The 114,240-nt window shown below is 53.8% G+C and carries 107 protein-coding genes (1 of these 107 only partly in view); 44 read left to right on the top strand and 63 right to left on the bottom strand.

Annotation, left to right across the window (positions count from 1 at the left end; genetic code table 11):
• From K5Y33_RS10980 to K5Y33_RS10940, 9 genes are all read right to left on the bottom strand, one after another.
• On the bottom strand, window positions 1-802 hold the 5' portion of the coding sequence (locus tag K5Y33_RS10980; protein ID WP_222233935.1) for a PLP-dependent transferase. It extends 365 nt beyond the left edge of the window; 802 of the gene's 1,167 nt are visible here — the first part of the coding sequence; it begins with the start codon at window positions 800-802; its stop codon lies off the left edge, out of view.
• Window positions 789-1,499, bottom strand: a complete 711-nt coding sequence (locus K5Y33_RS10975) for a FadR/GntR family transcriptional regulator (RefSeq protein ID WP_222233934.1) — start codon at window positions 1,497-1,499, stop codon at window positions 789-791. The genes K5Y33_RS10980 and K5Y33_RS10975 overlap by 14 nt, the downstream gene beginning before the upstream one ends.
• A gap of 214 nt (window positions 1,500-1,713) precedes the next feature.
• A complete protein-coding gene (locus K5Y33_RS10970) occupies window positions 1,714-2,178 on the bottom strand; it encodes a nucleoside deaminase (protein ID WP_192234855.1) in 465 nt (154 codons plus the stop codon).
• A gap of 209 nt (window positions 2,179-2,387) precedes the next feature.
• Entirely contained in the window at window positions 2,388-2,729 is a 342-nt protein-coding gene (locus K5Y33_RS10965) for a hypothetical protein (protein ID WP_222233933.1), read from the bottom strand.
• Window positions 2,730-2,887: 158 nt separating this feature from the next.
• On the bottom strand, window positions 2,888-3,148 hold the full coding sequence (locus K5Y33_RS10960) for a biofilm/acid-resistance regulator YmgB/AriR (RefSeq protein WP_101761515.1): 261 nt from the start codon (window positions 3,146-3,148) through the stop codon (window positions 2,888-2,890).
• A gap of 442 nt (window positions 3,149-3,590) precedes the next feature.
• On the bottom strand, window positions 3,591-4,943 hold the full coding sequence (celB, locus tag K5Y33_RS10955) for a PTS cellobiose transporter subunit IIC (RefSeq protein ID WP_192234851.1): 1,353 nt from the start codon (window positions 4,941-4,943) through the stop codon (window positions 3,591-3,593).
• A gap of 31 nt (window positions 4,944-4,974) precedes the next feature.
• Complete coding sequence (locus tag K5Y33_RS10950) at window positions 4,975-6,288, bottom strand: 6-phospho-beta-glucosidase (protein ID WP_222233932.1); 1,314 nt, start codon at window positions 6,286-6,288, stop codon at window positions 4,975-4,977.
• Window positions 6,281-6,622, bottom strand: coding sequence for a PTS lactose/cellobiose transporter subunit IIA (locus K5Y33_RS10945; protein WP_101761518.1), 342 nt, complete (start codon window positions 6,620-6,622; stop codon window positions 6,281-6,283). The genes K5Y33_RS10950 and K5Y33_RS10945 overlap by 8 nt, the downstream gene beginning before the upstream one ends.
• Before the next feature lie 59 nt (window positions 6,623-6,681).
• A complete protein-coding gene (locus K5Y33_RS10940; protein ID WP_255610296.1) occupies window positions 6,682-6,987 on the bottom strand; it encodes a PTS sugar transporter subunit IIB in 306 nt (101 codons plus the stop codon).
• A gap of 291 nt (window positions 6,988-7,278) precedes the next feature.
• On the opposite strand from K5Y33_RS10940, the gene K5Y33_RS10935 reads away from it, so the two are divergent.
• The 3 genes from K5Y33_RS10935 to K5Y33_RS10925 are packed head-to-tail and all read left to right on the top strand — an operon-like array spanning window position 7,279 to window position 9,936.
• On the top strand, window positions 7,279-8,226 hold the full coding sequence (locus K5Y33_RS10935) for a MurR/RpiR family transcriptional regulator (protein WP_222233931.1): 948 nt from the start codon (window positions 7,279-7,281) through the stop codon (window positions 8,224-8,226).
• A 58-nt stretch (window positions 8,227-8,284) separates the two neighbouring features.
• Window positions 8,285-8,827, top strand: a complete 543-nt coding sequence (locus tag K5Y33_RS10930; RefSeq protein ID WP_222233930.1) for a TetR/AcrR family transcriptional regulator — start codon at window positions 8,285-8,287, stop codon at window positions 8,825-8,827.
• Entirely contained in the window at window positions 8,824-9,936 is a 1,113-nt protein-coding gene (locus tag K5Y33_RS10925) for an MFS transporter (RefSeq protein WP_222233929.1), read from the top strand. Before K5Y33_RS10930 ends, K5Y33_RS10925 begins: the two co-directional genes overlap by 4 nt.
• Here K5Y33_RS10925 and K5Y33_RS10920 read toward each other — a convergent pair.
• Together K5Y33_RS10920 and blaPSZ are read right to left on the bottom strand one after the other, a co-directional pair.
• Window positions 9,923-10,063, bottom strand: coding sequence for a hypothetical protein (locus K5Y33_RS10920; RefSeq protein ID WP_167391175.1), 141 nt, complete (start codon window positions 10,061-10,063; stop codon window positions 9,923-9,925). The genes K5Y33_RS10925 and K5Y33_RS10920 overlap by 14 nt on opposite strands.
• A 65-nt stretch (window positions 10,064-10,128) precedes the next feature.
• Window positions 10,129-11,262, bottom strand: a complete 1,134-nt coding sequence (gene blaPSZ / locus K5Y33_RS10915; RefSeq protein ID WP_222234326.1) for a PSZ family class C beta-lactamase — start codon at window positions 11,260-11,262, stop codon at window positions 10,129-10,131.
• A gap of 116 nt (window positions 11,263-11,378) precedes the next feature.
• Here blaPSZ and ampR point away from each other — a divergent pair, with 116 nt between their 5' ends.
• Window positions 11,379-12,263 (top strand): LysR family transcriptional regulator AmpR, encoded by an 885-nt coding sequence (gene ampR, locus K5Y33_RS10910; protein ID WP_222233928.1) that lies wholly within the window; start codon window positions 11,379-11,381, stop codon window positions 12,261-12,263.
• 108 nt (window positions 12,264-12,371) lie between these two features.
• Here the strand turns inward: ampR and clcA are convergent, their stop codons facing one another.
• Both clcA and K5Y33_RS10900 read right to left on the bottom strand, forming a co-directional pair.
• Window positions 12,372-13,754 carry a H(+)/Cl(-) exchange transporter ClcA gene (clcA, locus tag K5Y33_RS10905; RefSeq protein ID WP_192413031.1) on the bottom strand — a complete coding sequence of 461 codons (1,383 nt, stop codon included), beginning with the start codon at window positions 13,752-13,754 and terminating at the stop codon, window positions 12,372-12,374.
• 165 nt (window positions 13,755-13,919) lie between these two features.
• A complete protein-coding gene (locus K5Y33_RS10900) occupies window positions 13,920-14,396 on the bottom strand; it encodes a ferritin-like domain-containing protein (RefSeq protein ID WP_137387363.1) in 477 nt (158 codons plus the stop codon).
• 195 nt (window positions 14,397-14,591) lie between these two features.
• Between K5Y33_RS10900 and K5Y33_RS10895 the strand changes: the two genes are divergently transcribed.
• Entirely contained in the window at window positions 14,592-14,864 is a 273-nt protein-coding gene (locus K5Y33_RS10895; protein ID WP_101761526.1) for a hypothetical protein, read from the top strand.
• A 17-nt stretch (window positions 14,865-14,881) separates the two neighbouring features.
• On the opposite strand, the gene K5Y33_RS10890 is transcribed toward K5Y33_RS10895, so the two are convergent.
• Both K5Y33_RS10890 and K5Y33_RS10885 read right to left on the bottom strand, forming a co-directional pair.
• Window positions 14,882-15,127, bottom strand: coding sequence for a hypothetical protein (locus tag K5Y33_RS10890; RefSeq protein ID WP_222233927.1), 246 nt, complete (start codon window positions 15,125-15,127; stop codon window positions 14,882-14,884).
• Between the two features lie 4 nt (window positions 15,128-15,131).
• Entirely contained in the window at window positions 15,132-15,293 is a 162-nt protein-coding gene (locus tag K5Y33_RS10885) for a YnfU family zinc-binding protein (protein ID WP_217548267.1), read from the bottom strand.
• A gap of 271 nt (window positions 15,294-15,564) precedes the next feature.
• Between K5Y33_RS10885 and K5Y33_RS10880 the strand changes: the two genes are divergently transcribed.
• The 5 genes from K5Y33_RS10880 (at window position 15,565) to K5Y33_RS10860 (ending at window position 27,618) form a co-directional block, all read left to right on the top strand.
• Window positions 15,565-24,162, top strand: coding sequence for a GH36-type glycosyl hydrolase domain-containing protein (locus K5Y33_RS10880; protein WP_222233926.1), 8,598 nt, complete (start codon window positions 15,565-15,567; stop codon window positions 24,160-24,162).
• A 106-nt stretch (window positions 24,163-24,268) separates the two neighbouring features.
• On the top strand, window positions 24,269-25,639 hold the full coding sequence (locus tag K5Y33_RS10875; protein ID WP_222233925.1) for an amidohydrolase: 1,371 nt from the start codon (window positions 24,269-24,271) through the stop codon (window positions 25,637-25,639).
• Between the two features lie 134 nt (window positions 25,640-25,773).
• Window positions 25,774-26,484, top strand: coding sequence for an SDR family oxidoreductase (locus K5Y33_RS10870; RefSeq protein WP_222233924.1), 711 nt, complete (start codon window positions 25,774-25,776; stop codon window positions 26,482-26,484).
• Window positions 26,485-26,623: 139 nt separating this feature from the next.
• A complete protein-coding gene (locus K5Y33_RS10865) occupies window positions 26,624-27,067 on the top strand; it encodes a hypothetical protein (RefSeq protein ID WP_192234801.1) in 444 nt (147 codons plus the stop codon).
• 5 nt (window positions 27,068-27,072) lie between these two features.
• Window positions 27,073-27,618, top strand: a complete 546-nt coding sequence (locus tag K5Y33_RS10860) for an RNA polymerase sigma factor (protein ID WP_222233923.1) — start codon at window positions 27,073-27,075, stop codon at window positions 27,616-27,618.
• Window positions 27,619-27,645: 27 nt separating this feature from the next.
• Here the strand turns inward: K5Y33_RS10860 and K5Y33_RS10855 are convergent, their stop codons facing one another.
• Window positions 27,646-28,665, bottom strand: a complete 1,020-nt coding sequence (locus K5Y33_RS10855; protein ID WP_222233922.1) for an MBL fold metallo-hydrolase — start codon at window positions 28,663-28,665, stop codon at window positions 27,646-27,648.
• 134 nt (window positions 28,666-28,799) lie between these two features.
• Between K5Y33_RS10855 and K5Y33_RS10850 the strand changes: the two genes are divergently transcribed.
• The 3 genes from K5Y33_RS10850 (at window position 28,800) to K5Y33_RS10840 (ending at window position 30,966) form a co-directional block, all read left to right on the top strand.
• On the top strand, window positions 28,800-29,129 hold the full coding sequence (locus K5Y33_RS10850) for a gamma-glutamylcyclotransferase family protein (RefSeq protein WP_101761533.1): 330 nt from the start codon (window positions 28,800-28,802) through the stop codon (window positions 29,127-29,129).
• A 141-nt stretch (window positions 29,130-29,270) separates the two neighbouring features.
• Window positions 29,271-30,074 (top strand): MBL fold metallo-hydrolase, encoded by an 804-nt coding sequence (locus tag K5Y33_RS10845; RefSeq protein WP_222234325.1) that lies wholly within the window; start codon window positions 29,271-29,273, stop codon window positions 30,072-30,074.
• A 91-nt stretch (window positions 30,075-30,165) separates the two neighbouring features.
• The gene (locus K5Y33_RS10840; RefSeq protein WP_222233921.1) at window positions 30,166-30,966 is read left to right on the top strand and encodes a MetQ/NlpA family ABC transporter substrate-binding protein; all 801 of its coding nucleotides are present in this window, start codon (window positions 30,166-30,168) and stop codon (window positions 30,964-30,966) included.
• A 41-nt stretch (window positions 30,967-31,007) separates the two neighbouring features.
• Here the strand turns inward: K5Y33_RS10840 and K5Y33_RS10835 are convergent, their stop codons facing one another.
• On the bottom strand, window positions 31,008-32,117 hold the full coding sequence (locus tag K5Y33_RS10835; protein WP_192413049.1) for an SDR family oxidoreductase: 1,110 nt from the start codon (window positions 32,115-32,117) through the stop codon (window positions 31,008-31,010).
• A 348-nt stretch (window positions 32,118-32,465) separates the two neighbouring features.
• Between K5Y33_RS10835 and kup the strand changes: the two genes are divergently transcribed.
• A complete protein-coding gene (gene kup, locus K5Y33_RS10830; RefSeq protein ID WP_222233920.1) occupies window positions 32,466-34,334 on the top strand; it encodes a low affinity potassium transporter Kup in 1,869 nt (622 codons plus the stop codon).
• Between the two features lie 350 nt (window positions 34,335-34,684).
• Window positions 34,685-34,990, top strand: coding sequence for a DUF1471 domain-containing protein (locus K5Y33_RS10825; RefSeq protein ID WP_101761538.1), 306 nt, complete (start codon window positions 34,685-34,687; stop codon window positions 34,988-34,990).
• Between the two features lie 23 nt (window positions 34,991-35,013).
• Here K5Y33_RS10825 and K5Y33_RS10820 read toward each other — a convergent pair whose 3' ends face one another.
• From K5Y33_RS10820 to leuC, 4 genes are read right to left on the bottom strand one after another with little or no spacing between them, the layout of a single operon-like run.
• Entirely contained in the window at window positions 35,014-35,976 is a 963-nt protein-coding gene (locus tag K5Y33_RS10820) for a LysR substrate-binding domain-containing protein (RefSeq protein WP_222233919.1), read from the bottom strand.
• 31 nt (window positions 35,977-36,007) lie between these two features.
• Entirely contained in the window at window positions 36,008-36,922 is a 915-nt protein-coding gene (locus K5Y33_RS10815; protein WP_222233918.1) for an alpha/beta fold hydrolase, read from the bottom strand.
• A complete protein-coding gene (gene leuD / locus K5Y33_RS10810; protein WP_222233917.1) occupies window positions 36,919-37,554 on the bottom strand; it encodes a 3-isopropylmalate dehydratase small subunit in 636 nt (211 codons plus the stop codon). Before leuD ends, K5Y33_RS10815 begins: the two co-directional genes overlap by 4 nt.
• A gap of 1 nt (window position 37,555) precedes the next feature.
• Window positions 37,556-38,977 (bottom strand): 3-isopropylmalate dehydratase large subunit, encoded by a 1,422-nt coding sequence (gene leuC, locus K5Y33_RS10805; protein ID WP_222233916.1) that lies wholly within the window; start codon window positions 38,975-38,977, stop codon window positions 37,556-37,558.
• 457 nt (window positions 38,978-39,434) lie between these two features.
• Between leuC and mqo the strand changes: the two genes are divergently transcribed.
• Window positions 39,435-41,081 carry a malate dehydrogenase (quinone) gene (gene mqo / locus K5Y33_RS10800; RefSeq protein WP_110866851.1) on the top strand — a complete coding sequence of 549 codons (1,647 nt, stop codon included), beginning with the start codon at window positions 39,435-39,437 and terminating at the stop codon, window positions 41,079-41,081.
• 90 nt (window positions 41,082-41,171) lie between these two features.
• On the opposite strand, the gene K5Y33_RS10795 is transcribed toward mqo, so the two are convergent.
• The 5 genes from K5Y33_RS10795 to K5Y33_RS10775 all read right to left on the bottom strand — a co-directional run bounded on the left by K5Y33_RS10795 (window position 41,172) and on the right by K5Y33_RS10775 (window position 45,607).
• Window positions 41,172-42,422 carry an NAD(P)/FAD-dependent oxidoreductase gene (locus K5Y33_RS10795; protein WP_192234785.1) on the bottom strand — a complete coding sequence of 417 codons (1,251 nt, stop codon included), beginning with the start codon at window positions 42,420-42,422 and terminating at the stop codon, window positions 41,172-41,174.
• 126 nt (window positions 42,423-42,548) lie between these two features.
• Window positions 42,549-43,367 carry an ABC transporter permease gene (locus K5Y33_RS10790; protein WP_222233915.1) on the bottom strand — a complete coding sequence of 273 codons (819 nt, stop codon included), beginning with the start codon at window positions 43,365-43,367 and terminating at the stop codon, window positions 42,549-42,551.
• 1 nt (window position 43,368) lies between these two features.
• On the bottom strand, window positions 43,369-44,223 hold the full coding sequence (locus tag K5Y33_RS10785; protein ID WP_222233914.1) for an ABC transporter permease: 855 nt from the start codon (window positions 44,221-44,223) through the stop codon (window positions 43,369-43,371).
• Between the two features lie 63 nt (window positions 44,224-44,286).
• Entirely contained in the window at window positions 44,287-45,318 is a 1,032-nt protein-coding gene (locus tag K5Y33_RS10780) for a polyamine ABC transporter substrate-binding protein (RefSeq protein ID WP_222233913.1), read from the bottom strand.
• Window positions 45,308-45,607 carry a hypothetical protein gene (locus K5Y33_RS10775; RefSeq protein WP_137387343.1) on the bottom strand — a complete coding sequence of 100 codons (300 nt, stop codon included), beginning with the start codon at window positions 45,605-45,607 and terminating at the stop codon, window positions 45,308-45,310. The genes K5Y33_RS10780 and K5Y33_RS10775 overlap by 11 nt, the downstream gene beginning before the upstream one ends.
• Window positions 45,608-45,686: 79 nt before the next feature.
• Here K5Y33_RS10775 and K5Y33_RS10770 point away from each other — a divergent pair, with 79 nt between their 5' ends.
• A complete protein-coding gene (locus K5Y33_RS10770) occupies window positions 45,687-46,649 on the top strand; it encodes a LysR substrate-binding domain-containing protein (protein WP_137387342.1) in 963 nt (320 codons plus the stop codon).
• Window positions 46,650-46,681: 32 nt separating this feature from the next.
• Here K5Y33_RS10770 and K5Y33_RS10765 read toward each other — a convergent pair whose 3' ends face one another.
• The 8 genes from K5Y33_RS10765 to K5Y33_RS10730 all read right to left on the bottom strand — a co-directional run bounded on the left by K5Y33_RS10765 (window position 46,682) and on the right by K5Y33_RS10730 (window position 53,208).
• Window positions 46,682-47,611 carry a glyoxylate/hydroxypyruvate reductase A gene (locus tag K5Y33_RS10765; protein WP_222233912.1) on the bottom strand — a complete coding sequence of 310 codons (930 nt, stop codon included), beginning with the start codon at window positions 47,609-47,611 and terminating at the stop codon, window positions 46,682-46,684.
• Complete coding sequence (locus K5Y33_RS10760) at window positions 47,608-48,057, bottom strand: type II 3-dehydroquinate dehydratase (RefSeq protein ID WP_137387340.1); 450 nt, start codon at window positions 48,055-48,057, stop codon at window positions 47,608-47,610. Before K5Y33_RS10760 ends, K5Y33_RS10765 begins: the two co-directional genes overlap by 4 nt.
• A gap of 64 nt (window positions 48,058-48,121) precedes the next feature.
• The gene (locus tag K5Y33_RS10755; protein ID WP_222233911.1) at window positions 48,122-48,733 is read right to left on the bottom strand and encodes a glutathione S-transferase family protein; all 612 of its coding nucleotides are present in this window, start codon (window positions 48,731-48,733) and stop codon (window positions 48,122-48,124) included.
• The gene (locus K5Y33_RS10750; RefSeq protein WP_255610294.1) at window positions 48,730-49,728 is read right to left on the bottom strand and encodes an NAD(P)H-quinone oxidoreductase; all 999 of its coding nucleotides are present in this window, start codon (window positions 49,726-49,728) and stop codon (window positions 48,730-48,732) included. The genes K5Y33_RS10755 and K5Y33_RS10750 overlap by 4 nt, the downstream gene beginning before the upstream one ends.
• A gap of 18 nt (window positions 49,729-49,746) precedes the next feature.
• Window positions 49,747-50,895: an ABC transporter ATP-binding protein gene (locus K5Y33_RS10745; RefSeq protein WP_222233909.1), complete on the bottom strand. Its 1,149-nt coding sequence runs from the start codon at window positions 50,893-50,895 to the stop codon at window positions 49,747-49,749.
• Window positions 50,896-50,934: 39 nt separating this feature from the next.
• Window positions 50,935-52,086, bottom strand: a complete 1,152-nt coding sequence (argE, locus tag K5Y33_RS10740) for an acetylornithine deacetylase (protein ID WP_222233908.1) — start codon at window positions 52,084-52,086, stop codon at window positions 50,935-50,937.
• Window positions 52,087-52,094: 8 nt separating this feature from the next.
• Window positions 52,095-52,769: a DUF1028 domain-containing protein gene (locus tag K5Y33_RS10735; protein ID WP_192234764.1), complete on the bottom strand. Its 675-nt coding sequence runs from the start codon at window positions 52,767-52,769 to the stop codon at window positions 52,095-52,097.
• A gap of 13 nt (window positions 52,770-52,782) precedes the next feature.
• Window positions 52,783-53,208: a RidA family protein gene (locus tag K5Y33_RS10730; RefSeq protein WP_008106850.1), complete on the bottom strand. Its 426-nt coding sequence runs from the start codon at window positions 53,206-53,208 to the stop codon at window positions 52,783-52,785.
• 231 nt (window positions 53,209-53,439) lie between these two features.
• Between K5Y33_RS10730 and K5Y33_RS10725 the strand changes: the two genes are divergently transcribed.
• Window positions 53,440-53,829 carry a thioesterase family protein gene (locus tag K5Y33_RS10725; RefSeq protein ID WP_222233907.1) on the top strand — a complete coding sequence of 130 codons (390 nt, stop codon included), beginning with the start codon at window positions 53,440-53,442 and terminating at the stop codon, window positions 53,827-53,829.
• Between the two features lie 175 nt (window positions 53,830-54,004).
• Here the strand turns inward: K5Y33_RS10725 and K5Y33_RS10720 are convergent, their stop codons facing one another.
• Window positions 54,005-55,024 carry a LacI family DNA-binding transcriptional regulator gene (locus tag K5Y33_RS10720; protein ID WP_222233906.1) on the bottom strand — a complete coding sequence of 340 codons (1,020 nt, stop codon included), beginning with the start codon at window positions 55,022-55,024 and terminating at the stop codon, window positions 54,005-54,007.
• A 249-nt stretch (window positions 55,025-55,273) separates the two neighbouring features.
• Here K5Y33_RS10720 and ascF point away from each other — a divergent pair, with 249 nt between their 5' ends.
• Window positions 55,274-56,725, top strand: a complete 1,452-nt coding sequence (gene ascF / locus K5Y33_RS10715) for a PTS cellobiose/arbutin/salicin transporter subunit IIBC (RefSeq protein ID WP_222233905.1) — start codon at window positions 55,274-55,276, stop codon at window positions 56,723-56,725.
• Between the two features lie 11 nt (window positions 56,726-56,736).
• A complete protein-coding gene (locus tag K5Y33_RS10710; RefSeq protein ID WP_222233904.1) occupies window positions 56,737-58,173 on the top strand; it encodes a 6-phospho-beta-glucosidase in 1,437 nt (478 codons plus the stop codon).
• A gap of 356 nt (window positions 58,174-58,529) precedes the next feature.
• Here K5Y33_RS10710 and K5Y33_RS10705 read toward each other — a convergent pair whose 3' ends face one another.
• Window positions 58,530-60,617, bottom strand: a complete 2,088-nt coding sequence (locus K5Y33_RS10705; RefSeq protein ID WP_222233903.1) for an FUSC family protein — start codon at window positions 60,615-60,617, stop codon at window positions 58,530-58,532.
• A gap of 474 nt (window positions 60,618-61,091) precedes the next feature.
• Between K5Y33_RS10705 and K5Y33_RS10700 the strand changes: the two genes are divergently transcribed.
• The 3 genes from K5Y33_RS10700 to K5Y33_RS10690 are packed head-to-tail and all read left to right on the top strand — an operon-like array spanning window position 61,092 to window position 63,338.
• The gene (locus K5Y33_RS10700) at window positions 61,092-61,652 is read left to right on the top strand and encodes a YfiR family protein (RefSeq protein ID WP_101761558.1); all 561 of its coding nucleotides are present in this window, start codon (window positions 61,092-61,094) and stop codon (window positions 61,650-61,652) included.
• A gap of 1 nt (window position 61,653) precedes the next feature.
• Window positions 61,654-62,868 carry a diguanylate cyclase domain-containing protein gene (locus K5Y33_RS10695; protein WP_137387329.1) on the top strand — a complete coding sequence of 405 codons (1,215 nt, stop codon included), beginning with the start codon at window positions 61,654-61,656 and terminating at the stop codon, window positions 62,866-62,868.
• Window positions 62,865-63,338 (top strand): OmpA family protein, encoded by a 474-nt coding sequence (locus K5Y33_RS10690; protein WP_217548312.1) that lies wholly within the window; start codon window positions 62,865-62,867, stop codon window positions 63,336-63,338. Before K5Y33_RS10695 ends, K5Y33_RS10690 begins: the two co-directional genes overlap by 4 nt.
• Here the strand turns inward: K5Y33_RS10690 and K5Y33_RS10685 are convergent.
• Both K5Y33_RS10685 and K5Y33_RS10680 read right to left on the bottom strand, forming a co-directional pair.
• A complete protein-coding gene (locus tag K5Y33_RS10685; protein WP_222233902.1) occupies window positions 63,325-64,299 on the bottom strand; it encodes a UV damage endonuclease UvsE in 975 nt (324 codons plus the stop codon). The genes K5Y33_RS10690 and K5Y33_RS10685 overlap by 14 nt on opposite strands.
• Window positions 64,300-64,382: 83 nt before the next feature.
• The gene (locus tag K5Y33_RS10680) at window positions 64,383-66,413 is read right to left on the bottom strand and encodes a choline transporter (protein WP_101761562.1); all 2,031 of its coding nucleotides are present in this window, start codon (window positions 66,411-66,413) and stop codon (window positions 64,383-64,385) included.
• 255 nt (window positions 66,414-66,668) lie between these two features.
• Between K5Y33_RS10680 and betI the strand changes: the two genes are divergently transcribed.
• The 4 genes from betI (at window position 66,669) to K5Y33_RS10660 (ending at window position 71,767) form a co-directional block, all read left to right on the top strand.
• The gene (gene betI / locus K5Y33_RS10675) at window positions 66,669-67,262 is read left to right on the top strand and encodes a transcriptional regulator BetI (protein WP_101761563.1); all 594 of its coding nucleotides are present in this window, start codon (window positions 66,669-66,671) and stop codon (window positions 67,260-67,262) included.
• Between the two features lie 13 nt (window positions 67,263-67,275).
• The gene (betB, locus tag K5Y33_RS10670; protein WP_222233901.1) at window positions 67,276-68,748 is read left to right on the top strand and encodes a betaine-aldehyde dehydrogenase; all 1,473 of its coding nucleotides are present in this window, start codon (window positions 67,276-67,278) and stop codon (window positions 68,746-68,748) included.
• A gap of 28 nt (window positions 68,749-68,776) precedes the next feature.
• Entirely contained in the window at window positions 68,777-70,456 is a 1,680-nt protein-coding gene (gene betA, locus K5Y33_RS10665; RefSeq protein ID WP_101761565.1) for a choline dehydrogenase, read from the top strand.
• 408 nt (window positions 70,457-70,864) lie between these two features.
• On the top strand, window positions 70,865-71,767 hold the full coding sequence (locus tag K5Y33_RS10660; RefSeq protein WP_222233900.1) for an alpha/beta hydrolase: 903 nt from the start codon (window positions 70,865-70,867) through the stop codon (window positions 71,765-71,767).
• Here the strand turns inward: K5Y33_RS10660 and K5Y33_RS10655 are convergent.
• The 4 genes from K5Y33_RS10655 to K5Y33_RS10640 form a co-directional block, all read right to left on the bottom strand.
• A complete protein-coding gene (locus tag K5Y33_RS10655) occupies window positions 71,764-72,471 on the bottom strand; it encodes a cysteine hydrolase family protein (protein ID WP_101761567.1) in 708 nt (235 codons plus the stop codon). The genes K5Y33_RS10660 and K5Y33_RS10655 overlap by 4 nt on opposite strands.
• The gene (locus K5Y33_RS10650) at window positions 72,464-73,774 is read right to left on the bottom strand and encodes a cytosine permease (RefSeq protein ID WP_222233899.1); all 1,311 of its coding nucleotides are present in this window, start codon (window positions 73,772-73,774) and stop codon (window positions 72,464-72,466) included. The genes K5Y33_RS10655 and K5Y33_RS10650 overlap by 8 nt, the downstream gene beginning before the upstream one ends.
• Window positions 73,767-75,215 carry an amidase gene (locus K5Y33_RS10645; RefSeq protein ID WP_222233898.1) on the bottom strand — a complete coding sequence of 483 codons (1,449 nt, stop codon included), beginning with the start codon at window positions 75,213-75,215 and terminating at the stop codon, window positions 73,767-73,769. Before K5Y33_RS10645 ends, K5Y33_RS10650 begins: the two co-directional genes overlap by 8 nt.
• Before the next feature lie 199 nt (window positions 75,216-75,414).
• The gene (locus tag K5Y33_RS10640; RefSeq protein WP_222233897.1) at window positions 75,415-76,314 is read right to left on the bottom strand and encodes a LysR family transcriptional regulator; all 900 of its coding nucleotides are present in this window, start codon (window positions 76,312-76,314) and stop codon (window positions 75,415-75,417) included.
• A gap of 97 nt (window positions 76,315-76,411) precedes the next feature.
• On the opposite strand from K5Y33_RS10640, the gene K5Y33_RS10635 reads away from it, so the two are divergent.
• A complete protein-coding gene (locus K5Y33_RS10635; protein ID WP_222233896.1) occupies window positions 76,412-77,464 on the top strand; it encodes an SDR family oxidoreductase in 1,053 nt (350 codons plus the stop codon).
• A gap of 39 nt (window positions 77,465-77,503) precedes the next feature.
• On the opposite strand, the gene K5Y33_RS10630 is transcribed toward K5Y33_RS10635, so the two are convergent.
• Both K5Y33_RS10630 and K5Y33_RS10625 read right to left on the bottom strand, forming a co-directional pair.
• Window positions 77,504-77,839, bottom strand: coding sequence for a multidrug efflux SMR transporter (locus tag K5Y33_RS10630; RefSeq protein ID WP_008106908.1), 336 nt, complete (start codon window positions 77,837-77,839; stop codon window positions 77,504-77,506).
• 48 nt (window positions 77,840-77,887) lie between these two features.
• Window positions 77,888-78,223 (bottom strand): DUF417 family protein, encoded by a 336-nt coding sequence (locus K5Y33_RS10625; RefSeq protein ID WP_370634112.1) that lies wholly within the window; start codon window positions 78,221-78,223, stop codon window positions 77,888-77,890.
• Window positions 78,224-78,679: 456 nt separating this feature from the next.
• Here K5Y33_RS10625 and K5Y33_RS10620 point away from each other — a divergent pair, with 456 nt between their 5' ends.
• Together K5Y33_RS10620 and K5Y33_RS10615 are read left to right on the top strand one after the other, a co-directional pair.
• Complete coding sequence (locus K5Y33_RS10620) at window positions 78,680-79,750, top strand: ABC transporter substrate-binding protein (RefSeq protein WP_222233895.1); 1,071 nt, start codon at window positions 78,680-78,682, stop codon at window positions 79,748-79,750.
• Entirely contained in the window at window positions 79,719-80,447 is a 729-nt protein-coding gene (locus K5Y33_RS10615) for a molybdate ABC transporter substrate-binding protein (RefSeq protein WP_222233894.1), read from the top strand. The genes K5Y33_RS10620 and K5Y33_RS10615 overlap by 32 nt, the downstream gene beginning before the upstream one ends.
• Here the strand turns inward: K5Y33_RS10615 and K5Y33_RS10610 are convergent.
• On the bottom strand, window positions 80,434-81,759 hold the full coding sequence (locus K5Y33_RS10610; RefSeq protein ID WP_255610293.1) for an HdeD family acid-resistance protein: 1,326 nt from the start codon (window positions 81,757-81,759) through the stop codon (window positions 80,434-80,436). The genes K5Y33_RS10615 and K5Y33_RS10610 overlap by 14 nt on opposite strands.
• Window positions 81,760-81,927: 168 nt before the next feature.
• On the bottom strand, window positions 81,928-82,716 hold the full coding sequence (locus K5Y33_RS10605; RefSeq protein WP_222233892.1) for a sulfite exporter TauE/SafE family protein: 789 nt from the start codon (window positions 82,714-82,716) through the stop codon (window positions 81,928-81,930).
• Window positions 82,717-82,833: 117 nt separating this feature from the next.
• Here K5Y33_RS10605 and K5Y33_RS10600 point away from each other — a divergent pair, with 117 nt between their 5' ends.
• Window positions 82,834-83,604 (top strand): helix-turn-helix transcriptional regulator, encoded by a 771-nt coding sequence (locus tag K5Y33_RS10600; RefSeq protein ID WP_217548343.1) that lies wholly within the window; start codon window positions 82,834-82,836, stop codon window positions 83,602-83,604.
• Window positions 83,605-83,723: 119 nt separating this feature from the next.
• On the opposite strand, the gene K5Y33_RS10595 is transcribed toward K5Y33_RS10600, so the two are convergent.
• Window positions 83,724-84,602 carry a LysR family transcriptional regulator gene (locus K5Y33_RS10595; protein ID WP_222233891.1) on the bottom strand — a complete coding sequence of 293 codons (879 nt, stop codon included), beginning with the start codon at window positions 84,600-84,602 and terminating at the stop codon, window positions 83,724-83,726.
• A 122-nt stretch (window positions 84,603-84,724) separates the two neighbouring features.
• Here K5Y33_RS10595 and K5Y33_RS10590 point away from each other — a divergent pair, with 122 nt between their 5' ends.
• The 7 genes from K5Y33_RS10590 to yddG all read left to right on the top strand — a co-directional run bounded on the left by K5Y33_RS10590 (window position 84,725) and on the right by yddG (window position 92,800).
• The gene (locus K5Y33_RS10590; RefSeq protein WP_222233890.1) at window positions 84,725-85,576 is read left to right on the top strand and encodes a Vmh family MBL fold metallo-hydrolase; all 852 of its coding nucleotides are present in this window, start codon (window positions 84,725-84,727) and stop codon (window positions 85,574-85,576) included.
• 389 nt (window positions 85,577-85,965) lie between these two features.
• A complete protein-coding gene (locus K5Y33_RS10585) occupies window positions 85,966-87,504 on the top strand; it encodes an ABC transporter substrate-binding protein (protein WP_255610292.1) in 1,539 nt (512 codons plus the stop codon).
• Window positions 87,501-88,226, top strand: a complete 726-nt coding sequence (locus K5Y33_RS10580) for an aspartate/glutamate racemase family protein (RefSeq protein ID WP_222233888.1) — start codon at window positions 87,501-87,503, stop codon at window positions 88,224-88,226. The genes K5Y33_RS10585 and K5Y33_RS10580 overlap by 4 nt, the downstream gene beginning before the upstream one ends.
• Window positions 88,226-89,260, top strand: a complete 1,035-nt coding sequence (locus tag K5Y33_RS10575; RefSeq protein ID WP_255610291.1) for an ABC transporter permease — start codon at window positions 88,226-88,228, stop codon at window positions 89,258-89,260. Before K5Y33_RS10580 ends, K5Y33_RS10575 begins: the two co-directional genes overlap by 1 nt.
• Window positions 89,257-90,123 (top strand): ABC transporter permease, encoded by an 867-nt coding sequence (locus K5Y33_RS10570; RefSeq protein WP_222233887.1) that lies wholly within the window; start codon window positions 89,257-89,259, stop codon window positions 90,121-90,123. Before K5Y33_RS10575 ends, K5Y33_RS10570 begins: the two co-directional genes overlap by 4 nt.
• Entirely contained in the window at window positions 90,123-91,799 is a 1,677-nt protein-coding gene (locus tag K5Y33_RS10565; protein WP_222234323.1) for an ABC transporter ATP-binding protein, read from the top strand. Before K5Y33_RS10570 ends, K5Y33_RS10565 begins: the two co-directional genes overlap by 1 nt.
• A gap of 113 nt (window positions 91,800-91,912) precedes the next feature.
• On the top strand, window positions 91,913-92,800 hold the full coding sequence (yddG, locus tag K5Y33_RS10560) for an aromatic amino acid DMT transporter YddG (RefSeq protein WP_222233886.1): 888 nt from the start codon (window positions 91,913-91,915) through the stop codon (window positions 92,798-92,800).
• A gap of 158 nt (window positions 92,801-92,958) precedes the next feature.
• Here yddG and K5Y33_RS10555 read toward each other — a convergent pair whose 3' ends face one another.
• Complete coding sequence (locus tag K5Y33_RS10555; protein WP_222233885.1) at window positions 92,959-94,161, bottom strand: FAD-dependent oxidoreductase; 1,203 nt, start codon at window positions 94,159-94,161, stop codon at window positions 92,959-92,961.
• 54 nt (window positions 94,162-94,215) lie between these two features.
• Complete coding sequence (locus K5Y33_RS10550; protein WP_222233884.1) at window positions 94,216-95,151, bottom strand: AraC family transcriptional regulator; 936 nt, start codon at window positions 95,149-95,151, stop codon at window positions 94,216-94,218.
• 111 nt (window positions 95,152-95,262) lie between these two features.
• Between K5Y33_RS10550 and K5Y33_RS10545 the strand changes: the two genes are divergently transcribed.
• On the top strand, window positions 95,263-96,096 hold the full coding sequence (locus tag K5Y33_RS10545; RefSeq protein ID WP_222233883.1) for an oxidoreductase: 834 nt from the start codon (window positions 95,263-95,265) through the stop codon (window positions 96,094-96,096).
• Window positions 96,097-96,198: 102 nt separating this feature from the next.
• On the opposite strand, the gene K5Y33_RS10540 is transcribed toward K5Y33_RS10545, so the two are convergent.
• Together K5Y33_RS10540 and K5Y33_RS10535 are read right to left on the bottom strand one after the other, a co-directional pair.
• On the bottom strand, window positions 96,199-96,525 hold the full coding sequence (locus K5Y33_RS10540) for a DNA-binding transcriptional regulator (protein WP_101761582.1): 327 nt from the start codon (window positions 96,523-96,525) through the stop codon (window positions 96,199-96,201).
• The gene (locus K5Y33_RS10535) at window positions 96,518-96,901 is read right to left on the bottom strand and encodes a type II toxin-antitoxin system RelE/ParE family toxin (RefSeq protein WP_222233882.1); all 384 of its coding nucleotides are present in this window, start codon (window positions 96,899-96,901) and stop codon (window positions 96,518-96,520) included. Before K5Y33_RS10535 ends, K5Y33_RS10540 begins: the two co-directional genes overlap by 8 nt.
• Before the next feature lie 274 nt (window positions 96,902-97,175).
• Here K5Y33_RS10535 and ycgZ point away from each other — a divergent pair, with 274 nt between their 5' ends.
• Window positions 97,176-97,427: a regulatory protein YcgZ gene (ycgZ, locus tag K5Y33_RS10530; RefSeq protein WP_110866812.1), complete on the top strand. Its 252-nt coding sequence runs from the start codon at window positions 97,176-97,178 to the stop codon at window positions 97,425-97,427.
• A gap of 117 nt (window positions 97,428-97,544) precedes the next feature.
• Entirely contained in the window at window positions 97,545-97,835 is a 291-nt protein-coding gene (locus K5Y33_RS10525; protein WP_101761585.1) for a hypothetical protein, read from the top strand.
• 199 nt (window positions 97,836-98,034) lie between these two features.
• Here the strand turns inward: K5Y33_RS10525 and K5Y33_RS10520 are convergent, their stop codons facing one another.
• The 4 genes from K5Y33_RS10520 to K5Y33_RS10505 all read right to left on the bottom strand — a co-directional run bounded on the left by K5Y33_RS10520 (window position 98,035) and on the right by K5Y33_RS10505 (window position 100,616).
• Window positions 98,035-98,385: a DUF3147 family protein gene (locus tag K5Y33_RS10520; RefSeq protein ID WP_222233881.1), complete on the bottom strand. Its 351-nt coding sequence runs from the start codon at window positions 98,383-98,385 to the stop codon at window positions 98,035-98,037.
• A gap of 26 nt (window positions 98,386-98,411) precedes the next feature.
• Window positions 98,412-99,275: a substrate-binding domain-containing protein gene (locus K5Y33_RS10515; RefSeq protein WP_217548363.1), complete on the bottom strand. Its 864-nt coding sequence runs from the start codon at window positions 99,273-99,275 to the stop codon at window positions 98,412-98,414.
• Window positions 99,276-99,396: 121 nt separating this feature from the next.
• On the bottom strand, window positions 99,397-100,038 hold the full coding sequence (locus K5Y33_RS10510; protein WP_101761587.1) for a LysE family translocator: 642 nt from the start codon (window positions 100,036-100,038) through the stop codon (window positions 99,397-99,399).
• 224 nt (window positions 100,039-100,262) lie between these two features.
• Entirely contained in the window at window positions 100,263-100,616 is a 354-nt protein-coding gene (locus K5Y33_RS10505) for a DUF1428 domain-containing protein (RefSeq protein ID WP_101761588.1), read from the bottom strand.
• 178 nt (window positions 100,617-100,794) lie between these two features.
• Between K5Y33_RS10505 and K5Y33_RS10500 the strand changes: the two genes are divergently transcribed.
• On the top strand, window positions 100,795-101,481 hold the full coding sequence (locus tag K5Y33_RS10500; RefSeq protein WP_217548553.1) for a hypothetical protein: 687 nt from the start codon (window positions 100,795-100,797) through the stop codon (window positions 101,479-101,481).
• Between the two features lie 38 nt (window positions 101,482-101,519).
• Here K5Y33_RS10500 and K5Y33_RS10495 read toward each other — a convergent pair whose 3' ends face one another.
• From K5Y33_RS10495 to K5Y33_RS10470, 6 genes are all read right to left on the bottom strand, one after another.
• Window positions 101,520-102,953: a 6-phospho-beta-glucosidase gene (locus K5Y33_RS10495; RefSeq protein ID WP_222233880.1), complete on the bottom strand. Its 1,434-nt coding sequence runs from the start codon at window positions 102,951-102,953 to the stop codon at window positions 101,520-101,522.
• 18 nt (window positions 102,954-102,971) lie between these two features.
• Complete coding sequence (locus K5Y33_RS10490; RefSeq protein ID WP_222233879.1) at window positions 102,972-104,480, bottom strand: PTS transporter subunit EIIC; 1,509 nt, start codon at window positions 104,478-104,480, stop codon at window positions 102,972-102,974.
• A gap of 117 nt (window positions 104,481-104,597) precedes the next feature.
• The gene (locus tag K5Y33_RS10485; RefSeq protein ID WP_222233878.1) at window positions 104,598-105,356 is read right to left on the bottom strand and encodes a MurR/RpiR family transcriptional regulator; all 759 of its coding nucleotides are present in this window, start codon (window positions 105,354-105,356) and stop codon (window positions 104,598-104,600) included.
• Window positions 105,357-105,514: 158 nt separating this feature from the next.
• The gene (locus K5Y33_RS10480; RefSeq protein ID WP_101761592.1) at window positions 105,515-105,997 is read right to left on the bottom strand and encodes a glutathione peroxidase; all 483 of its coding nucleotides are present in this window, start codon (window positions 105,995-105,997) and stop codon (window positions 105,515-105,517) included.
• Between the two features lie 94 nt (window positions 105,998-106,091).
• Window positions 106,092-107,273, bottom strand: coding sequence for an MFS transporter (locus K5Y33_RS10475; RefSeq protein WP_222233877.1), 1,182 nt, complete (start codon window positions 107,271-107,273; stop codon window positions 106,092-106,094).
• Window positions 107,274-107,580: 307 nt separating this feature from the next.
• Entirely contained in the window at window positions 107,581-108,717 is a 1,137-nt protein-coding gene (locus K5Y33_RS10470) for an alpha/beta hydrolase (RefSeq protein ID WP_222233876.1), read from the bottom strand.
• Window positions 108,718-108,890: 173 nt separating this feature from the next.
• Here K5Y33_RS10470 and K5Y33_RS10465 point away from each other — a divergent pair, with 173 nt between their 5' ends.
• Both K5Y33_RS10465 and K5Y33_RS10460 read left to right on the top strand, forming a co-directional pair.
• On the top strand, window positions 108,891-109,775 hold the full coding sequence (locus K5Y33_RS10465) for a LysR family transcriptional regulator (protein ID WP_110866803.1): 885 nt from the start codon (window positions 108,891-108,893) through the stop codon (window positions 109,773-109,775).
• A 392-nt stretch (window positions 109,776-110,167) separates the two neighbouring features.
• Window positions 110,168-111,325 (top strand): glycosyltransferase, encoded by a 1,158-nt coding sequence (locus K5Y33_RS10460; protein ID WP_222233875.1) that lies wholly within the window; start codon window positions 110,168-110,170, stop codon window positions 111,323-111,325.
• A gap of 426 nt (window positions 111,326-111,751) precedes the next feature.
• Here K5Y33_RS10460 and K5Y33_RS10455 read toward each other — a convergent pair whose 3' ends face one another.
• Both K5Y33_RS10455 and K5Y33_RS10450 read right to left on the bottom strand, forming a co-directional pair.
• Complete coding sequence (locus K5Y33_RS10455) at window positions 111,752-112,732, bottom strand: fimbrial protein (RefSeq protein WP_255610290.1); 981 nt, start codon at window positions 112,730-112,732, stop codon at window positions 111,752-111,754.
• Between the two features lie 76 nt (window positions 112,733-112,808).
• On the bottom strand, window positions 112,809-114,240 hold a 1,432-nt coding region (locus tag K5Y33_RS10450), incomplete at its 5' end, for a fimbria/pilus outer membrane usher protein (RefSeq protein WP_222233873.1).

Below are 114,240 nucleotides of genomic sequence, written 5' to 3'. Positions count from 1 at the left end.
GCGCGCTTTGGTGATGGTGTTTCATGCGCAGCGGCAGCGTGCGCAGGCCGCGCATCAGCAGTGACGCTTCATGCGCCGAAAGTTTGCCGCCGAGGTAAGGACTGATGTGACGCGTAATGTTGTTGATGTGCTGCTGGCTGGCGATCACCAGACCAGCCACTACATCGCTGTGGCCGCTGATATATTTCGACGCCGAGTGCACCACGATATCGATGCCGCACAGCAGCGGCTGCTGGAAAATCGGTGAAGCCCAGCTGTTATCGATCATGCTGACCACGCCCGCTTCGCGCGCCATCGCGCCGAGCTGATTCAGATTCTGTTCACTCATCACCCAGCTTGAGGGACTTTCCAGATACAGCAGGCTGGCATCCGATAAGGCCGCACCAATTGCAGCTTCGTCATCGCCATCGACAAACTCGGTGACGATGCCAAAGCGCTGGCAGAAGCCACGCAGAAAGCGATAGGTATCGGGATAAACGTGATTAACGCACACCACTTTTTTACCCGGCGCCACCACGCTGAGAATCGCATTGCTGATCGCCGCCATGCCGCTGCCAAAAGCCAGACAGGCTTCGCCGCCCTCCAGCGCCGCCATCTTGTCCTGCAGCGCTTTTACCGTCGGGTTATCGACGCGCGAATAGAGCGGCTGATCGCTCTCGCCGCGAAAGCGCGCGATCATGCTGTCGTAATCACTGAAGGTGAACAGCGAAGACTGGTAAATCGGCGTAGTGACCGCGCCCATTTCATGGCGTTGATCGTGAGTGAGCAGCGTTTGTTGCGGAATCAACTTATCGTTTGGCATTCATTACATCCTTCATGTCGCGTTCGGTGATATCGAGAATTTGATGGCAGATCGCGCGCGATGCCGTGCAATCGCGCTGGCGGATAGCGTTGAAGAGTTCACGGTGCAGCGTGAAAGAGTCTGAAAACAGCGCCTGTTCCGGCGGTGATTCGAAAAATGCATGAAATGAGTCGTAAATGCCGTTGAGCATTTGTAGCAGCAAAGGATTTCCGGCAGCCCGATAGATGCTGGCGTGAAATGCCCAGTCTTCCGCACCGGCAGAACCGATCGCCAGATGCACTTTTTCCATCTCATTAAGACGTTGCTCGATTTCGATCAGATCGGCAGCCGAGGCACGTTGAGCCGCCAACGCGCAGGATTCTGACTCGATAATGCGGCGCACTTCCAGCGCGTGTAGCATGTTGGCCGAATCGTTTTTAAAGCGCAGCGATAAGAAGCTGTCGTTAACGCCCACTTCCGCCTGCAAAAAAGTACCGCTGCCCTTTTTACGCAAAATAATGCCTAGCGCTTCCCAGCGTTTGAGCGCTTCACGCACCGTATTGCGGCTGACGCCAAGCTTCTCCGCCAGCACGCGTTCCGGCGGCAAGCGGCTGCCGGGCTGCGCACCCGACTGCGCCATATAGCGCGTTAGCGCATCGAGAATCAGCGTATCGCTGCGCGGCGTGGAAATAGGATGAAGCTCAGCCGGTATCTGCATGGCAATGCCCTAATTGGTCCAACATCTCTACCAATCGAATAGCAACGCGCGTGCCAGATTATTAATGCGCTGAATTAAATGAATTTTGTGCGGGGTTATAAGTGGACATTATGAGTTTTGCTGGTGCAAATTGAGGGGATTTGCACCAGTTGGGTACGTGGCAAGGGTGTTGATCATCTTGGGAGGGATTTAGCCGCGAGCAACTGACACGCTTTTATTTATTTAAAACCTGCCAGCGTTTATAGACGTCGAGCGCCTGCGGTCGAGGCTGATATTGCATCGGCAAGCGACGTTGTTCAATTGGCTTGCTGTATTCAGCGTAAAAGGTGTCCAGTTCAAAGTATTTACGATCGTCACGGTAATACGTCGAGTATTCTTCGCGTTTGGTGATGTATATCACCTGCTTTGGACTGCAATAATAGAGTGCACCCAGACACATTGGACAAGGGCTGGCAAGAATGTAAATGTCGCAGTCTGTGAGGTTTTCGCTGCCTGATTGACGGCAGGCTTCGCGGATGGCCAGTATTTCAGCGTGAGCCGTGGGATCATTCGTCTGTGCGACCTGGTTTGCGCTCTCAGCGATTACCTTGCCATCGCGAACAATGACTGTTGCAAATGGTCGACCGCCCTCTTCAACGTTTTTCATTGCTAAATCAATCGTGCGTTGTACAAAATCCATTCGTTCCTCGCTTGTATACATAATTAACCATGACATTTTGAGCCTGGTTCAGTTTTGTATAATGCGAAAGCGATGAGCAGGCTAAACGTATACGATTTAACCGTTGAATGAGTAAAAGTTTATTTCTGATGGCGGTGATGGGCAGCACCGCCTTTAGAAGAGTAATAATCTTAATCGCAAGCTCGCATTTTAAGACTAATTACTGAGGACTACCATTGATGAGGGTTACGCAAAAATTCTGCCTGGCTCGGCAAAATTTCAAGATCCCGTTTTCTACAAAAAACCTGCGGCGGCATATTTCCTGTTAACGGCGCAATGTCACGCAGTTTCATTTCACGATTAACTTTAGGTAACCACTCTTCGAACTGTTTCGCGTAGGAATCCGCCAGATTTTTATCATGGGTGCGCCCGACAAAAAGCTTACTTTTAGCGAGACGGGAAATGTCCGTCGCATATATTTCGTAGAGATCGCCGCACTGTACAATTTCAATTGCGGTGAAATGCATATTTGGCCAGAAACTCACTTTTGCTGAAAAATTGCTGTAATTCATAAAATATCACTTATTGTTGGATTTATCTGTATGCCAGATTATTCTGGTCGGGCCAGTAATTATAACGCCATTCTCATGGCCTGATACTGTCAGATAAATCCTGAACTTTTAAAATTGAATCGCTTTAAAACCCATGTTCTTAATTATGGGAGATTATCTTAACTGAAAAAGCCGTCATCATCCGGCGTCTTTCCTACCACGATTTGCAGCGTATTCCGCAGGCAATCCTGGAAAATCACATCATTGGTGCTCTCAAGCTCTGCCAGCAGATAGGCAATAATGCTCTTATTGGTAACAGTTTTTTTGTCTTTTATGATAGCGGTGATAATTGAGCCCAATATTTCGGCCTCAGATTTCAGCTTTACAGAACCACAATTGAAATAGGCGATAAAATCGGTACTGATATTCATTTTTTGCATGCGTTTCCCCTGGCGACGTTAGTGCCAGCACTTTATGGAGTAATAAAAAATTAATGGAATAGTCTGAAAAATGAGATCGCAAATGATCTCGTTAAGCTGATTGAATTTAATAAAAGGGGAATGTTGTTAATTTTAGAGAAAATGTCTATCAAGAGAGCCTGCTGACGTTTACATTGAGTAGCGTGGGTTTCGGGGTGAAAGAAGTTATGTCACCACTTGATCACAAAAATATACAAACACGGAATAAGAGTACAGAATTTTCTTTTAATAAAACCGCTGTTATTTTAAGCAATTGGAATAAAATCAGCGATAACAGTCAGTTGAGTGATAGTTAGAGTCCAAAGAGAATTGTAAATTAGTCCTGTTAGGTGATTAATGCGCATTGTTGTTTATCGGATTATAGATTGCAGAAGCGCACATTGATGCGCTTCTGCCCCGGTGTCTAAGGCGTTACCGCTTCGCCGCTCACCACTTTTGCTTGCTGCAGGCTGGCCTCTTCCTCGCGGAACTTCAGACGATCCCAGACCCGGAAGAACGGATAGTAAATCACCAGCGAAATTGTCAGATTCACCACCTGCAAAACGGTGCCGGAAATATGCCCGCCGGTGGCCAGATAGCCGCTGACGAAAATCGGTGTGGTAAACGGCAGCGCAATCCCCGCCGGAGGCGCCACCAAACCGGTGCTCATCGCCGCCCACGACACAATCACCAGCACCACCGGTGTCAGGATAAAGGGCAGGAACAGATACGGGTTCATCACCAGCGGAATACCGAACACTAATGGCTCACTGATGTTAAATAGCGCCGCCGGTGCGGCAATTTTACCGAGCTGCTTCATCTGGCGACTGCGTGAACGAATCAGCATGAAAATCACCAATCCCAGTAGCGCGCCGGTTCCGCCCGGTGCAATCCACAAATCATAAAACTGCTGGGTAAAGATGTGCGGGATGGGTTGGTTGTGCTGAAACGCCTCGAGGTTTTCACTCATATTCGACAGCCAAACCGGCTGAATAAACACCAGCACAATCGCATCACCGTGCAGCCCGAGCGTCCAGAGAATCCCAATCAGCAGCACCGAGAAAATCATGCCGGGCAAGGTGCCACCCACGTGATGCATCGGCAAACCAATTACAGTAGCGATCAGGTTATTGATATCGCCGAACGGCGATGCTTCCACCGCCAGACGAATCACCAACACCACCGCCAGCACACAAAAACCGGGTACCAGCGCGAGGAAGGATTTCGCCACCGCAGGCGGCACGCCCTCCGGCATCTTGATCACCAGATTACGGTTGTGCACTAAGCGGTAAATCTCGGTCGATAGCAGCGCAACCACGATAGCCACAAACAAACCCTGGCTGCCAATCAGTGAAATCGGCAACACGCCGGTGACCAACTGCGTCGGCGCGCCCTCCACCGGGGCAAACAGCGTCTGCTGCGGAATGGTCATCACAAATGCCACTAACGCCATCGCGCCGCTGGTGAGCGGATCAAGCGTGCGATACTTCTCCGCCAGGCGGTAAGCGATGCCGAAGCTGGAGATCAGCGCCATGATGTCGTAGGTCGCGCGCACCGGATAAAGCAGTTTGTTGCGCCACGTCTCGCCAAACAGATCCGCCATTAAATGGCCCCACGCCGGAATCGGCAGATAGGCAAAGATCAGGAAGAAGCTGCCAATCAGCATAAACGGCATGTTGAGAATGATGCCGTCGCGCACGGAGAGCACATGCTTCTGACCGGCGATTTTCAGTGCGACGGGCAAGACATAACGGTCTATAAAAGTACGGTTAGACATAGGTGTTCCTCTGGCTCAGTGGCGCAACGGATTATGGCGTGGCGAACTGCGGCAGCCACGGCTTGTTTAAGGTCAGCACTTCGTCAAGCAAAGCTTCGGCGGTCGCGACATCACCGACTAACGGATTGCCGAGCAGCGCCAGCAGCGCTTGCTCACGATCGCCATGCACTGCGGCTTCGATAGTCAGGCGTTCAAACGCTTTGATCTGCTGCGTCAGGCCATTCATCAGCGGCGGCAACTCACCAAACGCCAGCGGATGCGCGCCTTGCGCATCAACCAGACAGTTCACCTCCACCACCGCGTCATCCGGCAGGCCATGAATCGCGCCATTGTTGCGACAGTTCACCACCAGATTTTTGCCACTGTTATTGTGAATTGCGCTGATCAGCTCAACCGCCACTTCGGAGTAATACGCGCCGCCGCGGAAACTCAGCTGCTCGGGTTTGTGCGCCAGATGCGGGTCGGCATACAGCACGAACAGTTCCGCTTCCACTTTCATCACCTGCTCCGCGCGCGTGCCTTCATGACCGTTTTGCGCTTTCTCTTGCTCTTCGGCCAGCATCTGCGGCGTTTGCCAGTAATAACGGTGATACGGGCACGGAATCGCCTTGAGCGCGCGCAGGAACTGCGGCGACCACGGCATATCTTTGATGTTGTTCATGGTGAGCGATTGGCCGTCGCACAGTTGCTCGATCACCTGCGCGGTCACATCCTCGCCGCGACAGGTCACCTGATGCACCCACACCAGATGGTTGAGCCCGGCGAAGCGCAGCTGCACGTCATCCCAGGGCGCATCGAGCATGCCGGCAATCATGTGATGCATATTCACCGGCACATTGCACAGCCCGATGATTTTCGCCTTGCTGTAGCGCGACACCGCCTCCGTCACAATCCCCGCCGGATTAGTGAAGTTGATGATGAAGGCGTCCGGTGCCAGCGCCTCGACTTTGCGCGCTACCTTGAGCATCACCGGAATGGTGCGCAACGCTTTGGCAAAGCCGCCAACGCCCGTGGTTTCCTGGCCGAGCCGACCATATTTCAGCCCGAGGCGCTCATCCGCCGCGCGCGCGGCCAGCAATCCCACACGCAGCTGCGTCAGAACAAAACGAGCACCGCGAATCGCGTCATCCAGCTCAAAATGGACGCTCACTTTTACCTGCGCCAGCCCGTTTTGCTGCAGCATGCGACGAGTAAGATCGGCGATGACATTAACCTTTTCGCGCCCTTGCTCGATATCCACCAGCGCCAGTTCCGTCACCGGCAGCTGCACATAGCGATTGATGATCCCTTCCACCAGCTCCGGTGAATAGCTGCTGCCACCACCAATAATTGCGATCTTAAGCATCTGTGCCTCCTGCCGCTGTGCGGCGATAGAGTTCAATGATTTCGCCAGCCAGATCCTGAATCAGCATGGCGTTCATCAGATGATCCTGGGCGTGCACCAGAATCAGCGTGACCGGCAACTTACCGCTGCCTTCATCCAGACCAATCAGCGCGGTCTGCTGCTGGTGCGCAGCGCTGATGCTTTCACCTGCTGCCGCCAGCTGTTGCTGCGCCTCGCTGAAGCGCCCTTCTCGCGCCAGTCGCAGCGCGCTGATGGCCGCGCTGCGGGCTGCGCCGGCCTGCACCAGCAACAGCATAATTTCCTCTTCAAACTCGATAGCCACGATTTCAGACATGCAGAATCCCCCACAGCACAACGCCGTGTAATGTCAGTTGGATGGGTTAAAAAGGACGTTTAGGAGTCGTGTAAGGCCAGCGCTTTATCGAGCACCTGTTCGCCACGCATCATGCCGTAATCCATCATGTCGATGACGGCGACAGATTTGCCTTGCGGCGCGGCAATAGCGCTAAGACGGGCTGCTTCGAACTGCACCTGCGGGCCAAGCAGAACCACATCGGCATCCGGCAGAATGCGTTCGAATTCCGCCACCGGCACGGCTTTAATGTCAATTTCCAGACCGCGACCTGCAGCGGCGTGCTGCATTTTGCTCACCAGCATGCTGGTTGACATGCCTGCAGCACAGCAAAGTACGATGCGCATAATTTCTTCTCCTGTGATTTGTTCCGGCCATTTAAGACCTGTCTCAGAGACGCTGTAAAGTGGCTGTGGGCAGAGGATTTTCTGATGGATGGATAATTTATTGATACAAGTCAGATGGATACGATTAAAATATTAATGAAAATATTTTTCACGAGTGTGATCTTAACCATAATTTAACAGTGAAAAGCCCGCCAAGCGGCGCTAAGACCCCGCAATACGCTGAAAAAAAACTCAACATGAAAAATAATTTCATGCATGATGGACCTTCGCAACTGAGGATGTGATGAGCTGATGGATATTGTCTGGCAATTACGGCAGCAGTCGGAGCGCGCGGATGCGCAGGAATCGAGGCTGGCGCGTTTTATTCTGGCGAACCTGCACGCCAATGTACACGTCACCATGGAGAGTCTGGCTACACAGGCTGGTGTGAGTCCGGATGTGCTAAGACGCTTTGCCACTTCGGCGGGCTGTCAGGATCTTGATGATTTTCTCCATCAGGTGCGGAAAGCCGGTCAGCAGCAGGATGTTGAATTTATCGATGTCATCCGCCAGAGGCAATCGTCGCTGAGTCAGCAGGAGAAACGTGTTGCCGAAGCGATTCTCAGCGACACTGCTTTTGCCGCTTCCGCCACCATCGAGCAACTTGCCGGCCGCGCAGAAGTCAGCGCCGCCACCATCACCCGCTTTGCGCGTTCGCTGGGTTGCGAAGATATCCGTGATTTGCGTATGCGACTGGCGCGCGCGCCACAGAGACAACCCCCTCACGCGATTGCGCCGATTGAGGCTATTACTCAAGCGTTAACCCAGCAATATGGTCAAGCGGAAGCGGCGACCTGGCAACGTGCCGCAGAGATGTTGCGTAAAGCCCGAAGCGTACTGCTGATTGGCGCATCGGGGCTGCAGACTACGCTGGTGGCGGACGTCCATCAGCGCCTGCAAAACGCCGGACTGGCCAGCGCGTGGATTCAGGATGACAACCTGCTGAGCATGACGCTGAGCCGTTTGCAACCGGACGATCTGTTGATGATTCTCGCGCCTGATACCGTTAACAGCCACGTGCTTAGCGCAGTACACCATGCGCACATTCAAAAAACGCCGGTGATTGCGCTTTGTGCGAAGACATTAGATCTCGCCAATCAGGCCGATATCTGGTTGCCGCTGCCGGAAGCGCAACACGCGCGCCGTTACGGCATTTTGTTTGCGCTGGATCGGCTGGAGTCAGCACTAACTGTTCTCTAAGTAAATCTCCAACATCCTTAGATTTGCAAAAGTAAAACGATCGGTTTACTTTTAGAGGATGAAAAAGAAACTCGATATCATCAATGCCGCTGAGCGGCTGTTCTATCTCAACGGCTTTCACGCCATCAGCACCGATCGCATTTGCAGCGAGGCGAATGTCTCGACGCGCACCTTGTATCGCTATTTCCCCTCGCGTGAAGCGCTAACGGCCGCGGTGCTGGAGGCGCGACAAGCTCGTTTCTTCGCCGCGTTGCAATCGCCGGACCATCCGCAAGCGGTCAGCCATATGTTCGATGCGATGGCCGACTGGATGCAGCAATACGGCAACAATGGCTGCTTGTTTCTCAAGGCATGGGGCGAATACGCCGGAGAAGATGTCGCGTTAGCCGAACAGGCGCTGGCTTACCGCCACAAGATGCGCGATTACATTGCACGCGCCATTCAGCAGGCGCTCGGCAAGCAGCATGTCGCGCTAGCGGATGCGGTTTGGCTGCTGTTTGAAGGTGTGCTGACTTCCGCGCTGATCATCGGCGCGGCGCAGGCGTGCGAAGCCGGTAAAAACGCCGCGCTGCAGCTTATCGCGTTCAGTGAACAGACATGAAGGGTACGGCGCTCGGCATCACCGGATTTGCACTTATCGCGGTGACCTACGGTATGGCGCGTTTCGCCTGGGGCTTGATGATGCCCGAGGTGATGCACGACATCCCCTTTACCCGGCGCGTTTCTGGCGTGCTTTCGGCCTGTAGCTTTGCCGCTTACTGTGTGGCGGTGTTGATCGCGCCGATGATGACCGCCCGCGCCGGGCCGCGATTTCCTGCTGCGGTTGCCGCGCTGTGTGCCGCGTTGGGTTTGTTGATCATCGCGAGCGCGGTATCGCCGTGGATGCTCGGCGTGGGATTGTTTATCGCCGGTATGAGCGCCGGTCTCGCCTCGCCTGCGTTAGCGAGCGCCGTCAGCCAGCGTATTGAGGCTGAGCAACAGCCGCAGATGAACACGGTTATCAATGCCGGAACCAGCATGGGCATTATGTTGTCAGTGCCAATTTTGTACTGGCTGCCCGGCGGCTGGCGCATCGCCTGTACGGTTTTTGCCGCGCTGGCGATGATCTGCCTGGTGCCGATTTGGCGTCAACTACCCAATCACCGTGAAAACGCTCAACGTGAATCCTGGTTAAGCCACCTGCGGCAGCGTTCGCTGCAGCGCCTTATCTTCATTGCACTGTTCAGCGGCGTCGCCAGCGCGGCTTGGTGGAGCTTCGGCCCGGATCTGCTGCATCACATTCACGTCAGCGACCGCATGGTTAGCCTGTTGTGGCTCATCGCTGGCGCAGCAGGCATTATCGGCGCGCTCACCGGCCCGATGGCGAAATGGATGGGGATAAAGCGGGTTTATTGGCTGTCGCAATGCTGCCTTGCCGTGCCCTTATTGCTACTGGCGTGCAGCCATCACTATTCAGCCTGGCTGTTTCCCGCCGTGGCGTTAGGTGGCGCGGCGTATGTTACGCTCTCGGGCGTGTTGCTGGTGTGGGGCGCACAAGCAAGCAGTAATGCCCCCGCCGTCGGCGTAGGCATCTTGTTCTTTATGTTGGCGGCGGGTCAGGTGATGGGATCGCTGCTGTTTGGACAACTCTTTATGCTGGCAGGCGCGCCAACCGCATTAACGCTGTTTGCCGCGCTGCCGTTGCTAATGATGTTTGTTATTCGTCGTTAAACGGATCTTTTTTGTCGTCTTCACTGTCATCGCGCGTTCTGGGGATCTCACCGTGTTCGCTGGGATTGTCCTTGGCAGGATGCTTTTCATCATTCACGTCGCGTTTATCTTTAGGGTGATTGCTCATCTGAAGCTCCTTTGTTGATCACCCATTAAGTGTAGTTGATGGGGCGAGGCGTTCGCCCCATAAGCTTACTGCAACGCTTTCAGAATCTGCATCGCGGCTTTAACCCGCTCGGTATTGGGATAATTTTTGTTCGCCAATATCACAATGCCAACCTGTTTCTCCGGGATGAAGGCGACATAAGCACCGAAGCCACCGGTTGCGCCGGTCTTATGCACCCACGACGCGCTGACACGCGGATGTGATTCGGCATCCCGCACCGGCTGCGGCCCAAGCGCCACTTTGTTATCCGCGCCCTTCGCCGCCATCTCCGCCTGAGCGGGCCAATCCAGCATCTCCCACCCCAAACCTTGATAGAGCGCATCGGTGCGATAGAAACGCGTTTGCGCGAAATCCAGCGCCTGCTGCAGCGGCTTATCGTTAACCTGCTGCGGATCCATATTGGCCTGCATCCAGCGCGCCATATCTTTAATCGACGACTTCACGCCATAGGCTTCAGCATCCAGCATGCCCGGCGACACGCGCACCGGTTTGCCTTCGCGGTAGCCCCATGCGTAAGCATTTTTCGCGGCGTCAGGCACGGTGATAAAGGTGTGCTTGAGCTGCAATGGCGTGAATACGCGCTGCTGCATTGCCTGTTCAAAAGTCAGCCCGCTGGGTTTCGTCGCCAGCCAGCCAAATAAGCCGATGCTGCTGTTGGCATATTGACGCGTGTTGCCCGGCGTCCATTGTGGTTGCCATTGTTGATAGAAGTTCGCCAGCGCCTTTTCGTCGGTCACGGCATCGGGCACCTGCAGCGGCAAACCGCCAGCGGTGTAAGTCGCCAGCTGCAGCAGCGTGATGTCGCGCCACTGCGGCGTGTTCAGTGCCGGCCAATATTTGCTGGCAGCATCGCTCAGCGCGATCTCGCCTTTATTCACCGCAACGCCACTCAGCACGCCGGTGAAGGTTTTACTCACCGAACCCAGCTCAAACAGCGTGTCTTGGGTGACCGGGCGCTGCTGTTTGACATCCGCCATGCCCCAGGTGAAATAGTGAGGCTGGCCTTTAACCACCACCGCCACCGCCATGCCGGGAATTGATTGCTGCTGCATTAGCGGTTTGATCGCCTGATCAATGGTTGCCTGCACATCCGCCTTCGCGGCGAACGCCATGGAGCACGCCGAGGTCAGCGCTGTAGCTATCAATGTTTGAGAAATCAATTTCACTGTAGTTAACCTTCCGGGTTGTTGTTCCGCAGGGAGTTTGACCAATTTGACAGGGTGCAACAAACTGTTAATTTTAGCGTCAGACAATAGAAAATCTTACAGGTTGGCGCATGACACGACCCTATATTCCCTTGAACGCGCTTAGAGCCTTTGAAGCCGCTGCACGTCATCTAAGTTTTACTAATGCGGCGATTGAGCTGCACGTAACCCATGCAGCCGTGAGCCAGCAGGTAAAATCGCTGGAACAGCAGCTCGGTTGCCAGCTGTTTGTGCGGGTATCGCGCGGGTTGATGCTGACCACAGAAGGCGAAAGCCTGTTGCCGGTGCTCAACGACTCATTCGATCGGATTGCCGATACGCTGGATCGTTTCTCATCCGGTCAAATGCGCGAAAAATTGAAAGTTGGTGTGGTGGGAAGCTTTGCCACCGGCTTGCTGTTGCCGCGATTAGAGGATTTTAACCGCCGTTATCCGCACATTGAGCTGCAACTCTCCACCCACAACAATCGCGTCGATCCGGCTGCCGAAGGCCACGATTACACCATTCGCTTTGGTAGCGGCGCCTGGCACGGCACCGAGGCGCAGTGTATTTGTCCTGCGCCGTTATCACCGCTGTGTAATCCGGCCATTGCCCGGCAGCTACAACAGCCTGCAGACGTGCACAAATTTACCCTGCTGCGCTCATTCCGCCGTGATGAGTGGAGCCAATGGCTGCAAAGCATGAACGAACATGCGCCATCGCCTGCGCATCCGGTGATGATTTTTGACTCGTCGCTGACGATGATTGAAGCGGCGTTGTTAGGTGCGGGGATTGCGCTGGCACCGGTGAGGATTTTCTATCACCTGCTGCAAAGTGAGAAGCTGGTGCGCCCTTTCGCCGCTGAAATCGATCTCGGCGGCTATTGGTTAACGCGTTTGCAATCGCGGCCCGAAAGCACCGCGATGACCGCGTTTTCTGGCTGGTTGATGGATACCTTTTTGCCCGGTGCGCACTAATTAAACGAACACGTGATTTATAGCGCAAATGCGCAGGCCGGAGTCACTTTTGGTCCGGCGGTCCTCGCGCCGCAGCAGATGTGTCAGCGCCCGCACGTAAGCCAGGCCTTACGCTATCTGTTTCGCCTTCGCCAGCGTGCGTGCAAGAAGCGCGGAGTACAGCGGTTTGCCGCCGAAGAACTGCGCGGCCAGCGTTGCGCCGAGACAGGTAATGATCATCGGCAAAATCAGCTGATAATTGTTGGTCATCTCCAGCACCAACACAATGCCGGTCAGCGGCGCACGCACCGACGCCGCAAACAGCGCGCCCATTCCGGCCACGGCAAAGGTTGCCGGCTCCAGATGTAAACCCGGCAGCCACTGCATGCAGAGCTGGCCGAAGCAGGTGCCGAGCAGCGTGCCTAGCGTCAGCATCGGGGCGAAAATACCGCCTGGCGCGCCGGAGGAGAAACAGCAGACAGTGATGAGCGTGCGCAGTGCGAAGAGCAGAAACAAGGCCAGCGCGCTGTAACTACCGCTGGAGAAATCGGGGATCAAGGCAATCCCGCCGTTGATGGCTTGTGGCAGCACCAGGCCAATCACGCCGCACGCGCCAGCCAGTAAACTTCCCCACATCACCCAAGGTGCCACGCGACCTTGGTGCAAACGCTGAAACTGATCCTGCGCGAGGAAAATGAAGCGATTAAATGCCACGCCGCAGCCACCGAATAACACGCCTAATACCAGATAAAGCCACAGCGTATTAGTTGGCGCATCCTGCAACTGACCAATATTGATGATCGCCTCATTACCATTACACACGCGGAAAACAATGCTGGAGACGATAACGCCGACAAACACCGCTTTGATGGAAATCAGGCTGTAGCGAAATTGCGGACGCATCTCTTCAATAATAAACAGGATGCCCGCCAGCGGCGCATTGAAGGCAGCCGATAAACCGGCGGCAGCGCCGGTTGCCAGCAACGTGTGGCGAGATTCAGAAGATTTAACGCGGAACAGATCGACACACATGCCGCCGATATTGCCACCCAGTTGCACGGTTGGCCCTTCGCGACCCAACACCATGCCTGAACCTAACGCGCCCATGCCACCAATGAATTTCACTGGTAGTACGCGCCACCAGCGCACCGGTCTGAGCTCCTCCAGCGCGCCTTCGATTTCAGGAATACCCGATCCGCCCGCTTCTGGCGCGTAACGTCGCACCAGGAAATAGCCAATAGCGCCTAATAATGCCGAAAGGAAAAACGCACCGATTATTTTCACCAGCAGATTGTCACCGGCATCCGCGAGCCAGCTCAATCGCGTCTGCACTACAAAATTCACGGCTTTATCAAAGGCCACGCCAACCAAACCGGTTAGCACACCGACCAGCGCAGCCAGCAGTAATAGTGCAACGGGCGTTTTGTCGCGGCGTAATAGTTTCTGCATCAATAAGAAGCGCCCAGCACGTAAAATCGTTTTGGGCTCTGCGGAGTGATGATGAGCAGACATGCAAATCCCTCTGTATTCAGAACAGTGTTCAAACGCTAGTTTGAAAAAAGAGGGATTAGCATACTGAGAATGAAGTGATTTTTAACCAGGAATTCGCAAGCGGATTTTTCAGGATGGAAGAGGTTGGGCATTTTTAGCCGATGCATCAACCTCTTCTACGGGGAATTAATCCTGCTCTTCAGCAATCAGCGTCAGTTTTTCATCAGTGGCTTTTTCTTCTTCCAGCGTTTCACCCAGTAACCTGGCGGCATCCTGATAATCCAGCTTCAGGGCTAAGGCGCGCAAGGTGCCGTAGGTGGCGATCTCATAGTGCTCAACTTTCTGTGCGGCACCGATCAGTCCAGCATCGCAAACCGGCCCTTTTTCTACTTCATCGATAATTTCCTGCGCCTCTTCGGCCAGACCTTCCAGCGCATGGCATTTCATTCGTTTGATCTGCACGCCTTCCGTGAGCTCAACCAGTTGATCAATACGTTCAATTTGTCCGCGCGTTTCTTCGAGATGCTGTTTAAAAGCCGCAACCAGATTAGGATCAGAGGCGGCGCGAATCATTTTTGGTAATGCTTTGGTGATCTGTTTTTCTGCGCTGTAAATATCAGAGAGATCATGCACAAACAGATCTTGCAGTGTTTTAATTGTCATAATATGGCCTTTTAGTAGAATAGAATATCAGGTAGGTAAAAACGTGGGCGAGAGTGAATAAGGAATTACGCCGGCACATAAGCCTGACTTAATCCTGGCGGACAATAGACAATTCACAAGCGAAGCCTGAAAATAAACTCGCCGCATTGTTTAAATCATTGCCAGACTTAAACCAGGTCAATCGGAGAGAACATAATGAAAAAGCCAGGGCCGCCAGATCTCAATGGCGAAATTATTCACGAACGCAGATTAATGCCGCTCGGATTAATTTCTCTGTATGAAGTTACCTTCAACAATGGCACATATGCCGTTATGCGTTTGGATAAAACTCAACCCTTTCATCAGGGTGCCGTTTTTAAACGTGTTAATGACTGCTGGTATTGTGATGAACAACTGATACATCCTTACGCTTTTCAGTTTGTCGATCAGGCTGAAGCGCAACGGTCATTTATCGAATATGAGCGATAATATTATCTTGTGCTCTTTCATATCGGCGAGTGAAACGCAGCGAGTTGGTCCGGTTGCGCTGGCGGCAATGACATCCACAAATTCACCTCCATGCTGGTTTCATATTCCGCATGCGCTTCAAGGAAAATATGCTCGCCGCTGCGCGATTGCCCGCCATAAAGCCAGCCGCCCTGCACCTCACCATTTTCAAATTGCACGATGCACTCCTGCTTGTAGCCGGGCGCTTGTTCATTTACATCAATCCATTCAAGAATATGGCGCATTCGCTTACTCCTCGGCAATAAACAGTGATTTACAGTGCGGGCACAACATAGCCTGTCCGCGCGCTTGCTTTAAGGAAGATTGTGGGCAAAACTTTTTGCAGACTGGACACTGAGTTTTGACTTCCCGGCGTGATAAGCTTTCTAAAAATTGATTTAACCAGCTCATAATTTATTTCCTTTTTCCGTTAACTGATTCTAACACACCTGATTTTTTTCATTGCCACTCACACTTGACAACAACGTTAAAGATCCTCAACCCCATCATTACGTTCAGTTAAATGTTCTAAATTAACTTTTATTTTATAAACCAACCGTAAGATCGATTTGGCACTATACTCAAAACAGACAAATATTTTCCCTCGCCCTCTCTTATACCGTCAACTTTCCTGTTGATAGTGCTGACTTTTATAATCCATTGGATTTTTTGCGACGCCATTATGAAAAATAAACTTCCCACCGGGCCATTCATTAGCAGTAGTGCGCTTCCAGCAACGGCACGCAGTAGTTTTGAGTTTTTACATCACAGCGGTGTTTACCAGGCGAACCGGCCAGATGTTTTTTCCGAGCGGCAAATGGAAATATATGGCGAGCGTCTGGCAAAAACGCATCATCTTTCCGACGCCAAAAAAAGCTATAAATTATTGCAGCGGCTGACGGAAAACGAACAGGCGCTGATAAAAAGCGCTGAAATATTAAGTACCGGTGAGAAGCGTAATTTGACACCGGCTGGCGAATGGTTGCTGGATAATTTTTATATTATCGAAGAGCAAATTCGGATGGTGCGCCATCTGTTGCCCACCAAATTTGGTCAGGGTTTACCTGCGCTGAAAGACCCCGCGCACTCTTTGCGCATTCAGGCGATCGCGGATGAGATGATCAGCCACAGCGATGGCCGCTTAGAATCGGCGGTGCTGGCGACCTTTATTCATGCTTATCAACGCGTGACGCCGCTGCTAATGGGTGAACTCTGGGCGCTTCCCGCTATGCTGCGCTTTGCGCTGCTCGATAACCTCGCACGTATTGCGCAAGGCGTTGCCGAGATTCATCAGGAGCGCAGCCAGGCCGAAGCGTGGATTAATGAGATCGTTCATCACTCCGCCAGGGACGCCACTCGCGTGATTCAGGTGATCGCCGATATGGCGCACAAAAACGATCAGCTTTCCGGCGCGTTTGTCGCCGAACTGGCGCGCAAACTGAATGGGCAGAATCACTCGCTGGCGCTGACCTGGGTTGAGCAACATCTGCTGAACACCGGGCGTAACACTGCGGATGTGATTGAACAATTCAACCGCCAGCTGGCACTGAGTCAGCTCTCGGTCAGCAACAGCATTGCCGGATTGCGCCAGCTTGGCGAAATCAACTGGCAGGATTTGGTGGAGTCGCTGAGCCTGGTCGAGCAGGTGTTGGCGCAGGATCCCGCCGGGATTTATCCCCAGATGCATTTTGACAGCCGCGATCAATATCGGCATGTGGTTGAAGAGCTGGCTCGCCAGAGCGAATTCGACGAGCTAAACGTGGCCAATCAGGTGCTGGCACTGAGCCGTCAGGCCGCATTGCCAGCGCGCCAACAGCATATTGGTTACTTCCTACTGGATAAAGGGCGTGCGCAGCTTGAGCAACAGCTAAAGCCGCGCCGTTCCTGGCTGAATCAGGCGCGCCATCATCTCAGCCAAACGCCGCTGCTCTCCTGGCTGGGCAGCCTGACTTTATTGACCACCGCTTTCAGCGCCGAAGCGCTGTTTTTCACTCATCAATCCGCGATGTCGGTGGTGCTGTGGCTGTTACTGGTGCCGGCGGTAATTTTAATCAGCAGCCAGCTCGCCCTGCAGCTGCTCAGCGAAGTGACAACCCGCACCCGCCATCCGGTACCGCTTCCGCGACTTGATTACGAGCTGGCGGTACCGGATGGCGATCGCACGCTGGTGGTGATCCCCTGTTTAATCAGCAGCAAACATGGCACCGATGCGCTGTTGCGGTCGCTGGAAACCAGCTATCTCGGTAACGCGCTCGACAACATCAGCTTTATGCTGCTGGCCGATTTCACCGACAGCGCGGCCGAACACGATGACGATGATGCCGAAATCATCGGTTATGCGGTGCTGAAAATTCAGGCGCTCAACCGCCGTTACAGCAGCAAGTCGCACAATGATGTGCTGTTTTCTCTGCTGCATCGCAACCGTATGCTAAACCCTTCGCAGGGCGTGTGGATGGGTTATGAGCGTAAGCGCGGCAAACTGCATGCGCTCAATCGCTGGCTGCAGGGCGAAGCGGAGATGTTTAACGTCATCGTCGGCGCCAGCCAGGCGCAAATGCGCACGGTGAAATACGTCATTACCCTCGATAGCGACACCATTCTGCCGCGAGAAACCGCGCATAAGCTGATTGGCATTATGGCGCATCCGCTCAATGCGCCGGTGTTTGATGACAGCCTGAATCGCGTGGTGGAAGGTTATGCCATTCTGCAGCCACGTCTGGCGGAGGAGATTCCGCCCTTTGGCCAAGGCCGCTACGCGCGTCTCTCCAGCAGCGTGCCGGGCAACGATGCGTATTCATCCATGTCTTCCGATATTTATCAGGATCTGTTTGGCGAAGGTTCGTTTGTCGGCAAAGGCATTTACGATGTGGCGGCCTTTACCCGCGCGACGCGTAATACCTGCCCGGAAAATCTGGTGCTCAGCCACGATCTGCTGGAAGGCTGTTATGCGCGTTCTGGCGTGGTCAGCAATGTGGTGCTGTACGAACACTACCCGGATAACTATCTCAGCGATGTGGCACGGCGTTTTCGCTGGGTACGCGGTGACTGGCAGCTGCTGAACTGGCTGAAACTGCGCGTGCGTCTGGAGGATGGCGGTTATCAGGCCAATCCGCTTAGTGCACTGTCGCGCTGGAAATTGTTCGACAACCTGCGTCGCAGCCTGATTGCGCCCGCCTTGCTGCTGCTGATGTTCCTGGCATTTAGTTGGGTAGCGAATCCGCCGTTTTGGCTCGGCTGCATTGCGCTGTTCCTGCTGTTGCCCAGCGCCTTAGCGTTGACCATGGAAGGCATGCGCAAAAGCAAGACGCGCGCCTGGCAGCATCATCTCTCTATCCTGTCTTCGGATGCGTTAATGCGCCTGAGCCGCGCGGGACTGACGCTGGCGACACTACCGCATGAAAGCTACTGGTCGCTGAAGGCGATTATCGTCACGCTGTGGCGACTCAACGTGAGCGGGCAGTTTCTCCATGAATGGAAAAGCGCCTCGGCGGGCAGTTCATCGCCCACGCCGTCACTTCGCCATTTTTATCAGGCGATGTGGTTTAACCCAGCGGCGGGCGTTGCACTGTCACTTTTAACCGCGTTGGTTAATCCTGAATTGATTGCGCTGGCGCTGCCGATCTCGCTGCTATGGCTCATCACGCCGTGGCTGTTATGGCAGTTGAGTAAACCGGCCCATTCTCGCCAGAAAAAGCTCTCCGCCGAGCAGCAACAGTTTTTGCGCCACACCGCGCGTCACACCTGGGCTTGGTTTGAAGATTTCGTCACCGCCGAACATAACCACTTGCCGCCGGATAACTTTCAGGAAGTGTTGCAGCCGGTGGTAGCGCATCGCACCTCGCCGACCAATATCGGGCTGTCGCTGCTGGCCAATTTAACCGCATGGGATTTTGGCTACATTACGCAGAAACAGGTGATTACCCGTTCGCTCGCCACGCTGGATAGCCTCGATCGCATGGAGCATTTTCGCGGACATCTCTACAACTGGTACGACACTTACACGCTGAAGCCGTTAAATCCGCGTTACGTTTCCACCGTCGACAGCGGCAACCTCGCCGCGCACCTCGCCACCCTACAGGCCGGCCTTACGCAGTGGAAGCATCTGCCGGTGCTCGCCTTGCCAGTGATCATGGCCGGTCTGCATGACACCTTGCTGCTGGCGAAAGCGCAGATGGGCACAGAGCGTAACGATCGCTGGGATGAGTTAACCGCGCAGTTTGATGCGCTGCAACAGGCCGCGCCCGTTGCGATTGCCAGTCATCTCTCGTCGCTGATCGCGCAGAGTGAAATTCTGCTGGCGCAGATGCAGCTGCCGCCGTTGCAGGTGAAATGGTTCGAACGGTTTATCCACCAGCTCAGCGATTTGCAGCAGGAGTGGACGCTGTTTTTCAGCTGGCTCACGCCGGATGATGATCTGCCTGCCGCCTTACCTTCTCTGCTGTGGCTGAGTGAGTTAGAGCGTCATCGCCCCGGCCTCCATTCTCAGCTCGCGGCGTCTGTGATGTGGGCCGCACGTGAACGCATGGCGACTTTGCTGGAGCTGGAAGGACGGCTGGAAGATCATGCAAAAATGGATTTCCGCTTTCTCTATGTCGAAAAAACCGCGCTGCTCAGCGTGGGTTACAATCTCGACAGCGGCGCGCTCGATAAAGGCCATTACGATCTCTTCCCGTCCGAAGTGCGCCTGACGCACTACTACGCCATCTCTGCTAATCAGCTGCCGGTAAAAAGCTGGTTCGTGCTGGGCCGTTTGTTCACCCAACTGGATAACAAACCGGCGGTGATGTCGTGGAGTGGCTCGATGTTTGAGTACCTGATGCCGCATCTGGTGATGCCGGTTTACCCGGATACGCTGCTGGAAAAAATGGCACTGTCGGCGGTGAAGCAGCAGATCGCGTCCGGTGATGCCGCGCAGATTCCGTGGGGCGTCTCCGAGTCGGCTTACGCCGCGTTCGATGACAGCCAAAACTATCAATACAAAGCTTTTGGTACGCCAGAGTTAGGGCTGAAGCGTGGCCTCAACGATGATCATGTGGTTGCGCCCTACGCCTCGCTGTTGGCGCTGATGGTGCTGCCGCATCAGGCCACCGACAACCTGATGCGACTGAAGAAAATGGGTGCCTGCGGCAAATACGGTTTTTACGAGGCGCTCGATTTCACCGCGCAGCGCCTGGCGCGCGGCCAGCAATTTGTCACGGTGAAAACCTACATGGCGCATCATCAGGGCATGGGTTTTCTGGCGATTTCGCATCTGCTGCATGAAGCGCCGATGGTGGCGCGGTTTATGTCGAGTGCGCGCTTCCAGTCTTCCTACTTGCTGCTGCAGGAGCGCGTGCCGGATGACATTGAGCTGTATACCCCGCGTCGGCAGTTCGTTGACACCAGCGAGATCAAGCCGCGTTCAGATACGCCCGAACTGCGCGAGTTTAGCGGCTCGGCGGCGCATCTGCCGCAGATCCAGCTGCTATCGAACGCCAATTATCATGTGATGGTGACGCAATCCGGCACCGGGTATAGCCAGTGGAAAGGATTGGCGTTAACCCGCTGGCGCGCCGATGGCACCAGCAATCAGCACGGTATCTTCTGCTACATCCGCGATCGCCAATCCGGCGAGCTGATTAGCCCGACGTTCCAGCCCAGCGGCGATGCGCGCCCGCAGCACATTGCGCGCTTTACCGACGCCGGCGCGGAGTTTGAATCGCGCATGGAAACGCTCAGCACCCGCACCCAGGTGGTGGTGTCGCCAGAAGATGATGTGGAAATCCGCCGCATCGTCCTGACCAACCATTCACGCCAGCTACGTGAAATAGATATCACCAGCTACGCGGAAGTGGTGCTGGCTTCTGCCGCCAGCGATATGGCGCATCCGGCGTTCAGCAACCTGTTTGTGCAAACCGAAATCGTCACTGAACTTGAAGCGATTCTGGCGCATCGCCGCCCGCGCGATGAGAAAACCGAGCCGCTGTGGATGTTCCACGCCCTGCTGATTCATGGCACCAGCGAGCGCGATACGCATTATGAAACTGACCGTGCACAGTTTATTGGTCGCGGCAGAACCGCCGCCGATCCGCAGGCGATAGCAGCCGATGGCGTACTCAGCGGCAGCGCCGGTGCGGTGCTCGATCCGCTAATGTCGATTCGCCAAAAAATCGCCATCAAAGCGGGTAAATCCGTCACCCTCGATCTGGTGTATGGCGTCACCACGCAGCGTGATGCCTGCCTTAGCTTGATAGAGAAGTATCGCAACAATGTCTACGCCAATCGGGTATTTGAGATGGCGGCCTCGCACAGTCAGGTGGCGCTGCGCCAGCTGAACATCCTCGCCGAAGATGCCAGTTTGTATAACCAGCTCGCCAGCGCGGTGATTTTTGCCAGCCCTGAAATGCGCGGCGACAGCCAGCGTCTGCAGCAGAATCGCCTGGGACAATCGTCGCTGTGGCGACACTCGCTGTCTGGCGACTTACCGATCGTGCTGGTGCGCATCGAAAACGGTACCCAGCTCAGCCTGGTGAGCAATTTAATTAAAGCGCATCAATACTGGCGCCAGAAAGGATTGACGGTAGATTTGGTGATCCTCAACGGCGAGCAAATCGGCTATCAGCAGCTGTTGCAAAATCAGCTGATCAAAATGATTTCATCAGGCGAGATGCAGATGCTGACCGATAAGCCTGGCGGCATCTTCCTGCGCCAAAGCGAGCACTTTGCGCCCGAAGATGTCACGCTGCTACTCAGCGTAGCTGCCGTGGTGCTGGAAGGCCGCAACGGCAGTTTGGCCGACCAGCTGACGGTGCTGTTAAAACCCCAGCCGGTGGCGCCGCCTTGCCGCTTCCTGGCGCATAAACAAGCCTTTGCTGCGCCCGCCCGCCTCGCTGCGCCGGAAAACATGCAGTTGTTTAATGGCACCGGCGGCTACAGCGCCGATGGCAGTGAATATCACATTTTGTTGTCCCCACATCAGCAGACGCCCGCGCCCTGGTGCAATGTGCTGGCTAATAAACAGTTTGGTAGCGTGATTTCAGAAAGTGGTCAGGCCTATACATGGTATGAAAATGCGCATGAATATCGCCTGACGCCGTGGCACAACGATCCGGTGAGCGATACGTCGGGCGAAGCCTTTTATCTGCGCGATGAGGAGAGCGGCGATGTCTGGTCACCTATGCCGCTGCCGATGCGCGGCGCCGGAGATTATTTGACGCAGCACGGCATGGGTTACAGCCGATTTATGCATCAGGAGCAAGGCATTAGCAGCACGCTCACCACCTTCGTAGCTGGCGAGCAGGCGGCGAAAATCACCCTGATTCAGCTCAGTAATCTGTCTGGCAAAACCCGTCATTTGTCGATCACCGGCTACGTCGAATGGGTGCTGGGTGAGCTGATGAGCCAATCTGCCCGCCATGTACAAACTTCTTCGGCGATGGTGGCGGATGGCAGCGCCATTCTGGCGGTAAATCCCTATACCAGCAGCGGATCGATGCGCACCGCCTTCTTCGCCGCATCCGGCAATCAGATTGCATTCAGCGGTAATCGCCTTGAGTGTCTGGGCCGCAATGGCTCGACGCGTAAGCCCGCGATGATGCAAGCGCGCGGTTTATCAGGCAACACCGGCGCGGGGCTCGATCCCTGCGCCACTCTGCAAACGCTGGTCACCTTGATTGACGGCGATACGCGCACGCTGGTGTTCGTGTTAGGCGCGGCGGAAGATACCGCAGCGGCGTTGACGCTGATGCAGCAATTTCTTCCCAGCGAACAGGCGGAAGCCGAACTGGCGAAAGTGCAGCAGCAATGGCGCAATCTGTTAAACAAAGTCGAGGTGCAAACGCCCGATACAGCGGTGAATCTGCTGGCGAATAACTGGCTGCTGTACCAAACGTTGGCCAGCCGTTTGCTGGCGCGCAGCGGTTATTATCAGTCCGGTGGCGCGTTTGGCTTCCGCGATCAGTTGCAGGATACGTTGTCGCTCACCCACGCCGCGCCAAACTTACTGCGCGATCAGCTGGTGCTGTGCGCTTCCCGCCAGTTCCTCGAGGGCGATGTGCAGCATTGGTGGCATCCGCCTGCCGGACGCGGCGTGCGCACCCGCTGCTCAGATGATTATCTCTGGCTGCCCTTTGCACTCTGCCACTACATCACCGCCACGGAGGATCTTGCGCTGTTAGAACAGCCGATTAGCTATCTTGAAGCGCCACTGCTCACCGCCGAAGAAGAGTCAGTTTACAGCCTGCCGAACGTCAGTCAGCTGCAGGAAAACCTGTGGCAGCATGGCTTGCGTGCCATCCAGCATGGTCTGCGGTTTGGTGAGCATGGTTTGCCGCTGATGGGTTCCGGCGACTGGAATGACGGCATGAGCGAAGTGGGTATTGCCGGTAAAGGTGAAAGCGTCTGGCTCGGCTTTTTCCTCTACAGCGTGCTCACGCGCTTTGCCGCGCTCTCCACACGTATCGATCAGCCGGAAGCCGCCAGCTTGTGCGAACAACAGGCGGAGAAGCTGAAAACGGCGCTCAATCAGCTCGCCTGGGATGGTGAATGGTTCCTGCGTGGCTACTTCGATAACGGTGAAACCCTGGGTTCGCAGCGCAACGCAGAATGTCGCATTGATGCCATCGCGCAGAGTTGGTCGGTGCTGTCTGCGGCTGGCGATCACGACAAATGCGCCTCGGCGATGCAGGCGCTCGATCAGCAATTGGTGGATAGCGATAACGACCTGATTAAACTGCTGACGCCGCCGTTCAATGGCGCAGGCCCCAATCCGGGATACATTCGCGGTTATCTGCCTGGCATCCGTGAAAACGGTGGGCAATACACGCACGGCGCGCTGTGGGCAATTATGGCGTTCGCCGAGATGGGCCAGGTCGATCGCGCATGGGCGTTGCTGGCGCTGATCAATCCGATCAATCACAGCCTGGATGCGAAAGCTGTTGCAACTTACAAAGTCGAACCTTATGTGATGGCGGCGGATGTCTACAGCGCCGAGAACCATGAAGGTCGCGGCGGCTGGACGTGGTACACCGGATCGGCGGGCTGGACTTATCAGCTGATCATCGAAAGCCTGCTCGGCATCACGCGCCACGGCGATACATTGCGGCTGCGTCCGCGTCTGCCCAAAGCATGGCCGGGCGCGAAGGTGATTTATCACGAAGGGGCCGCGCGCTATGAGATTGAGATGCTGCGCACGCCTGGCGCTTATCAGCTGTGGCTGGATGATGTGCTGAGTGCCGATGATGCCATCACACTCAGCTGCGACGTCGGGAATCATCAGATACGAATTCATCTCGCTGAGTAGCAATCACTAAGGTCATTAGTTTTCACCATAGCCAGCAGTGGAAAATATCGCAGCGCCCTGCCAGCGGCTATTTTAGGGTTATTCTCCCCTACAAGGAGAATAATTCATGAGCCTCTTATCACCCGGCAATCGCCGGGATTTTCTCTCCGCCGGCATGAAACTCACCGCCGCAGGCACCTTACTCAGCGCGGGCATGAGCCGCAGCATTCAGGCGGTAGAAACCTGCCAACCGGCGCCTGCCAGCCGCGTTGATGCCACGCACTTTTTGCTGCGCAATGTGCGCCTGGAAGAAGCCTTTATCCGCAATAAAGATGTGATCACCGCCACGCAAACCGGTTTGTATGATGTCGAGGTGAGCGCTGGCAAGATTGCCGCCGTTCATCCTGCGGGCGTTAGCCTTAATCTGCCAACGTGGGACGCCGCAGGTTATCTGCTGCTGCCCGCCACGCGCGACATGCATATTCATCTCGATAAAACCTTTTACGGCGAAAGCTGGCGCGCCCCGCTGCCGCGCCATAGCGTGATTGATATGATTCATCAGGAAGAGCAGATCCTGCCCGAACTGCTGCCCACTTCTGAAATCCGTGCCGGGAAACTGATTGGCCTGCTGCAATCCAAAGGCAGCGGTTCTGCACGCAGCCATTGCAACATCGATCCGGTCAGCAAATTACACGGTCTGGAGCATCTGCAGCAGGCGATTGCCAACCATCGTGATGATTTTCATGCCGACATTGTCGCCTTCCCACAACACGGATTACTTCGCTCAAACGTCGAAGGCATGATGCGCGAAGCGATGAAGATGGGCGCGAACTATGTCGGTGGACTGGATCCAACCAACGTTGACGGCGCGATGGAAAAGTCACTGGATACCCTGTTCAGCATCGCGCTCGACTTCGCCGCACCGATCGATATTCATCTGCACGAAACCGAACCGCACGGTGTGGCGGCGATCCGCTACATGCTGAAAACGGTGCGCGACAATCCGCAGCTGAAAGGCAAAGTCACCCTCAGCCACGCCTTTGCCCTGGGGACGTTACAGGGTAACGAACTGACGGCGATGATTGAGGAACTAAAAGAGCAGCAGTTTAGTATCGCCACCACCGTACCGATTGGTCGCGTAATCATGCCGCTGCCGCAGTTGCGCGCCGCTGGCGTGCCGGTGTGGTCGGGCACCGACACCATCGCCGATCACTGGCAGCCCTTTGGCAGCGGCAGCATGCTGGAGAAAGCCAACGTCTATTCGCAGCTCTATCGTGGGCCGGATGAGTATTCTCTGAGCCGCGCGTTGGGTATCGCCACCAACGAGGTGTTGCCGCTGAATAGCCACGGCGAACAGCAATGGCCGAAAGCGCAGGACCACGCCACTATGATGCTGGTTAACGCCAGTTGCTCTGCGGAAGCTGTTGCGCACATCGCGCCGGTGATGGCGACGTTCTTTAGCGGCAAACAGACGTTTGGCAGCCTGAAAAAGGTGTAAATATCGACCTGGTGCGCATCAATGCGCACCCTAAAAAAGCTGTATGGCGAAAGCCAGCAATTCATAGTCAATTTCGGCATTTGCCTGCGGCCATCCTTTTCCATAGCTTGAAATCATCAACAGGAGAGGAACCTATGACAGCATCAGCATTACCGGTCGCGATTGTCACCGGCGGCAACAGCGGCATTGGCCTGGAAACCGTGAAGTTATTGGCGGCCGATCATCAGGTTTACGCGATTGGGCGCAATCAGCAAACGTTGCAGGCTTTAGAACAGGTCACCAATGTGATTCCGCTTGCACTGGATATCACAGATTTTGCCGCCGTGGCCGCGTTCACCGCCACCCTGGAACGAGTTGACGTGTTGGTGCATTCGGCGGCGATCTCGATTCTCAGCACCACCTTCTCCGCCACGCCAGAACTGTGGCAACAGCACCTGAACATTAATGTCATTGCGCCTGCAGAACTCACGCGCTTGACCTTGCCCGCCCTGCGCGCCTCGCAGGGCAAAGTGGTGTTTATCAACTCCGGTTCGGGGACGCTGGCGTTAGCGGGACACGTCATTTACTCCGCCTCCAAATTTGCCCTTACCGCGCTGGCGCATGCGCTGCGTAGCGAAGAGAGCGAACATGGCGTGCGGGTCGCGACAGTCGCGCCCGGCCCAACCGATACGCCGATGAATCAAGCCTCGCGTGCCCGCGCGGGTAATCATGCGCCGATCAATCCGCAGGAGTATCTCAATGCAGCTTCAGTGGCGCGCGCCGTGCGGTTTATTGTGGATAGCCCGGAAGATATGCAGATTGCAGATATTGTGATTCGTCCACGCCGCGATAAAGCCAGGCGCTGATTCAGCAGTGAAAAATCCATAACGCGAGGCTGCCATCCGGCGGCCTTTTTCTTTTTTACGTTTTTTTAGCAATATTCTCACTGCTCATTCGTCTACCTCATCACCAGCAGTTATCCGTTAATGTCATGAGGACAAAACAATGAGAGATTTTGATATGCACAGACACGGTCATCGGGAGCATTTTGGCGGTCATCGCCTGGCGAAACCGCTGCTGATGGGCGCGGTGATTATCGCCGCGCTGGGCTTGTTGGTGATGTCGCTGTGGAATGCGTTGCTGCCGGGCATCATCGGTGTGAAAAGCATCGGTTTCTGGCAGGCGCTGGGCTTGCTGGCGTTGTGCCGCATCTTGTTTGGCGGTTTGGGATTCCGTCCGGGCATGTTCGGCATGGCGCGTCGCCGCATGCACGAACGCTGGATGCAGATGACGCCGGAACAACGCGAAGAGTTTATGCAGCATCGCCGCAATCGCTTTGGTCATCGTGGTCATCACGATCGTTGCGACTGGCATGGTCGTCGTGATGAGCGAGGTGAAACGCGTCCGCAGCCAGAGAATAATCCGCCCAGATCCAGCGACGCCGGGTAAGCGTGATGGCGCAGGATTCACTGCTGATGTCGGCAATCACCGCCTGCCGCACTAAGCTAAATGCGTTCATTCGCGGGCGAACCGCGGTACGTGAAGATGCCGACGATATCTTGCAGGAAGTCACTTATAAGCTGATGCAGGTGGAACAGCCGGTGGAGAATGTCGCCGCCTGGCTGTTCCGTGCGGCACGCAATGAAATGACCGACCGGGCGCGGAAAAAAAGTGAGCTGCCGCTGGCTGATTATTTTGGTGGTCGCGAAGAGCAGGATTTTCCGGAAGATGAGTTGGCAGAGACTTTATTTGGCGTGCCGCAGACGCCAGAAGATGAGTATCTGAAAACGCTGCTGTGGGAAGAACTGGAAGAAGCCTTAGCCGAATTACCTGACGCGCAGCGCGAGGTATTCGAGAAAACCGAACTGCTCGGCTACAGCTTTAACCAGCTGGCGCAAGAGAGCGGCAGCAGCGTGCAGACGTTATTATCGCGCAAGCACAAAGCGGTGCTATTTCTACGCACGCGCCTGCGTAACCTGTATGACGAAATAACCGGATAACCCGATTGCCTGGCAATCGGGCATCATTTACCACCACTTTTTCTCTTGCTGCGGCTGCAAAAATTGCACGCCCTGCCCGAGTTGTGGCATCGACACATTAATCTGCTGTTCCTGCGCCAGCGTCACGATTTGATTAAGCGGATCATTCCATGCATGAAACGCTAAATCGAAAGCGGCATTGTGAATTGGGAACAGCCATTTCGCGTTGAGGTCGATAAAGGCTTTGATGGTGTCTTGTGGCAGCATATGAATATCGGCCCAGCGACGGTCATAAGCGCCGTTTTCCAGAAAGGCCATATCGAACGGGCCGAATTTATTACCGATCTGTTTGAAACCATCGAAATAACCGGAATCCCCGCCATAGAACAGGCGGAAATCATCGCTGATAATGCTCCATGAGCACCACAGCCGCTTATTAATGTCGAACATGCCACGGCCAGAAAAATGCTGCGATGGCGTAGCGACAAATTGAATACCGCCGATATTCTTTGATTCCCACCAATCCAGCTGAGTGATTTTTTCCGACGCAACGCCCCAGGATATCAGTAAATCACCGACACCCAGCGGCGTCAGGAAATAGCGCACGCGATCTTTAAGCTGCAAAATGGTGTGATAATCCAGATGGTCATAATGATCATGCGAAAGAATGATCCCTTCAATGGGCGGCAAATCTTCAAGCGCAATCGGCGCAGGCTGGAAGCGTTTCGGGCCAAACCACGTAAAGGGCGAAGCACGCTGCGTAAATACCGGATCGGTCAGCCAGTATTTGCCCTGCATTTTAAATAGCAATGATGAGTGGCCAAGGCGAAATACGCTGTTATCCGCCGCAGCCGCAAGTTGCTGCGCGTCGAGTTTGATGAGCGGCAGCGCAGATTCAGGTGCGGTATTTTTCGGTTTGTTAAAGGCAAAATCCCAGAATAGTTTGGCGAACTCAGTTAATCCTAACTGCTGGCGTGGGATCTTATTGTTAAACCTTTTGCCATCAAACTGAGCGGATTGCGGATAGCGTTTTATATTGCAGCGACAAATGCTCGAACTATTCAACATTGATCTTTTACCTCTCATCCCGGGTCCTTCAGAATATTCACTTTTACGGCAACGCACATCGCATATTGGGCGGTTGATGACTTCGCTAACGCCGAGAGTTAAAGTAACGCTTTTGCTTGATTTTATGAGGGAAAATGAAACGTTTATTTGTTTACGGTACGCTCCAGCCCGGCCATTCAAATGCGCATATTCTGGAAAACATCGGTGGCGAATGGCTGGCGGGAACGGTTTCTGGCACCTTTTATGAGCGCGGCTGGGGCGCAGCAGCAGATTTCCCCGGCATTGTGTTGCAGGAAAACGGCCCACGCGTGCCGGGTTATCTGTTTATCTCAGAGAAACTTGAACCGCATTGGCCGATGCTCGATGAGTTTGAAGATGGCTACGATCGCGTGGAAGTTGATGTCACCACCAGCAATGGCGAGCTGATCACGGCGTGGATTTATCAGTTGCAGCCGCAACTTTAACTTCACAATGCCAGTATTTACGCCCGATTTCCTCTTCCAACTCCAATGCGGTGCAACGTCCTCAATACAATCTGTAATGATCTGCGCGCGTCCTGATTTCGGCTTCTAGAATGAATCTCAAATAGACGAGAGGAATTCATGATGATCAAAGTCTGCACCGCCTGCGGCACATCTTACGATGAGCAACAGAGTCAAATCGAACACTGTAAAATATGTGAAGATGAACGACAGTTTGTGCCGGCTAGCGGGCAAAAATGGACTTCACTGCACAGCCTGCAAGCCACACACTGCAATAAATGGCAGCAGCACGCTGCCAACGTGTTCAGTCTGCAAACCGTGCCCAGCTTTGCTATTAATCAACGCGCGTTTCTGCTGCAAACGCCGCACGGCAATATTCTGTGGGATTGCATCGCTAATTTCGATGATGCCACCAAAGCGATTATTATCGCGCTCGGCGGTATTCACGCCATCGCTATTTCGCATCCGCACTATTACAGCACCATGCAGGATTGGGCAGCGGCATTCGACGCGCCGATCTATCTGCATGCTAACGATAGTCAATGGATTATGCGCGACAGCCCGCATATTCATCTTTGGCAAAATGACGAGCTGGAAATTGTGCCGGAAGTGAAACTGGTTCGCCTTGGCGGACATTTTGCCGGCGGATGCGTATTGCATTGGACGCACGATGACGGCGTGCTGTTGAGTGGCGATATCGTGCAAGTTACGCCCGGCGCGGATGCGGTGTCATTTATGTGGAGCTATCCAAATATGCTGCCGTTACCGGCGGCGACGGTAAGCGATATTATGCGTCGGCTGGCGGCGCTAAAATTTTCGCGCTTATACGGCGCATTCGAGCATCGCCAAATTCTCACTGACGCGCAGCGGATCGTGATGCAGTCGGGCGAGAAATATATTGCCTGCTTGCAGAAGTCTCTCTCCTGAACGAATTGTAAGCAAACGCGCTGTGGATGGATGTACAGACGTCTAAACATCCATTATAGTCCCTTCCCTACGTTAAAAGGGAATCCGCGCAATGAAGAAAATTTTACTCACGACGCTGCTGGCTGCATCCGTGGCGCTGCTTAGTGGCTGCAACAAAGACAATGAAAATCAAATCAAAGTGGCCATTAATACCGGACCAGACCAGGCGCTGTGGGATACCGTGAAGCAAGTGGCGCACGACAAATATCAGCTGGATGTCGATGTGGTGGCCTTCAATGATTACGTGCAGCCGAATGAAGCGCTGTTCAACAAAGATGTCGATGCCAACGCCTTCCAGAGCCTGCCTTATCTGGAGATGCAATCCAAAGAGCGCGGCTACCACTTCGCCGTGGTCACCAACACCTTCGTGTTCCCGATTGCAGGTTACTCGCGCAAGATAAAATCGCTGAAAGCGTTGCCTGACGGCGCCACCGTGACCCTCTCCAACGAAGCCACCACGCTCGGCCGCAGCCTGCTGCTGTTGCAGGCGCAGGGCTTGATCAAAGTGAAACCGGAAGCGGGCTTGCTGCCAACCACGCTGGATATCACCGACAATCCGAAGAAGCTGAAAATTGTTGAGGTGGATACGCCGCAGCTGGCGCGTACGCTGGACGATCCGCAGGTTTATCTTTCGATCATCAACAACAACTTCGCCGCGCTGGTTAATCTCTCTGCCTCGCGTGACGGCATGTTTATGGAAGGCAAAGCCTCACCTTACGTGAATGCGATTGTGGCGCGTGAAGATAATAAAGACAGCGCCAACGTGCAGAAGCTGAAACAAGCCTTCCAGTCACAGGAAGTGCTGGATAAAGCCAACGAGATCTACAAAGGCGACATTATTAAAGGCTGGTAAATTGGCGAAAACTGCGCAGATATTAACTGCGCAGTTTCAGCTTATTTGAAATCGACCTCCATCAACTCCGCAATAGTTGCATTACGCGTTGAAGCGACACAATGATGCAAATAGTCAGTAAACTTTGACGATGGCGGCATACCCAGCTCCAGCAATTTTTCATTGCTGAACACCACATTCAGTTTTGAAAAATGTCCATACAGATTCATGGCGCGTAATAAGATGCGTTCATTACAGGGACCAAACAGCGAAGAAAATGAGCTCCTGCTCGCTGCCAGTTCACGGTAATTCACTTTCTGATACGTTTCGGCCACCGCAACGTGTCCCGAGGCTTGTGCCATCGCCTGATCAATCTCAGCAAACGTGACGCTGCTATTTTCACCCGCTGAAATATGAATAATCGTTTTCTCCACGTTGGGAGCCGTCAATAACAACTCCAGCGCATCGGCACAGTAATCGACCGGCACCACATCAATACGGTCATTCAGCTCACACATAAATTTGCCTAACGTGAGCACCATGCGAAATACCCAAAAAATGCTTGGCGACGGCGCACAGCCACAGTCCGAATGCCCCACCACAATGGATGGTCGCGCGATGACTAAGGGCAGATTAGGTAACATTTCGCTCATCATTCTTTCAACCGTCGCTTTACTCCACGTATATTCCACAACGTGTTGTTCGCGCAGCGTATTCAACTCACTTTCTACCACCAGCGAATTGGCTTCGGGCGCACACGACATAGCGGTACCGACATGCACAAAACGCTTGAGTCCTTTCACCCGCGCCATGCGACTGGCAAATGCGAAGGTGCCTTCTACATTGACTTTCCAGATCAGGGGATTCGCGCCAAACGAGGCGACAGCGGCGCAGTTAAGCACATGCGTAACCTTGGTCAAGCGCGCATCGTCAATAAACCGTTCCGGCTCAGCAAGATCGCCTATTAAGATGTTCTCGTGGGTGAGCCTGTTTAATTGACCGGCTTCAACGCCAAATTTAATCAGGTTTTCCTTAATTCGATCTAATCCTGCAGCTTGACTATTAGCCCGCACTAATAAAAGTAGTCGGTAATGATCACTTTTCTTGAGCAGATTAACCGCGACCGCACCGCCCAAAAATCCAGTTGCACCCGTTATGAGTACTGTATTCATATTTTTTAACCCACCGGTTCGTTACAGGAAAAACTGTGCATTTAGCTGGCTCGAATCTATGCTCGCGTGGGTAAATGATGAATAAATGCCCTGTGCTTTCCTGCGGGTAAAACCGCTCCAGTGAGCATTGGTTTATATATGTTCAAATGTGATATTTGGGCCTCAGTGCGCAGTCAAATATTCCACTACGCTCAGCGTGAAAAATGAGCGCGATATAAAAATGGTGTAAAAATATCGGCGTTACGCGTAAAAATGCTGTACGTAAATTCGCCTGCCACTGTTCGCTTCGGTCGCAAACAGGTATGTTCGCCCTCATTAGCCTCAACCCTGATAAAACACAGGAAATCTATGAGTCAAAGTGAAAAACAGTCCTTGCCTGCTGGCATGCTGGCGGCTGCGGGGATCGTGTTTGGGGATATCGGCACCAGCCCGCTTTATACCCTTAAAGAGTGCCTCTCCATTTTGCCTAATGGCGCCGTCTCCACCACCGCAGTGATGGGATTTTTGTCGCTGATTTTCTGGGCGCTGACGCTGATCGTGACGCTGAAATACGTCTGCTTTGTGATGCGCGCCGATCATGATGGCGAAGGCGGCGTATTAACGCTGATGTCGCTGGCACGCCAGCATGTTGGGCAGAAAGCCTCGCACATCATTGTATTAGCGGGCTTGATTGGCGGCGCGTTCTTCTACGGCGATGGCGTGATCACGCCGGCGATTTCGGTGCTGTCGGCGATCGAAGGTATCGAAGTGGTGTCACCTGAGCTGGATAAATATGTGGTGCCGCTGGCAGTGGCGATTCTCACGCTGCTGTTTATGATTCAAAAACACGGCACCGAGAAGGTCAGTAAGGTTTTCGGCCCGGTGATGTTTGTCTGGTTTGTGTCGATTGCCCTGTTAGGCATTCGCGGCATCCTGCATAATCCTGAAGTGCTTTACGCGCTGAATCCCTCCTATGCGCTGACGTTCCTGCTTAGCCACAAAGCGCTGTCGTTTGCCGCGCTGGGCATGGTGGTGCTGGCGGTGACCGGCGCGGAGGCGCTGTACGCTGATATGGGACATCTGGGCAAAGCGCCGATTCGCATGGCCTGGCTGGTGATCGCCATGCCCGCGCTGGTGCTCAACTACTTTGGGCAGGGCGCGCTGGTAATTGCCGATGCGCAGGCTCTCAATAACCCGTTCTTTAATCTCGCGCCGGGTTGGGGACAGATCCCGCTGATTGTGCTGTCAACGCTGGCCACGGTGATCGCCGCGCAGTCGGTGATTACCGGCGTGTATACGCTGACGCATCAGGCGATCCGTCAGGGATTTCTGCCGCCGATGCGCATCATCTTCACCTCGCACACGGAATCCGGTCAGATCTATATTCCGGTGGTGAACTGGCTGCTGTTTGTCGCGGTGACGGTGATTGTGCTGGCGTTCCGACAATCATCAGCGCTCTCTTCGGCGTACGGCATAGTGGTGACCGGCACCATGGTGATCACCGCGTGTCTGGCGGGCGTGGTAGCGCTGCGTAACTGGAAGTGGCCGCTGCCGGTGGCGCTGGTTTTCCTGCTGTGTATGTTAAGCATTGATGTGCCGCTGTTCAGCGCTAACCTGATGAAACTGCTGTCCGGCGGTTGGGTGCCGGTGCTGCTGGCGCTGAGCATGATGGGATTGATGCTCATTTGGAGCAGCGAGCGTAATCGCCTGATCCGCAAGTTGAATAACGATCCTGAGAGCCTTCAGGCGCTGGTGCGATCGCTGGAAACCCATCCGCCCAGTCGTGTGCCGGGCACCGCAATCTTCCTCTCACGTAAAGAGCATGAGATTCCGCAGGCGCTGCTACATAACCTTAAACACAACCGCGTGCTGCATAAACGTGTGGTGCTGCTGCATATTCGCACCACCGATATCCCGCGCGTCTACAACCAGAAGCGTCTGAGCATCACTCAATTGGCGCCAACGTTCTGGCAAGTGACCGCCGCTTACGGCTGGCGCGAGACGCCATCGATGGCCGAGATCCTGCATTTGTGCGGGTTGGAAGGATTGGGTTGTACCGTCAATGAAGCCTCGTTCTTTACCTCGCACGACACGCTGGTGATGAAGAAGAGAAAAGGTTTGATGCGCATTAAAGGCGGTATTTTCCACTTCTGCCAGCGCAATGCGCAGCGCGCACATGAGCAATTTAATATCCCACCGAATCGGGTCATTGAATTGGGCGGGCAGCGCGAATTTTAATCTGCCGATGACATAAAGCGCAGGGATTGTAGCGGCGCAGTTCATTGCGCGATAAATCGCGCCGCTACTGTTCAGGCGTTATATTCAACCTCCTGTCGACTGTTAGGGTTAACACACCAAATGTAACCAGATGCAAAAATAGTCGCGTAAGGTTGAATGAGTTGTGGCTGAATCTTTCTTAACATCTAATTAGCAATTAAAGCTAAAACGCTTAACTTGAAAAGGTGTTTATTAACTTCACCGGCAATCATCACTCGCCGTAAACATTTAGGGTGTCAGCACATTACCAACAATTGAAAAATTCGTAGCTGCGGCCATTGGCTCAGTTATTATTTGCGAGGAGTATCGCCATGAAACAATTAATTAATGACGTAATATCTATTTTCACACCGCAATCTGTTAAACCGGTTTTAATTCGCGGCGATTTAACCCATCGCGAACTTTCATCGATTCATCCGGTAGGCTTTACTTCGGTGAGCTGGGCGACTTCAATGGAAGAGCTGAATGACGCCTTTGTGCAGAAAGCCGTTGCTGCCGGTGCGGTGGGTTATCACATCACCGAAGTGGAATCCCACGAACCGGCGCACGATGGTCAGCACGTCATGGCCGCCACTGCCACCCTTTATCACATCAATAGCAAAGTGGCTTATGGCTAATGTTTATCTTCTATCTGCTTAAATCACAGCCTGCCCTTCATCATCGGCAGGCTTTTTTCTACAAAATAGTCGACAAGAAAATCAATAAACACTTTAATGCGTGGCGATTCAGAAGCGCGTTGGGTGTAAACCGCCCAGACATTCGCTTCCTGATACCACTGCGGCAAAACATGCACCAATTGGTTTTCACTTAAATACGGCGCCACATCCCAGGCAGAACGCAACGCAATGCCGTGCGATTTTAATGCCCAATTCAGAATCACTTTTCCGCTATTCGATGAGTAATGGCTATTCAGGCGACAAACTATTTTATTTTCGCCATCGGTTAACGTCCAATGGCCAAACGTGTTATTATTTTCATTAATAATAAGGCAGCTGTGATCGATTAAATCATCCAGCGTCTCCAGCGGACGCGACCGGGCTAAATAATCTGCAGAGGCACAAAGAATACGCCGATTGGCGGCTAATTTTCGCGCAATGTAGGAGTGATTCACATCATCGCCCACCCGAATATCCACGTCAGTGCCTGACTGCAATAAATCAATATCGCGATCGCTGAGCATCAGTTTGATATTCAGTGACGGGTGGCGCGTCATAAATTCGGCAATCGCATCGGACAAATAATCCTGACCAAAACCAAATGAGCAGGCCACAGTAAGATCGCCGGTCAATTCGCCGCGCCACTGCTGGAAGTTATTCAGAAAGGAATCCATTTCGTGCACCACTTGCAGCGCGCCTTCCAGCGCCTTTTCACCTTCTGGCGTCAGGCGCATCACGCGGTTGGTGCGGAAAAACAGCCGGGTTTCCAGCTGCTTTTCGAGGATGGCAATCCGCTTGCTGATGTAGGATGGCGACTGGCCAAGCTCAATCGCAGCGCGGCCAAAACCTTCATAGCGCGCTACGCTGATAAAGACATACAGATCTTCGACTGACGGCCAACCCTGAAGCGGCTTCTGATAACTTTTTCCGGCAAGCAGTATTTTCATCACCATCACGGCGTTAGCGAAATTTAGCCGGTTATAACACAGAATCCAGAAAGCGCTGAAGCTGACTTAAAAACAGTTCAGGCACTTCCTCATGCGGTGAATGACCGCAAGGTAATGCGTTGCCCTGAATATTGCGCGCTTTATCCCGCCAGGTTTCCACCACGTTATATAACTGGCCAACCGTGCCCTTTTCTCCCCATAACAACAGAAGCGGCGCTTCAATGCGTTTAGCGCTGTCCTGCGCATCATCGTCTAAATCAATCGTCGCCGCGGCGCGATAATCTTCGCACACCGCGTGAATCATCTCTTTATTTTGATAACAGCGCAGGTAATCGTTGAAGATGACCTCCTCGGTGGCGCCCGGCGTTTTTAATTGCCCATCAATGTGTTTACGCAGGAATAATGCCGGATCGTGGCCGATCAGGGTTTCAGGTAATGGATGAGGTTGAATCAGGAAGAACCACCAGAAATAGCGCGTGGCAAACGCTTTGTTGGTTAAGGCGTACATGGTCGCGGTCGGCGCAATATCAACAAACACGCAGCAGGAAAGTTTTTCCGGATGATCAAGCGCCAGCCGATGGCCCACGCGCGCACCGCGATCGTGCCCGACAAATGCCACGCGCTCTAATCCCAACGCCTCGATTAACAGGCTGATATCCTGCGCCATCACTCGTTTCGAGTAAGCGCGATGCGTCTCATCACTCGGCGGCTTGTCGCTGTCGCCGTAACCGCGCAGATCCGGCAGGATTACGCGATACTGCTGCGCCAGCTGCGGCGCAATTTTGCGCCACGCCAGATGATTTTGCGGATGTCCGTGCAGCATCAGCAGTGGCGGACCTTCGCCACCCATCGCAACGCGCAGCGTCACGCCGTTCGCCAGACGCACATCACTCAGCGTAAAGCCGCTGATAAAGGGTGAATCACCGCGTGGCATAATCTCACTCATGCTGGTGCATCCTGTTGGATTTGATCGCGCTTCAGCCACGGACGCTGGGCAAAATGCTGCGCTTCAAACTGGGTGATGTCAGATTCGTACTGTAACGTCCAGTCCACCGCGCTGCCGCCGCCCAATAACATCTCGCGTTTCAACGCACTGACCGAAAAGGCAATGCGTTGATTATTGAAGAGGATCGCCTGTTGTTCCAGCGACACGGTAATGCGATTACTGGTGGCATCGTTCGCCACCGCGCTCAGGCGCTGATAATCCTCTTCGCTTAACGTCAGCGTCAAAACGCCATTGCGCTGGCAGTTATCGTCGAAGATGCCGGCAAAACTGGTGCCGATAATGGCGCGGATGCCGAGCTGATTAAGTCCCCAAACCGCATGTTCGCGGCTGGATCCACAGCCGAAATTGGCGCCCACCAGTAAGAAGGTGGCGTTTTCCCAACCGGCTTGATTAAGAATGAAAGCGGGATTTGGACGGCCGTCGGGCAGGAAGCGCAGGTCGAAGAACACACCGCGATCCAAATCCTTACGATCGATGCCTTTGAGAAACTGCTTTGGCATGATCACATCGGTATCAATATTGGCCGCCGGTAATGGCGCCAGCGTGCCCGTCATGTTGTTAAATGCTTCCATCTCAAACCTCTGCAGTCATGAATTTGCGGACATCAACCAGATGGCCGGCAATAGCGGCGGCGGCAACCATCGCCGGGCTCATTAAGTGCGTGCGCGCACCCGCGCCCTGGCGGCCAGGGAAATTGCGGTTGGTGCCGGATGCACAGCGATCGCCGGGCGCTAACACATCTTCGTTCATCGCCAGGCACATTGAGCAGCCTGATTGACGCCATTCGAAACCGGCGTTGACGAAAATCGCGGCTAAACCTTCCGCTTCTGCTTGCTGACGCACCTGTGTCGATCCCGGCACGATAATGCCGCGTACGTGCGGGGCGATTTTGTGTCCGTCGATAATCGCGGCGGCAGCGCGCAGATCTTCAATGCGCCCGTTGGTGCAGGAACCAATAAAGGCATGCGTGATGGCGATCTCCGCTAACGGCGTGTCGGGTTCCAGCCCCATATATTTCAGCGCGCTCCGCAGCGTCTGCTGTTTCACCGCATCTGTTTCCTGCGCCGGGTCGGGCACGTGGCCGGTAATGGCACTGGCTTGATCCGGGCTTATTCCCCATGTCACTTTGGGTTCAAGATCGCTGCAGTTGATGGCGATGCGGCTATCGAACCGCGCGTCCGCATCGCTGCGTAAATCGCGCCACTCCGCAACGGCCTGCTGCCACAACTCGCCGGTCGGCATTTGCGGTTTGCCGGCGATATAGGCAAACACTTTTTCATCCGGCGCGATAATCGCACCGCGCGCACCGGCTTCCACTGCCATGTTGCACAGCGTCATGCGCCCTTCCATGCTCAGCGCTTCGATGGCAACACCGGCAAATTCAATGGCAAATCCGGTCGCGCCAGATGCGCCAATCTGCTCGATCAGCGCCATGATGATGTCCTTCGCCGAACACCCAAACGGCAGCTCACCGCTCACCGTCACCAGCATGGTTTTTAGGGTGCGATAAATCAGGGTTTGCGTCGCCAGCAGGTGCTCGATTTCCGAGGTGCCGATGCCGAAACCGAGCGCGCCAAACGCGCCGTAAGTGGTGGTATGGCTGTCGCCTGCGGCAATCACCATACCGGGCATTACCAGGCCTTGCTCGTGTGCGACGACGTGTTCGATGCCTTGACGCGGGTCAAGCACATCGAACAGTTCGATGCCAAAATGCGCGGCGTTCTGGCGGAAGTAATCGACTTGTAACTGTCCGCCCGCGTCGGTCATCGCCTCATCACGCTCGGGGCGCGTTGGGTTAACGTGATCGACATTCAGCAAAATGGTGCCCGGATTGCGCACAAGACGCTGGTGATCGCGCAAGCCGCTAAACGCCTGCGGGCTGGTGTACTCATTGAGAATCGAACGATCGATATAGAGCAGCACATGCCCTTCATCATCTAACTTACGAACCACATGCTGATCGATCAGTTTTTCATACAGTGTTTTGTTAGCCATGCCGTTGCCCACGCGAAAAGTAAAACAAGTCATTAGAGACGTTAGGGTAAATCAGTTTGTGCGCGGGGAACGAACACGCTTCGTGAAGTGATGTTTTATGAAATGTGCAGTAGGTAAGTTGGTCGCCATGAACAGCTAAAACATCGCGCACGCTTTGTAGCGGCGCAATTGATTGCGCGATGAATCGCGACGCTACGCAATGTGCATAAAATAGCAGGAGTTTTATTTGACCTAAGTCGCGTCTACCGATATAAAGAATAACCGCGCAGCTTAAGCGGTTTATCTCCGATTAATTCCCCCTTCTGCTTATATTTCACGCTATTTTCTTTTTTGTAAGTTAATTAATTAACACCAATACTTTATTAACTAAAAACAAGTTAATCATTCCGTAACAATCTCTTAATGTGCAAACCGAATTTTTAACGTTCACCTGCATTGCATAATAAGTAGGACTGGAATGACTCACACCAAAAAGATCGTGTCTGCCCTATCGCTGGCAGCGCTGCTTGTCTCTTCAGCGGTTCGCGCTGAAGATGCACCAGAAAAAACTGACGTTCTGTTGATTGGCGGCGGCATCATGAGCGCCTCGCTCGGCACCTGGCTGCAAGAGCTGCAACCGGGCTGGAAACAGCTGATGGTTGAGAAGCTGGACGGCGTCGCGCTGGAATCGTCCAACGGCTGGAACAATGCCGGTACGGGTCACTCTGCTAACATGGAGCTGAACTACACGCCTGAGCGTGCAGACGGTTCAATCGACGTTAGCAAAGCGCTGGAAATTAACGAATCCTTCATGATTTCGCGCCAGTTCTGGACGTCGCAGGTGCAGCGCGGTGTGTTGCACGATCCGCACTCCTTCATTAACTCGACGCCGCACATGAGCTTCGTCTGGGGCGACAAAAACGTCGAGTACCTGACGAAGCGTTACGATGCGCTACAGAAAACCACCCTGTTCCAGGGCATGAAATTCTCTACCGATCATCAGCAGATCCAGCAATGGGCACCGCTGGTGATGGAAGGTCGTGACCCGAACCAGAAAGTTGCGGCAACCTGGACGCCAGTCGGCACCGATGTAAACTACGGTGAAATCACCCGTCAGCTGATCGGTAGCCTGAAGAAAGATCAGAACTTCAAGCTGGAAACCTCGTCAGAAGTCACTGATTTCAAGCGTAACGGCGATAACTCGTGGCACGTCACTATTAAAGATGTGAAGAGCGGCGATAAGCGTTCAGTTGATGCGAAATACGTGTTCATCGGTGCAGGCGGCGGCGCGATTAAGCTGCTGCAGAAAACCGGCATTCCGGAAGCAGATAATTACGGCGGCTTCCCGGTCGGCGGTTCGTTCCTGATGACCGAGAACCCAGAGATCGCTAATCGTCACCTGGAAAAAGTATACGGTCAGGCTTCTGTGGGTGCGCCACCGATGTCGGTTCCACACATCGATTCACGTACTCTCGACGGTAAGAAAGTGGTGCTGTTTGGACCTTTCGCCACCTTCTCCACCAAGTACCTGAAAAACGGTTCGCTGTTCGATCTGCTGAGCGCGACCACCACCAGCAACATCATGCCGATGACGCATGTGGGCATCGACAACTTCGATCTGGTGAAATACCTGATTGGTCAGGTGATGCTGAATGACGACGACCGTTTTGCTGCGCTGAAAGAGTACTATCCAAACGCGCGTAAAGAGGACTGGAAACTGATTCAGGCGGGTCAACGTGTGCAGATCATCAAGAAAGATGCCGAAAAAGGTGGCTTGCTGAAACTGGGTACCGAAATCGTGACCGATCAGCAGAAAACCCTGGCGGCACTGTTGGGCGCGTCACCGGGCGCATCGACTGCTGCACCAATCACCCTCGACGTGATGAAAAAGCTGTTCCCAGAGCAGTTCGCTTCGCCAGAGTGGCAGCAGAAGATCCGCGCTATCGTGCCAAGCTTCGGTCAGAAGCTGAACGGCAACACCGCGCTGACGCAGCAAGTTTGGGACAACACCGCAGCGACGCTGCTGTTGACCAAGCCGCCGGTCATCAACATGGGTGATCAGACGGTTGCGCCAACGCAGGCTAAGCCGCGTACCGAATCAGGCAAACAGGATATGGCGCTGTAATTCCCGCCAGAAGTGAATCAAGCCGGACACTGTCCGGCTTTTTTATTGTCTTTTGTAGGGGCGCCATTAACGACGATCTCACGGAGATTTTTACGACTTTTTATAATCGGTGTAGGCGTTTTGTAAAACCACATGGTCGGCAATATATTTGGCATCGTGCCATACGCCATAAATAAACGATGATGCGCGATTCACCAGATTGGGCAAGCCAAGGAAGTAAATACCCCGTTCGGCGGAAATACCACGTTTATGGAACGGCGCACCATTAGCATCAAAGGCATCCACTTTCAGCCAACTAAAATCAAATTTAAAACCGGTGGCCCAGATAATGCTGGTAATACCTGCGGCCTGTAGATCCAGTTCTGATAATGGATTAATTAAACATTCTGGATCTGGCAATAATTCCCATGCTTGCGGCTCGGGCGGTAAATCCAGGCCATTACGTTCAATATAGGCATCGGCATCACGCAGTACGTCGAAATACGCTTTGTCGCCTTCCGCAATATTGTCCATTATACCCTCAGCAAAGCTCAGCACGCCGTTATCCCAGGTTTTGGTGATCCCCACCAACGTAATGCCCAAGTGCGCCAGTCGGCGAAAATCGACCGTTTTGCCACCTTCATAACCACTCACGGCAAAAGCAACGTGCTGTTTCTTCGGCTTGATTTTGACTTCATCCCATAAGCCCAGCGCGCCCAGCCACCAGCAATAATCGCGGTCACGATAGGAACGTGGCGGACGGTAATGTTCGCCGATGGAGAGCGTCACTTCACGGCCAGATTTACGCAACTCTTCCGCAATTTGTGAGCCTGAAGCACCTGCGCCCACCACCAGCACGCCGCCCTGCGGCAGCTGCTGCGGATTTTTATACGCCGATGAATGGATCTGATGCAGCGCAGCGCTTTCCGGCACGATCTGTGGAAAAGCGGGTTTCTGGAAAGGACCGGTAGCCGCCACCACATTGTCAGCTTCAAATTCACCGGCCGACGTCAGTATCTTAAAACCGCTACGTTCTGGTAGACGCTCAACCGAATGGACTTCCACGCCGGTACGCACCGGCGCATCGAGCATTTTTACGTAGTCTTCGAAATATTGCGCCATTCGCTCTTTCGGTGGGAACGCTTCCTGGGAAATATTATCGAATTTCATTGAAGGAAAACGATCGTGCCAGGCTGGGCCATTGGCAACCAATGAATCCCAACGTTCTGAACGCCAGCGTTCAGCAATACGGCTACGCTCTAACACCACATGTGGCACGCCCATTAACGACAGATGTTCACTCATCGCAATACCTGCCTGACCCGCTCCGACCACCACGGTATTAATTTTTTCTACTGACATGTGAGATCCCTAAAGATGATCGACCCCGATCTTTTCATGGAAAAGAGTAATCAGGTGCCGGATGACTACTATTCAGATTAATAAATGCTGTGCTATTCAATAAACACAGCATTCCGTGCGAATACATTAATGCCCTGCTTCGACGTTCAATATTCTCCCCAAGCCTAAAAACTTATTCGCGATAATTAACATCGTCGCCGTTACGGCAATATAAATAACCGACAGTGCAGCCAGCGTTGGGTCGGCAAATTCACGCACATAGTTGTACATTGCCACCGGTAAGGTCTGCGTCGCTTGCGTGGTAATAAACAGCGAAGCGGTAAATTCGTTGAAGGAGAGAATTGCGGCAAATAACCAACCGCCAAACAAGCCCGGCAAATTCAACGGCACGGTTATGGTCCATACCACGCGCAACGGCGAAGCGCCGAGGCTTGCAGCCGCCATTTCAATACGTTGCTCAAGGTTTTTCAGCGACACATACACGCTGCGCAGCACAAATGGCAGCACCAGCACAACATGGCAGAAGATCACCAGTGAATAACCGCGTCCAATGCCCAACTGCGAGACCAGCATCAGTAAGCCGAGGCCAATGGTGAAGTGCGGAATAAACAGCGGTGACAACAGCACGCCTTCCAGCACCTGTTTACAGGGGAAAGTGTAACGTTCAATGGCAATCGCCAGCGTGGCGCCAATAATTACCGCCAGCGTTGAGGCCCATGCTGTCACAATCAACCCCGAATAGAAGCCGTGACGGAAGTCATCGTAGTTCACAGCACGCTCAAACCAACGCAGCGACCAGCCTTTCGGTGGGAAGAACAGCACCGAGGTGCTGCTGAAGGAAGAGATCAACACCACAATGGTTGGCAGCAACACGAACAACAAAATCGCAATCACCAGCGAGCGTCCCGCCAGGGTAATCAATTTGTCGTTGAGGGATCGGGTCATTTCAGTGGTCTCCCATCGCATGGAGGAAGCGGCTCATACGTTTCAGTGCCATCAACAGCAGAATGGTCAAAATCAAACCGGCAATGCTGAGCGCAGCGGCAAACGGAAAATTCATTGAAGAGAAGCCCAGCTGATACACCATGGTAGCCACGGTGCTGACGCGTCCACCACCAATGAGTTGCGGCGTAGCGAAGGCGCTGAACGTCCAGGCAAACGCGGTGGTCAGGCTGGAAACGATGCCGGGAATCGATAACGGAATGGTCACCGTCAGCAAGGTGCGAATCGGCCCCGCCCCCAGACTGGTGGCGGCTTTCTCATAATCAGGATTGATGTGCGACAGCGCAGTCGCCAGCATCATCACCATGATTGGCATGGTCACGTGCACCAGCGCGACTACCACGCCCGTTTGGGTAAACATAAACTGGATCGGCTTGTTTATCAGACCCATCGCCAGCAGCAAGCTATTGAGGAAGCCGCTATTACCCAGCACGATGATCCACGAATATGTCCGTACCACTTCGCCGAGAAACAGCGGCGTAATGGCGATAATCAAGATGGTGGATTTGATCCAAGTGGTGCGCGTTCTCACCAGCGCATACGCCAGCGGATAACTCATCAGCAGCCCAAAAATCGCCGTTTTCGCACTGAGCATCACCGTGTTGATAAACGCATCGGCATAGATTTTCTTGAATAGACCGTTAAAGTTCGCCAGCGTGAATCCGCCTACATCAAGCGATCCTGGAATATAGGCCCGCACGCTAAACTGCATCACGGCAAACATGGCCACCACCAGCCCAATCGCCGTGAACGTGGCGGGGATAATGAACCAGGGTAAGAATGTCGGTTTTTTCGTCATAGACGTTGCTGCCTGAATAAAGTGTTGCAACTCACCGGGCGGCCAATCGGCCGCCGCTATTTATCAATGTGACATGATGTTTTCAGAGAACCACTGACGCCACTCGGCGGTTTTCTCCGCGCGCAGTTGCGGATCGGTGTTGATGGTGGCATTCCACTGCTCAGGCGTGGTCAGCATGCCAGGCAGCTTCGCCAGTTCTGGATCGATATGCGCATTGGTCACCGTTGGGCTGCCGCGATAAATTTTCGCCACTTCCTGCTGGATTTCCGGTTTCAGCGCGATATTTATGAACTTGTAGGCCAGTTCCGCATGTTTGCTGCCTTTATTGATACCGACGGTATCGACGCCCAAAATCGCGCCCTCTTTTGGCACTGCCAGCTTAATGTTGACGCCTTCTGCAATCATGCTGTAGGCGTTCATCGACAGCATCACCTGTACCGGCGTTTCACCTGTGGAGATCAGCTGCTGGCTGTTGGCATCATCGGTATAGAAGGATTTGATGTTCGGGATCAGCGCTTTCAGCCTGGACTGGCCTTGTTCCCAATGCGCTGCGTCCGAGCCAGAAAGTTTGGCGGACACCGCGATGATATGGCTCGGGTCCCAATCTGGCAGCGCAATCGAGCTCTTCAGTTCCGGACGCCACAGATCGTTCCAGCTGGTAAATTCTTTGCCCTTCGGCACTAAATCTGGCCGGTAGCCGATGGTGTAAACGTAGCCCCACACGCCAAGGTGATACGGGCTGACTTTGGCCTGCTGTACCAGATTCACCGCGTTAGGGATTTTGCTCATGTCGAGCTTTTCAAACAAACCGCTGTTGGCATACAGATAACCGACATGCGCGGTGGTAAAGGTGACGTCAGTTTCCGGCGAACTTCCGGCCAGCTTGGCTTTGTTCAAACGGTCGATGGTGCCGCCGGTGACGAACTGCACTTCTACGCCGGTTTCTTTGGTGAACTCTTTGGCGATAGTTTGATCGATCAGATCCTTAAAGCTGCCGCCCCAGGTGCTGACAATCAGCTTATCTGCGGCCACTGCATTCCCTGCGCTCAATACACACGTGGTCAATAACGTTAAGGCACCCATCTTACGCAACATATTCTTGTCCCCAATGAATGAAATGGCTGTTGTCGCTGCTTTGCACCACCGTCTGGTCCATCGCGTCGCAATGCTCTAAAACAGTGCGAAGGCGGCTCTCGGGTGTTGAAGCGATAATGCCGTTGCGGTGAGATTGGGTAAAACAGCATTTCCCTCGCTGTTGCATCAGGATTTCTGAGGCTAAAAAAGCGGCCTGCTTAACAAGGATTTTCTGAAGCAGGAGTGAGGCAGACGCGAATGGTCGCTGGCGCAAGGACAGGTGATTATGCTGTGAGTCGGAATTTGGCATGAGAAATGCTTGAGTTGAATCGACCTTATTAGAATGACTGACGCGACATGAGCGTGTCAGCGATCTCAGGAGAACCTGCATGCTCAGTCGCATCACCCAGCGTCAGCTGGAATATTTTGTCGCTTCCGGTGAAGCGGGCAGCATTATTGGCGCCTCGGAGCGTATTCACGTCTCCTCTCCGTCAATTTCCGCCGCCATCACCCACATTGAGTCTGAGCTTGGCGTGCAGCTGTTTGTGCGTCACCATGCCCAGGGCGTTTCACTCACCGCAATCGGCCACCAGGTATTAAAAGAGGCCAAACTGATCCTCGAACAGATGTCGAACCTTTACACCATTGCATCGGAATCAATGAACAACGTGCGCGGCCCGCTGCGTGTCGGTTGCCTCGATACGTTAGCGCCAATGTTGACGCCGGAATTGGTGTTTGGCTTTGGCCGCGCCTTTCCCGGCGTGCGTATCTCGCTGGTGGAAGGCAATCATGAGTTGCTGCTAAAACAGCTGCGCTCAGCGGATATCGATATCGCCCTCACCTATGATTTGGTGCCCGCCAGCGATGTGACTTTCCAGTCGCTGGCGCAACTGCCGCCCTACGTGATGGTGGGCGAGCATCATCCGTTCGCCACACAATCCGCGGTTTCGATGCAGGATCTGGCTGCAGCGCCGATGGTGCTGCTGGATATGCCGTGGAGTCGTGAATATTTTCTTGGCTTGTTCAGCGAAGCCGGGGTGACGCCGAATGTGGTGATGCGATCCAGTAGTATGGAAACGGTGCGCGCGATGGTGGCTAACGGTGTCGGCTTTGGTATCGCTAACGTACGACCTAAAGCGCATATGTCGCAGGATGGTAAACGTTTGATTCGCGTGCGGTTGGCGGGGGTTAACAAGGCGATGCAGTTGGGTTATGCCACCATGGCGCAGGTACAGCAATCCAGGGTGGTGAGCGCTTTTGCCGAGCGTTGCCGCATGTTTATTTCCGACCAATATATTCCCGGCATGGCGGCACCGAGTTATTTCGATCCGCAAGTGGTGCGAGTGGCGTGAGATCCTTGGTCGCCATGAATGGCGACCAGCGGTTAATACCCCTGCTGCGGGAAGACCTGATGCAATACCGCTTCGCCGCGTGCGGCGCGCTGGATATTCGCGGCGACCTGCGGTGCCGCGCTGGCCGGAATGGCAACCGAAGCCAGATGCGGCGTGATCAATACATTATCCATACCCCACAGCGCATCTTCGGGCGGCAACGGTTCGCGGTCAAACACATCCAGCGTCGCCTCGGCGATCTGTCCACGCTGCAACGCCTGCGTTAACGCCGCCTGATCAACAATCGCTCCGCGCGACACATTGATAAACGCGCAGCCGTGCGGTAACCGTGCCAGTCGTTCAGCACTCAGTAAGCCCTGGGTTTGCGGCGTGAGCGGCAGCATCACTACCAAAATATCGCTGCTGGCGAGGAAAGCATCCAGCGCGTCTATTCCGCTGCTACAGGTAATGCCATCGATGGTTTTCTGCGATCGTGACCAGCCGCGCACATCCAATCCCTGGCGCGCCAGCTCCTGCGCGGCGTGCGCGCCCAATTCACCCAATCCCAGCACGCCAACGCGCACGGTTTCCGGCGAACGCGGATGCAGGTAATGCCAGCGTCGTTCACGTTGTGCCCGCTCAAAAGCCGGAATGTCACGCACATAACGCAGCACGGCAAACAGCACGAAGCTGGCCATCATCCGCGCCATATGCGGGTCAGACAAACGAACAATGGGGATATCCGGTAAATCATCGCGCCCGACCAGCGAATCAACGCCCGCGCCCAGATTTATAAGCAGTTTCAGCTTGCGATAAGGGGCGAAAAAACCGTGCGGCGGCTTCCACACCAACGCGAAATGCACCTCATCATCGTTTTGCACCTCTTCCGCCCGACAAAGCGTTACGCCCGGCAGATGCGGTGCGAGCAAAGCTGACCACTGTTCAAAACTGTCGAACTCGCTGTAAAAGACTAAAATACTCATGCCGCATTCGCCTTGATCAACTCAACTACCGCATCTATTGCCAGTTCGTAACCAATCACGCCCAAGCCGGCAATAACGCCGGTGGCGGCTTTTGATACCAGTGAATGATGGCGGAACGGCTCGCGTTTCCAGATGTTACTCATGTGCGCTTCGATGATCGGGCCATCAAACATCAGCAATGCATCGAGAATCGGCACCGAACTGTAGGTTAAACCGGCGGCGTTAATGATCAATCCGGCAGCCTGCTGACGCGCTTCCTGAATCCAGTCAACCAGCACGCCTTCGTGATTGCTTTGGCGAAATTGCAGTGTGATGTTGTGTGATGCTGCCCGGCGCTGGCAGCGTTCATCAATGCTGGCAAAGCTTTCGCTGCCGTAAGTGCCGTTCTTGTCCATGCCGTATAGATTAGCGTTCGGGCCGTTAAGGAAAAAAATCTGCTGTGTCATCTGAGCTCCTGAGTCACTGTGCAGTTGTCGCCCGAAAGGGTGACCGAATGACGATTAATGGCGATCAATGCGGGCGCGTGGCGGCCATCGCGGGATGGGCATCGAACAGGGCGAACCACGCGGCAGTCAGCGGATGGTTTGCCCGCCAGTTAAGAGCATCGAAGCGGAAATCGAGATAACCGAGCGCGCAGCCGATGGCAATCAAACCCACGTCATTAGGCTGCGTACTAAAACCCGCAACCTGACATTCAATTTCCCGTAGCGCGGCATGGACTTTTTTCAGCTGAGCATCGGCCCAGCCTTGCCACTGCTTTTCCAATGGGCGGGCACTGAACTCGTAACGCGCCAGCAAGGCGGCATCGATCAAACCGTCGCCTAACGCCTGGCGCGACAAACTCAACCAGCGCGCATCACCCTGTGACGGGATTAAATCGCCCTTCGCGCGGGCATTGAGGTATTCGCATATCACGCGGCTGTCGTACAGACATGCCCCTTGTTCGGTTCGCAGTGCGGGCACTTTGGCTAACGGATTAACGATGGCGATGCGCTCATCACGTTCAACCGGATGCGCCGCCGAATCCAGAAGCTTAATCTCATTCGTGAGCCCAAGACAATGCGCAGTCACCATCACTTTGCGCACATAGGCAGAGGTGGTGGCGTAAAACAGTTGCATCATGCCAACCCTCCTTGCTGATCCACGCTCAGCAACACTTTGCCAATGTTGGCGTTGGCCTCAAGGATTCGATGTGCCTCCGCCGCCTGCGCCAGCGGCAAAATTTGATGCAGCGTGGGTTTGATTTTGCCTGCTACGATCAGCGGCAGCAGATGTTTACGGATGCACGTCGCCAGGCGCGCCTTTTCAGCAGCGCTTTTGGGGCGCAACGTGGAAGAGGTCAAACTCAATCCTTTACGCATCACCAATTGCAGATCGAGCTCGATCTTCGCGCCCTGCATAAATGACAAGCTCACATGACGTCCGCCTTGCGCTAACACGCTAAGATTACGCGCCACGTAATCACCACCCACGTTATCCAGCACCACATCCACGCCTTGCCCTGCGGTTTCCGCTGCAATCACCGCGACAAAATCCTCTTTATGACGATCAATGGCGCGCCAGACGCCAAGCTGTTGCAGCGCCGCAGTTTTGTTGGCACCGCCTGCGGTGGCCACCACACGTGCTCCACAGGCGTGCGCACATTGGATGGCAAAGGTGCCAACGCCGCTGGCGGCACCGTGAATCAGTACGGTTTCACCGGGGGCTAAACGGCCCAGCTCAAACAGGTTGTGCCACACAGTAAATGCCGCTTCGGGGATGCCCGCTGCATGCGCCAACGGCAGATTATCGGGCACCGGCAAACACAACTCAGCGCGCGCCACGCAATAGTCGGCATAACCGCCACCGTTCAGCAGCGCCATTACCGCGTCGCCGATGGTGAAACCACTAACCCCTGCACCTAACGCCACCACGTTACCTGCTACTTCCAGACCGAATACATCTGAGCTGCCCGGTGGGATTGGCATGCCGTTACGCTGCATAATGTCAGGACGATTAACGCCCGCGCTGGCGACGCGAATCAATACTTCACCCGTCGCAGGTTGTGGCACGGCACGTTCTACCACCGTTAACACCTCTGCGCCGCCCGGCTGGCGGGCAATTACCGCGTTCATCATTTCAGGCACCATCGGATTTTATCCTTGCTTAGCGGCGGTAAAGGCGCACACGCCTTCATCATCAAAGGTGATGCCCACTACGCTACCCACTGGCCAGCGGGTTAGGGATTCCAGACCCGACTGGCGCGCAAACAGCGAGGCGCTGCCGAGGGCTGGCACATCAAGATGCACATCAACGTGATCGCCCTGAAACACATGGGTGATCACCGTGGCGCTCAGGAAACAATGCGAAGAGAGCGGCCCCAATTGAATGTTTTCCGGACGCACATACACATCGAGTCGCTCGCCAACGCTCGCCTGCACGCGCTCTGCCGGCATACGCAGCGCGTTGCCGCCCAGCTCAAGCACCGCAGCGTGATCGCGCCCGGCATAACGTCCAGGCAAGATGTTGACGTCACCGACAAAGCCCGCCACAAACGGATCGCGCGGCTGGCGATAGATTTCATCCGGTGTACCGATTTGGCGCACATGCCCCGCTGACATCACCACCACACGATCGCTCATGCTAAGCGCTTCGCCCTGATCGTGGGTGACAAACACCGTGGTGACGCCTAACTTGCGCTGGATGGCCTTCAGTTCGACCTGCATCGATAAACGCAGATTCTTGTCCAGCGCGGAAAATGGTTCATCCAGCAACAAGACTTTTGGACGGATCACCAGCGCACGCGCCAGTGCCACACGCTGCTGTTGTCCGCCGGAGAGTTCACGCGGTTTGCGATGGCCGTAACCCGCCAGTTTGACCAACGCTAATGCTTGCTCAACGCGCTCCGCGATTTCGGCCTTTGGCACCCCGCGCATACGCAGGCCATAACCCACATTTTTCTCCACCGTCATATGCGGAAACAGCGCGTAGTTCTGGAACACAATGCCGATTTCACGCTGGTAAGGGGGGATTTCCGTGACCAATTCGCCATCAATAAAAATCTCGCCGCCATCAGCTTCAGCAAAACCGGCCATCAAATTGAGCAACGTGGTTTTGCCGCAGCCCGAGGGGCCGAGCAGGGTAATAAATTCCCCTTCCTCAATAGTCAGGGAAATTTTGTGCAGTGCGATAGCGTCGCCAAACTTTTTCATCACGCCATCTAACTGTACGGCGATGTTGCTGCTTTTCACTGCGGCGCGTGGCATATCGGGTTGTGGGAATCGGGTGATTTCTGCACTAACCATGAACTCTCCAAAGCAATTGGTGTGACGTTGTCACAGTAATTATTGACTCATCCATGCGGCTAAGCGCTGCAACATGGCGTCACAGGCATCCAACTGAGCGATGCTGATGAATTCGTCGGGTTTATGACCTTGCGCCATGCTGCCAGGCCCACAAATCACGCTGGGAATACCGGCCTGGTGGAACAAGCCGCCTTCGGTGCCAAAGGCTACCGTGCTGAAGTCGCTGGATTGAGTGAGATAGGCGATCAATCGCGCAGCGTCACTTTGCGCATCGGTTAATAACCCGGGATAGCCACTGATAGGATAAAAACGGATCGCGCTGTCCACTGCGACGGCCTGCATACGCGGCACCAGCTCTGATTGCGCGAAGGTCTCGATCTCAGCGGCAACGGCTTGCGCGTCATGCTGTGGCAAGGTGCGCACTTCAAAATCAAAAACACATTCAGCGGGCACAATGTTCAATACAGTGCCGCCACGGATAATGCCGGTTTGCACCGTCGTAAAAGGGGGATCAAAACGTGTGTCATGCTGTTCAGTCTGCGCCAGGCGCTCGCCGATCGCCGTTAATTGGTGAACTAACTGCGCAGCATATTCAATGGCATTGACACCCTGCGGCGCATAGGCAGAATGGCAAGCCGCGCCCTTCACTTCGCAGCGTACACCCAGTTTTCCCTTATGACCGAGCACCGGTAGTAATTCGGTGGGTTCACCAATCAGGCAGATTGACGGCTTTTCCGGGCGCTGCAACAGCGCCTCCAGCAAGGTGCGCACGCCCAGGCAGCCGACCTCTTCGTCATAGGAGATTGCCAGATGCAGCGGCTGCTTTAGCGGCTGTGCCAGAAAATGGGGCACTGCCGCCAGCATGCAGGCGATGTAACCTTTCATATCAGCGGTGCCGCGCCCGTATAACTTGCCATCACGTTCGGTGAGCGTGAACGGTGGCACGCTCCAGTTTTGTCCCTCCACCGGCACCACATCGCTGTGGCCGGAGAGCATCACGCCGCCATCGCCAGCGGGTCCAAGACGTGCATACAAATTGGCTTTACTGCGTTCCGCGTTGTGAATTAGCTCACCGCTTACACCCAAATCATTCAGGTAACGCCAGACGAAATCGATCAATGCCAGGTTGGATTCACGGCTGGTGGTGTCAAACGCCACCAGCTTTTCAAGCAGTTGTCGGCTGGTAAACATGGAAACTCCTACTCGTCGCCCGGCACGCCATAACGGGGTGCCTGCGTTGGATCGATGGCGCGCGTCACGTAATCGTTCATTTGCGGTTGATAAGCCAGCCACAGCTGGTCGAGTTTGCTAATTGGATCGCCATCCGTCCAGTCAACACGCAGATCGACAATCGGCCACACCTGATCATCAACGATCGACAAGGCAGAAGAGTGCACCGGCCCCGCTTCCCCGCCCGCCTGCATGCCCGCTTGCATCGCCGCCATTAAGCGCTCGGCTAAATGACCGGAATGCTGTTCGAAGGCGCTTACCATCGCCGGAATCACCTCAGGATTAGCCAGCAGATTGCCCGCCGCAACACAGTGATGACCGGTTTGCGCGTTATGAATGCCCAGCGTTTTGTCGCCGCTAAAGCAGGCCGTTTGGCCATCGGCGGCTAACACCGTCACCTGGCGATAAAAGGAATAGTCGTCGCTGGCGAGTCCGGCTCTGAGCGCGGCTTCTGCGGTGTCGCCTTGTTGCAGGCGATCAAGAATGCGCGGGCCTAGCGCGGGTAAGGTAATGTTCTGGGTTGATACTGCGCCCACTGCCGCGCGTAGCCATGGGCAACGTGCGCCTACCGCAATGCTGGATGAGCTAATGGCAATGCCGATTTGACCGGTTGCGTCGCAGCGTCCCACAATGGATAACGTCATCGTCTCGCGCCTCTTATTCCGCTTGCCAGTCGTCAGGAATAACCGCGATCACATCGATTTCCATCAACCATTGCGGCTGACCTAAACCGGAAATCACCAAACCGGTGGAGATCGGGAACACACCTTTCAGCCACTTGCCGACCACCTGATACACCGGCTCGCGATAGCGGGGATCAATGATGTAAGTGGTGGTTTTGACGATGTGCGATAAATCGCTGCCCGCTTCTTCCAGTAGCTGTTTAACGTTTTTCATCGCCTGTTCGGCTTGCGCGGCGGGATCGCCTAATCCTACCAGGTTGCCCGCAAAGTCGGTGCCAATCTGCCCACGGACATACACGGTATTGCCCGCGCGCACCGCCTGACAGAGATCGTTATCCAGCGCCTGATTGGGATAGGTTTCTTTGGTGTTGAATTTACGGATGCGAGTATGTGTGGTCATGCTGGCCTGCTCTGCGAAAAAGGGTTTCGCAAGGTATACCCTCCTACGCCTGGCAGCGAAAACAGCATTAACCGAGGTGTTGCTTTGAAAAATCCGAAGGAGCTAACGGTGATGATTTTTAGCATTAAATTGTGAACATCATCACCTGCCGACTAACCGGCGTTTACCGGACGTGCGTTCTGAGGTATACCACCCTCCTTATTCCCCTAACTCTCAGATAAGGATATAAAAATGTTTGCAAAGCAGTATGAGGTGGATGAAAAGCATATCGATTTTCAGGGCGTGGTCGATGGCCTTTATTATCCGTTTTATATGGAGTGGACGCGCCACGCTTATATGCGTGAAGCTTTAGGTATCGATATTGAAGAAGAGTTTAAACAGGGCAAACTTTACATGGTGCTGGAGTATTCCCTGCGCTTTCGTAAGAGCCTGGTGAAAGGTGACAAGGTGGAAGTGACCTGCGTGCTGGCAAAGAATGAGAAGCGTAATCGGGTTAATTTTGTGCAACAGATTTTGGTGAATGGTGTGGTGTATGCCGATGCCACATTTGTTGCCACCTGCCTGCAGAATGGACGCCCTTCCATGCCAGATGCGGTGGTGAACGCGTTAGCGGAAGCATAATGCGGTTTTGGTCATGGTCGCCATGATGGCGGGCGTTTGACCAGGAGAATGATTATCTCCCGCACCGGATGGCGGTGCGGGGGGAACCCGTTTTCCCCTCAGCCTGTTAATAGAGAAATAAATTTCCACATAACATCAGTGACTCAATGACTGGAATCAGTAACTCAATTTTTCATCACTGATGGTGATGCGGTCCCGGCCCAACTGATTCACGCATAATTAATTCCCCGGCAAAGGTTTTGTCATTGCGCATTTCGCCGCCATCCAGCATGGAAATCAGGCGTTCAATGGTTTCCTGAATCATCTCGGTTACCGGCATTTTCACGCTGGATAACGCCGGAATGGTAAACGGCGCCAGCGGGATATCATCGAAACCGATCACTGCCACTTGTGCAGGCACCGCAATCTGCGCGGCCGCCAGCGCTTTGAGCGCGCCCACCGCCATATCATCGTTACTGGCCACCAGCGCCGTGAAATTTCTGCCCTGCTTCAGTAACTGTTGCACCGCTGTCATGCCGTTTTGCGCCTGCCATTTTCCTTCGACCACCAGCGCATCTTCAACGGCAATGCCATGTTTGGTCAGCGCGGCGTGGTAGCCCGCCAGACGTTCGCGGCCGGTCGGCGAATCCAGCGAACCGGTGATAAAGGCGATGTCGCGATGGCCCAGCGCAATCAGCTGCTCCACCGCTGCGCTGCTGCTGCGCTGTTGATCCGAGTAAATGCAGTAACTGTCGTGCTGACGCAGACGTCGGTTAATCACCAAAATCGGGTGTTTATGCTGCGCAATGATGCTATCCATTTCATCGGTGGTGAGAAAACGCGGATAGATGATCACGCCATCGCAGCGCAAATCGAGCAGGAACTGAATGGCCGCACGCTCCTCTTCGGCGCTGTGTTTACCATCCACCAGCAACAACTGACGTCCCTGCTGTTCCATCAGGCGCGCAGAGTGCTGCATCAACTCGCTGAAGTAGCTGCCGGTGTAAAGGGTATTGGTGATCACTAGCCCAATGGTCTGGCTGGATTTGGTCGCCAGATTGCGCGCCAGCAAGTTAGGACGGAAATCAGTAGCGGCAATCGCCTGATACACCTTCTCGCGTTTTTCCTGGCTGACATAGCCGTTGCCAGACAGCACACGCGACACAGTCGCTTTGGATACGCCTGCTACTTTTGCCACCTCGATTATCGTCGCCATGTTTCACTCTTTTTCCATGCTCATTGCAGCAGTGTACCTAAGCCACGAAATAGGCGGCAATTTTTCTGCCATCACCGCATAGCCGTCCAATTAGTCAAAGCGATCAACTTCACACTTTCAACTATCGAATTTTAAATTTCTTGCCTGGATTAGATTGCATCTTCATGATTTTGTGAAACCGGTTTCTCATGATGAAAATTCACGCAGAAACCGTTGTACCCCTACCAAATAATCAGAGATTAAAAATCCATGGCTAAAAATTATGCGGATGTCTCGCGCGCCATCGTGGCTGCGCTCGGCGGCCTGAACAATATCGAAGCGGTGACGCACTGCATGACGCGTCTGCGTTTCGTGGTGAAAGACAGCGCCAGCATTGATAACGCCACACTGAAAGCCATTCCCGGCGTGATGGGCGTGGTGCACACCGACACGCAGTGTCAGGTGATCATTGGTAACAATGTGAACCTCGCTTATCAGGAAGTGTTGAAGCTCGGCACGCCGAACAGCGATGGCGCCGTGCCAGTGAAACGCAAAATCACCTTGCGCAGCATCGGTGCCGGTATTCTTGATGCGCTGGTGGGCACCATGTCACCGTTGATCCCGGCGATTATTGGTGGCTCGATGGTAAAGCTGTTGGCGATGGTACTGGAGATGAGCGGCGTGCTGGAGAAAGGCTCTTCCACACTGATCATCCTCAACGTGATAGGTGACGGCGCGTTCTTCTTCCTGCCGATTATGGTGGCCGCCTCCGCCGCGCTGAAATTCAAAACCAACATGTCGCTGGCGATTGCCATCGCGGGTGTGCTGGTGCATCCCAACTTTGTCGATTTAATGGCGAAAGCCGCACAAGGCCAGGCGGTGGAATTTGCTTACATTCCAGTGACGGCGGTGAAGTACACCTACACGGTGATTCCGGCGTTAGTGATGACGTGGATTCTGTCGCATATCGAATACTGGGTTGATCGCATCACGCCTGCGGTTACCAAGAACTTCCTCAAGCCGATGCTGATTGTGCTGGTGGCCGCGCCGATTGCCATTGTGCTGATTGGACCGCTCGGCATCTGGATTGGTAGCGGCATTTCCGCGCTGGTCTACACCATTCACGGCTATCTTGGCTGGTTGTCGGTGGCGATTATGGGCGCGCTGTGGCCGCTGCTGGTGATGACCGGGATGCATCGCGTGTTTACCCCCACCATCATTCAAACCATCGCCGAAACCGGCAAAGAAGGCATGGTGATGCCATCGGAGATCGGGGCCAACCTGTCGCTGGGCGGTTCTTCGCTGGCGGTGGCATTCAAAACCAAGAACCCTGAATTGCGTCAAACCGCTTTTGCGGCGGCGGCATCGGCGATTGTCGCGGGCATTTCTGAACCGGCGCTGTATGGCGTGGCGGTCAGGTTGAAACGTCCGCTGATCGCCAGCCTAATCAGCGGCTTTATCTGCGGCGCAGTGGCCGGGATTGGTGGGCTTGCCAGCCATTCAATGGCCTCACCAGGCTTGTTCACCAGCGTACAGTTTTTCGATCCCACCAATCCGATGAGCATCGTGTGGGTCGCTGGCGTGATGGTGCTGTCGGTGGTGCTCTCCTTCATTCTGACGTTGATTCTCGGCTTTGAAGATATCCCGGTCACCGAGCCCGCACAGCTAAAGCCGGTGACGGATGATGCCAACCCCGCCAACGTTAATTTATCCAAGGTGTAAAAGAGGTTTTTATGTCTGAAGTGACATTTCCAGAGGGATTTTTGTGGGGCGGCGCATTAGCCGCTAATCAGTCAGAGGGGAGCTATCTGGCGGGCGGTAAAGGTTTAACCACGGTGGATATGATCCCCCACGGTGCGCATCGCATGCCGGTAAAGTTGGGCCTGGAAAAGCGCTTCGAACTGCGCAGCGATGAATATTACCCAAGCCATAACGCCATCGATTTTTACCGTCGCTATAAAGACGATATCGCTCTGATGGCAGAAATGGGTTTTACCGTGTTCCGTACCTCGATTGCCTGGAGCCGTATTTATCCGCAAGGCGATGAATTGACGCCAAACGCGGAAGGCATCGCGTTCTATCGCAGCCTGTTTGAAGAGTGCCAGAAATATGGCATCACGCCGCTGGTGACGCTGTGCCACTTCGATGTGCCGATGCATTTGGTGACCGAATACGGTTCGTGGCGCAATCGCAAAATGATCGAATTTTTCAGCCGCTATGCGCGTACCTGCTTTGAAGAATTTAACGGTCTGGTGAAGTATTGGCTGACCTTTAACGAGATCAATATCCTGCTGCACAGCCCGTTTTCCGGTGCAGGTTTGGTGTTTGAACCGGGCGAAAACCCGGAGCAGGTGAAGTATCAGGCGGCGCATCACGAGCTGGTGGCAAGCGCGCTGGTGACCAAAATCGCCCATGAAATTAACCCGGAAAACCAGGTCGGCTGCATGCTGGCGGGTGGCAACTTCTATCCGTGGTCATGTAAGCCGGAGGATGTATGGGCCGCGCTGGAGAAGGATCGCGAAAACCTGTTCTTTATCGATGTGCAGGCGCGCGGCGCTTATCCTTCGTATGCCGCGCGGGTATTCCGCGAGAAAGGCGTGGAGATTGCGATGGAAGCGGAAGATGCCGCTACGCTGCGTCACACCGTTGATTTCGTCTCCTTCAGCTATTACGCCTCACGCTGCGCCTCGGCAGAGATGAACGAGCAAAACAGCAGCGCCGCCAACGTGGTGAAATCGCTGACCAATCCGCATGTTAAACGCAGCGATTGGGGCTGGGGCATCGATCCACTCGGTCTGCGTATCACCATGAACATGATGTATGACCGCTACCAGAAGCCGCTGTTTCTGGTGGAAAACGGCCTCGGCGCGCACGATGAAATCAATGCTGACGGCGAGATTAACGACGATTACCGCATCAGCTATCTGAAAGAGCATATTCAGGCGATGGGCGAAGCGATTGCCGATGGTATTCCGCTGATCGGTTATACCACGTGGGGCTGCATCGATTTGGTGGCGGCCTCGACCGGCGAAATGAGTAAGCGTTATGGGTTTGTTTATGTCGATCGTGATGACAAAGGCAACGGCAGCCTGGAACGCATCCGCAAAAAATCATTCTGGTGGTACAAGCAAGTGATCGCCAGCAACGGGCGGAATCTGGAGGCGCTGTAAATAAGTGGTCGCCATGAATGGCGTAATGCTTGTCTGTTAAAAAGCATTTTTAGTTCTGGTGCGGGCGCTGACATGTCTGCGCCTCTGGCAAATGTGCGGTTTTCAACAACACGCATTGAAGGTTCGGAGCAGGCCGGGGGCACTTTTGGGCCGGCAATCCGCAGCGCTGAACGAAGCGAGGAAGCCAGCAGAGCCCGCAGGACGCGGGCGAAAGGCGGAGCCGGGACAGGGAAGTCCCGTCTCCGCCGGTGCGTCAGGCAGACGAGCGAAGTGAAGGTACCGCGCTAGCGGCGCGAGGACCGCCGGACCAAAAGTGACCCTGGCCTGCGCTCTCGCCGCTGATATTGCTGACGACTCTAAGTGGCTGCCTGACGCTGCAAAACTTCCCTTTGACGCGGCGTGGCGGCTGGCCACGCTTGTTGCGGGAACAGATAGAGCCGAATACTGAACAGATGAAACAGCGGCGTCAGCACCCTTTCGTCGCGCTTCGCCAGTTGTTCCAGCTTCAGCAACAGTAAATCCAGCTCCTCCTGCAAACCCGCATGCGGTGGGGTTTGCAGTGACTTCAGGCGGCGTTTGAGAAACAGCGCCAGCTCATGAAACATCTGTCCACTATCCAGATGATATTGCTGCAGCAGCTCTTTGTGGCGCGCGTAATAATCAAAGCTATTCACGCCCAGCCACACTTCCTTGAGCAACATGCCGGCGGAACGCATATCGGGATGCGGATCGAGCCGTAAGCGCGGCAACACCACATTCACTTTATCCAGCATCAGGCTGATAAAACGTTGCCGTCCCAGCAGTGACGAACCGTTTCGTTCGGTCTCTTTGATAAAGCGCAATAGCTCGCGCAGACCTTGTCGCACGGCGCGGCGCGCGGTCCATGATGGGCGTTTGTTACGCATGATGGCGGTGATGATTACCGCAAACATCACGCCCGCCATGGTGGCAATCGCGTTATTGATTAGCAGGACCAAATCAGGTTTTAAATGGTGGCCGAGGCCGATAAAGCCGGGGATCTGAATCGCTACGCTCAGGCCTATCATGTTGGTCGAGGGCCGCGCGATCATCAGCGCCAGAATCATCAGTCCGGGTGCAAGACAAATCATCAGCGCTTCAAACGAGGTGGCTTGCGGCAGCAGCAGCGCCACATAAATTACGCTGATAATGATCGCCACGATTACGCCACGTACAAACAGCTTCATTGAAGTTAGCGGCGTATCCTGGCTGGCGAGCAATGAGCAGAGAATAGCCGCCATCACCGGTGCCGATGCGCCATCACGCCAGCCCGTTCCCATCCATAACAAGCAGGAACCGAAGGTGGCACAGAACGCGGTTAACGCCGAAAGCCGAATTAACCCTTTATCAAAAAAGCGGTGCGTGCGTTTGCCGCGCGCCAGTGTAGTGTCGCCCGACAGGTCGCTTACCAATCCACCAACGCTTTGATAGGCCCCGGCAATACGGACAAAATCCGCCAGCCGTTCCATTAATCCGGTAAAAAGCAGCCAGTTTTCAGTAGGCAAGTCGCCGTTTTGCCAGGCGAGGTTAAGTTCAGCCTGACAAGCGCTTAACGTCTGCTGGATGCCGCTGGTTTCCCCTACCGCTTCACCATCATTGAGCCACTGTAGAAACAGCTGAAAGGTTTGCGCCACGTTTTCCGGAAAGGCGATTTGCAGTATCGAGAGCCGCTGCAGGCGCATCTCAATAGCCGTCAGCGTCGGGATCAAATAGGAGAGATGTTGATACTGCACGCTGACCAGGCGAATCAGTCGCCGCGCGGCGTCACCTTCATAAACGCAGTGGGTAATCAGCACTTCCACCTGCTGCGGATGCGTTGCCATGCGGATCAGAATATCGTCACGCTCGGGCGAACTGTCGCTGGGAATGCCGGAAAGCAAATCGCTGCACAGTTTCCGCGCGTTGAGATACCAGTGGCTGACACTCTGCTCCAACAGACTGCGCATCGATACCGGAAACAACAGCGCATGCACAAGGCTGCTGCAGACGATGCCGAGCGTGATCTCTTCTATACGCGAAATCACCGTGCTGGTGATCGACAGCGGCGTGGTGACTTCCGGAAAACCCATGATCGCCGCGCTGTAACCGGCCAGCATAAACACGTAACTCTTCGGCGTGCGGTCGTGCAGTGACAGATAGAGGCAAACGCTGACCCATAACGAAATGCAGAAACAGAACAGCAGCGGATGCTGCACAGTCGGCGGAAAGATAAAGAAGACGAATACGCCGCCCAATAGTGTCCCCAGCAGACGGAACACCGATTTGGAAATGGTTGAGGCGGAATAGAGCTGTGACGCGAGCAACACCGTGGTCACCGCCCACGCCGGTTTATCCAGATTCAGTTCCAGTGCGAAATAGAGTGCCAGAAAGGCGGCCAGACAGGTTTTTACAGCAAAAAAAACGGCGTTTTTTGAAAACCACTGCATGACACGGTGACCAGGATGTACTGAATGTTGCGTATCCTGCCAGAATGTGAAAAAGCCTCACCTCGATAAATATGTCGAATTATTTCGTAATCGAAAACCATGTTCATCGCGCGGTTTGCATGTGGCGCAAATGCGTAAGCACGGCTAATGAAAATCCACGTTAAAGATGCGGTTTTGTCGCTAATTTACCCGGCATTAGCGATTCAAGCCGTTTTTACACCTAGCAGTTATCAGGCCGATAAATGTGTACTGGATCACATTTTAGTGAAATGCGCCCTTTTTGGTCGTTTATCCATAAAATAATTTCGCGCAATGCCGCGTACAAATATCGCAGAAATTTGTGGAATGCTTGGATGAGTATTTTCGAGAAAAGTCGCCATGATTAGCGACCCTACGAACTGTAGGTACATTTTTAACCGTAGCGGTGCTACTATTTGCGCGCTGAATAATGCGAAGAACTCTCGGGAACGCAGTATGTTACGTAAACATCAACTTCATCGGGAAGCCGACGTACTGCTTTCCCTGCTCCACATCTGCAAAATCGTCGTAACTGCCCTATTTCTGCTGCTGTTTATTTCTCGCTCAGCAATTGCTGAAATAAAAGACGATAAAGCCAATCGTATTGTCAGCGGTATTATTAGTTTTACCCATTGGCCGGGTTTAACCGGCGCGCCGCAACTCTGCGTATTTTCCTCCGCGCAACATCTCTCATTGCCACAAAATAGTGTGCCTTCAGCCGTTCCGTTTAGCGTGGTTTATCTCTCCAGCGAAAGTGAACTGGCAACGCAGCATTGCGATGCGGTCTATTTTGGCGATCAGACGCCGCAACAACAGGTTGAACTTTTTAATCACCTCAAAGGTAAGGCGGTATTAACCCTCGCTGAAAACAATGCGGAATGTACCATTGGCGCCGCCTTCTGCCTGATTTTTAAACCCGACCACACGCTGTTCTCAGTCAACCTTGATTCGCTTGCCAGGAGCGGCGTCAAGGTGAGTCCGGACGTACTGTTGCTGTCCCGCAATGGAAGCAAATAAGATGAAAATAGAAAATTCACTAAATGACAAATCATCGATTCGTAACAAGCTGCGCAAGATTAGCACCATTAACTCTGCAGTGATTTTATTGCTGTGCTGGCTGCTACTCTCGTCAACTTCCCTGCTGTTTATTAAAAGCTACGAGAAAAGAAATCTGGAATTAATTGCCGCCACGCTCAGCACCACGCTGACGGCCGCCACGGTATTTGAAGACAGCTACGACGCGCATAATAAAATCGCGCGCCTCGGCAATGAAGGCATGTTCGATTCCGCAAAACTGGTGACTGACGATCACACTGTTTTAGTTGACTGGCATGATCGACAAGAACAGACCGGCTGGTATCCGCGATTATTGCGTGAGTGGATTTATCTTAAACCGCTCAGCGTTAATATTAACCACTCGGAAGCCAATGTCGGTACGCTGACGCTGGAAGGCACCGTTACCGGTGCGGCCGATTTCATCCGTTATTCGCTGATGATTCTGACCAGCGGCATGCTGTGCGTGTTAATCATCTCCTTCCTGCTGAGTGAATTTCTCCATCGCGGCATACTTGCCTCGTTGCGTAATATCACCAGCTCGATCCACTACGTGATCCATTCTGGTGATTTTTCCTTACGTATCCCGGAAAGCCCGACGCGCGAATTTCAGCTGTTTTCCAATGACCTCAACTCGTTGCTGACAGAGATGCAGACGCTGCAGGCTTCTCTGATCCGCGATAATCGCACGCTGGCCGCCAAAGCGCTGGAAGACCCGCTAACCGGCCTCGCCAATCGCGCCGCCTTTGTGGCGCGTTTAACCCAACTGCTCGATCAGCAACTGGCGAAAGAGCGCTTTGTTTTGCTGTTTCTCGATGGCGATCGCTTTAAAAGCATCAATGATAACTGGGGCCATGCCGCCGGTGATGAAGTACTGAAAGCGATTGGTTCGCGCCTTTCCGCATTGGCTTATAAACAGGATTTAGTCGCGCGTTTAGGCGGCGATGAGTTTGCCATGCTGGTGAGCAGCCGCGCCAGCGAGGCGCAATTGCAGTTGCTGATGCAGGATATTAATGAAGCCATCAGCCAGAAAATTGTTATTGCTGAAGGCACTCCGATTTCCACCTCGGTGACCATTGGCTACGCCTGGTCGCAGCACGGCGATACGGTTGAGTCGATTCTGGAACGCGCAGATATGAACATGTACAAAAACAAGGGAAAGAGTAAGGTGCGGAGATGAAGATGAAAATTTTCCTGATGGTGTGTGTGCTGACACTGGTCGGTTGCCAGGCAAAAGGACGTTTCAGTGATGAACAGATCGCGGCGATGCGTAATGCCGGTTTCAGCCAAAATAGCGAAGGTTGGGGATTAGGTTTGTCGGACAAAATTCTGTTTGGCGTCAACGAATCTGAACTCACTCCCGCCAGTAAAAACACCATTCAGACAATGGCGAAAAATCTGGCGACGACCGGCATTAAGCATGTGCGTATTGATGGTCATACCGATAATTACGGCAAAGCGGATTACAACCAGCAGCTGTCGTTGAAAAGAGCCAACGCCGTTGCGACACAATGGGCGCAAGGCGCAGCAATTCCGCGCGAAAATATCGTTACGCGCGGCTTAGGAATGAGCGCGCCGATTGCCAGCAACAATAACCCGCAGGGCCGTGCGCAAAACCGCCGCGTGGCGATTGTGATTACGGCGCCGTGATGATCTGGCGCTCGACTGCATAATCGTACAAACGGTCGCGCGCTAAATTCTTCATCTTCACTTCGCACATAATATCGAAGGCATCAAACGACAGCGCCCAATCATTTAAGCTTTGATTGAAGTAATAATCGGCATGGGCGCGAAGTTTGGTTTTCGACACCGCTAAATCCTGCTGATCCGGAAAACCGTGATCGGGAATCAAACCTTCCTGCGCAATCGAATAGTGCAAAACTGGCCGCACACCGCGCCACGACGCTTTTATCAGCGCGATGCGCGCATCATCAGCCTGAATATAGTGATTCTCTTTTACCCAATGATGGTGAATATCCAGCACTACCGGACACAACTCACGCGCCTGCAACACATCGTCCAGCGAACATGATATTTCATCATTCTCCACCGTCAGCATATTGCGCGCTTCAGGGGTGAGCCGCAGAAACGCGGCGCGGAATCCCTCAAAGCCTTTTTTGCCGTTCATATGGATGTTGATTTTGAAATCCTGAAACTGTCGGCCATAACCCATTAATACCGCACAGGTGGCGTGATACTCCACATCCTCAATCGCGCGATCGACCACGCCGTCATTATCGGAGGCCAGCACCGTATATTGGCCGGGGTGGAATGAAAGCCGAATATTATTAGCGCGCGCCAGCTCGCCGCAGCGGCGCAGTAACGGCGTAAGATCGGGCAATAATTCACCGTACAGCTGAGTCGCTTGCGGCACCGTGTAAAGCGGCAATAGATCGCTGCCGATGCGCATCATGCGCAGCGCGTCGGGCTGCGTGGCCAGCTTTTCAAGCGTGAGAGTGAGATTTTGCAGATTGTTTTGCGCCAGTTGGTTCAGCAGCGTGATGCGTGATTCATCATCGAGGCCGAGAAAGCGCGTGCGGGTGGTGCTTTTGAAGGGATACGGCTGTTTAGCCTGTTGATCCAGATACTTACAAGCAAAGCCTAATTTCATTTCATCCCCCGTTTAATCAGCGTGAAAGTGTAGCTGCGATCGGAGAAAGTGCCAGGTGCGCATCGAGGCGCACCTGGCTGAGATCACACGTCCGGGAAGGTCATATTGCTGCCCGGCGCTTCACGATGCAGGTGGATAAAGTTCAGGTGACGTTCGTACTGATCGAGAATATCGATGATCACCTGCTCTTTGTTATAGTCCATCAAATCATTGCCCTGGCTGCCTTCCAGCAAGAAGGTTTCCAGACGGTAATAGGTCGATTTACCGCTACGTGCGCGATAGGTAAAGCCCGGTACCGAATACTGCTGTGGCCAGATTTGATAAACGAAATCCTGCTCCTCGCCCAGCAACACGCGCAGATCAAGGTGGCCCAGCGGCTGCCCCTCTTCTGGCTCGGCACGCTCCAGCGATACACGTCCACCGCGCAGCTCCAGCTCTTTCGCCACATCCTGCATCGCCGGGAACAGCACCTCTTCCATCATCTTCTGCGTATAGCGCGTGCCCGGATAGTTCATCAGACGCGACAGACGCTTCTTCCAGCTCAGGCGATCGTTACTGGCTGAAATGTACGGCGCAGTGTCGCGGCTGGCGCTGGCGCGGCGGTGATCTTCCACCTTCAGCGATTTATACAGCCCGGCCATCACAAAGAAGATTACAAAGCTAAACGGTAAGCCCATGATCACCGTGGCGTTCTGCAAGGCAGAAATCCCGTTGGTCATCAGCATGCCCATCGTTAGCACACCAATCGCAATCGACCAGAAGATACGCAGCCAGTTCGGTGCATCGCTGTTGATGTCTTTCAGCTTCGAGGTGAAGTTACCCAGCACCAGCGAACCGGAATCCGCCGACGTCACGTAGAACAGCATGCCGGTGATGGTGGCCACCGAAGCACTGAATTTAAACGCCGGATACTGCGCCAGCAGGCTATAGAAGCCGCGTTCGGCATGCGCCATCACTTCCTGCGCAAAGCCGGCATCGCCGTGAATGATTTCATACAGCGCCGCGTTACCAAACACCGACAGCCACAGCAGCGTAAAGGTGAACGGAATAATCAGCGTACCCAACACGAACTCACGAATGGTACGACCGCGCGAAATACGTGCGAGGAACAGACCGACAAACGGCGACCAGGCAACCCACCACGCCCAGAAGAACAGCGTCCAGCTATTCATCCACTCGCGTGGCTGATCGAAAGCAAAAGTATTCAACGTCATGCCCATAAAGCGATTGACGTAATCACCAACGTTTAGCACCAGTGCGTTGAGCAGGAAATCGGTTTTGCCCATAAACAGCACGAACAGAATTAAGCCCAGCGCCAGCGCGACGTTCAGCTCAGAAAGAATACGTATGCCTTTATCCACGCCGGATGTTACTGAGATGGTGGCGATGATCACTGACAGCACAATCAGCGCGGCCTGCGCCGTGAAACCTTCCGGCACATCGAACAGCACGTTGAGGCCGTAGTTCAGCTGCACCACGCCAATCCCCAACGTGGTGGCGATACCAAAGATGGTGCCGATCACCGCGGCGATATCCACCGTGTGACCAATCGGGCCATTAATGCGTTTGCCGAAAATCGGATAGAGCGCCGAACGGATGGTGAGCGGCAGGTTGTAGCGATAGCTGAAGTAGCCGAGCGCGATACCCATTAATGCGTACATCGACCAGCCGGTGACGCCGTAGTGGAACAGCGTCCACACCATCGCCTGACGCGCGGCTTCCATGGTCTGCCCTGCACCTTCTGGCGGCTGCATGTATTGGGTTACCGGCTCGGCAACCGAGAAGAACATCAGGTCAATACCGATGCCGGCGGCAAACAGCATCGCCGACCAGCTCAGTAAGCTGAACTCGGGTTTAGATTGCTCCGGCCCCAGCTTGATGGCGCCGTAGCGCGAACACGCCATATAGATGACGAACACGATGTACAGCGTGGCAGCGAGCATGTAGTACCAGCCAAACGTGGAGGTGACCCAATTAACGGCGGTCAGAAGCCAGCTGGCAGCGAGTTCGCTGTAAAAAATCGTGACAAGTGAAAATGTCAGAATCAGTCCGGCGGAGGTGTAAAACACCACAGGATTGATTCTGTCTTTTTCACTGGCAGGTGGATTAATCATCGATTACCTCTGGTTAATTTCCTGTAGTACGTGCCAAAGAAGCTCGCGGAGATCGCCATTAACGGCATCCCGACGAGGCAAAATGCGGTTTTCGTGGGATGCGCGTGCATACGCATCCGCCGAGTCCCTTCGCTTCCCCGCTTCGTTTTTGTAACAATCCAAGCACAGCATCCTAACAAATTTCTTTTTTATATTGAACGTGCAATCAAAAAAAGTTTTAATAGTGTTCTAAGATTGAAGTGGAGCTGGAGTGTTATGCCAAAGGTGGGAATGCAGCCGATACGTCGTCGGCAACTGATTGATGCGACCCTGAGCACCATCAACGAAGTCGGGATCAACGATGCCACCATTGCGCAGATTGCGCGACGTGCTGGCGTATCGACAGGCATCATTAGCCACTACTTCAAAGACAAGAACGGTCTGCTGGAAGCCACGATGCGTGACGTAACACGTCAGCTACGTGATGCGGTAGCAGCAAGGTTAAAACCGCTGGCAGACGCCACAACGGAAGCGCGCCTGCTGGCGATTGTGGAAGGCAACTTTGATGATTCGCAGGTGCACAGCGCCGCAATGAAAGCCTGGCTGGATTTCTGGGCCAGCAGCATGCATCAGCCACAGTTGGGCCGCTTAGAACGCGTGAGCAGCCGTCGCCTGTTTTCCACATTGGCAGCCGAGTTTCGTCGCGTTATCCCGCGCGAAAAGGCGCGTCTGGCGGCACATGGCCTCGCTTCATTGATTGATGGCCTGTGGCTTCGCGCAGCACTCAGCGGCAAACCGTTCGATTTGGCTATCGCCAGACAGCTCACCACCCAATTCATTCGTCAGCAATTGGCTGACCAGAATCACTGAGGAAGGAGAAATCATGTCCCGATTCACCGAGCAACACCTTTATATTGATGGCGCATTGGTTCCCGCTGCGGCAGGTAAAACATTCCAGACCATCAACCCGGCGAACGGCGAAGTGCTGGCCGACGTGCATGAAGCGGAACGCGCAGATGTTGATCGCGCTGTTGCCGCCGCGAAAAAAGGCCAGAAAATCTGGGCGGCGATGACCGCGATGGAACGTTCGCGCATTCTGCGTCGTGCGGTCGATATTCTGCGTGAGCGCAATGACGAACTGGCCGCGCTGGAAACCCTCGACACCGGCAAACCGCTGAGCGAAACCCAATACGTGGATATCGTCACCGGTGCCGACGTGCTGGAGTACTACGCGGGCTTGATCCCTTCTCTGGAAGGCCAGCAAATTCCGCTGCGCGATACCTCGTTCGTTTATACCCGCCGCGAACCGCTGGGCGTGGTGGCCGGTATCGGCGCGTGGAACTATCCGATTCAGATCGCCCTGTGGAAATCCGCACCAGCATTGGCCGCTGGTAACGCGATGATCTTCAAACCCAGCGAAGTCACGCCGCTGACCGCGCTGAAACTGGCGGAAATCTATAGCGAAGCGGGCGTGCCGAACGGCGTGTTCAATGTGTTGAACGGTCGCGGCGCGGTCACTGGCCAGCTGCTCACCGATCATCCGGGCATCGATAAAGTCTCCTTCACCGGCGGCGTTGCCAGCGGTAAGAAAGTGATGGCCAATGCGGCCGGTTCGACGCTGAAAGATGTCACCATGGAGCTGGGCGGCAAATCCCCACTGATCATCTTTGACGACGCCGATCTCGACCTCGCCGCGGATATCGCGATGATGGCGAACTTCTACAGCTCGGGCCAGGTTTGCACCAACGGCACGCGCGTGTTTATTCCCTCTAATTTGCAAGCGGCGTTTGAAGCCAAAATCGCTGAGCGCGTGGCGCGTATTAAGGCCGGCGATCTCAACCATCCTGATACCAACTTTGGTCCGCTGGTGAGCTTCGCGCATCGCGACAACGTGATGCGCTTTATTGAATCCGGCATCAGCGAAGGTGCGCGCCTGCTGTGCGGCGGTAAACGTCTGAGCGGCGCAGCCTTTGATAACGGCGCGTGGGTGGAACCGACCGTGTTCACCGACTGCCGCGATGAGATGACCATTGTGCGTGAAGAGATCTTCGGGCCAGTGATGTCGATTCTGACTTATGAAAGCGAAGAAGAAGTGGTTCGCCGCGCCAACGCTACCGAATTTGGCCTGGCGGCCGGTGTGGTAACCCAGGATCTTAACCGCGCGCACCGCGTAATTCACCAGATTGAAGCGGGCATTTGCTGGATCAATACCTGGGGCGAATCTGACGCCGCAATGCCGGTGGGCGGTTACAAACATTCGGGTGTGGGCCGTGAAAATGGCCTGATGACGCTGCAAAACTACACGCAAGTGAAATCTGTGCAGCTCGAAATGACCCGTTTTCAGTCCGTATTTTAATTTTGGCTTTTAACCTGAGGAACGACTAATGGAATTTGATTACATCATTATCGGAGCCGGATCCGCAGGGAACGTTTTGGCAACAAGACTGACCGAAGATAGCAGCGTCAATGTGCTGCTTTTAGAAGCGGGCGGCCCAGATTACCGCTTCGACTTCCGCACGCAGATGCCTGCGGCGCTGGCGTTCCCGCTGCAGGGAAAACGCTACAACTGGGCGTATGAAACTGAACCTGAGCCGTACATGAACAACCGCCGCATGGAGTGCGGGCGCGGTAAAGGCTTGGGCGGATCGTCGCTGATCAACGGCATGTGCTACATCCGTGGTAACGCGATGGACCTCGATAACTGGGCCAGGGAGCCTGGTCTGGAAAACTGGAGCTACCTGAACTGCCTGCCCTACTATCGCAAATCAGAAACGCGCGATATCGGTGCCAATGATTATCACGGCGGCGAAGGTCCGGTGAGCATCACCACCTGTAAACCTGGCAATAATCCGCTGTTCGCGGCGATGATTGAAGCCGGCGTGCAGGCAGGTTATCCGCGCACTGATGACCTTAATGGCTATCAGCAGGAAGGTTTCGGGCCAATGGATCGCTTTGTGACGCCGAAAGGTCGCCGCTCCAGCACCGCGCGCGGTTATCTCGATACCGCGAAAACCCGTCCGAACCTGAAAATCGTTACCCATGCGACCACCGACCGCATTCTGTTTGAAGGTAAACGCGCGGTTGGCGTGCAGTATCTGCTGGGTTCTAGCAATACCTCGCACCAGGCGCATGCACGTCGTGAAGTGCTGCTGTGCGCCGGAGCCATCGCCTCGCCGCAGATTCTGCAGCGTTCCGGGGTCGGATCCGCTGAATTGTTGAAACAGTTCGATATCCCGCTGGTGCATGATTTGCCGGGCGTGGGTGAGAACTTGCAGGATCACCTCGAAATGTACCTGCAATATGAGTGCAAAGAGCCAGTTTCGCTCTACCCGGCCTTGAAGTGGTGGAACCAGCCGAAAATCGGTGCGGAGTGGCTGTTTAATGGCACCGGCGTCGGCGCCAGCAACCACTTTGAAGGCGGCGGCTTTATCCGCAGTCGTGAAGAGTTCAGCTGGCCGAATATTCAGTATCACTTCCTGCCGGTGGCGATTAACTACAACGGCTCGAACGCGGTGGAAGCGCACGGCTTCCAATGCCACGTTGGTTCGATGCGCTCACCGAGCCGCGGTCATGTACGCCTGAAATCACGCGATCCGCGTCGTCATCCAGCGATTCTGTTCAACTACATGTCACATGAGCAGGATTGGCAGGAGTTCCGCGATGCGATTCGTATCACGCGCCAGATCATCAACCAGCCGGCGCTTGATAAATATCGCGGTAAAGAGATCAGCCCAGGCCTGGATTGCCAGACCGATGAACAGCTGGATGAGTTTGTGCGAAATCACGGCGAAACGGCTTATCACCCGTGCGGCACCTGTAAAATGGGTAACGACGAGATGTCTGTCGTCGATGGTGAAGGCCGCGTTCATGGCGTTGAAGCCCTGCGCGTGGTAGATGCTTCAATCATGCCGCTGATCATCACCGGTAACCTGAACGCGACGACCATCATGATCGGCGAGAAAATCGCAGATAACATTCGTGGTCGACAGCCGCTGCCGCGCAGCGAAGCGGATTACTTTGTTGCCGGTGATAAACCGGTCCGCGCTGAACCGATGCGTGGTTGAGGTTGATTTGGGGGCGACGTTGGTCGCCCTTTTCTTTGGTGGCTAGCTAGCCCAATCCTGAAGATCCAAATCAACTACCCGAGCGAATTCCCGAGTATTGTCAGGGACTAAAATTGTGCCTGCCACAATGGCATGTCCGGCGATCGCCGCATCATTAGCACCCATCGGAGTACCAGACGCAGCCAAGGACATTGTCACTTTCGTCGTAGCATCTATAGCCGCGCTTCACTGTCACAACGACAACCGCACTGCTGCCAGGCTCACGATTAGGGAAACAATTAATAGTATGTTGTAACTACAAACCTTAACGCTTGTCCCGTCGCATTTGTTCATACATAGCAATGCCCTCTTCATCTTTTCTGCTGATTTATCTGCTTCAATAAGCCTCCAATTTCGTGAGGATCCGCCATGAACCGCCGCCATTTTTTGTCGTATCTCACTCTTTCCGCGCTGACAGTGCGCAGCGGGCTAATCTGGGCTGCTTCTAAACGCGTAACAACCCAAATCTTGCCGCTATGGCCAGATTTACCGCCGGGCGGTGGCGGTCCTGCTGGCGCTTTGGTGATTTCAACCAAAGGTGCGCAGCGTAATATCGTACAGCCCACACTCACCTTATTAACGCCGCCCTCGCCTAATGGTCGCGCGGTATTGATTGCCGCAGGTGGCGGCTATTCGCGCATTGAAATGGGTAAAGAAGCCTGGCCTGCCGCAGCCTGGCTGACGGCGCGCGGATATACCGTTTATGTGCTGAGTTATCGTTTACCGCATGAAGGCTGGAAAGATGGTGCGATAGTTTCTCTGCAGGATGCACAGCGCGCGCTGCGCCTGGTGCGGCAACGGGAAAAATATCTCAGCGTGTTAGGCTTTTCCGCTGGCGGTCATCTGCTCGGTATGGCGGTCACGCGAGCAGATTTTCGATCTTATAGGGCAACCGATGCCCTGGATAACCTGCCCGCCACGGCCGATCGCGCGGCGCTGATCTATCCCATCATCACGCTGGAAGCGCCTTACACCCACACTTCAACCCACAAAATGCTGGTTGGTAACCACGCGCCCGCCAGTGAAAACGCCGCATGGTCAGTGCAGGAGTTTGTCAATCCGCAATCGCCGCCCTTCTTTCTGGTGCAGGCAGAGGACGATCCGATTTCCGATCCGCATAACACGCTGATTATGGCTGACGCCTGTAAGCGTGAGCATGTGCCGGTTGAGATGCATCGCTACAGCAGCGGCGGACATGGATTTGGTATGGGCAGGCCCGGCACGCCGACCATGGCGTGGCCAGAGCACTACGAAAAGTGGTTAAAGAGCTAATCCACCTCAACCGTTTGCTTGCTAATTAATCCCGCCAGCAAGGTCTGCGAACTGGCTACGGCACCAAAAATTCCGCCCTGCATATGGATCATGCTAAGCGCCGCTTCGTGGTGTTTCAGCTCCGTCGCCGCGCAGCAATCTGACAACACCAAACACTCAAAACCGCGATCGTTAGCCTCGCGCAGCGTGGTGTGGACGCAGACATCAGTGGTGATGCCGCTGATGATCAGATTGCGAATACCGCGGCTGCGCAGAATCAGTTCGAGATCGGTAGCGTAAAACGAGCCTTTGCCCGGTTTATCGATGATGACTTCTCCCGGCAATGGCGCCAGTTCCGGGATAATTTCCCAGCCCGGTTCACCGCGCACCAGAATGCGCCCGCACGGACCCGGCGCGCCGATCTCCGCCTGCATGCGTCTGGATCGCCAACGCTTATTCGCAGGCAGATCACTTAAATCCGGCCGATGCCCTTCGCGCGTATGGATGATCGGGAAGCCCAACTCGCGCATCGTTGCCAGCACCTGCTGCAGCGGCTTGATAGGCGCGCGCGTTAAGGCAATATCGTAGCCCATGCTATCGACGTAACCGCCCTTACCGCAGAAATCGGTTTGCATATCGATAACGATCAGTGCGGTATCCTGCGGGCTGCAGCGACCGTCATACGGCCACGAGTAAGGGGTTGAATCAATGGCGTAATCAGGCATTTTTTTCCTCCATCACAGTTACTGTGCTTTCACCTTTTAGTTTCATAATCAGCGTATAGCTGGCGGCAGCAGTCACCAGGCCAATCACCGCTTCACCGAACTGTGGGAAGGCGATGTGCGCAATCACCGCACACAAGCTACCAATCGCCCAGGCGGCAAAGGCGCTGCCGCGCATACGGCGCAATTGGCGCTGTTCGCTGATTTTGGCCATGAAGATCAAATCAACAATCATCACTGCGCCAAACGGCGGCACCACGATGCCGAGCAAACTCAGCCATTCGAGGAAATAGGACCAGACGCCAGCCAGCGCCAGCGCCCCGCCAATCAAGCCAAGGATCACCGTCCACAAACGCATTTTGCTGCTGAACAGATGACTAAAGCCGACCGCGCCGTTATACAGGCAGTGCGTACACACCGAACCGAGATTGATAAACACAAACAGGAAAGCAATCACCGACAGCAGCATGCCGTGCCCCATTAGCATTGGCAAGAAGTTGCCGCCGTTACTCGCCGGATCAACCGCCGCGCCCACCGCCACAATCACCACACCAAACAGATAAGAGATAACGTTCGCCACCGGGAACGCTGAGAACGCGGCAATCACCGCCGATTTACCGTCTTTTGACCAGCGGGTGAAATCTGCTGTCATGGTGCCGGAATCGGCAAAACCGGCCACCACCATGGTGACGGCGGTGCCCATGCTCATCGCGCCGACTGCGCTGCTGCTGCCGGTAAACTGCGTGATGGTGCTGAAATCGTGATCCTTACTGATCAGCCACAGCGCCACCAATCCCAACACCACAAACAGCGGCGCAGCGATCATGCCGAGCACGGATAACGCGCGCACGCCGAGGAAGGTGATGGCGGTATACAGCACCATGGCAAACGCCGTCACCGCCAGCGCATTCCAGCCAAAGGTTTGATTAATCACCGTGCCGGTTAACCCGGTCTGGAAGGCGTACCAACCGATCACCACAGTTGACAGGAAGCCCGAAACCAAAATGTAGCCTTTGGTGCCAAAGGTCCGTTTCGCCTGTAGCGCGAAGTTCATGCCGGTATTACCGGCGAACCAGCTCAGCGCACCCACATAGGCAAATAGCACCAGATTTCCCAGCAGAATGGCAATCAGCGCCGGCCAGAAGCCGAGATGCCAGGTAATGATGCCGCCAAATAGCGCATTGGTGAGGATCATCGGGAAACCAAACCACACCGCCGATACCGAACCCGTCGAGTGGCGATGGCTGAGCGGAACCGGTTCATGCTCGAACTCCTGCTCTAAAGCCGGTGAATTTTTGTTAGTCATGGGCAACTCCGATTGAAACAGGTGTGATGTGATTCCAGGGATGTATGCGCTCGAACGCGGCACTCGCCGCCAGCACCAGGCCATCGTCCAGATGACGACCCACGATTTGCATGCCAATCGGCAATCCGCTGGCGGTAAAGCCCGCAGGAACAGACGCCGCCGGTTGGCCGGTGAAATTGAACGGGAAGCAGAATGAGAGCCAGTGATCGCTGCGCACCATGCGGCCATCGATGATCTCGGGTCCCTGCATATTGAGCGGAAACGGCGGTACCGCCAGCGTCGGCGACAGCAGCAGATCGTAATGCTGCATAAAGCGCCACATCTGATTACACAGCTTTTTGCGTGTGGTATTGGCGTCGGTAAAGGTTTCAGCGCGCCAGTCGCGTTGCAGCATGGCGCTGAGATGCGGTGACATGCGTGCACCCAGTTCAGCTTGCATGTGACGCATGCCGGTGAGATCGCTCTCAAAAGCCACCAGCGCGGCAAAGGTGGCACCTTCATCGGTGATACCGGGATCGACTTCATCCAGTTCAGCGCCGAGCTCACGGGCAAAACGACGCGCGGCTTGCGTGACAATGTCACGCACTTCGGGATCAACGGCGATGTAGCCGAAATCCGCGCTGAAAGCGATGCGCAGACCGCTCAGCGGCTTTTCCAGTGAGGCCAGCCAATCCACGTCGTTGCAGGGAATCGAGTGGCGATCGCGCATATCTGGCCCCGCCATCACCGACATCATCAGCGCGCTGTCGCGCACCGAACGCGTCATCGGGCCGATATGCTCCAGCGACTCCCAACTGGAAACGCCGGGATAACGCTCGTCGCGACAGCCCGGCCATAAGGGTACGCGCCCCATCGACGCTTTCAGGCCAAACACGCCGCAGTGCGCGGCGGGAATTCTTACCGAACCGCCGCCATCGCTGCCCAGCGCAATCGGACACAGGCGCGCCGCCAATGCCGCTCCGGAACCGGCGCTCGATCCGCCCGGCGTTTTAGAGAGATCCCACGGATTACGCGGTGATGGAAACAGTGGATTGTGCCCAACGCCGCTATAGCCAAACTCCGGTGCGGTGGTTTTCCCCAGCAGCACCGCATCGGCCGCCAGCAGGCGCTCAACGGTGATGTCATCTTCTTCCGGGACAAAATCAGCGTAGGCATGCGATCCAGAAGTGGTTTTCACGCCTGCGGTACAAATCAGGTCTTTCACCGCCAGCGGAACGCCCGCCAGCGCCCCCAGCGTTTCGCCGCGCGCGCGTTTTGCATCAACAGCGGCCGCCTGTTGCAGCGCCAGCTTTGGCGTAGCGGTACAAAACGCCTGAATCTGCGGCTCGCGCTGCTCCATGCGATTGATGGCGGCTTGCGTCACTTCCTGCGCCGAAACGTCTCCGCCGCGGATTAACGCTGACAGCGTAGTGGCATCTTCATCCAACAGTGCATCAAACATGCGAATACTCCCGATTTATCACTTATCGGAAACGTTGCAGTTTGCGTGCCAGAAAATTCCATAAACGCGGTCGCTAGCGGCCAGGCCAGATGGGATACGCTCTTGGATACAAGATCGAATACTTATGTTTCTTTACAATGCAGCGGTTTCGATAAGAAGCACGAAAATGGCGCAGCCATGCGCCACAATGGAGAGCGGCTTAATCAGCCGCAGGAATTAACGCATCCACAACCTGTTCGATCACTTCCACCACACGTTTGACGCGCCGCGGGATAAAGCGCGCATCCGGGAATACCGCGTAGAGAAAACGGTCTGGCAGACGATATTGCGGCAAGATGCGCACCAGCGAAGCTGATTTTAATGCCTCCTGCACCAGCGGTAACTGCATGGCGCCGACGCCGATGTCCGCCTGCAGCGCCTGCAACAACCCTTCGCTGCTGTTGGCGCGAAACACGGTATTCACGGTTAGCGCTACGGTTTCCTGGTTGGATATCAGGCGCAGCGGTGCCTGTTTGTCGATACCGCTAAAGCGAACATGCGGATGCGCGGCCAGCTCTGCTAGCGAGGTAATCGGTGTTGCGCGTACCCGCTCAGGCGCAGCAAACAGCGGCGTTTCAATACGCGCCAGTAATCTCGCCGGAAACATCTCCGGCGGCATCTCACTCAGGCGCAACGCGATATCCACGCCTTCACTCACCAGTTCGGCCACACGATCGTCGAGCGCGATGGTCAGATGCAGTTCTGGGTTCGCGCGTTGCAGCGCCAGCAAAGGCGGCAGCAAGCGCTGGCCTAATCCGCTGGGTAATTGGATATGCACGTTTCCTTGCAGCGCTTGCTGCGCCGGGCGCAACTGGCTTTCAACATCCTGCATCGCGGCCAGCAGCGGCTGCATCTGCTGTAAGTATCGCTCGCCCTGCTCAGTCAATTTCATCGCGCGCGTGGTGCGGTGCAACAACACGATGCCGAGTTCCTCCTCCAGCGCCGCGATTTGCTGGCTCACGGCGGATTGCTTCATCCCGCTCAGGCGCGCTGCTGCCGAAAACGATCCGGCTTCCGCCACGCGAATGAAGGTATTGATGGCATTGAGTTTATTATTCATTTAATGATTTTTCTGATAAGTGGCATCTGGATAGTGGGATATCAGCAATAAAAATAATAGATAACACTGTGCCTGTCTTGTTCACAGGAGAATCATCATGTCGCAAACACATCACGTCGCGCTGGTCGCGGGCGCAACCGGCATTGTCGGTAGTGAGTTGGTAAAAACACTGCGTCAGCAGGATTGGCAGGTGATCGGCCTGACGCGCCAGCCTGCAATCTCAACGCACGATATCCCTTTCATCCATGTCGATCTGCTGGATGCGCAGCACAGTGCACAGGCGCTGGCCCCGCTTAATCAGGTCACGCATATTTTCTACAGCGCCTGGCTGAATGCTGCCAACTGGCGTGAAATGGTCGAACCCAACGTGATGATGCTGCGCAATCTAGTGGTTAACATCGATAAAATCGCGCCGTTGCGCAGCGTCAGTTTGATGCAGGGATACAAAGTTTATGGCGCGCATCTGGGACCGTTCAAAACGCCCGCGCGCGAAAGCGATCCCGGCGTCGCGGGAGCCGAATTCAATGCGCAACAGCTGCGTTGGCTAAGTGACTTTCAGCGCGGTAAAAGCTGGCACTGGCACGCCTTGCGTCCCGGTGTGGTCGGCAGCGCGGTACCCGGTAATGCCATGAACCTGGCGCTGAGCATCGCGCTCTACGCATCTCTGTGTAAATCTCAGGGCTTACCGCTACGTTTTCCCGGTTCATCGCACGCCTGGCACAGCATGGTCGATCATACCGATGCGGGATTACTCGCGCAGGCCACGCTGTGGGCGGCCAATGCGCCTGGCGCGCGCAATCAAGCTTTCAACGTTAACAACGGCGATTTATGGCGCTGGAGTGAGCTGTGGCCTGCGATTGCCCGGTGGTTTGAACTGGAAAGCGCGCCGGCGGTGAATCTGTCGTTTTCTCAGCTGTTTCAGGATTACCGCGCGCTATGGCAAACCATCGCTATAGAACATCAGCTGATAGAGCCAGATATCTTGCAGCTGAATGATGGGCAGTTTGCCGATTTTGTCTTTGGCTGGAATTACGACATGTTTGGTGACGGCAGTAAAATACGGCGCGCGGGTTTTAACGGCTATCAGGCAACGGATGAGATGTTCTTTGCTCTGTTTGCGCAGTTACGCGCAGCACGCATTATCCCTTAACGCTAACAGGGAAGCCTGTGCTTCCCTGTTATTACTTCATTAATGCAGAATGGTTTTGGAGAAAACCTGAATTACCACAATGCCTAACCCGATTAACATCAAGCCCGCCATTGCAGCGAAATCTAGTTTCTGGTTGTAGAAAAAATAAGACATGACCGACACCAAAAATATACCCATTCCGGCCCAGATAGAATAAGCAATGCCGACATTCATCTGTTTAACCACTTGAGATAATCCATAAAATGAAATGGCATAACCTATTACCACAACTACGCTGGGAATAAGGCGTGAGAATCCTTGCGAGGCCTTCATCATGGTTGTGGCAATCGTCTCAGCGACGATGGATATCGCCAGTATCACGTAAACATTATTCATAAAGCCCTCTTAAATGCCCGAGAGTAAATACGCGTTATAGAGTAGCTGTTAGAGGTTGTTTTTCCAACGGATTAAATCGCGCTTCAGTAACGTCAGACCAATCGCCACCACCATAATATCCTTAAAAATAAACGAATCGAGTCCGCCTAACTGCGGTAACAGACTTAAGGTAACTAACCCGGTAAGTATCAACAATCCAGCGCCGATCATACCTAACAGTGGACATTTAAAGCCTACGATGAGCAGAATAACCGTCGTCATCTCTACTACGCCCAGGAAATAGCTGCTGCCATGGAGACCGAGGAAGTAGGGAAATATACTCAGCCATGTTTTTATAAATATGGGTTCCAGCGCCTGAACTTCGAATTCAAACCACTTCGCCATACCAAAACCAGAAAATAATAATCACCGATAATCGCAATACCATCAGTTCTTTGCTCGCGTGGAAATAGACCACTCGTGAAATTCAGACTTGATTAGCTGTTGTCAAAATAAACTCTTCAGTGATTTATGCAGCCAGCTCAATAAGAAATGAGCTGGCATAAAGTCATGGTTCATGATCTCGATTACATCTCAACGCTGTCGTAATAGGTAGCGGGCGCTGACACATCTGCTGCGTCACGGGCCTTCCTCGCGCCGCCGGTCCGTCAGGCAGACGAGCGAAGTGAAGGTACCGCGCAAGCGGCGCGAGGACCGCCGGACCAAAAGTGACTTCGGCCTGCTCACTCGCGCTGGCTTAACTGACAAACATGAGGCCATGCATTGTGATGTTAAAAACAGCCATATCTCCGCTTACTTAATCGCTATATACTCCGGTGCATATCGAATTCAGGAGCTTTTATGCATACCTCTTTTAAGCGGATTATTCTGGCGGGATTACTCACTTTCACCTCGTTTCATAGCTATGCCAGCCGCATCGTCACCGATCAAATTGGCCGTCAGGTGGAGATTCCGGACAAGATTGATCGCGTGGTGGTGCTGCAGCACCAAACTCTGAACCTGCTGGTGCAGCTCAACGCCACCGATAAAATCGTCGGGATTTTGGCGAACTGGAAACAGCAGTTAGGTGAGGGTTATGCGCAATTAGTGCCGGAACTGACGCACAAAGCGATGCTCGGTGATTTGACGCATGTCGATCTCGAAAAGCTGGTGGCACTGCATCCGCAGGTGGTGTTTGTCACCAACTATGCGCCGAAAGAGATGATCGACCAGATTTCTGCCCTGGGCATTCCGGTGCTGGCGATCTCACTGCGTCACGATGACGCCGGTCAGCAAGGCAAAATCAATCCCAGTATGCAGAATGAAGATCAGGCTTACGATCTCGGCATTAAGGAAGGCATCACGCTAATTGGCAATGTGGTTAACAAGCCAAAACAGGCGCAGGAACTGATTGATGCCGCCTTTACCGGACGCAAAATCATCAGCGATCGTTTAAAAAATATGTCTGAACAGCAGCGCGTGCGTGCCTATATGGCGAATCCCGACCTCACCACTTACGGCTCGGGCAAATATACTGGCTTGATGATGGCGCATGCGGGCGCATTCAATGTCGCGGCCGCGACCGTGCAGGGTTTCAAACAGGTCAGCATGGAACAGGTAGTGGCGTGGAATCCGCAAGTGATTTTCGTGCAGGATCGCTATCCCAACGTGGTGCAGGAGATTCAGCAGGATGCGCGCTGGCAAACCATTGACGCTGTGAAAAATCATCGGGTGTGGCTGATGCCGGAATACGCCAAAGCGTGGGGCTATCCGATGCCAGAAGCGATTGGCCTCGGAGAGCTGTGGATGGCGAAAAAGCTCTACCCGGAAAAATTCCGCGACATCAATATGCAACAACAAGCCGATCGCTGGTATCAGCGCTTCTACCGGACGCACTATCATGACCACGCTGAAGATTCTGGCGGCCGGTAGTTTGCGCGGCGTATGGCCGGATTTAGTGGTGGCATTTAGCGCGCTTTCCGGCCTCAAAGTCACCACCGATTTCGGACCGGCGGGCCTGCTGCGCCAGCGCATCGAAGCAGGTGAACCCTGCGACTTTTTTGCTTCCGCCAATCGACGGCATCCTAAAGCGCTGTTGCTGTCGGGACGCGCAGCAGAAGTAGGATTGTTTGCCGCTAATATGCTGTGCCTGACAGTGAAGCGTGACAATGTCACGCAAGCGGATGATTGGTTATCGTTGCTATGCCGGGATGATTTGCGCTTAGCGACCTCAACGCCGCTCTGCGATCCTTCGGGCGATTACACCTGGCAACTGTTTGATAACATTGAGCAACGCCATCCCGGATTAGGGATGATGCTGAAAGCCAAAGCGCGTACTTTGGTCGGCGGTCCAGATAGTTTGGTGATGCCTGCTGGTAAGCTGGCGGCACAATGGTTAATTGAGCAGCAACACGCTGACATGTTCATTGGTTACGCCAGCTATGCGCCGCGTTTGCGGCGCTGCCCGCAGCTACAGGTGATAAACATCCCCGCGCCCTTCAACATTCATGCCGAATACGGCTGGGCGTGCTGCTCAACTGCCGCGCAGCCTTTTGCAACTTTTCTCTCATCCGCAGCAGCGCAAACGATTCTGCAGCAGCACGGTTTTATGCCGTTTACGGATCGGTAGCCGAACGCTTATTACCAGGTTGCTGCTGCAGCCAACTCGCCGCCCTTTTATAGCGACTCAAGCGCTCTGCCGGTGCCAAAACCTGGCGCAGCAGCAGGCAATAATCCATCACCAATCCCGGCGTCCAGGTCATGCCTTCCGCGCGACTGCGCACCAGGCTCAACAGCCAGAAGTCAGGATTGAACAGCACCCATAAACCCTGCAAACCGCGCTCGCCCAATAGACCTTCGGTGGCGACATCCAGCGCCTGAATCACGCTGGTGGAACAGTTACGTGAGGTCAGGTTATAGCGCGTGTCGCTGGCGTTGCTGAGCCAGAAATTACGCAGCGCCTGCTGATTGTAGTGAGGCAGCGTCAGGCGTTTGTCGGGCCGACACCACGCTTTGATCTCTTTCTCCAGTGAAGGCAGGAAACAACCTTCTACATCAAACTCCTCTTTCGCCCGCAACGTTTTCAGGAAGCCACGAAAATCGCGAGAAACGTCATCCGCAGGATAGAGGCTGATGTAAATCTCTTCGCCCATCTCCAGCGAAGTATGGCCGGTAGAGACTTCGCCGCGATGGTCAATCGCTGCCACCCAGCGATCAAACCACGGACGACGCCCCACCACATCGCCGGAACCCACCGGCGTCCAGATGTAGACGTTAAGTGGCGTGCTCACCGCATGCTGACTCATCGGCGGATGCACATAGCCTAATCCGTGCGGCGCACGCAGACCGGCACGCGTAAATATTGGCAATGCGGTGACGCTGGTGTTAGCGGGCAAGGCGTGGATTTGTGCCGTCATCACCAACAGATTGATGCCCCAACCCAACAGCAACAACGCAAAACACAGCGGCACAATCATATGCGGTGATAGCGGCCAGTTGGTGGCAATCAGCACGCTGAACACCAACTCGCTACAGCCGAGCGTTAATTTGCGCGTCCAGCGCCGACAGCGCATCAGGCAACATGAGATGACGCGGAAACCGCCATCGAGTAAAAACACCGTGGCGAATGCCAGTGAAAGGCAAACGCCGCTGTCGTGAGGAGCGAGAAACACCAGCGCGCCAAAGATCAGCAATACCGTTGATTTCAGCAGTGTCGGCCAGGCGATACCGGCAGGTGCGTAAAATGCATTTAACGCTTCCGCTCCGCCCTCTAATGCCAAAAACATGCCTAAAAGCTGCAAGGGAAAGGAGACCGTTCCATGTTGCAGCAGATCCATCACGATCCCGGCACTGGCCCCCAGACAAATCACACCTAACGCGGCGAGATAAGGCCAGCCGGATCTGAGTGCCGGCCCACCCATCAGCAGAAACAGTAATCGCAACAAATGAACACTCCAGCGCTTAACTCAAAGCTCAGTAAGCTCTGTAGACGCGGGCAATCTGCAGCAGTTCGGCGATCGCCCTCTCATTCTGACTTCGTTTACTGATGGTTGTAACAATGAGGGCACTGTGCGTGGCGAAGCTTAGAATTGGCTTAACGATTAACCTGTTTACACAGCGATAGCCAACAATACCATGCACAACAGCAGAACATAGACACGCGCATGCCAGACATCAGGCACCGCCGGAATACAGCGCCGGGCAAACACGATCCCGATAAAACCGGCGGCCACCAGCAGCAGTAAAATTTTCAGGCTGATAAAGCCGAGATAATCGCTGAAGGGAATCTGCTGCCAGCCGCTGATGGCGTAAGTTATCGCGCCAAAAACGGCGACCGGCAGCGAAAGCGGATTGGCCGCGCTGACACAGTCGCGCATGGCATAACCATGACGCCGCAGCAGCGGCACGGTCATTACGCTGCCTCCAACGCCGAGCATGGCGGCGATCACACCAATCACTGTGCCGCCCGCGCTGACGGTCAACCGTGACAACCTTCGCGGTGCAGTGCGGCTAAAGAAGCCTTTCCGCAGCAGGCAATCAGCGATAGTCACCATCATGTAAAGCATAAACAGCCTGCGCACCCAAATGTCGCTCATCACGCCCGCCAGCCACGATCCCATCACCGCTCCGAGCGCGATAAACCAAATTAGCGGCAACAAAGGAACATCATGCAATTTGCCAGCCCGCCAGTTTTGATAACTGGCCCAGCTGGCGTTGAAAATCATCACGGCGGTCGAGGTCGCCACCGCGATATGCATCGCCTGAGCCGCCAGTAACGGCTGCTGCGACAGCAGTTGATAGACAAACGGCACCACGACAAAACCGCCGCCAAAACCAAATAGCATCGTGGTAATTCCAGTGGCAAAACCCGCCAGCCCAATAATTAACAGCTCGTTCATCGCCTTTCTCTGCATCATGAAAAGAGTAATGCAGCTTACGCAGCGAGCTGCCCACTTCCCATTCGCGCAGCGCTCATTTACCCTTGCAAATCAGTCAATTTGCGGTGGATGTCGGGGATGCGAAATAGCCACATTGATGAATACGACCATATTGATCGTGACGTGGTGGCGCTGGGCAATGACTACGCGCAGAGATTTGTGCTGCCAGAGCATCGCCATCGCCGCGCACAATTGCTGTATGGCGCAACGGGTTTGATGCACGTCGCAACCCAAGCGGGCGAATGGGTGGTTCCGCCGCAGCATGCGGTGTGGATTCCGCCAAACACTGCGCACAGCGTTAAGTTTGTGGGTGTCTCGACGCGCAGTCTGTATATCGAGCCGGTTTGTGCGGCAGCTCTGCGTGAAAGCGATCGCTGTCGCGTCATCAGCGTCTCGCCGCTGCTGCGACAGCTATTGATTGAAGCCGTTGATTTACCGCTGTTATACGCATCCGATCGCGATCGAGCGCTGGTGCAGTTGCTGCTGCTGGAGCTAGCGGCGATGCCTGTAAGGGAATTTGATATTCCACTGCCGCAACATCCGGCGCTGTTGGCGCAATGCCAGAACTTCTTACAAGCACCAACCATTCACGACCCGGCCGATCGTTGGGCCAGCACACTGTTTATGAGTCCCAGCACCTTCCGCCGCCATTTCCTGCAGCAGACCGGTTTGTCTTTTTCCGCATGGCGACAGCGCGCCTGCGTGGTGACGGCGCTGGCGTGGCTGGTGGCGGGCAAATCCGTTAACGACGTGGCGCTCTCGCTCGGCTATGACAGCAGCTCCGCTTTCTCCACCATGTTCCGTCGCGTCACCGGTCAGGCGCCATCATTTTACATCGACCATAACTGAGCAAAGTTTCACCACTCATTTGGCGATTTCAGGCTGAAATCGGCTTTCTGAGGATACGATCTCATGCATAACACACTGAAAATAATCTAATTTCTTTTGAAACAGATACGTGTCGAAATTCAGTTGGTTAACTGCTGCTGCACCGCATCTAAAAACGCCCGCAGCGCCGCCGGTTGCCGTTCGCGTGACATGTAGAGGCCATAGATCGCCAGCGTTTTTGGCTGATAAGCCGGCAGCACGGTTTGTAGCTGTCCGTTGTCGAGGGCGTGACGCGCCTCCATTTCCGGCACCATCGCTAAACCGCAACCGGCAATCGCCGCATCACACAACACCGACGAGATACCGGCGCTGAAATTCCCATGCACTGCCGCTGAAAGGGTTTCGCCCTGCGCATCAGAAAACTGCCAGCTCTGCCCGGCGAAACGGCTGTAATGCAGGCAATTATGCTGTGCGAGATCGGCAGGCGTTTGCGGCGCACCGCGCGCTTGCAGATAGCCAGGCGAGGCGCACACCACCGAAACACATTCGCCTAAACGTCGGGCAATGGCGCCAGGTTCGGGATCGTCGGTAATCCGCACCGCCACATCAATGCGTTCGCCGATTAAACTCACCGGTTGATTGTTGATCTCCAGTTCGATACGCACCGCCGGAAAACGCGCGAGAAATGCCGGAATTATCGGGCCCAGAATATGCGTGGCGGTGGAGTGCGCGCAGGCGACGCGCAAGGTGCCGTGCGGTTCGCTATCCGCGCCCTGATCGGCAATCTCTTCAGCCAATCTCGCCAGCGCGCGCGATTTTTCGAGGATCTTCTCGCCAGCGGGCGTAATGGTCAGTTTGCGCGATGAGCGGTGCAGCAAACGTGCACCGGCCCACTTCTCCATTTCATCCAGATAGCGGCTGACCATCGGCCGCGAAATATCCAGCGCACGCGCTGCGGCACTTAAGCTGCCCAGCTCGCAAATACGGTTAAACACCGTTGCCGCCGTGACTCTGTCCATGTTGGCTCCATCTGATCGTTTTATGAAACTGATCATATCCAGTTTCGGGAATTCTACCAGCCAGCAATTTCTCTACAATAAAGCCCTCAAAGACGGCGAGGTGCCGGATAAAGGAAAATTCGATGAAAATGAAAACGTTGACGCTGGCATTGGCCTTTGCCGCCCTGCCTGCCTTCGCTGCGCCGCTCAATTTAGACGTGTATAACCCGCAGGAGAACGGCATTTTCCCGGTCTCTTCAACGCTGGTTTCTGGCCCGCACGAAGCGATACTGTTTGATGCACAGTTCAGCACCAAAGACGGCGAGAAGCTGGTGCAGATGATCAAAGTCAGCGGCAAGAAGCTGACGCAGATTGTTATTACCTCCGGCGATCCTGATTTCTATTTTGGTCTGGAACCGATTGTAAAAGCGTTCCCGCAGGTAGAAATCGTGGCAACGCCGGAGGTGGTAAAACACATCGAAGCCAGTAAAGCCGCCAAGCTGGCATATTGGGGGCCGCAGATGAAGGACGGCGCGCCAAAGCAGCTGTATGTTCCGCAGGTTACGCATGCCACGACGTTTAAAATTGATGGTGAAACGCTGGAACTGCGTCACGCCAATGATTACGCGGCTTACGTGTGGATCCCGGCCAACAAAGCGATTCTTGGGGGAACCGGCGTGGCTTCCGGCATTCACGTCTGGACCGCCGATACGCAAACACCTGCTATTCGTCAGCAGTGGCGCAATGTGCTGAGCGAGATGCAAAAGCTGCAACCTAAGCAGGTGATTCCGGGCCATTATCTCGGCGAGCGCCCGGCGGGTGATGCGGCTGTCACCTTTACCCTGAACTATCTGCAAACCTTTGAGAAAGCGCTGCAGCAGCACAAAGGTTCGGCACAGGTGATCGAGACCATGAAAGCCGCTTATCCGCATCTGCCGGAGGAGAGTTCGTTGGATTTGAGCGCCAAAGTGAATACCGGCGAGATGAAGTGGTAATTGATGTTCCAGTGAGTGAGGTCGCCATAAATGGCGTAATGCCGATCAGTTAAGCGCCGTATCAAATCACCGCACCTTCCGTAGCGGCGCGATTTATCGCGCAATGAATTGCGCCGCTACAATTTGTGCTCTCGGTAAATAGGGGTTTTCATGTCTAAACTGACGCGCATTACGCCATAAATGGCGACCGTTATTCCAACCCGCACTAAACCCAACCCCCGCAAATATCCATATTCCAGCAATCCAAAGCCATTTTAGTTAATAGGAAAAAAAGAATTCGCCTGTTAATTTCCCTGAGCCTGCATCGTTACTGATTATTCTCACAAAGGGTTATTACAATGAATTCATTACGGCTATTAGGTCGGATTTTATTATTTACACTATTGGGAATGCTTTTAATTAATTCTGCTAACGCAGAGACGCCGCAAAAAGGCGGCACGCTCACGCTGATTTTGCCAAGTGAACCTTCGGCGCTGGTGGCGCTGGCGACCGTGGCGCAGCCGGTGATTGCCGCCAGCGCCAAGGTCAACGAAGGCCTGCTCACCTACGATTACAACCTCAAGCCGCTGCCGCAGCTGGCGACTTCATGGGAGATCAGCCCGGACGGCAAACGTTATACTTTCCATCTGCGTAAAGGCGTGAAGTGGCATGACGGCCAGCCCTTTACCTCTGCCGATGTGGCGTTCTCGATTGATTTATTGAAGAAAACTCACCCGCGTGCGAAATCGACTTTTGCCAACGTCGCCAGCATCGAAACGCCGGATGAGTTAACCGCCGTGCTGGTATTAAGCCATCCTGCGCCCTATTTAATTACCGCCTTTGCTGCCGGCGAAACGCCAATTTTGCCGAAGCATATTTATGAAAACAGCGATGTTTTGAAGAATCCCAATAATAATGCGCCGATTGGCACCGGGCCTTATATTTTCGAAAAGTGGGAGCGCGGCAGCTATATCCTTTATAAGCGCAACCCGAATTACTGGGATGCACCAAAACCGTATATCGATCAATTAGTAGTGAAGTTCTCCACCGATCCCACCGTGCGCTCCCTCGCGCTGCAAACCGGCCAGGCTGATATCGGTTATCGCACGCCGGTGGCGCTCAGCGAGCTGAAGCGTTTGCAGGAAAATCCAAAGCTGGTATTTGAAACCAAAGGCAATAATTACTCCTACAGCGTGGCATCGATTCACTTCAATCTGGATGATCCGCTGTTCAAAGATCTACGCGTTCGTCAGGCGATTGCGCATGCCATCAACCGCAAAGCCTTGCTCAACGTGGTCTATTTCGGTTATGCCACGCCAACCGAAACGCCGGTCGCGCCGGGCCTGAAAGCTTTCCACAGCAGCAAACCTTCGCCGTATCAGTACGATCTGGCGGCCGCCAATAAGCTGCTGGACGAGGCGGGCTATAAGAAAGGCGATGACGGCGTGCGTCTGCGCGTCACGCTTGATTACAACACCTTTGACGATACTTTCCGTCGCAATGCCGAGTTTGTGCGTTCTGCGCTGGCGCGCATCGGTATCGCCGCCACGCTGCGTTCGCAGGACTTATCGACCTACGCCACGCGCGTCTTTACCCAGCGTGACTTCCAGTTCTCCATCGATCAGTATGCCAATCTCTACGATCCTACCGTCGGCGTGCAGCGTCTTTACTGGTCGAAGAACTACCGTCCGGGCGTGCCGTTTACCAATATTTCCCATTATCAGAATGCCGAGGTCGATCGCCTGCTCGAAGCGGCGCAAACCGAGAATGACAACAGCAAACGTCTGCAAGAATTCCAGCAGTTCCAGGATATCGTGCAGCGTGACGTGCCGGATGTGAATCTCGCCTCACCGCAGTTCATCACCATCAGCAACAAACGCGTGCACGATCACTCGCCTACCGCCGATGGCCTCGAAGGCAATTTATCCAGCGTATGGGTGGAAAAATGAGCCGCGCCGCTTATCAACCCGCCACCATTGGTATTCTGATGGTGAAAACCGCGTTTCGCCGCTATCAGGGCGATATTGGCAATCCGCAAACCTGGCCGTTCCCGGTGCGTTATCAGGTGGTGGAAGAAGCCATCCCGCAGCGCATGGGACATCTCGGCGAACATCAATTGCTGGAGCCGTTTAAACGCGCGGCGCAGATCCTTATTGATCAAGGCGTCGATGGCTTGACCACCAGCTGCGGCTACTTATCGTGGTATCAGCAGGAGCTGGCCGCGTGGTCGCCGGTGCCGATTGTCACCAGCAGCCTGTTGCAATATGTCAGCCTGCGGCAGATTTTGCCTGCCGATACACCGCCGCTGATCCTCACCTTTGATGAGAGCACGCTGAAAGCCGATTACCTGACGCGCGTCGGCATTCCCGCCGATGCGCAGATTGCCGGCATGCCGCCCGAGTCGGAATTTGTACGCTCGATTCGCGCCGGTGACAGCAGCGTCAACTGGGAAACACTCGCCGACGAAGTGCTTGCGGCGACTGCTGCCGCGCTACAGCGCTTCCCTAACAGCGGCGCGCTGCTGCTGGAGTGCACCAATCTGGCGCCGTTTAGCGCCCTGCTGCAACAGCGCTTTGGCTTGCCGGTTTACGACACGCTGACGCTGGTGAACAGTTTCCAGGCCGCGCTGCGCCCGCCGCACTGGGATCGAGGTGCGCAATGGACCCTTTGATGTCACGCAGCCACGCGGCGGAACAGAAACCTGCGTTGCCGCTGTCGCGCACCAGCAAGCGTGTGCTGTACGCGCTGCGCAGTGCGCTGATTCAGGCGGTGCCCGCCGCGCTCGGCATTGTGCTGGTGGTGTTCGTGCTGCTGCAACTGGTGCCGGGCGATGTGGTGGATGTGATGGCGAGCCAGTCGGGCAGCGCGTCGGCAGAAACCATGGCGTGGCTGCGTGCCGAATACGGCCTGGATCAGCCGGTGCTGACGCAGTTCTGGAACTATTTGTGGCATCTGGCGCACTTCAGCCTCGGCTATTCGCCGCGCTTTGGCACCGATGTCACGTCGCTGATTGTTGGGCGCTTACCCGACACGATGCTGCTGATGCTGTTGGCGCAAGCGGTGGCGCTGCTGGTCGGCATCGGGTTTGGTGTGATCATGGCGGTGTGGGCCAATAAATGGCCAGATCGCCTGTTAACGCTGGTCAATCTGCTGCTCTATTCGCTGCCGGGATTCTGGATCGGCTTGTTGGTGCTGCTGCTGTTTTCCGTGCAGCTGAACTGGCTGCCCAGCGGCGGCAATCAAACCATTGGCGCGAATTTGTCTGGCGGCGGCGCGCTGCTGGATAAACTGCGCCACGCGGTGTTGCCGGTGCTGGCGCTGAGCAGCTACTTCATCGCTATCTATGCGCGCCTGACGCGCAGCGCCCTGCTCGACGTCGCCGATCAGGATTTTATCCGCACCGCGCACGCCAAAGGCTTAGCGCCGTGGCGCATCGTGTCACGCCACATGCTGCGCTGCGCCCTAACGCCGGTAACCACCGTTGCCGGGCTCTATTTTGGCAACCTGCTCGGCGGCGCGGCGGTGATTGAAACCGTGTTCAGCTGGCCGGGATTGGGCAGCCTGGCGATGGAAGCGATCATCGCGCGCGACTTCAACGTGGTGCTGGGCATTTTGCTGCTGTCGGCCTTTATGGTGGTGATCGTTAACGTGCTGGTCGATCTGCTGCAAAGCCTGATCGATCCGCGCATGGAGGGCCGCGCATGAAAAGTTTAGCGCTACATTCCTCACCAGCGCGGCCGCGCTGGCATCGTCTGTTTCGTTCGCTGGAAGCGATAATCGGCAGCGTGCTGCTGGCCGCCGTGCTGCTGATGGCGTTGCTCGCCGACTGGCTTTTCCCCGGCGATCCGCTGGAGATGATCGCGCAGCCGTTTCTCTGGCCCGGCGATGACACGCAATTTCCGCTCGGCACCGATTCGCTCGGGCGCGACGTGGCCGCCGGGATTTTCCACGGTGCGCGCGTGTCGCTGCAAATTGGCGCGACGGCGGTGCTGGTAAGCCTGGTCATCGGCCTGCTTGCCGGTGCCAGCGCCGGCTATTTCGGTGGCAAAACCGACCGCATCGTCACGCGCATCAGCGAGCTGTTTCAAACCTTTCCGGCGTTTCTGCTGGTGGTGGTGTTAGTGGCAATCGGTCATCCCACGGTGAATTACATCGCCTGCGCCATTGGTGTAGCGAGCTGGCCGATGATTGCGCGGCTGGTACGCGCCGAATGTCGTCTGCTGCGCCATCAGGAGTTTGTGCTGGCCGCGCAAACGCTCGGTTATAGCCCGCTGCGGATTCTGCTGCGTGAGCTGCTGCCCAATTTGCTGCCGACGCTGATCGTTACGCTGTCGGTGATGATGGCGAGCGCCATTCTCACTGAATCCTCGCTGGGTTTTCTCGGCTTCAGCGATCCCAATCACATCAGTTGGGGCGGCATGATTGGCGATGGCCGACAATCGCTGCAAAACGCCTGGTTTCTCGCGGTGCTGCCCGGCAGCGCGCTGGCCGCCACCATTCTGGCGTTGAATCTGCTGGGCGATGCGCTGAATGACTGGCTCAATCCCCGCCGCAAAGGAGCTGCATGATGAGTGCGATTCTCGAGTTCCGTCACTTTAGTGCGCGTTTCGGCGATCGCCATGCGGTGCAGGATCTGAATCTCAGCTTGCAGCCGGGCGAAATGCTGGCGCTGGTGGGCGAATCCGGCAGCGGTAAATCGATCACCGCGCTGGCCGCGCTGCGCTTGACGCCTTCAGCCGCCACGCTCGCCGGAGAAATCCGTTATCAGGGTCTGGATTTACTGGCGCAGCCGGAAGCGACGCTGCGCCGTTTGCGCGGCAAATCCATCGCCATGATCTTTCAGGATCCGATGACGTCACTCAATCCGGTGCTTACTGTCGGCCAGCAACTTGCCGAAACCGTGCAGCTGCATCTTGGGCTGCGTGCGCGGGAAGCACGTCAGCGCGCGATTGCCTTGCTGGAACAGGTGAATATTCCCCACGCGCAGCAACGTATTGATGATTATCCGCACCATTTTTCCGGCGGGCAGCGCCAGCGCATCATGATTGCCATGGCGATTGCCTGCGAGCCGCAGCTGCTGATTGCCGATGAACCGACCACCGCGCTGGATGCCACGGTGCAAAAACAGATCCTCGAACTGCTGGATCGCCTGCGCCATCAACTCGGCATGAGCGTGCTGTTTATCACCCACGATTTAGGGCTGGTGGAGCAATACGCCGATCGCGTCGCGGTGCTGTATCGCGGAATCAAAGTCGAGGAGAGCAGCAAAGCCGCGCTGTTCGCTCAGCCGCAGCATCCTTATACGCGTGGTTTACTGGCCGCCTCGCTACACGCTGGCGAAACGCCGCATTATCGCCAGCGACGCTTGACGGAGATCGTGCATCAGCCGGATGGACCGCCGCGCCTGATGACGCCGGAGGCGTTAGCGCTGCCGGAGATTGATGCGCAATCTGCCCCGCTGCTGTCGCTGGATCAGCTGCATTTTCGTTATCCCGCGATGCCGCCGCGCAGCGCCTCGGTACGCGATGTGTCGCTGCATATCCAGCAAGGGGAAACGCTTGGATTGGTGGGCGAATCGGGCTGCGGCAAATCCACGCTATCGCGCCTGATCCTCGGCCTGCTGAAACCCGACAGCGGCGAGATTCAGTTTGCCGGGCAGCGCATCGACCACCTGCGCAACGGCCAGCGCGCCTTGCTGCGTCCGCGTATCCAGATGATTTTTCAGGATCCGTTTTCGTCGCTTAATCCACGTCACTCGGTGGAGGAGATTTTGCGCACGCCGCTGCGTGTGCACGGGCGCGGATCGCGCGCTGAGCAGCAGCGCGCGGTGCGTGACATCCTTGATCAGGTGGGTTTGCCGGAGCATGCGCTGCAACGTTATCCGCACGAGTTTTCCGGCGGCCAACGCCAGCGTATCGGCATTGCGCGCGCGCTGATTCTCGATCCTGATTTGCTGATTTGTGATGAGCCGGTATCGGCGCTGGATGTGTCGGTGCAGGCGCAGATCCTCAATTTGCTGGTGAGCCTGAAGCAGCAGCGCAATCTTTCGCTGCTGTTTATCTCGCACGATCTGGCGGTGGTGCGTTACATCGCCGACCGCGTGATGGTGATGTATCAGGGCGAGATGGTGGAGCAAGGCGATCATCAGCAGATTTGGCAGCGCCCGGTGCATGCGTATACCCAACAGTTGCTGGCGTCGGTGCGTAAGCCTGCGGTTCAGTCGCTGATGACGGGAACGGGTTAACTTTGCGGTCACTATAAATGGCGACCATCATCCCAGAAGGAAATCCAGCAAATACAAAGCACGTTTGATTTGATAGGATTTTGGCCCGAATTTGCGAAATAAGGTGGCGGGTCATGCCCCAAAAGAAGGCGACGCTGATTGGTTTGATGGCCATTCTGCTGTGGAGCGCGATTGTAGGACTGATTAAAAATGTCAGCGAAGGATTCGGCCCGGTAGGCGGTGCGGCACTGATCTACAGCGCCAGTGCGGTTTTGCTGATTTTCACCGTAGGCTTGCCAAAGTTGCGCACTTTTCCGCGCAGCTATTTGATTATCGGCAGCGTGCTGTTCGTCTGTTATGAACTCTGCCTGTCACTCTCATTAGGCTTTACCCACAGCGGACGCCAGGCAATTGAAGTCGGCATGGTCAATTATCTGTGGCCAAGTTTGACAATCGTTTTAGCGGTGATAGTGAATCGACAAAAAACCCATCCGCTGATTGTTCCGGGTTTGTTGCTGGCGGTTGCCGGCATTTGTCGCGTGTTGGGCGGCGACCAGGGTTTTTCATTCAGCGAAATCGCCCATAACGTGATGGATAATCCGTTGAGTTACGGCTTGGCGCTGAGCGGCGCGGTTATCTGGGCGGTGTATTGTGTGGTAACCAAAAAAATTGCTAACGGCAGCAATGGTATAACGCTGTTCTTTATCCTGACTGCGCTGACGTTGTGGCTGAAGTTTTTGCTCTCGCCGCAGCCGCCGTTTGTGCTATCCGCTGAGGTTTGCATCAGTCTGGCGCTTGCTGCGATGGCGATGGGCTTTGGCTATGCCGCATGGAATGTCGGCATACTGCATGGCAACGTGACCCTTTTGGCCGCTGCGTCCTACTTCATTCCGATCATCTCTTCGATTCTCGCCGCCTTTATTCTGCGCTCACATTTGAACGTCGCCTTCTGGCAAGGCACCGCGATGGTCAGCCTGGGATCACTGATGTGCTGGTGGTCAACGCGGGTGCAGCAAGCATAATGCTTATCCTTAGAACAAAATTAACTCGTTGATCCTTTCCTGCACAGATGGCGATCTGTTGCTATTATAGCGACGCAACACACAGCAATGCGTTGCTACGAGAATTTCAGATTGGTAACCTTTACTTGGCCCGCGTTTAGCGGGCTTTTTTTTGCCGGTTATAAATAACGCGGCTTTTCGGTGCGTAAGCCGAGGCCAATCAAGCGGCCAAACAGATGGCGCAGGAACGGAAAGCGGCTGATGATCTGCGGCACTTTGCTTGGTGTGCTGCGTTTGCGCTTGTTGCTGCTCATTTTGATTTGCAGGAATTGGGTGGCGACGGTTGGGAACTGGCGGCGCTGCTGCACTTTTTGCAGATCGTGCAAGGCTACATTGCCCTGCTGCAGCGGTTTGGTCAGCATATTGGCTGCGGCCACCGCATCCTGAATCGCCAGGTTAACCCCCACGCCGCCAATCGGCGACATGGCATGCGCAGCATCGCCGATACAAAGTACGCCAGGTTTCATCCAGCGATCGAGGCGGTCAATGCGAATCGACAACAGCTTAAGTTTGTCCCACTCATCGACTTCCACCATGCGCTCTGCACTGAACGGAGCCACCTGCGCCATGGTGCTTTTCAGCGCATCCAATCCCGCCAGTTTTAACTCGTCTAACTGATTTTTCTGAATGGTGTAGCCGCACTGCCAGTAATCACCACGATCGATAACGATAAAGTTTTGCTTCGGACCTTTATGACCCATGCCGAGTTGTGGATCGTCGGGATGTTTCTCCAGCCGGAACCATAATACATCGCGTGGCGCACCGAAGCTTTTTCCGGTTAATCCGGCTTTGGCTTTGACCTGCGAATTGCGGCCATCCGCACCTATCACTAAAGCGGTGCGAATGATGTGAGGCTCGTTACCCTGTAACGTTTTTACGCCACTGATTACGCCATTTTCATAAATAAAGTCATTAAATTCGGTGGATTGCAGCAGGGTAAATCCCGGAAATTCAGCGGCTTTTTTAGCGATAAAATTGAGGAAATCCCACTGCGGCATAAAGGCGATAAAGCGGCACTCAACCGGTAGACGTGAGAAATCGGCCATGGTGATCTCTTCACCCGCCACTTCCGCCTGCAGCTTCTCCGCGCGCTGGTGCGGCAAGGTGAGCAGCTCATCGAGCAATCCCAGCTGGCGCATGATCTCCAGCGTTGAGGGATGAATGGTGTCGCCACGAAAATCGCGCAGGAAGTCGGGGTGTTTTTCAATAACCACGGCGCGTAAGCCCGCGCGCGCCAGTAAATAGCCCAGCATTAATCCCGCCGGGCCGCCGCCAACGATACAACAATCCGCGCTTATCGCGTTTTCCTGTGCTGCCTGCATCCTCTGCCTCACGCCAAAAATGATAATCGTTATCATTTATAGCATAACCTGGCGTTAATGTGATGAAACGAACGTCGAGGCCTGATGCGCCGGCGGCACGGCAAAGTTGCGCTGCATGCGTTTGATCTCTTCGGCCGGCGGTAAACCGAACAGACGTTTGAATTCACGATTAAACTGCGAGGCGCTTTCATAGCCCACCGCGTGACAGGCCGCAGCCGCCGTCATTTCCTGACGTACCATCAACATGCGCGCCTGATGCAATCGCACCGACTTCACATACTGCATCGGCGGCTGATTGGTGATGCTTTTGAAATGGGTGTGAAAAGTGGGCACGCTCATGCCCGCCAGCGACGCGAGTTGTCCCAGCGTTAGCGGCTGCGCATAGTGCGCGTGAATGTGGCTCAGCGCTTTGCCCACTTTGCCAAATTGGCCTTGCAAGGTTAACGCCGCTCGCAGCGCGCTGCCCTGCGCACCGGTCAGCACGCGATAATAGAGTTCACGCACCAGCGCTGGACCCAGCATCTTCGCATCCAGCGGATGATTTAGCGTTGTGAGAAAGCGCAACACCGTCTCGCGCAACGTCTGATCCATGGGGCTCGACATCATGCTCTGCGCCGCCTGGCTCTCAAACGCCACATCTTGCTGCTCCAGCTGCAACAGCAATTCTGTCGCCACGCTAAAATCGAGATGCAGGTAAATCGCCAGCAGCGGATGTTCCGCCGATGCCGCGCTTTCCATGGTAAAAGGCACCGGCACCGCAACCGCCAGATAGTGCTGCTCATCGTAGAGATAAACCTGATCGCCAAAGAAGCCGCGTTTCGATCCCTGACAAACAATCACGATGCCCGGATCGTACAGCACCGGCGTACGCGCCAGCGGCCGATCGGAACGCAGGATGCGCACGTCCGGCAGCGCGGTGAGGTTGTAACCTTCCTGCGGCGCTAACGTTTTAAGCAGTTGTACGGTTTGCTGCTGGAGCGTTTCTTTCATCGGATAACATCACCTTCATAATATTAGGCAAGAATTAAACAAGATAAGGCCTTATGGCCGTTTCAGCGCCAGAATATTATGCATCCTCTACTTTTTGAGGAGAAACCGCAAATGTCCAACGTTAAAACATTATTCATCACTGGCGTCAGCAGCGGATTTGGCCGCGCGCTGGCACAGGTTGCGTTAAATCGTGGCTATCGCGTAGTCGGTACGGTGCGCAATGCTGCGGCAAAAGCCGAGTTTGAAAATTTGCATGCGGAAAATGCCTTCGCCTATAAATTGGATGTCACCCATTTCGCCGCCATTGAGGCGTTAATTGCCGATGTTGAAACCCACGTTGGCCCAATTGATGTGTTGGTGAACAACGCCGGTTACGGTCACGAAGGCGTGATGGAGGAATCATCACTGGACGAGATGCGTCGTCAGTTTGACGTCAACGTGTTTGGCGCTGTGGCGATGATTAAAGCGCTGCTGCCCTTTATGCGCCAGCGCCGTCAGGGCCACATTCTCAACATCACCTCGATGGGCGGTTTTATCACCCTGCCTGGCATCAGCTATTACTGCGGCAGCAAGTTTGCGCTGGAAGGGATTTCGGAAACCCTGAGCAAAGAGCTGGCGCCGTTCAATATTCATGTGACCGCCGTCGCACCCGGATCGTTTCGCACCGATTGGGCCGGGCGTTCGATGGTGCGCAGCGCACGCAGCATCGCCGATTATGATGCGCTGTTCGATCCGATTCGGCAGGCGCGTGAAGAGAAGAGTGGCAAACAGTTGGGCGATCCGTTTAAAGCCGCCAGCGCGATGCTCGATGTGATCGAAAGCAGCAATCCACCGGCGCATCTGTTGCTGGGCAGCGATGCTTTGGCATTGGTGCGGCAGAAGATGGAATCATTTAGCGCGGAGATTGATCGCTGGGAAGCACTGACGCGATCGACGGATGGCTGATGGAATAATTGCGGTGATATTCAGGTGCGCATGAATGCGCACCCTATAAAATCTCGCCACGCTGACATTCATGGCGACCGATTTACCCTCAACTGACAGGCATTATTGCAGCACTTCCAACCCCTTTCGCTCGATAAGATTGAGCAATCGCAGTGCTGCTCCGTTAGGTTTTTTCTCTTCTCGTTCCCACTTCACTACCGTCCCCACTGACATGCCGACGTAGGCGGCCAGCATCGCCTGGCTCAGATTATAACGTTGACGTAACTGATTTATTTCATCTCCCGACATCATGTGCAGGACAGGTAGCGAAGCGCGCAATTCACGCAATCTCACACGAGAATCAATTTTTTCTTTTAGCTCATCGGTGACCACGCCAATTTCATTAAAATCCTTGGCGATCTCTTGTAAATCTTTCAGATGATTAACCATCACATTTTACCTCACGCATCTTGCCAGTTTTGATGGCTACTTTTGCTTGTTCTGATGACATTTCAAACAGTTGTTTGGCCACTTCCTTGTAGAGAGCGAGATCAGATTCAGATATCTCTCGACCACTACTTTTGAATGCGGATTTAGCATAGCCGTTGACGAAAAAAAGATGTTTTTCAGTTTTAAAGGCTACAACCGCCCGGGCCCCGCCACTTTTTCCAGCAACTAAAGGAATGCGCTTCTTGTAAACTCCCCCGCCGAAACTGGCTTCATAAATCCCTGCCATGACTTCCAGCGCCGCTTTGCATAATTTTGCACTATCGATAGCGTCACCTTTGGTGTTTCTATCGAATGGCTTTAAGACATAAATTGCCATGTGTTCCCTCCGTTCTTAATGAGGACTCTCCTTGTCCTGGCATGAAAACCTATTGTACTAAGTGCAATACATATACTCAAGAACAGCCTTCATCACTAAGCATTGTATGAAATACACTCAGCCTCCCTGACCTGTTCCTTAAGTGATTGTTAACAATAAATTAGCACTTTTGGCCAAATGACTAGGCAACTGATTCGCCATATTCCTGTACATATTAATTAAACTTGTATAAGTTTGATGGCTAAAGTTATACGTCAACCTTGAGGATGGAACCATGCGTCAGGATCGTAACTTTTCCACAGCGTCGGAAGCTATTGCACGCTACTTCAAAGAAGCCTCTTTGCCTTCGCAGCAGGAAACGCTGGGGCAGATTGTGGTTGAAATCTTACGTTCAGGACGGACGTTAAGCCGTAAAACACTATGCACCAAGCTGCTGTGCCGTATGGAGCAAGCACGCGGTACTGAAGCGGAAATTCACTATCAGCAATTAATCGGCCTGATGTTTTCCGTAGAACGAGAAGCCTAAATCAGGCGCAGCTGGCCTGAGAATTAACCAAGTGGTTTCCGCCTCATTCAGCTACTGGTTAGACTGAATCCACTTCGTTATTTGCCGCAGGTCTGCCGCGGTAATCAGAGAGAATATATGTACAGAAGTGATGAAGAACGGCTCACCGACATCATCATGGGCGATGCGATTTTACAGTTGCTGAAAAAATCCGGCCCGGTTTCTACTCGCGCGCTGCTTGATAAATTGCGCGTGATGGCTTCGATTGAACGCGATCCGCCGCGCCAGCAAGCGCTGAGCCGTGCGATGTCGGAAGTGATGAATCATATCGAAACCCCGCAGCAGAGCGGAATAGCGATCAAAAACACCGATAACGTGACGCATATTTTCCGCAATCGTGACGGTTCAGGTAATGGAACCAAGCACTAAACGTTGGGCGAATGCTGGTTGATCCGCGTTCGCCCTTTTGTTTTTCAATGTAAACACATTACGCCTGTTTTCTTCGCGCGCCACCCTGGACCGGAAGGATCGCCTTTCGCCGAGAGCAGCCTGCTGACTCAGCTTATTCCTGAAATGCAGATGGATGCATTGCAAGATCGGATATTGGTGAAGCGTTATCCTAATAAACTTACACCAACTCAATACCAAAACGCTTGAGCAGCGTGGCCCAAAGCAGAAATAGCAAGATGGTGAGCACGCAACTCGCGATCAACGTCGGCCAGAATCCGAGGCGTTGATAGAGAAATGGAAAGGCGACAAACATCGGCAAGGTCGGCACCACATACCAGAAGGTGTACCACGCGTGACTGGCAATTTTGGCCTGACTTTGGCCTTCCAGCTTCATCCAGATCAGCACCAGCACCGTCACCAAAGGCAGTGCGGCAATCAGCCCGCCAAGGCGATCGCTACGCTTAGCCACTTCAGATATCAGCACCACCATGCCAGCGGTTATGGCGTATTTGGCGATGAGCCAGAGCATCCGATTCTCCTTCCTGCTGCAGGCGATTAATGCCGAATCGCACATCCGCACTGCGACATTTCGCCCGGCACATGTTTGCCGTGATGTGAATGGCGCACCTGCAATTCGCCCTGCTGCCAGGCGTTACTGGTATCGGCACGGTTTTCCAGTAAACGATTCAGCGCTTCGGCCACCAGCAAATCCCTTCGCTGCGCCCAACTGGTGAGATGCCAGGTTGACGCGCGCGCCTCATCGACATCATCAAAACCCACCACCGCAACATGTGCGCCTTGCGCGAAGTCGCGCACCGCTTGTAACGCGCCGAACGCCAGCACATCACTTTCGCAAAACAGCGCATTGATGCGCTCGGCAGCGCGCGTTTTCTTCAAGTACGCCATCATTGCCTGATAAGCCAGTTCGCGATCGTTGCCACCGGCAGAGAGCTCGATATTCAGTTCTTTCTGTTCAGCTTGCAGGCTAGCGACAAAACCGTCCATCTGGCGCGCCGGCGCGCTATTTTCCTGACTGTGCATAAAGCCGAAACGTTGATGACCTTGCGACAGCAGCAGCAGTCCCATCTCTTCGCCTGCGTCATAACCATCCGCAATCACAACGTTAGCATCCGCGCTGGCGCTGTGGCTGAGATGAACCGTTGCCGTCTGCGGCAGAATCTCGGCCGACACACTCAATTCATCGCTAAACAGCGAAGTCAGAAAAACCAAGCCGCCGACAGGAAGTTGCGCCGCATTACGCAGCGCGCTTTGAAAACTTTCGCGGGAATTCGCATTCAGCAGCAGCGTAATAAAACCACGCTCATTCAACTGGCGCGTGACTTCATTAAGCAGCTTTACGGTGTTGGGATTGATGAACTCATCGCTGACAATGCCGACGATATTAGAATTAACGGCCATGAAATGACTCTCCTGCAACTTAGCGTGCGGTAATTATTGTAGGTAACAAAGTTAAGCATTCCACGTTACCCGAATAATCCGCGAGCGCCAATCGCTGGCCGTTGTTCCTAAGATGAATTTGTTAACGACGCGTCAGCGCCAGGCGCACGCCTAAACCGATAAAGGTGATGCCCACCACACGATCAAGCAATTTCTGCAACATCACATTGCGCGACACCGCGCTAGCCGCGCTGCCAGCAACCAGAGCAAATATCACGTCAGTCATTAAACCCACAACCGCATACGTCAGGCCGAGCAACAGAAACGAGCTGGCATGATGATCGCCATCAACTACCACGAATTGTGGAAAGAAGGAGATGAAAAACAGCAATACTTTTGGATTGGTAATCGATGTAATAAAACCGCGAATTAATAAGCTGCGCGTATTAGAGCGTGGAATTTCAGCCTGCGGTGTTTTCTCTTCTTCACGGCTAAAAAAAGTTCCCCACACCATTTTACTGCCCAGATAAATTAAATACGCCGCACCGATATATTTAATCACCGTAAATAACAGTGGCGAAGCGGTAATTAGCGCCGTCAAACCGACGGCGCTGGCAATGGCATGCGTGCAACTTCCTAGCGCTACGCCACTCGCTGATATCACACCGCTACGTCGTCCATTCGCTACGCTTTGTCCTACGACATAAGCTAAATCCGGTCCCGGTGTAATACACAGCAGAAATACGGATGCGAGGAAAAGCGGAAAGTGCGTGATATCCAGCATAGTGACTCCTTGTGAAAGGTGAATAATTCCAGCGCCTATCGTAGCGGCGCAATTAATTGCACACAATAGAAGTAAGAGACACACAATGATTAAAAAAATAGCGCAATAAATCGCGTAGGCCGATCAATTAAGTACCGCATCAAATCACCGTACATTTTGTAGCGGCGCGAATTACCGCGCAATAAATTGCGCCGCTACGGTTCACTGCAGTTGCAAATGCTCAACTACGCCTCCAGCAAAATCGCGAATCCACCATAGATCATACGCTTACCATCGAACGGCATATTCTCGCCCATCTCTTTCATACGCGGATCGGACATCATTTTGGCATTGGCGGCGTCACGTACTTCCTGCGATGGGTATTCGATCCAGCTGAACACCACCGTTTCGCCCTCTTCGGCTTTTACCGCGCGATAAAAATCGGTCTGCGCGCCTTCGGGAACATCGTCTGCCCAGCACTCGACAACACGCGTGGCGCCAAACTCTTTAAACAGCGGTGCGGCTTTAGCCGCCATGGCACGATAATCCTCCTTATTAGCCTCCGGCACCGCTACAACAAAACCATCTACATACGACATAGCTCGTTACTCCGTCGTCATTTGCGCGGTCAGTAATAACCGCGCATTAATTGTATAAATGATGTGCAAGCTGAGCCGAAACAGAGATGAAAATTTGCGCGCTTACTCGCAGATTCTGCGCGCGCCAGACGATTTACGTTACACTGACGCCTTTGATCGTTACGTCACCGAGAAATCTATGCGCATCACCATTGAACCGGCCGATCAGCCGTTTATTCACCGTTTGTTGGGTGAAGAGATTGAGAGTATTGACACCGCATCCACCGATGCCACCTTATTACAGCAGGCGCTACACAGCGCACGACAGCAGAAGAATCACGAAGCCGACCTCGACTGGCGCCGCAACGCGCTGTTTCTGCTACTGTTTGTATTTTTATATGCCGCACTCGGTGCGTCGTTAACGCTGGATCTCACGCCGCAGGCATCGAGCCATAAAAGCCTCGCTTACGCGCTGGAAGCGGTGCCGGTACTGATTGCTTTTTCTGGTTTATTCATCTCGCTGCTGTACGTATTTCTGACTCGCAGTGGCGCTCGACGCTTGCGTAATTGGGAACAGGGAATATTTGTGCTGGAGAAATACAGCGGCGCGAATTTCAGTCGGCAAATTAATGAAATGGGATCACGCACCACTGATTATTCGCAATCGGCAATTAACGTTGCGCTAGCGCTGTATATTTGTGTGACCTGGGTGGTGATGTATAACTATTTCACGTTCACCACCAGCGGCGTGATTGGCAGCGTGATTTCACTGTTCATCACCACCATGACCTACGTGATTCTGGATATTCAGTTGCTGAAATCCAATTCATCCATCGCTATTGATGAACCGCTGATTCCAGTTGAAGACGAAAAAGAGAAGCCATAAGGATCTCAATGTGCGACATCCCTGTCGCACATATTTCGCTAAAGTTCTTCGCCGTTGCTGGCGATGACCCGGCGATACCAGTCAAAACTCTTTTTCTTCGAGCGGGAAAAATCTCCGCTACCATCATCGTTTTTATTTACGTAAATAAAACCATAGCGCTTGCTGTATTGGCCGGTGGTGAAAGATACGCAGTCAATACATCCCCAAGGGGTATATCCCATAAGATCGACGCCATCTTCGGTCACGGCTTTCTTCATTTGTTCAATATGCTCCCGCAGATAATCGATGCGGTAGTCATCATTGATCTCGCCCTTTTCATCCATTTTGTCGATGGCACCAAAACCGTTTTCCACCACGAACAGCGGCTTTTCGTAACGCTCATAAAGAATATTCAGCACATAACGCAGCCCAACCGGATCGATCTGCCAGCCCCAATCTGAAGCTTTAACGTGCGGATTCGGTACGCTGCCCTCAAAGCCTGAAAGCGCCGTCCCGCTGCCGGCATTTTCTTTACTGACCGCATTACTCATGTAATAGCTCAGCCCGATATAATCGGCACAGCCTTCCCGCAGGATCTGCGCATCATCGGCTTCCATTGCAATGTGGTATCCCTTGCGTTGCCATTCATTGAGAATATAAGCCGGATAATGACCGCGCATGTGCACGTCACTGAATAGGAATCGCTCCCTCATCGCTTCCTGAGCATACATCACGTCATCCGGATGACAGGAAAACGGATAGAGCGGCACCATGGCGATCATGCAGCCAATTTGTAGTGCAGGATTAATTTCATGTCCCAACTTCACCACTTGAGCACTCGCCACAAATTGATGGTGCAGAACCTGATACATGCACTCTTCAGGATTAGGCTCGTGGGTAAAAATGACGCCCGAGCAGCAATAACCAAACAGCGGGGTTTTCCAGTTGCGCTGATTATTAATTTCGTTGAAGGTCATCCAGTATTTTACTTTGTGCTGGAAACGATTAATGACCACCGCGCTGAAGTGGACAAAGAAGTCCAAAACTTTTCTATTTTTCCAGCCGCCATATTCGGTTACCAGGAAGTTTGGCATCTCAAAATGGGACAGCGTAATTACCGGTTCAATCCCGTATTTCAGCAGCTCATCGAATAGCGCATCGTAAAAATGCAACCCCTCTTCGTTCGGCTCGGCTTCATCGCCGCGTGGAAAAATACGCGACCAGGCAATTGAGGTGCGGAAGCAGCGGAAGCCCATTTCTGCCAACAGCGCGATATCCTCAGGATAGCGATGGTAAAAGTCTGATGCCTCGTGATTGGCATAAAAGCAGTCATCCTGAATGTCGGCGGTGATGACGCGATCAACACCGTGCGCCCCGCTGGTCAGGACATCGACTATGCTCGGGCCTTTACCGCCTTTATCCCAGGCTCCCTCGACCTGATGAGCGGCAACAGCACCGCCCCACATGAAATTTTCTGGAAATTGCTTATTCATAATCTGTATCTCTATTTATCAGAGGGTGCCAGGCTGCGGCACAGAGCGAACGTCAGGTTGGCTGTTTTCTTTGAATCCCGCGACCCAGGAGAAAACCATGCCCAATATGAAGGCGACGAATATGGATACCAGGAAGCCGAGGAACTGCGTCATGTGCCCCTCTTTAAAGAACACCGGCAGGACGGCAATGCCGGGAATGCAGTAACTCCATGAAACCGCGTTGAAAGCCCCGGCGATCATGCCGCCGGCAGCGCCCGCCAGGCAGCCACAAATCATCGGTCGTTTAAGACGCAGAGCCACACCGTAAATGGCGGGTTCAGTGATGCCGAACAGCGCCGTTACACCCGCAGAAAGCGCCATGCGCTTAAGCTCAGCGTCTTTCGCCTTCAGGTATACGCCCAGCACCGCGCCCGCCATACCGAATACCGCGGAGGCTTGCAGACCGGTAAAGGTGTCGTAGCCCAGGGTGGCATAGTTACCGACGGTCACTGGCGTGATGCCCCAATGCACGCCCAAGGTAACCAGTGGCATCCACAAGGCACCAACCACAAATCCGGCAATGGCAGGGCTGAGATGATAAAGGGTGTTGTAGACGCCACCGATGGCGCCGCCGATCATATTGCCGATCGGGCCAAATGCCAGAAGCGTGAACGGAACCATGATGGCGAGGCAGAACATGGGCGTGAACAGGTTGCGTATCACCATCGGAAGCAGGCGCTCGAAGAAACGCTGTACATACGACATGCCCCACACCATCAAAATAATGGGGATTACCGACGAGGTGTAACTCAAATACTCTACCGGCAGCCCCATAAAGGTCAGCGGCGCGGCATCAAGCGGAATGCCAGCGATCTGCACCATTACCTTTGAAATCTCGGGATTTTCAACCGCGCCCTTCATCAAAGCCTGCACTGCGGGATCGGCTGAGTTGGCGGTGAGGATTTTGTTGGCCGTCAACATATTCAGGTAATCCGGCGACACCAGCGCGCAGGCGGAGATAACCGCTGTGAACGGATTGACGTTGAATTTTTTGGCGGCGGTAAACGCAACCATCACGGGCAGGAAGGTAAAGCCGGTCCACGAAACGAAGTTAAGGATGCGATAAGTGCCGCTTGCCGGATCCATTAGGTCGATGGCGGTCAGCAGCGAAATGATGCCCTGCAGCACACCGCAGGCTGCCAGTGGATAGAGAAAAGGCGCAAATATGCTGGAGATGATATCCATAATGCGGCTAACGATACCGATATTAGGCTGTGGTACCGCTGCACTTTCGTCGAAAGTGAGTAGATTCTGCACTTCGCGGTAAGCATCACCAACGTGATTACCAATCACCACCTGCATCTGGCCGCTGGCCTGCATCGCGGTGATAACGCCTTTTACCCGCTTTAGTGATTCAACCTCGACCAGAGAATAATCTTTCAGCACAAACCTCAGACGTGTAGCGCAATGTGTCACACTTATCACATTATTATCGCTACCTATCAGTCTAACGATCTCTTTCGCAGAATCCGCATAATCTATTGCCATGGTTTTCTTCCATTGCCAGAGGGAATTCAGCCCGTCAGGAGCGGACTAATTCCGGCAATGTTAGAAAATCATCCCGGCAATGTCACGAGGTCACAATATGTTATAACGGGTCGCTAATTACAAAAATGTCACACCGCGTGACATATCGCTCACATTATTCACCACCAGCTTTCTGCCTATCGATTCAAGAATAAAAATGACCGGAACCTGAGTGGTAATATCGTATTCGCTTTCTATCAAAATGCGAGAAACATGGTAAGGAACAATAAAGTCAGAAAGTTTTGCCAGTGTTGAATCCGGGTTACAGGTAATAGAAATTACTTTGCACTTGTGAATAACAAACTGCCTGGCAAGCTTCAATATTTCGGGAGTTTCGCCAGAGACAGAAAGTACGATAGCCACTGAACTCTGCACCATATCGGTACTCACCGGATAATAGGGATCATCAATGTGATTACTGAACTTGCCTACATTAGAGAAGAAACGCGCACCATACCTGCCAAGCGTGCCAGAGCTGCCTGCGCCAGCAAAGAACACCCGTTCGGCATCACGAATGTATTGAGCCGCCTGGTTGATCATCTCATCAAATTCATCGTTTCTGATGCTTTTAAAAAAGGTCAATATTTCCTCAGCTCCATGAGGAATCAGTAATGTGCTATTTTTGTTCAGGTGCAACTTCATACTCGCTTTGAGTTCTGAGTAACCTTTGAAATCCATTTTTTTACAGAATCTCAGAACAGTCGCGGTAGATACGCCACAATTATCAGCTAGCTCTCTTATCGTCATATAAATAACGGCATTAATGTTTTTAATAATGTAATTATGCACGCTGCTTTCGAGGGCATTTAAGGTTGATAGTTTTCTGGCGTTAAACATCTATTCAAACATCCTGACGATTCAATTATGACGCTTATCATGTCACAAACCGTGACATCTGAGGGATGTTTAACGAGTAAACCCGCGCGGCAAACCAAAAGAAATTGTATTAATTGTGATAGCTCGCACAATTTGGATCAAGCATGGCGGAATGCATATTAGTTTTCCAGCGCAGTAAGGATCGTCGCTTCCATTTTTTCTGGTTTGGTGATCGGTGCAAATCGCTTGATCGGTTTGCCGTCACGCCCGATCAGAAACTTAGTAAAGTTCCATTTGATCCGCCCGCCCAACACACCGGGTAATTCGGCTTTCAGGTAGCGAAATACGGGGTGCGTTGCGGCGCCGTTAACCTCGACTTTCTCGAACATCGGGAAGCTCACACCGTAGTTGATGAGGCAGGTCTGCGCGATATCATCTGCTCCGCCAGGTTCCTGCTTGCCAAACTGATTGCAGGGGAAACCCAATATCATCAGCCCATTGTCCGCGTACTTCTTGTAGAGCGCTTCAAGGCCTGCATATTGAGGAGTAAATCCACAATGGCTGGCGGTATTCACCACCAGAACCAGCTTCCCGGCGTAATCGGCCATAGAGATGGGCTGGCCTCGCAAGCTGATGGCATTAAGTTGATGAAAGGTGGTCATGTATCAATCCTCAGAGCAGAATCAGTTCGGCATTAAAGACGGTGCTTTAATCAGCGGCCTCTGCGCCTTATTCTATGATTAAAGCGCCTGTGATTCATGTTAGACGTGATGTGTGAAACGTCATGACTACCGCACCAAGAAGTAATAAACCACTCAAGCCGAAAGCACTTTGCCAACCCAGACTGTCGAAAATTAAACCCCCAACGGTTGATCCAAGCGCAATGGAGAGTTGGATGACAGCAACCATCAGACCACCACCTGCCTCTGCATCTTCGGGTAGCGTCCGCGCGAGCCATGTCCACCATCCGGTTGGCGCGGATGTCGCAAGCATTCCCCACAGGCTCAGCAAAACGGCAACAATCCACATGCTGTGGCCAAACAAAAGTAACGTACCGGCAATCGCTGACATAAGCAGTGGTATCAAGATTAATGTCGAATAAAACCTTGAGTTCAGGAAGGTCGAAACAAACGTTGTGCCGATAAAACCTGCTGCGCCTATAGCAAGTAAAATCCAGGACAGGCCAGGCGCGCTCACTCTGGTCACGTTCTCCAGAAACGGTCGCACGTAGGTAAATAAGGAAAACTGCCCCATAAAGAAGAGTCCGCAAGCCAACAGCCCCATTGATACGATAGAGGCTCTGAAAAGACCAAGCACCGATCCCTGTGGCTTGCGCGCATTATCGCTTTCCATCGAAGGCAGGCTGAGGCATTGCCAGATGAACGCAACTATCGCAAGCGGTACCAGACATAAAAAGGCACCCCGCCATCCGACAGTCGCCCCCAGGTAGCTACCCAGCGGTGCCGCCACAACGGTGGCCAGCGCGTTCCCGCCGTTAAAAGTCGCCAGCGCGCGGGTAACCTTGTGCTGCGGTACCAGCCGAATGGCTGTTGCGGCCGACATTGACCAGAATCCACCGATGACGATTCCAATCAACGCTCTCCCGAGCATATAAACCGAATAACTGGCCGCCAGCGCGACAATGATTGCCGATACCGCCATCAAAATCGTTAGTCCCAGCAGAAGATATTTCCGATTCAGGTCCCCGGCAATGCGGGAGATAGTCAGGCTGGTAATCACCGCCAGCGCGCCAGAGATGGCAATTCCCTGTCCTGCCAGTCCTTCCGTGACATGCAAGTCGCGGGCAATAGGTGTTAGCAGACTGACCGGCATAAATTCAGAAGCGATCAATACAAAAACGCAGAGCGTCATGGCAAAAACGCCCCCCCAATACGACTGAGTTTTATGGTGAGAGGATTTAATATTTACTGTGGACATTATCAACTACTCTTCAAATCGATCCGACCTGATTCAGGCGAAAGTGGGAGATGCGCTTTTCAGGGAATAACATCATCATTTCACTGCGTTACATCAGGCGAGTTAATGCCTAATGCTCGTCAGTTAAGACATGAAAACCCGTAATTACCGAGAGCACGCATTGTAGCGGCGCAATTCATTGCGCGATAAATCGCGCCGCTACAAAAGGTGCGGCGATTTGATACGGCGCTTAACTGAACGGCATCAGGGGAGTTAATGCCAGCCGTGAAGTAGAGGTGGCATGGTAAATGCAAATTATTTCAAAAAGTTACCTTAAATTTGATTTGAAAAATTGTTCAAACTTAGCAAACGGGATCTTTCCAGCCACGTTGTCATATAAGTCCACATGATTTGCCCCGGGAATAATCACCAGCTCTTTCTTTTTACTCCCGATCGCCTTAAAAGCGTCTTCAGCAAAATAACGTGAATGGGCTTTTTCACCGGTCACAACAAGCGCAGGGATAGTGATTTCATTTGCATAACTCAGCAGCGGCATATTCATAAATGACAGTGGCATTGTTGCATTCCATGCGCCGGTTGAGTTGACCGAACGCGCATGGAAACCGCGTGGCATGCGGTAATAATCAAAGAATTCTTTCAAGACTGGATTTGGATTAGCGGGTAACGTTTCCGGCAGAATACGCTCAGAAGCGCTGACTTTACCTTTTTCGTCAACATCAATGTCGTGACCACCGGGCGCGAAAGTGCCGTTTTCCGCATCCTTCCAGCGCTGCGCGTTCAGATACTGCAACACAGCACGACGATCGGCGCTGGTGTAACGATCTTTGCCATCGCCTACGCCGTGGCCCATCGCGCGGCTCATGTCATACATCACGCTGGTTGCTACTGCTTTAACGCGCGTATCCATCGCAGCGTCGTTTAATGCCATGCCGCCCAGACCGCAAATACCGAGCAGCCCGATATGGTCGCGGTCCACCTCATTTTGCAGACCTAAGAAATCAATTGCCGCGCTGAAATCCTCAGTATTGATATCCGGAGACGCCACATTACGCGGGTAGCCGCCACTTTCGCCCGTATATGAAGGGTCAAACGCAAGGGTGACAAATCCCTTTTCAGCCAGCGTTTGTGCGTACAGGCCGCTGGATTGTTCTTTGACTGCACCGAAGGGCCCGCTGATGGCAATGGCTGCCAGCTTGCGCTCGCCGCGATCCTTTGGAAGATAAAGATCCCCAACTAAAGTGATCCCATAGCGGTTCTGAAAGGTAACCTTACGGTGATCAACTTTCGTACTTTCAGCAAAGGTTTTATCCCAATTTTTGACCAGCGAAATAGGTGCGTTCGGATTGCTGGTATCAGCATAACTCATCGTTATAACTCCACTTAATGATGCGCATAGCAGCATTGCAGGTAACACTGCTGTCAATTTTTTAGTGAAAACAGTCATTAAAATCCTCCTGAATAAACATCAAAGAGGCAGGTTTCATACCGACAACGCTGCTGTGCTTTGTTGCAATGTGCACATTCTAGTTAGCAGCATGCGTTCTGATTAGAGGGGAATTTTTGCTAAGATTAATATCAAATTGTTCCAAATAACGATGTAGTCATAAGGGCGAGATGATGGCAAAACGGGAAAACTACAACGATCTCTACCTGTTCATGCTGGTGGTGCGCGAGGGGAGTTTTACCGCTGCGGCGAAACGCCTTGGCCTGGCACAATCAGGTATCAGTCGTTCAGTGCGTGAACTTGAAGAAAGACTGGGCGTTCAACTCATTGTTCGCACCACGCGCAGATTATCGCTCACCCATGCCGGTGAGCAGCTTTATCTAACCGTTGAGTCAGGATTCGATGCTTTAGATATGGGGCTCGCTAAGCTGGCCCACTATCGCCAGACCCCATCCGGTACTGTGCGTATCAATGCCAGCCAGCACGCGATAGATAAAGTACTCCTGCCAAAACTTGCGGTATTCAAACAACGCTATCCCGATATCAGACTGGAGCTCATCAGCGAAAGCCGGTTTGTGGATATCATTGCGGAGAGATTCGATGCGGGTGTACGTCTGGGGCCGGAGGTTGGCAGCGGCATGATCGCTGTACGCATTTCGCCCGACATGGAGATGGCCGTTGTCGGTACGCCAGAACACTTTCGTCGCTACGGCTTTCCGCAGATCCCCGCAGATTTGGCCGTTCATCCCTGCATCGCTTATCAGTTAGGCGATGGCAGCCTTTATGCCTGGGAACTTCATCAGGATGGCAAAAAAATCACCCATAGGCCGCAAGGGCAATGGGTTTTTGCTGACAGCTATATGGAAGCGAAAGCCGCTACTCTCGGGCTCGGGCTGGCTTATGTCCCGGAAGAGCTGGTTTCTGAGGATCTGGAACAAGGAAAGCTGATCAGGGTTCTGCAACGGCACAGCCAACGTCTGGAAGCTTCATTTCTCTATTATCCGCATCGCAATGTGTCACCCGCTTTGCGCGCGGTTATTGATACATTGAGAATTTAAAAGGTTTTCAATGGAAAATATGTATACCTGCCAATATCATCATCTCTCTCATTCGCCCACTGTTAATTAATCCTGAAGTAAATAAAGGCTTCTTAGCAACCTGAAACTTTAATCAGCATTGGCACTCTCCCTCCCGACGTTTTCTGGAAATCGATTAAACACCAGCAAATACACGTATTTTTGCTGTTTGGCCGTGCATAATTTGACATGTTGGGAAGCGGCGCAAAAAGCAGATTTTGCTCTGGTATCAACAGTCTGAATAATCAAGATGAATTCAGAGCTTATCTGAAAAACCATAGCCTTACATAACCCAAATATTCTTTTATCCTCTCAATAACGAGGACATTTAAATTAATTCTGTTAATTTTTTGCACTCGCCAGCAGGGGGAAGAATGAAGATTATCGTCGGTGGAAACGGCTACCCAGAAAAGAGAAACATCATTACAGACCCTGCAAATCGCTATCTGGATTACCGTCCCAGAAATATCTGGACCTGGATCAACGTTATAAGGCGGCGCTTATTGCATAAAAATAAACTCTTTATTTTTCGACCGCTGCCCCTGATGTCTTCAGGTGATGCGGACATTATCCACCTTTTTAACGAAGTTTCTTCGGGGCCAGGCGACTGGGTAGCGACCTTTGAAACCGAACTGCCCCGTGTTCTTCCCGTTGAGGGAATACCCAAATTTGCCAACCCCGAGCTGGCGCGGGAACTCCGGTACGTCTGCTCTCCGCGCTGCAAAGGTATCATCGCTATCTCAGAAGCCACACGACAGATCCAACTGCGGCTGCTGGAACATTTCCCCAGGGAGCAGGCTATCATTGGGCCCAAACTGCACGTACTGCATCCCCCGCAACCGGTACTGCAGGAAAAAATTGCTCTGGTTGAAAAAGGTCCGCTGAATTTTACCTTCGTGGGCAAGGAGTTCTATCGCAAAGGAGGGGCAGAAGTTGTACTAGCCTTTAGCCAGTTATTAAGGGAAAACCTGATAAGTGTGAACGACGTACGCGTAAATCTGGTAGGTGATCCTGGCAGAACGCATAACGTGGCTCACCAGGCGTTCCAGGATGATGACGCATTTAGAAGAAACGTGGAGGACACACTTCGTGAATGCCCCCTATTCCAGCACCATACGTCGCTGACCAACGACGCGGTACTGGCGTTGATTAAGACCTCTGATGTCGGGCTGCTGCCCACATGGCAGGAGACATACGGCTTTTCCGTTCTGGAAATGCAGGCCTGCGGCTGCCCGGTAATAACGACGAATGTCAGAGCCTTGCCGGAAATCAATCCGGAAAATGCCGGCTGGCTGATTCGCTGCCCCCTGAATCCGATGTTGGAGCTGACGGTGGCATCAGTAAGTGACAAAACCTCTCTGAGAAGTGCCATCATATCTCAGCTTAAAACCTATATATTGCAAATTATCAGCGATAGAAAAATCGTATCAGAGCGTGCTAAAAATTCGTTAGCGCGAATATGTCTGGAACACGATCCAATATTATTTAGAAAGCGACTCAATACGATATATATGGGTGTGAAGACCGAATAAAATAAAAGGCTTATCTAATCGGGTACCGTCCTTCTACTCGGTATTAGCATCCAGTCAGGTATGTGACAGTTGCGCTCGGGCATCAGGTGAGCTAAGTAAAGCGGCAGCCGTCGTAGTCAAGCCGGCTATACGAAACATGATTGTCCCTGAGGTCACGTGACGCATCACGCCGAAATCTATAATTTTATTTCAGGGGATAATAGCGATGTGGATAGGGTATCAACCGAGTAAATAGCGAAGAAATAGTGGGCTAATCTGTTTCCAGTTAATAACCGTAGTGCACAGCATCAGCGCTAATGATGTTTGTCACATTTATTGAGTCGCTATAAGCTTTTGCGCTATATGAAGAGATAGCGAATTTTATCTAGCTCGTGACTAAAATTTCTCTTGGTTACGTCATAAGCGCGCCATTATAAATAATTTTGGTTAGTGATAGGTCATGGTAAAAGACGCCGTGGCGCTCAACGATCCTGAGCGTGCATTGGTTGAGGTCATGTAATACGCGGCCTTGAAGGGAATATTGACGACCTCTCCTGGCGAGGTCGTCGTGCCGTATTTAATAAGCTTGCCGAACTGAACGGGCACATCGTCATACTTAAGCTGAATGCCCAAACCTTTTGCTGTCGAGCTACTGTTTAATCCCAAGACTCCGTTGGCAGGATCGGCAAGCGGGCTGACGTTATCCAGCGTCACATTTACTGCGGTCTGTTCGCTACAAATAAGCGGTATGGAAAACGTTACCGGATTTTGGATGCTGCCCACGCCAGTAAACTTCGGCATCAGCGCAATTCCCATATTAATATTCAAATTACTATCCCCAATTTGACAGGATGCGGTGCTGATATTGATTGGCGAAAATATATATTTATAAAGCGGCAGGCGAGTAATGTTATTACTGACCGGCGTACTGTATTCCATATTTAGCGTCAGCGCGGGTATTGAGCCCGTCGCCGGGGTGGTACTCGTTTTGATCAGCTCAAAGGTATCCGTGAACGTTGATACGCCATTCTGAAGGATCCCTCGCCTCCAGCTCGCGTTATTGAGGTTCAATCTGGTGATAAATTCGCTGGTTCCGGTTGTGCTGGAAAAGTTTTTCCACCGGATGCCAATGCCCTGGACCTCCGTTGCCCGTACGTTGGCCAGCGGCGAGGCGCCATAATCCGCATTCGTCCCCGATAGCTGAATAAACCACGAGCCATCATATCCAATGACCTGACCCTCAGGGTCACATTGCATGGCATTACTCGTGGTTATCGTGGCTAATACCGTCCCGACGGGCGCATCCCGCTGAACGATAATATTGTTATCAAAGTTGACCGCTACGTCATTTGCAGAACACAGCGCAAAGGCATTCAGTGAGATGGCGCTACCCATCGCAGCCATCGAGATTTTAAATACGGTGGACATCTTATGTTCCTTCATTTAAGCAAGGCGCAGGCCTTCTCTCGCAAGAGTAATAATGCGAATCAAGGCAATGAGAAATTTAGCGACATACTGCAGTAGTACGTTGGATTTTACCCGGTAACGCGTTTAGGGTTATTTTGGCGCGGCAGGTTTTCGCTCCCCACTGTACCGTAATGCCGTCACCGTCGTTCAGACCGCTCATATAAACCTCGCCATCGCTTCCCACAATGCTCATCGCATCGCTTTCGTTGAGCTTTGCCGTCGCGCCAAAAGGCACAGGCGAATTCTGATACATCAGCGTTATTAGGGCGCGCCGCCCCGTTCGCGTATTGAACGTAGCGCGCACCACCGCGCCGCGCGTAGGCACAACGTTGACCACCGACTCGGCCACATCCACGTCTGCCCCCAGCGAACCCGTGTCTAATGCAATACGGTTTTCCTGATAGGCACTGGCATAAGGCACCACGGCGTACCCGCGCGAGTCCGTTTTAACGCCGGGGTTATTGCGCACCCTCACGCCGGATGCGCCCTGTGCCTCCAGTAGCACTACGGTATCTCCTAACGGCTGAGAGAACGTCACGCCATGCTCATGGCCGATAATCCCCCCCTGTAGGCCGAAATTAAGCTGACTGTTCTGTAGGCTTTGGTTGTAGCCGGCGCTCACGGTGCCGTGGCCGCCCTTGTAGGTTCCACTCAGCGAGCTTCTCGATTCACCGCCCGACGAGGTATAGCCCTGCTGGACCATGTAGCTCAGGTTATTATCGTCGAGCGCGGTGCCGCTCAGCCCCACCTGGTGCGTTTCAGGACCGTTTTTTTGCATATTCACGCTGTAGCTGGCCCAGCTTTGCGATAGCCATTTGCTCAGGGGAACCTGCAGGCTAAAGGCTATAATCTGGTCCTTACGGTCTTTGCCTGGCGTTTCGCTATAGGTGTAGCCGAGTGAATAATTGATATCGCTGATACTGGTGTTAAAGCCGGTACTGACGTTGCGTTCATAGCCCCGTTTGCTCCAGTAGTCCTGCTGGTAAGCCGCAATATAAAAATTTCCCCAACTTTGCAGCGACTGACTAAGGTTGAGCTGCAGTCGGCTTCGCTTGTTGTAGCGCTGGCTGCTGAATTCATTCACCTCCTGGAAGGTATAAAACCCTTCCGTGGAGTAGCGATAGCTGGCGAGCGTCACGGTGGTATCGGTCGCGGCCACCGTTTTTGAATATTGCACACGATACGACTGTCCCCGGCTGCGCCGGTTTTTCTCATCAACGAGTTGGCTCTCGGCAGCGGTGATGTCTGCCGAGAGCGAACCTATATCGCCAAAGCTAAGGCCGGTACCGAATACACCTGACGCATAGTTGCTTGCCCCCAGGACGCCGCCGTACAGCGTGAGATTATTGTTGAGGCCATAGGCGAGCGTGCCCAGACCGAATGAAGGCGTTAGCGCGCCATGCTTCGTGGTTCGGTATTCACCTACGCTCAGCGCATACTTTATGCGCCCTTCCCGCAGCATGACGGGA

Source organism: Pantoea sp. DY-17, from assembly GCF_019795975.1.
Classification (GTDB): domain Bacteria; phylum Pseudomonadota; class Gammaproteobacteria; order Enterobacterales; family Enterobacteriaceae; genus Pantoea; species Pantoea leporis.
The sequence above is the reverse complement of the archived record's forward strand: the minus strand, read 5'-3'. Positions and strand labels throughout refer to the sequence as shown.

What these genes read in the sequence shown, in the direction of transcription:
- K5Y33_RS10975 (WP_222233934.1), bottom strand. Translation starts at nt 1,499, where the DNA reads ATGCAGATACCGGCTGAGCTTCATCCTATTTCCACGCCGCGCAGCGAT.
- K5Y33_RS10970 (WP_192234855.1), bottom strand. Translation starts at nt 2,178, where the DNA reads ATGGATTTTGTACAACGCACGATTGATTTAGCAATGAAAAACGTTGAA.
- K5Y33_RS10965 (WP_222233933.1), bottom strand. Translation starts at nt 2,729, where the DNA reads ATGAATTACAGCAATTTTTCAGCAAAAGTGAGTTTCTGGCCAAATATG.
- K5Y33_RS10960 (WP_101761515.1), bottom strand. Translation starts at nt 3,148, where the DNA reads ATGCAAAAAATGAATATCAGTACCGATTTTATCGCCTATTTCAATTGT.
- celB (WP_192234851.1), bottom strand. Translation starts at nt 4,943, where the DNA reads ATGTCTAACCGTACTTTTATAGACCGTTATGTCTTGCCCGTCGCACTG.
- K5Y33_RS10950 (WP_222233932.1), bottom strand. Translation starts at nt 6,288, where the DNA reads ATGCTTAAGATCGCAATTATTGGTGGTGGCAGCAGCTATTCACCGGAG.
- K5Y33_RS10945 (WP_101761518.1), bottom strand. Translation starts at nt 6,622, where the DNA reads ATGTCTGAAATCGTGGCTATCGAGTTTGAAGAGGAAATTATGCTGTTG.
- K5Y33_RS10940 (WP_255610296.1), bottom strand. Translation starts at nt 6,987, where the DNA reads ATGCGCATCGTACTTTGCTGTGCTGCAGGCATGTCAACCAGCATGCTG.
- K5Y33_RS10935 (WP_222233931.1), top strand. Translation starts at nt 7,279, where the DNA reads ATGGATATTGTCTGGCAATTACGGCAGCAGTCGGAGCGCGCGGATGCG.
- K5Y33_RS10930 (WP_222233930.1), top strand. Translation starts at nt 8,285, where the DNA reads ATGAAAAAGAAACTCGATATCATCAATGCCGCTGAGCGGCTGTTCTAT.
- K5Y33_RS10925 (WP_222233929.1), top strand. Translation starts at nt 8,824, where the DNA reads ATGAAGGGTACGGCGCTCGGCATCACCGGATTTGCACTTATCGCGGTG.
- K5Y33_RS10920 (WP_167391175.1), bottom strand. Translation starts at nt 10,063, where the DNA reads ATGAGCAATCACCCTAAAGATAAACGCGACGTGAATGATGAAAAGCAT.
- ampR (WP_222233928.1), top strand. Translation starts at nt 11,379, where the DNA reads ATGACACGACCCTATATTCCCTTGAACGCGCTTAGAGCCTTTGAAGCC.
- clcA (WP_192413031.1), bottom strand. Translation starts at nt 13,754, where the DNA reads ATGTCTGCTCATCATCACTCCGCAGAGCCCAAAACGATTTTACGTGCT.
- K5Y33_RS10900 (WP_137387363.1), bottom strand. Translation starts at nt 14,396, where the DNA reads ATGACAATTAAAACACTGCAAGATCTGTTTGTGCATGATCTCTCTGAT.
- K5Y33_RS10895 (WP_101761526.1), top strand. Translation starts at nt 14,592, where the DNA reads ATGAAAAAGCCAGGGCCGCCAGATCTCAATGGCGAAATTATTCACGAA.
- K5Y33_RS10890 (WP_222233927.1), bottom strand. Translation starts at nt 15,127, where the DNA reads ATGCGCCATATTCTTGAATGGATTGATGTAAATGAACAAGCGCCCGGC.
- K5Y33_RS10885 (WP_217548267.1), bottom strand. Translation starts at nt 15,293, where the DNA reads ATGAGCTGGTTAAATCAATTTTTAGAAAGCTTATCACGCCGGGAAGTC.
- K5Y33_RS10880 (WP_222233926.1), top strand. Translation starts at nt 15,565, where the DNA reads ATGAAAAATAAACTTCCCACCGGGCCATTCATTAGCAGTAGTGCGCTT.
- K5Y33_RS10875 (WP_222233925.1), top strand. Translation starts at nt 24,269, where the DNA reads ATGAGCCTCTTATCACCCGGCAATCGCCGGGATTTTCTCTCCGCCGGC.
- K5Y33_RS10870 (WP_222233924.1), top strand. Translation starts at nt 25,774, where the DNA reads ATGACAGCATCAGCATTACCGGTCGCGATTGTCACCGGCGGCAACAGC.
- K5Y33_RS10865 (WP_192234801.1), top strand. Translation starts at nt 26,624, where the DNA reads ATGAGAGATTTTGATATGCACAGACACGGTCATCGGGAGCATTTTGGC.
- K5Y33_RS10860 (WP_222233923.1), top strand. Translation starts at nt 27,073, where the DNA reads ATGGCGCAGGATTCACTGCTGATGTCGGCAATCACCGCCTGCCGCACT.
- K5Y33_RS10855 (WP_222233922.1), bottom strand. Translation starts at nt 28,665, where the DNA reads ATGTTGAATAGTTCGAGCATTTGTCGCTGCAATATAAAACGCTATCCG.
- K5Y33_RS10850 (WP_101761533.1), top strand. Translation starts at nt 28,800, where the DNA reads ATGAAACGTTTATTTGTTTACGGTACGCTCCAGCCCGGCCATTCAAAT.
- K5Y33_RS10845 (WP_222234325.1), top strand. Translation starts at nt 29,271, where the DNA reads ATGATCAAAGTCTGCACCGCCTGCGGCACATCTTACGATGAGCAACAG.
- K5Y33_RS10840 (WP_222233921.1), top strand. Translation starts at nt 30,166, where the DNA reads ATGAAGAAAATTTTACTCACGACGCTGCTGGCTGCATCCGTGGCGCTG.
- K5Y33_RS10835 (WP_192413049.1), bottom strand. Translation starts at nt 32,117, where the DNA reads ATGAATACAGTACTCATAACGGGTGCAACTGGATTTTTGGGCGGTGCG.
- kup (WP_222233920.1), top strand. Translation starts at nt 32,466, where the DNA reads ATGAGTCAAAGTGAAAAACAGTCCTTGCCTGCTGGCATGCTGGCGGCT.
- K5Y33_RS10825 (WP_101761538.1), top strand. Translation starts at nt 34,685, where the DNA reads ATGAAACAATTAATTAATGACGTAATATCTATTTTCACACCGCAATCT.
- K5Y33_RS10820 (WP_222233919.1), bottom strand. Translation starts at nt 35,976, where the DNA reads ATGAAAATACTGCTTGCCGGAAAAAGTTATCAGAAGCCGCTTCAGGGT.
- K5Y33_RS10815 (WP_222233918.1), bottom strand. Translation starts at nt 36,922, where the DNA reads ATGAGTGAGATTATGCCACGCGGTGATTCACCCTTTATCAGCGGCTTT.
- leuD (WP_222233917.1), bottom strand. Translation starts at nt 37,554, where the DNA reads ATGGAAGCATTTAACAACATGACGGGCACGCTGGCGCCATTACCGGCG.
- leuC (WP_222233916.1), bottom strand. Translation starts at nt 38,977, where the DNA reads ATGGCTAACAAAACACTGTATGAAAAACTGATCGATCAGCATGTGGTT.
- mqo (WP_110866851.1), top strand. Translation starts at nt 39,435, where the DNA reads ATGACTCACACCAAAAAGATCGTGTCTGCCCTATCGCTGGCAGCGCTG.
- K5Y33_RS10795 (WP_192234785.1), bottom strand. Translation starts at nt 42,422, where the DNA reads ATGTCAGTAGAAAAAATTAATACCGTGGTGGTCGGAGCGGGTCAGGCA.
- K5Y33_RS10790 (WP_222233915.1), bottom strand. Translation starts at nt 43,367, where the DNA reads ATGACCCGATCCCTCAACGACAAATTGATTACCCTGGCGGGACGCTCG.
- K5Y33_RS10785 (WP_222233914.1), bottom strand. Translation starts at nt 44,223, where the DNA reads ATGACGAAAAAACCGACATTCTTACCCTGGTTCATTATCCCCGCCACG.
- K5Y33_RS10780 (WP_222233913.1), bottom strand. Translation starts at nt 45,318, where the DNA reads ATGTTGCGTAAGATGGGTGCCTTAACGTTATTGACCACGTGTGTATTG.
- K5Y33_RS10775 (WP_137387343.1), bottom strand. Translation starts at nt 45,607, where the DNA reads ATGCCAAATTCCGACTCACAGCATAATCACCTGTCCTTGCGCCAGCGA.
- K5Y33_RS10770 (WP_137387342.1), top strand. Translation starts at nt 45,687, where the DNA reads ATGCTCAGTCGCATCACCCAGCGTCAGCTGGAATATTTTGTCGCTTCC.
- K5Y33_RS10765 (WP_222233912.1), bottom strand. Translation starts at nt 47,611, where the DNA reads ATGAGTATTTTAGTCTTTTACAGCGAGTTCGACAGTTTTGAACAGTGG.
- K5Y33_RS10760 (WP_137387340.1), bottom strand. Translation starts at nt 48,057, where the DNA reads ATGACACAGCAGATTTTTTTCCTTAACGGCCCGAACGCTAATCTATAC.
- K5Y33_RS10755 (WP_222233911.1), bottom strand. Translation starts at nt 48,733, where the DNA reads ATGATGCAACTGTTTTACGCCACCACCTCTGCCTATGTGCGCAAAGTG.
- K5Y33_RS10750 (WP_255610294.1), bottom strand. Translation starts at nt 49,728, where the DNA reads ATGATGAACGCGGTAATTGCCCGCCAGCCGGGCGGCGCAGAGGTGTTA.
- K5Y33_RS10745 (WP_222233909.1), bottom strand. Translation starts at nt 50,895, where the DNA reads ATGGTTAGTGCAGAAATCACCCGATTCCCACAACCCGATATGCCACGC.
- argE (WP_222233908.1), bottom strand. Translation starts at nt 52,086, where the DNA reads ATGTTTACCAGCCGACAACTGCTTGAAAAGCTGGTGGCGTTTGACACC.
- K5Y33_RS10735 (WP_192234764.1), bottom strand. Translation starts at nt 52,769, where the DNA reads ATGACGTTATCCATTGTGGGACGCTGCGACGCAACCGGTCAAATCGGC.
- K5Y33_RS10730 (WP_008106850.1), bottom strand. Translation starts at nt 53,208, where the DNA reads ATGACCACACATACTCGCATCCGTAAATTCAACACCAAAGAAACCTAT.
- K5Y33_RS10725 (WP_222233907.1), top strand. Translation starts at nt 53,440, where the DNA reads ATGTTTGCAAAGCAGTATGAGGTGGATGAAAAGCATATCGATTTTCAG.
- K5Y33_RS10720 (WP_222233906.1), bottom strand. Translation starts at nt 55,024, where the DNA reads ATGGCGACGATAATCGAGGTGGCAAAAGTAGCAGGCGTATCCAAAGCG.
- ascF (WP_222233905.1), top strand. Translation starts at nt 55,274, where the DNA reads ATGGCTAAAAATTATGCGGATGTCTCGCGCGCCATCGTGGCTGCGCTC.
- K5Y33_RS10710 (WP_222233904.1), top strand. Translation starts at nt 56,737, where the DNA reads ATGTCTGAAGTGACATTTCCAGAGGGATTTTTGTGGGGCGGCGCATTA.
- K5Y33_RS10705 (WP_222233903.1), bottom strand. Translation starts at nt 60,617, where the DNA reads ATGCAGTGGTTTTCAAAAAACGCCGTTTTTTTTGCTGTAAAAACCTGT.
- K5Y33_RS10700 (WP_101761558.1), top strand. Translation starts at nt 61,092, where the DNA reads ATGTTACGTAAACATCAACTTCATCGGGAAGCCGACGTACTGCTTTCC.
- K5Y33_RS10695 (WP_137387329.1), top strand. Translation starts at nt 61,654, where the DNA reads ATGAAAATAGAAAATTCACTAAATGACAAATCATCGATTCGTAACAAG.
- K5Y33_RS10690 (WP_217548312.1), top strand. Translation starts at nt 62,865, where the DNA reads ATGAAGATGAAAATTTTCCTGATGGTGTGTGTGCTGACACTGGTCGGT.
- K5Y33_RS10685 (WP_222233902.1), bottom strand. Translation starts at nt 64,299, where the DNA reads ATGAAATTAGGCTTTGCTTGTAAGTATCTGGATCAACAGGCTAAACAG.
- K5Y33_RS10680 (WP_101761562.1), bottom strand. Translation starts at nt 66,413, where the DNA reads ATGATTAATCCACCTGCCAGTGAAAAAGACAGAATCAATCCTGTGGTG.
- betI (WP_101761563.1), top strand. Translation starts at nt 66,669, where the DNA reads ATGCCAAAGGTGGGAATGCAGCCGATACGTCGTCGGCAACTGATTGAT.
- betB (WP_222233901.1), top strand. Translation starts at nt 67,276, where the DNA reads ATGTCCCGATTCACCGAGCAACACCTTTATATTGATGGCGCATTGGTT.
- betA (WP_101761565.1), top strand. Translation starts at nt 68,777, where the DNA reads ATGGAATTTGATTACATCATTATCGGAGCCGGATCCGCAGGGAACGTT.
- K5Y33_RS10660 (WP_222233900.1), top strand. Translation starts at nt 70,865, where the DNA reads ATGAACCGCCGCCATTTTTTGTCGTATCTCACTCTTTCCGCGCTGACA.
- K5Y33_RS10655 (WP_101761567.1), bottom strand. Translation starts at nt 72,471, where the DNA reads ATGCCTGATTACGCCATTGATTCAACCCCTTACTCGTGGCCGTATGAC.
- K5Y33_RS10650 (WP_222233899.1), bottom strand. Translation starts at nt 73,774, where the DNA reads ATGACTAACAAAAATTCACCGGCTTTAGAGCAGGAGTTCGAGCATGAA.
- K5Y33_RS10645 (WP_222233898.1), bottom strand. Translation starts at nt 75,215, where the DNA reads ATGTTTGATGCACTGTTGGATGAAGATGCCACTACGCTGTCAGCGTTA.
- K5Y33_RS10640 (WP_222233897.1), bottom strand. Translation starts at nt 76,314, where the DNA reads ATGAATAATAAACTCAATGCCATCAATACCTTCATTCGCGTGGCGGAA.
- K5Y33_RS10635 (WP_222233896.1), top strand. Translation starts at nt 76,412, where the DNA reads ATGTCGCAAACACATCACGTCGCGCTGGTCGCGGGCGCAACCGGCATT.
- K5Y33_RS10630 (WP_008106908.1), bottom strand. Translation starts at nt 77,839, where the DNA reads ATGAATAATGTTTACGTGATACTGGCGATATCCATCGTCGCTGAGACG.
- K5Y33_RS10625 (WP_370634112.1), bottom strand. Translation starts at nt 78,223, where the DNA reads ATGGCGAAGTGGTTTGAATTCGAAGTTCAGGCGCTGGAACCCATATTT.
- K5Y33_RS10620 (WP_222233895.1), top strand. Translation starts at nt 78,680, where the DNA reads ATGCATACCTCTTTTAAGCGGATTATTCTGGCGGGATTACTCACTTTC.
- K5Y33_RS10615 (WP_222233894.1), top strand. Translation starts at nt 79,719, where the DNA reads ATGACCACGCTGAAGATTCTGGCGGCCGGTAGTTTGCGCGGCGTATGG.
- K5Y33_RS10605 (WP_222233892.1), bottom strand. Translation starts at nt 82,716, where the DNA reads ATGAACGAGCTGTTAATTATTGGGCTGGCGGGTTTTGCCACTGGAATT.
- K5Y33_RS10600 (WP_217548343.1), top strand. Translation starts at nt 82,834, where the DNA reads ATGCGAAATAGCCACATTGATGAATACGACCATATTGATCGTGACGTG.
- K5Y33_RS10595 (WP_222233891.1), bottom strand. Translation starts at nt 84,602, where the DNA reads ATGGACAGAGTCACGGCGGCAACGGTGTTTAACCGTATTTGCGAGCTG.
- K5Y33_RS10590 (WP_222233890.1), top strand. Translation starts at nt 84,725, where the DNA reads ATGAAAATGAAAACGTTGACGCTGGCATTGGCCTTTGCCGCCCTGCCT.
- K5Y33_RS10585 (WP_255610292.1), top strand. Translation starts at nt 85,966, where the DNA reads ATGCTTTTAATTAATTCTGCTAACGCAGAGACGCCGCAAAAAGGCGGC.
- K5Y33_RS10580 (WP_222233888.1), top strand. Translation starts at nt 87,501, where the DNA reads ATGAGCCGCGCCGCTTATCAACCCGCCACCATTGGTATTCTGATGGTG.
- K5Y33_RS10575 (WP_255610291.1), top strand. Translation starts at nt 88,226, where the DNA reads ATGTCACGCAGCCACGCGGCGGAACAGAAACCTGCGTTGCCGCTGTCG.
- K5Y33_RS10570 (WP_222233887.1), top strand. Translation starts at nt 89,257, where the DNA reads ATGAAAAGTTTAGCGCTACATTCCTCACCAGCGCGGCCGCGCTGGCAT.
- K5Y33_RS10565 (WP_222234323.1), top strand. Translation starts at nt 90,123, where the DNA reads ATGAGTGCGATTCTCGAGTTCCGTCACTTTAGTGCGCGTTTCGGCGAT.
- yddG (WP_222233886.1), top strand. Translation starts at nt 91,913, where the DNA reads ATGCCCCAAAAGAAGGCGACGCTGATTGGTTTGATGGCCATTCTGCTG.
- K5Y33_RS10555 (WP_222233885.1), bottom strand. Translation starts at nt 94,161, where the DNA reads ATGCAGGCAGCACAGGAAAACGCGATAAGCGCGGATTGTTGTATCGTT.
- K5Y33_RS10550 (WP_222233884.1), bottom strand. Translation starts at nt 95,151, where the DNA reads ATGAAAGAAACGCTCCAGCAGCAAACCGTACAACTGCTTAAAACGTTA.
- K5Y33_RS10545 (WP_222233883.1), top strand. Translation starts at nt 95,263, where the DNA reads ATGTCCAACGTTAAAACATTATTCATCACTGGCGTCAGCAGCGGATTT.
- K5Y33_RS10540 (WP_101761582.1), bottom strand. Translation starts at nt 96,525, where the DNA reads ATGGTTAATCATCTGAAAGATTTACAAGAGATCGCCAAGGATTTTAAT.
- K5Y33_RS10535 (WP_222233882.1), bottom strand. Translation starts at nt 96,901, where the DNA reads ATGGCAATTTATGTCTTAAAGCCATTCGATAGAAACACCAAAGGTGAC.
- ycgZ (WP_110866812.1), top strand. Translation starts at nt 97,176, where the DNA reads ATGCGTCAGGATCGTAACTTTTCCACAGCGTCGGAAGCTATTGCACGC.
- K5Y33_RS10525 (WP_101761585.1), top strand. Translation starts at nt 97,545, where the DNA reads ATGTACAGAAGTGATGAAGAACGGCTCACCGACATCATCATGGGCGAT.
- K5Y33_RS10520 (WP_222233881.1), bottom strand. Translation starts at nt 98,385, where the DNA reads ATGCTCTGGCTCATCGCCAAATACGCCATAACCGCTGGCATGGTGGTG.
- K5Y33_RS10515 (WP_217548363.1), bottom strand. Translation starts at nt 99,275, where the DNA reads ATGGCCGTTAATTCTAATATCGTCGGCATTGTCAGCGATGAGTTCATC.
- K5Y33_RS10510 (WP_101761587.1), bottom strand. Translation starts at nt 100,038, where the DNA reads ATGCTGGATATCACGCACTTTCCGCTTTTCCTCGCATCCGTATTTCTG.
- K5Y33_RS10505 (WP_101761588.1), bottom strand. Translation starts at nt 100,616, where the DNA reads ATGTCGTATGTAGATGGTTTTGTTGTAGCGGTGCCGGAGGCTAATAAG.
- K5Y33_RS10500 (WP_217548553.1), top strand. Translation starts at nt 100,795, where the DNA reads ATGCGCATCACCATTGAACCGGCCGATCAGCCGTTTATTCACCGTTTG.
- K5Y33_RS10495 (WP_222233880.1), bottom strand. Translation starts at nt 102,953, where the DNA reads ATGAATAAGCAATTTCCAGAAAATTTCATGTGGGGCGGTGCTGTTGCC.
- K5Y33_RS10490 (WP_222233879.1), bottom strand. Translation starts at nt 104,480, where the DNA reads ATGGCAATAGATTATGCGGATTCTGCGAAAGAGATCGTTAGACTGATA.
- K5Y33_RS10485 (WP_222233878.1), bottom strand. Translation starts at nt 105,356, where the DNA reads ATGTTTAACGCCAGAAAACTATCAACCTTAAATGCCCTCGAAAGCAGC.
- K5Y33_RS10480 (WP_101761592.1), bottom strand. Translation starts at nt 105,997, where the DNA reads ATGACCACCTTTCATCAACTTAATGCCATCAGCTTGCGAGGCCAGCCC.
- K5Y33_RS10475 (WP_222233877.1), bottom strand. Translation starts at nt 107,273, where the DNA reads ATGTCCACAGTAAATATTAAATCCTCTCACCATAAAACTCAGTCGTAT.
- K5Y33_RS10470 (WP_222233876.1), bottom strand. Translation starts at nt 108,717, where the DNA reads ATGACTGTTTTCACTAAAAAATTGACAGCAGTGTTACCTGCAATGCTG.
- K5Y33_RS10465 (WP_110866803.1), top strand. Translation starts at nt 108,891, where the DNA reads ATGGCAAAACGGGAAAACTACAACGATCTCTACCTGTTCATGCTGGTG.
- K5Y33_RS10460 (WP_222233875.1), top strand. Translation starts at nt 110,168, where the DNA reads ATGAAGATTATCGTCGGTGGAAACGGCTACCCAGAAAAGAGAAACATC.
- K5Y33_RS10455 (WP_255610290.1), bottom strand. Translation starts at nt 112,732, where the DNA reads ATGTCCACCGTATTTAAAATCTCGATGGCTGCGATGGGTAGCGCCATC.